Annotated in this window: 88 protein-coding genes and 2 pseudogenes (2 of these 90 only partly in view); 25 read left to right on the top strand and 65 right to left on the bottom strand. The window is 62.2% G+C overall.

Going from position 1 to position 115,343, the window contains the following annotated elements:
- From Q7C33_RS09155 to Q7C33_RS09140, 4 genes are all read right to left on the bottom strand, one after another.
- On the bottom strand, window positions 1–1,216 hold the 5' portion of the coding sequence (locus Q7C33_RS09155; RefSeq protein WP_407683252.1) for an NAD(P)/FAD-dependent oxidoreductase. The gene continues 110 nt to the left of window position 1, outside the view; 1,216 of the gene's 1,326 nt are visible here — the first part of the coding sequence; its start codon is at window positions 1,214–1,216; the stop codon falls past the left edge of the window.
- Between the two features lie 331 nt (window positions 1,217–1,547).
- Window positions 1,548–2,801, bottom strand: coding sequence for an OprD family porin (locus Q7C33_RS09150; RefSeq protein ID WP_334597726.1), 1,254 nt, complete (start codon window positions 2,799–2,801; stop codon window positions 1,548–1,550).
- Between the two features lie 94 nt (window positions 2,802–2,895).
- Window positions 2,896–4,200, bottom strand: a complete 1,305-nt coding sequence (locus Q7C33_RS09145) for a CitMHS family transporter (protein WP_030140630.1) — start codon at window positions 4,198–4,200, stop codon at window positions 2,896–2,898.
- A gap of 56 nt (window positions 4,201–4,256) precedes the next feature.
- Window positions 4,257–5,339: a 4-oxalomesaconate tautomerase gene (locus Q7C33_RS09140; protein ID WP_407683251.1), complete on the bottom strand. Its 1,083-nt coding sequence runs from the start codon at window positions 5,337–5,339 to the stop codon at window positions 4,257–4,259.
- Window positions 5,340–5,507: 168 nt separating this feature from the next.
- On the opposite strand from Q7C33_RS09140, the gene Q7C33_RS09135 reads away from it, so the two are divergent.
- Both Q7C33_RS09135 and Q7C33_RS09130 read left to right on the top strand, forming a co-directional pair.
- Window positions 5,508–6,398, top strand: a complete 891-nt coding sequence (locus Q7C33_RS09135; protein WP_030140628.1) for a LysR family transcriptional regulator — start codon at window positions 5,508–5,510, stop codon at window positions 6,396–6,398.
- A gap of 182 nt (window positions 6,399–6,580) precedes the next feature.
- Window positions 6,581–6,970: a putative quinol monooxygenase gene (locus Q7C33_RS09130; RefSeq protein WP_030140627.1), complete on the top strand. Its 390-nt coding sequence runs from the start codon at window positions 6,581–6,583 to the stop codon at window positions 6,968–6,970.
- Window positions 6,971–7,040: 70 nt separating this feature from the next.
- Here Q7C33_RS09130 and Q7C33_RS09125 read toward each other — a convergent pair whose 3' ends face one another.
- Complete coding sequence (locus Q7C33_RS09125; protein WP_407683250.1) at window positions 7,041–7,973, bottom strand: MBL fold metallo-hydrolase; 933 nt, start codon at window positions 7,971–7,973, stop codon at window positions 7,041–7,043.
- A gap of 260 nt (window positions 7,974–8,233) precedes the next feature.
- On the opposite strand from Q7C33_RS09125, the gene Q7C33_RS09120 reads away from it, so the two are divergent.
- Window positions 8,234–8,707 carry a (2Fe-2S)-binding protein gene (locus Q7C33_RS09120; protein WP_030140625.1) on the top strand — a complete coding sequence of 158 codons (474 nt, stop codon included), beginning with the start codon at window positions 8,234–8,236 and terminating at the stop codon, window positions 8,705–8,707.
- 13 nt (window positions 8,708–8,720) lie between these two features.
- Window positions 8,721–10,961 carry a xanthine dehydrogenase family protein molybdopterin-binding subunit gene (locus tag Q7C33_RS09115; protein ID WP_407683249.1) on the top strand — a complete coding sequence of 747 codons (2,241 nt, stop codon included), beginning with the start codon at window positions 8,721–8,723 and terminating at the stop codon, window positions 10,959–10,961.
- A gap of 82 nt (window positions 10,962–11,043) precedes the next feature.
- Here the strand turns inward: Q7C33_RS09115 and Q7C33_RS09110 are convergent, their stop codons facing one another.
- Window positions 11,044–12,117, bottom strand: coding sequence for an alpha/beta fold hydrolase (locus tag Q7C33_RS09110; protein WP_217859583.1), 1,074 nt, complete (start codon window positions 12,115–12,117; stop codon window positions 11,044–11,046).
- 26 nt (window positions 12,118–12,143) lie between these two features.
- On the bottom strand, window positions 12,144–12,407 hold the full coding sequence (locus Q7C33_RS09105) for a DUF2790 domain-containing protein (protein ID WP_407683248.1): 264 nt from the start codon (window positions 12,405–12,407) through the stop codon (window positions 12,144–12,146).
- Window positions 12,408–12,645: 238 nt separating this feature from the next.
- Between Q7C33_RS09105 and Q7C33_RS09100 the strand changes: the two genes are divergently transcribed.
- The gene (locus tag Q7C33_RS09100; protein WP_407683247.1) at window positions 12,646–13,794 is read left to right on the top strand and encodes a MalY/PatB family protein; all 1,149 of its coding nucleotides are present in this window, start codon (window positions 12,646–12,648) and stop codon (window positions 13,792–13,794) included.
- Window positions 13,795–13,925: 131 nt separating this feature from the next.
- Here the strand turns inward: Q7C33_RS09100 and Q7C33_RS09095 are convergent, their stop codons facing one another.
- Window positions 13,926–14,330 (bottom strand): VOC family protein, encoded by a 405-nt coding sequence (locus Q7C33_RS09095; RefSeq protein WP_030140620.1) that lies wholly within the window; start codon window positions 14,328–14,330, stop codon window positions 13,926–13,928.
- A gap of 187 nt (window positions 14,331–14,517) precedes the next feature.
- On the opposite strand from Q7C33_RS09095, the gene Q7C33_RS09090 reads away from it, so the two are divergent.
- Window positions 14,518–15,375 (top strand): SDR family oxidoreductase, encoded by an 858-nt coding sequence (locus tag Q7C33_RS09090; protein WP_030140619.1) that lies wholly within the window; start codon window positions 14,518–14,520, stop codon window positions 15,373–15,375.
- Between the two features lie 61 nt (window positions 15,376–15,436).
- Here Q7C33_RS09090 and Q7C33_RS09085 read toward each other — a convergent pair whose 3' ends face one another.
- From Q7C33_RS09085 to Q7C33_RS09075, 3 genes are read right to left on the bottom strand one after another with little or no spacing between them, the layout of a single operon-like run.
- Window positions 15,437–15,880, bottom strand: a complete 444-nt coding sequence (locus tag Q7C33_RS09085; RefSeq protein WP_030140618.1) for a DUF421 domain-containing protein — start codon at window positions 15,878–15,880, stop codon at window positions 15,437–15,439.
- A gap of 7 nt (window positions 15,881–15,887) precedes the next feature.
- On the bottom strand, window positions 15,888–16,406 hold the full coding sequence (locus Q7C33_RS09080) for a hypothetical protein (protein ID WP_323154822.1): 519 nt from the start codon (window positions 16,404–16,406) through the stop codon (window positions 15,888–15,890).
- Between the two features lie 11 nt (window positions 16,407–16,417).
- Window positions 16,418–16,918, bottom strand: coding sequence for a CinA family protein (locus Q7C33_RS09075; RefSeq protein ID WP_181288788.1), 501 nt, complete (start codon window positions 16,916–16,918; stop codon window positions 16,418–16,420).
- Window positions 16,919–17,085: 167 nt separating this feature from the next.
- Between Q7C33_RS09075 and Q7C33_RS09070 the strand changes: the two genes are divergently transcribed.
- Both Q7C33_RS09070 and Q7C33_RS09065 read left to right on the top strand, forming a co-directional pair.
- Window positions 17,086–17,697: a Yip1 family protein gene (locus Q7C33_RS09070; protein WP_030140615.1), complete on the top strand. Its 612-nt coding sequence runs from the start codon at window positions 17,086–17,088 to the stop codon at window positions 17,695–17,697.
- Between the two features lie 154 nt (window positions 17,698–17,851).
- Window positions 17,852–21,997: a CheR family methyltransferase gene (locus tag Q7C33_RS09065; RefSeq protein ID WP_407683246.1), complete on the top strand. Its 4,146-nt coding sequence runs from the start codon at window positions 17,852–17,854 to the stop codon at window positions 21,995–21,997.
- Between the two features lie 246 nt (window positions 21,998–22,243).
- Here the strand turns inward: Q7C33_RS09065 and ligD are convergent, their stop codons facing one another.
- The 4 genes from ligD to Q7C33_RS09045 are packed head-to-tail and all read right to left on the bottom strand — an operon-like array spanning window position 22,244 to window position 28,384.
- Window positions 22,244–24,856: a DNA ligase D gene (gene ligD, locus Q7C33_RS09060; RefSeq protein WP_407683245.1), complete on the bottom strand. Its 2,613-nt coding sequence runs from the start codon at window positions 24,854–24,856 to the stop codon at window positions 22,244–22,246.
- Window positions 24,853–26,016, bottom strand: a complete 1,164-nt coding sequence (locus Q7C33_RS09055) for a carboxylate-amine ligase (RefSeq protein WP_407683244.1) — start codon at window positions 26,014–26,016, stop codon at window positions 24,853–24,855. Before Q7C33_RS09055 ends, ligD begins: the two co-directional genes overlap by 4 nt.
- On the bottom strand, window positions 25,988–26,989 hold the full coding sequence (locus Q7C33_RS09050) for a methyltransferase (RefSeq protein ID WP_198796813.1): 1,002 nt from the start codon (window positions 26,987–26,989) through the stop codon (window positions 25,988–25,990). Before Q7C33_RS09050 ends, Q7C33_RS09055 begins: the two co-directional genes overlap by 29 nt.
- Before the next feature lie 9 nt (window positions 26,990–26,998).
- A complete protein-coding gene (locus Q7C33_RS09045) occupies window positions 26,999–28,384 on the bottom strand; it encodes an iron-containing redox enzyme family protein (protein WP_407683243.1) in 1,386 nt (461 codons plus the stop codon).
- Between the two features lie 204 nt (window positions 28,385–28,588).
- Here Q7C33_RS09045 and Q7C33_RS09040 point away from each other — a divergent pair, with 204 nt between their 5' ends.
- A complete protein-coding gene (locus tag Q7C33_RS09040) occupies window positions 28,589–29,950 on the top strand; it encodes a cation:proton antiporter (RefSeq protein WP_407683242.1) in 1,362 nt (453 codons plus the stop codon).
- Here the strand turns inward: Q7C33_RS09040 and Q7C33_RS09035 are convergent.
- From Q7C33_RS09035 to Q7C33_RS09025, 3 genes are all read right to left on the bottom strand, one after another.
- On the bottom strand, window positions 29,931–30,467 hold the full coding sequence (locus tag Q7C33_RS09035; RefSeq protein WP_030140608.1) for a hypothetical protein: 537 nt from the start codon (window positions 30,465–30,467) through the stop codon (window positions 29,931–29,933). The two genes, Q7C33_RS09040 and Q7C33_RS09035, sit on opposite strands and share 20 nt — an antisense overlap.
- Window positions 30,468–30,719: 252 nt before the next feature.
- Window positions 30,720–32,012: a PQQ-dependent sugar dehydrogenase gene (locus Q7C33_RS09030; protein WP_407683241.1), complete on the bottom strand. Its 1,293-nt coding sequence runs from the start codon at window positions 32,010–32,012 to the stop codon at window positions 30,720–30,722.
- A complete protein-coding gene (locus Q7C33_RS09025) occupies window positions 32,009–32,437 on the bottom strand; it encodes a DUF2231 domain-containing protein (protein ID WP_217859595.1) in 429 nt (142 codons plus the stop codon). The genes Q7C33_RS09030 and Q7C33_RS09025 overlap by 4 nt, the downstream gene beginning before the upstream one ends.
- A 290-nt stretch (window positions 32,438–32,727) precedes the next feature.
- On the opposite strand from Q7C33_RS09025, the gene Q7C33_RS09020 reads away from it, so the two are divergent.
- Window positions 32,728–36,906: a DUF5801 repeats-in-toxin domain-containing protein gene (locus Q7C33_RS09020; RefSeq protein ID WP_407683240.1), complete on the top strand. Its 4,179-nt coding sequence runs from the start codon at window positions 32,728–32,730 to the stop codon at window positions 36,904–36,906.
- 85 nt (window positions 36,907–36,991) lie between these two features.
- On the opposite strand, the gene Q7C33_RS09015 is transcribed toward Q7C33_RS09020, so the two are convergent.
- The 6 genes from Q7C33_RS09015 to Q7C33_RS08990 all read right to left on the bottom strand — a co-directional run bounded on the left by Q7C33_RS09015 (window position 36,992) and on the right by Q7C33_RS08990 (window position 45,885).
- Window positions 36,992–37,711 (bottom strand): response regulator transcription factor, encoded by a 720-nt coding sequence (locus Q7C33_RS09015; RefSeq protein WP_198796808.1) that lies wholly within the window; start codon window positions 37,709–37,711, stop codon window positions 36,992–36,994.
- A gap of 542 nt (window positions 37,712–38,253) precedes the next feature.
- Window positions 38,254–39,627, bottom strand: coding sequence for a TolC family outer membrane protein (locus Q7C33_RS09010; RefSeq protein ID WP_407683239.1), 1,374 nt, complete (start codon window positions 39,625–39,627; stop codon window positions 38,254–38,256).
- Between the two features lie 2 nt (window positions 39,628–39,629).
- Window positions 39,630–40,955 carry an HlyD family type I secretion periplasmic adaptor subunit gene (locus Q7C33_RS09005; protein WP_323154829.1) on the bottom strand — a complete coding sequence of 442 codons (1,326 nt, stop codon included), beginning with the start codon at window positions 40,953–40,955 and terminating at the stop codon, window positions 39,630–39,632.
- Window positions 40,924–42,708 (bottom strand): type I secretion system permease/ATPase, encoded by a 1,785-nt coding sequence (locus Q7C33_RS09000; protein WP_407683238.1) that lies wholly within the window; start codon window positions 42,706–42,708, stop codon window positions 40,924–40,926. The genes Q7C33_RS09005 and Q7C33_RS09000 overlap by 32 nt, the downstream gene beginning before the upstream one ends.
- Before the next feature lie 135 nt (window positions 42,709–42,843).
- Window positions 42,844–44,850, bottom strand: a complete 2,007-nt coding sequence (locus Q7C33_RS08995) for a M10 family metallopeptidase C-terminal domain-containing protein (RefSeq protein WP_198796804.1) — start codon at window positions 44,848–44,850, stop codon at window positions 42,844–42,846.
- A 111-nt stretch (window positions 44,851–44,961) separates the two neighbouring features.
- On the bottom strand, window positions 44,962–45,885 hold the full coding sequence (locus tag Q7C33_RS08990; RefSeq protein WP_323154832.1) for a LysR family transcriptional regulator: 924 nt from the start codon (window positions 45,883–45,885) through the stop codon (window positions 44,962–44,964).
- A 116-nt stretch (window positions 45,886–46,001) separates the two neighbouring features.
- Here Q7C33_RS08990 and Q7C33_RS08985 point away from each other — a divergent pair, with 116 nt between their 5' ends.
- The 3 genes from Q7C33_RS08985 to Q7C33_RS08975 all read left to right on the top strand — a co-directional run bounded on the left by Q7C33_RS08985 (window position 46,002) and on the right by Q7C33_RS08975 (window position 51,069).
- Window positions 46,002–46,997: an aldo/keto reductase gene (locus Q7C33_RS08985; protein WP_323154833.1), complete on the top strand. Its 996-nt coding sequence runs from the start codon at window positions 46,002–46,004 to the stop codon at window positions 46,995–46,997.
- A gap of 362 nt (window positions 46,998–47,359) precedes the next feature.
- Window positions 47,360–48,769, top strand: a complete 1,410-nt coding sequence (gene potE / locus Q7C33_RS08980; RefSeq protein ID WP_217859601.1) for a putrescine-ornithine antiporter — start codon at window positions 47,360–47,362, stop codon at window positions 48,767–48,769.
- Window positions 48,766–51,069, top strand: a complete 2,304-nt coding sequence (locus Q7C33_RS08975; RefSeq protein WP_407683237.1) for an Orn/Lys/Arg decarboxylase N-terminal domain-containing protein — start codon at window positions 48,766–48,768, stop codon at window positions 51,067–51,069. The genes potE and Q7C33_RS08975 overlap by 4 nt, the downstream gene beginning before the upstream one ends.
- A gap of 16 nt (window positions 51,070–51,085) precedes the next feature.
- Here Q7C33_RS08975 and Q7C33_RS08970 read toward each other — a convergent pair whose 3' ends face one another.
- Entirely contained in the window at window positions 51,086–51,781 is a 696-nt protein-coding gene (locus tag Q7C33_RS08970; protein WP_258650992.1) for a tRNA (adenine(22)-N(1))-methyltransferase, read from the bottom strand.
- 49 nt (window positions 51,782–51,830) lie between these two features.
- Window positions 51,831–52,742, bottom strand: coding sequence for a LysR family transcriptional regulator (locus Q7C33_RS08965; protein WP_198796799.1), 912 nt, complete (start codon window positions 52,740–52,742; stop codon window positions 51,831–51,833).
- A gap of 95 nt (window positions 52,743–52,837) precedes the next feature.
- Between Q7C33_RS08965 and Q7C33_RS08960 the strand changes: the two genes are divergently transcribed.
- The 3 genes from Q7C33_RS08960 (at window position 52,838) to Q7C33_RS08950 (ending at window position 55,088) form a co-directional block, all read left to right on the top strand.
- Window positions 52,838–53,281: an ester cyclase gene (locus Q7C33_RS08960; protein ID WP_030140599.1), complete on the top strand. Its 444-nt coding sequence runs from the start codon at window positions 52,838–52,840 to the stop codon at window positions 53,279–53,281.
- A gap of 28 nt (window positions 53,282–53,309) precedes the next feature.
- Entirely contained in the window at window positions 53,310–54,230 is a 921-nt protein-coding gene (locus Q7C33_RS08955) for an NADP-dependent oxidoreductase (RefSeq protein WP_407683236.1), read from the top strand.
- Between the two features lie 117 nt (window positions 54,231–54,347).
- Window positions 54,348–55,088, top strand: a complete 741-nt coding sequence (locus tag Q7C33_RS08950) for a substrate-binding periplasmic protein (RefSeq protein WP_198796832.1) — start codon at window positions 54,348–54,350, stop codon at window positions 55,086–55,088.
- A 12-nt stretch (window positions 55,089–55,100) separates the two neighbouring features.
- Here Q7C33_RS08950 and Q7C33_RS08945 read toward each other — a convergent pair whose 3' ends face one another.
- Window positions 55,101–55,559, bottom strand: a complete 459-nt coding sequence (locus tag Q7C33_RS08945) for a winged helix-turn-helix transcriptional regulator (RefSeq protein WP_030140596.1) — start codon at window positions 55,557–55,559, stop codon at window positions 55,101–55,103.
- A gap of 205 nt (window positions 55,560–55,764) precedes the next feature.
- On the opposite strand from Q7C33_RS08945, the gene Q7C33_RS08940 reads away from it, so the two are divergent.
- The 3 genes from Q7C33_RS08940 (at window position 55,765) to Q7C33_RS08930 (ending at window position 58,109) form a co-directional block, all read left to right on the top strand.
- A complete protein-coding gene (locus tag Q7C33_RS08940) occupies window positions 55,765–56,961 on the top strand; it encodes an MFS transporter (protein WP_030140595.1) in 1,197 nt (398 codons plus the stop codon).
- Between the two features lie 75 nt (window positions 56,962–57,036).
- Window positions 57,037–57,738 carry a hypothetical protein gene (locus Q7C33_RS08935; RefSeq protein WP_030140594.1) on the top strand — a complete coding sequence of 234 codons (702 nt, stop codon included), beginning with the start codon at window positions 57,037–57,039 and terminating at the stop codon, window positions 57,736–57,738.
- Window positions 57,739–57,836: 98 nt separating this feature from the next.
- Window positions 57,837–58,109 carry a YceK/YidQ family lipoprotein gene (locus Q7C33_RS08930; RefSeq protein WP_198796796.1) on the top strand — a complete coding sequence of 91 codons (273 nt, stop codon included), beginning with the start codon at window positions 57,837–57,839 and terminating at the stop codon, window positions 58,107–58,109.
- A gap of 134 nt (window positions 58,110–58,243) precedes the next feature.
- Here Q7C33_RS08930 and Q7C33_RS08925 read toward each other — a convergent pair whose 3' ends face one another.
- Window positions 58,244–59,098: a LysR family transcriptional regulator gene (locus Q7C33_RS08925; RefSeq protein WP_407683235.1), complete on the bottom strand. Its 855-nt coding sequence runs from the start codon at window positions 59,096–59,098 to the stop codon at window positions 58,244–58,246.
- Between the two features lie 74 nt (window positions 59,099–59,172).
- On the opposite strand from Q7C33_RS08925, the gene Q7C33_RS08920 reads away from it, so the two are divergent.
- Window positions 59,173–60,144, top strand: a complete 972-nt coding sequence (locus tag Q7C33_RS08920) for a DMT family transporter (RefSeq protein WP_407683234.1) — start codon at window positions 59,173–59,175, stop codon at window positions 60,142–60,144.
- On the opposite strand, the gene Q7C33_RS08915 is transcribed toward Q7C33_RS08920, so the two are convergent.
- Window positions 60,108–60,662, bottom strand: a complete 555-nt coding sequence (locus Q7C33_RS08915; protein WP_030140591.1) for a DUF488 domain-containing protein — start codon at window positions 60,660–60,662, stop codon at window positions 60,108–60,110. The genes Q7C33_RS08920 and Q7C33_RS08915 overlap by 37 nt on opposite strands.
- A gap of 348 nt (window positions 60,663–61,010) precedes the next feature.
- A complete protein-coding gene (locus tag Q7C33_RS08910; RefSeq protein WP_030140590.1) occupies window positions 61,011–61,358 on the bottom strand; it encodes a carboxymuconolactone decarboxylase family protein in 348 nt (115 codons plus the stop codon).
- 110 nt (window positions 61,359–61,468) lie between these two features.
- On the opposite strand from Q7C33_RS08910, the gene Q7C33_RS08905 reads away from it, so the two are divergent.
- Window positions 61,469–62,374: an AraC family transcriptional regulator gene (locus Q7C33_RS08905; RefSeq protein ID WP_198796793.1), complete on the top strand. Its 906-nt coding sequence runs from the start codon at window positions 61,469–61,471 to the stop codon at window positions 62,372–62,374.
- Window positions 62,375–62,393: 19 nt separating this feature from the next.
- Here the strand turns inward: Q7C33_RS08905 and Q7C33_RS08900 are convergent, their stop codons facing one another.
- Together Q7C33_RS08900 and Q7C33_RS08895 are read right to left on the bottom strand one after the other, a co-directional pair.
- A complete protein-coding gene (locus Q7C33_RS08900) occupies window positions 62,394–64,448 on the bottom strand; it encodes a 2Fe-2S iron-sulfur cluster-binding protein (protein WP_407683233.1) in 2,055 nt (684 codons plus the stop codon).
- 202 nt (window positions 64,449–64,650) lie between these two features.
- Window positions 64,651–66,258 (bottom strand): ATP-binding response regulator, encoded by a 1,608-nt coding sequence (locus Q7C33_RS08895; RefSeq protein ID WP_030140588.1) that lies wholly within the window; start codon window positions 66,256–66,258, stop codon window positions 64,651–64,653.
- A 104-nt stretch (window positions 66,259–66,362) separates the two neighbouring features.
- Here Q7C33_RS08895 and Q7C33_RS08890 point away from each other — a divergent pair, with 104 nt between their 5' ends.
- On the top strand, window positions 66,363–67,013 hold the full coding sequence (locus Q7C33_RS08890; RefSeq protein WP_030140587.1) for a response regulator: 651 nt from the start codon (window positions 66,363–66,365) through the stop codon (window positions 67,011–67,013).
- A gap of 343 nt (window positions 67,014–67,356) precedes the next feature.
- On the top strand, window positions 67,357–67,809 hold the full coding sequence (locus Q7C33_RS08885; RefSeq protein WP_080628567.1) for a hypothetical protein: 453 nt from the start codon (window positions 67,357–67,359) through the stop codon (window positions 67,807–67,809).
- 69 nt (window positions 67,810–67,878) lie between these two features.
- Here the strand turns inward: Q7C33_RS08885 and Q7C33_RS08880 are convergent.
- From Q7C33_RS08880 to Q7C33_RS08870, 3 genes and pseudogenes are all read right to left on the bottom strand, one after another.
- Window positions 67,879–68,355 (bottom strand): annotated as a pseudogene (locus tag Q7C33_RS08880) (methyl-accepting chemotaxis protein); the annotation flags it as partial.
- 111 nt (window positions 68,356–68,466) lie between these two features.
- Window positions 68,467–69,144 (bottom strand): annotated as a pseudogene (locus Q7C33_RS08875) (PAS domain-containing protein); the annotation flags it as partial.
- Window positions 69,145–69,413: 269 nt separating this feature from the next.
- A complete protein-coding gene (locus Q7C33_RS08870; protein ID WP_309475695.1) occupies window positions 69,414–70,172 on the bottom strand; it encodes a hypothetical protein in 759 nt (252 codons plus the stop codon).
- A 155-nt stretch (window positions 70,173–70,327) separates the two neighbouring features.
- On the opposite strand from Q7C33_RS08870, the gene yghU reads away from it, so the two are divergent.
- Entirely contained in the window at window positions 70,328–71,167 is an 840-nt protein-coding gene (gene yghU / locus Q7C33_RS08865; RefSeq protein WP_030140583.1) for a glutathione-dependent disulfide-bond oxidoreductase, read from the top strand.
- Window positions 71,168–71,206: 39 nt separating this feature from the next.
- Here the strand turns inward: yghU and Q7C33_RS08860 are convergent, their stop codons facing one another.
- The 10 genes from Q7C33_RS08860 to Q7C33_RS08815 form a co-directional block, all read right to left on the bottom strand.
- On the bottom strand, window positions 71,207–71,968 hold the full coding sequence (locus tag Q7C33_RS08860; RefSeq protein ID WP_217859611.1) for an ABC transporter ATP-binding protein: 762 nt from the start codon (window positions 71,966–71,968) through the stop codon (window positions 71,207–71,209).
- A gap of 55 nt (window positions 71,969–72,023) precedes the next feature.
- On the bottom strand, window positions 72,024–72,734 hold the full coding sequence (locus tag Q7C33_RS08855) for an ABC transporter permease (RefSeq protein WP_030140581.1): 711 nt from the start codon (window positions 72,732–72,734) through the stop codon (window positions 72,024–72,026).
- A complete protein-coding gene (locus tag Q7C33_RS08850) occupies window positions 72,731–73,459 on the bottom strand; it encodes an ABC transporter permease (protein WP_407683232.1) in 729 nt (242 codons plus the stop codon). Before Q7C33_RS08850 ends, Q7C33_RS08855 begins: the two co-directional genes overlap by 4 nt.
- 54 nt (window positions 73,460–73,513) lie before the next feature.
- Entirely contained in the window at window positions 73,514–74,296 is a 783-nt protein-coding gene (locus Q7C33_RS08845; RefSeq protein WP_051065989.1) for a transporter substrate-binding domain-containing protein, read from the bottom strand.
- 155 nt (window positions 74,297–74,451) lie between these two features.
- Window positions 74,452–74,769, bottom strand: coding sequence for a DMT family transporter (locus Q7C33_RS08840; RefSeq protein WP_030140578.1), 318 nt, complete (start codon window positions 74,767–74,769; stop codon window positions 74,452–74,454).
- Window positions 74,770–74,922: 153 nt separating this feature from the next.
- Window positions 74,923–76,125, bottom strand: coding sequence for a trans-sulfuration enzyme family protein (locus tag Q7C33_RS08835; protein WP_407683231.1), 1,203 nt, complete (start codon window positions 76,123–76,125; stop codon window positions 74,923–74,925).
- 10 nt (window positions 76,126–76,135) lie between these two features.
- Window positions 76,136–77,593, bottom strand: coding sequence for an aldehyde dehydrogenase family protein (locus Q7C33_RS08830; RefSeq protein ID WP_407683230.1), 1,458 nt, complete (start codon window positions 77,591–77,593; stop codon window positions 76,136–76,138).
- Between the two features lie 178 nt (window positions 77,594–77,771).
- On the bottom strand, window positions 77,772–78,209 hold the full coding sequence (locus tag Q7C33_RS08825) for an Lrp/AsnC family transcriptional regulator (protein ID WP_030140575.1): 438 nt from the start codon (window positions 78,207–78,209) through the stop codon (window positions 77,772–77,774).
- Between the two features lie 14 nt (window positions 78,210–78,223).
- Window positions 78,224–79,585 (bottom strand): threonine synthase, encoded by a 1,362-nt coding sequence (gene thrC, locus Q7C33_RS08820; protein WP_407683229.1) that lies wholly within the window; start codon window positions 79,583–79,585, stop codon window positions 78,224–78,226.
- A gap of 41 nt (window positions 79,586–79,626) precedes the next feature.
- Window positions 79,627–80,322 (bottom strand): B3/B4 domain-containing protein, encoded by a 696-nt coding sequence (locus Q7C33_RS08815; protein WP_217859616.1) that lies wholly within the window; start codon window positions 80,320–80,322, stop codon window positions 79,627–79,629.
- Window positions 80,323–80,483: 161 nt separating this feature from the next.
- Between Q7C33_RS08815 and Q7C33_RS08810 the strand changes: the two genes are divergently transcribed.
- Window positions 80,484–81,086, top strand: coding sequence for a helix-turn-helix domain-containing protein (locus tag Q7C33_RS08810; RefSeq protein ID WP_407683228.1), 603 nt, complete (start codon window positions 80,484–80,486; stop codon window positions 81,084–81,086).
- Window positions 81,087–81,134: 48 nt separating this feature from the next.
- Here Q7C33_RS08810 and Q7C33_RS08805 read toward each other — a convergent pair whose 3' ends face one another.
- The 20 genes from Q7C33_RS08805 to gspK all read right to left on the bottom strand — a co-directional run.
- Window positions 81,135–82,061 (bottom strand): Gfo/Idh/MocA family protein, encoded by a 927-nt coding sequence (locus Q7C33_RS08805; protein WP_258647387.1) that lies wholly within the window; start codon window positions 82,059–82,061, stop codon window positions 81,135–81,137.
- Window positions 82,062–82,152: 91 nt separating this feature from the next.
- Window positions 82,153–82,938 (bottom strand): DeoR/GlpR family DNA-binding transcription regulator, encoded by a 786-nt coding sequence (locus tag Q7C33_RS08800; RefSeq protein ID WP_217859617.1) that lies wholly within the window; start codon window positions 82,936–82,938, stop codon window positions 82,153–82,155.
- Between the two features lie 114 nt (window positions 82,939–83,052).
- Window positions 83,053–84,042, bottom strand: coding sequence for a LysR substrate-binding domain-containing protein (locus Q7C33_RS08795; protein ID WP_407683227.1), 990 nt, complete (start codon window positions 84,040–84,042; stop codon window positions 83,053–83,055).
- 40 nt (window positions 84,043–84,082) lie between these two features.
- Window positions 84,083–85,048 carry a peptidylprolyl isomerase gene (locus Q7C33_RS08790; protein ID WP_407683226.1) on the bottom strand — a complete coding sequence of 322 codons (966 nt, stop codon included), beginning with the start codon at window positions 85,046–85,048 and terminating at the stop codon, window positions 84,083–84,085.
- Window positions 85,049–85,053: 5 nt separating this feature from the next.
- The gene (locus Q7C33_RS08785; RefSeq protein WP_181289690.1) at window positions 85,054–85,536 is read right to left on the bottom strand and encodes a YbjN domain-containing protein; all 483 of its coding nucleotides are present in this window, start codon (window positions 85,534–85,536) and stop codon (window positions 85,054–85,056) included.
- 34 nt (window positions 85,537–85,570) lie between these two features.
- A complete protein-coding gene (locus Q7C33_RS08780; protein WP_198796780.1) occupies window positions 85,571–86,218 on the bottom strand; it encodes a DNA repair protein in 648 nt (215 codons plus the stop codon).
- Window positions 86,219–86,234: 16 nt separating this feature from the next.
- Window positions 86,235–87,926 carry a putative porin gene (locus Q7C33_RS08775; protein ID WP_217859621.1) on the bottom strand — a complete coding sequence of 564 codons (1,692 nt, stop codon included), beginning with the start codon at window positions 87,924–87,926 and terminating at the stop codon, window positions 86,235–86,237.
- A gap of 35 nt (window positions 87,927–87,961) precedes the next feature.
- A complete protein-coding gene (locus Q7C33_RS08770; protein WP_198796778.1) occupies window positions 87,962–88,684 on the bottom strand; it encodes an energy transducer TonB family protein in 723 nt (240 codons plus the stop codon).
- A 3-nt stretch (window positions 88,685–88,687) separates the two neighbouring features.
- Window positions 88,688–89,113 (bottom strand): ExbD/TolR family protein, encoded by a 426-nt coding sequence (locus Q7C33_RS08765; RefSeq protein ID WP_181289694.1) that lies wholly within the window; start codon window positions 89,111–89,113, stop codon window positions 88,688–88,690.
- A 10-nt stretch (window positions 89,114–89,123) separates the two neighbouring features.
- Window positions 89,124–90,950 carry a DUF2341 domain-containing protein gene (locus Q7C33_RS08760; protein WP_407683225.1) on the bottom strand — a complete coding sequence of 609 codons (1,827 nt, stop codon included), beginning with the start codon at window positions 90,948–90,950 and terminating at the stop codon, window positions 89,124–89,126.
- A gap of 32 nt (window positions 90,951–90,982) precedes the next feature.
- Window positions 90,983–92,644, bottom strand: coding sequence for a ShlB/FhaC/HecB family hemolysin secretion/activation protein (locus Q7C33_RS08755; protein ID WP_407683224.1), 1,662 nt, complete (start codon window positions 92,642–92,644; stop codon window positions 90,983–90,985).
- 81 nt (window positions 92,645–92,725) lie between these two features.
- Entirely contained in the window at window positions 92,726–93,316 is a 591-nt protein-coding gene (locus tag Q7C33_RS08750; RefSeq protein WP_198796775.1) for a transposase, read from the bottom strand.
- 253 nt (window positions 93,317–93,569) lie between these two features.
- Window positions 93,570–106,082 carry a filamentous haemagglutinin family protein gene (locus Q7C33_RS08745; RefSeq protein WP_407683223.1) on the bottom strand — a complete coding sequence of 4,171 codons (12,513 nt, stop codon included), beginning with the start codon at window positions 106,080–106,082 and terminating at the stop codon, window positions 93,570–93,572.
- Between the two features lie 202 nt (window positions 106,083–106,284).
- Complete coding sequence (locus Q7C33_RS08740) at window positions 106,285–107,517, bottom strand: substrate-binding domain-containing protein (protein ID WP_198796773.1); 1,233 nt, start codon at window positions 107,515–107,517, stop codon at window positions 106,285–106,287.
- A 339-nt stretch (window positions 107,518–107,856) separates the two neighbouring features.
- Window positions 107,857–109,068: a type II secretion system inner membrane protein GspF gene (gspF, locus tag Q7C33_RS08735; protein WP_407683222.1), complete on the bottom strand. Its 1,212-nt coding sequence runs from the start codon at window positions 109,066–109,068 to the stop codon at window positions 107,857–107,859.
- On the bottom strand, window positions 109,068–110,510 hold the full coding sequence (gene gspE, locus Q7C33_RS08730; protein WP_407683221.1) for a type II secretion system ATPase GspE: 1,443 nt from the start codon (window positions 110,508–110,510) through the stop codon (window positions 109,068–109,070). Before gspE ends, gspF begins: the two co-directional genes overlap by 1 nt.
- On the bottom strand, window positions 110,507–112,873 hold the full coding sequence (gene gspD / locus Q7C33_RS08725; protein ID WP_407683220.1) for a type II secretion system secretin GspD: 2,367 nt from the start codon (window positions 112,871–112,873) through the stop codon (window positions 110,507–110,509). The genes gspE and gspD overlap by 4 nt, the downstream gene beginning before the upstream one ends.
- Complete coding sequence (gene gspM, locus Q7C33_RS08720; protein ID WP_323155778.1) at window positions 112,870–113,424, bottom strand: type II secretion system protein GspM; 555 nt, start codon at window positions 113,422–113,424, stop codon at window positions 112,870–112,872. The genes gspD and gspM overlap by 4 nt, the downstream gene beginning before the upstream one ends.
- Window positions 113,417–114,580 (bottom strand): type II secretion system protein GspL, encoded by a 1,164-nt coding sequence (gspL, locus tag Q7C33_RS08715; RefSeq protein WP_407683219.1) that lies wholly within the window; start codon window positions 114,578–114,580, stop codon window positions 113,417–113,419. Before gspL ends, gspM begins: the two co-directional genes overlap by 8 nt.
- Window positions 114,577–115,343: the 3' portion of a type II secretion system minor pseudopilin GspK gene (gspK, locus tag Q7C33_RS08710; protein ID WP_407683299.1), read on the bottom strand. Its footprint extends 178 nt past the window's final position; the window shows 767 of its 945 coding nt (coding positions 179–945); its start codon lies beyond the right edge, outside the window — the gene reads right to left on this strand; its stop codon occupies window positions 114,577–114,579. Before gspK ends, gspL begins: the two co-directional genes overlap by 4 nt.

Here is a 115,343-nt window from a genome sequence, read left to right as displayed (position 1 = left end):
CCGCGCCCGGGCCGATGCCAAAACCGTGGCCACTGAACCCCGCCGCCAGCACCAGGCCCGGGAGCTCCGCCATTTCACCGATCCCCGGGACACCGTCAGGCGTGCTGTCGACATAACCGGCCCAGGCTCCGGTGATCGATGAGGCCTTCAGCATCGGCACCAGGTCGATCGCACGTTTGTACGTCAATTCAACCACCCGGGCATCTGCCTTGGGATCCAGGATCCGCATTCTCTCCATCGGGGTGGGCTGGTCCAGGCGCCAATGACCCAGGCCTTCGTGTCCCGCCTGGAACCCTTGCAAGCCACCGGGCGCCAGCTTGCGCCAGCGGCGCTGGAACATCGGCAGGAACTGCGGGGCGAAACGCAGCAGTTGCGGCGTCGGGTCAACCCGCCCCCTGCCACTGATTGCCAGGGTGAAGCCGCCATCCGAGCGCCGGGTCATGGAAATGTCGGCGGTGTGCAGCGCATCCGGGATCTCCGGGGCGCCCTTGGACACCGCCATTACGGTCTGGCGAATGGTCGCCTGGGGAAAACGAATGCCGTACTGCCGGCAGAACGACGAGGCCCACGCGCCGCCCGCGAGAACAGCAAGAGGGGTGCGAATGGTGCCCTTCTCGGTCACGACGGCGGACAGCCGTCCGCCCTCGGTCTCGAGGCCACGCGCCGCGCACCCTTGATGCACCGTGCCACCCAGCTTGATGATTGCCCGCGCCACCGCCGGTGCCGCGCGGGACGGGTCAGCGGTGCCGTCGGTCGGTGAAAACACCCCGCCCCTCCAGGGTTTGCCCGTCACTCGACCGTGTTGAGCAGCCTGTTCCGCCGTCAACATATGGGTTTTGACATTCACGGTCCGGGCGAACTCACCCCATTGCGCCCAGCCGTCCAGCTCCTTCTCACTGTTGCTCAAGTAGAGCAAACCACAGCGCTTGAAGCCGGTGTCCTCGCCGGAGTCCGCTGCGAACTGCTCCCACAGGTCCAGGCTCTTGGTCGACAGCGGCAACTCACGGGCGTCTCGATTCTGTTGCCGGCACCAGCCCCAGTTTCGACTCGATTGCTCGGCACCGATCCGGCCTTTTTCCACCAGGGCGACTTTCATGCCGCGCTTGGCCAGGTAATAGGCGGTAAAGGTCCCGATGATGCCGCCGCCAATCACGACCACATCAGCGTGCGTCGGCAGCTCGGAACTCGTCTCTACGGAAGTTAACGGTGCAGGCATTTGTCAGGATGTCCATTGGGGGCCGGGAAGTAAAAAGCACATCTTCTTCATGGCTTTATTACAACACTTGGAAACCGTGCATAAACCGTTAAAAGCATAGGCTGCCTGGTACAAACCACCGTTTTACGAGACCTGTTCAGCAGACTTTGCGGGACGCCACGAACGCGGGCATCGGTGTGCTTGAAATCGACGAGTTGCTCGTTGGAATACAAAATCCACTCGACAATGGGCCGTCAAAGCCCCGATGGGGCATTTGAGAACAATGCCCCGTGGCGAGGGAGCAAGCTCCCTCGCCACGGGTCCATCATGGTTCTCAAGTGAACAGCATCATCTACCAAAGCGCCACGTCATAGGTCACGTAGATCCGGTTGCTGTCGCGCCCCCGGGAAAAATCGGAGCGATAGACATAGTTGCGCAGTTTCACGCCCAGGCCTTTGAACGTGCCTTGCTGCACGACATAGGCGATTTCGGCATCACGCTCCCACTCCTTCACGGTGCTGTTGGACTTGCCGTCGTTGCCGCTGAGGTAACGGCTGGTCAATGTCAGGCCCGGCATGCCAAGGCGAGCGAAGTCGTAGCCGTAACCGAGCATCCAGGTCTTTTCGTCTTCCTCGATGAACTTGCCGATCCCGACGTTGCTGAAGGAATACACGGTGGCGCCGCTGATGTAGGGCAGCCCCGCTTCGCCGCTGAGTTTCTGGTAGCCCGCGCTGAACGTGTGGCCGGTCACGGCGTACGACAACAGGCCATTGAGCATCTCGTTGTCGACTTTACCGCCGTAGGCCGAGCCGGAATCGGCGCTGTTGAAATAGCGCAGGTCGCTGGTGAGCACGCCGGGGCCCAGCGGCAAATCGTGTTGGATCCCGGCGAAGTGCTGCCGGTAGAAGTTCTCCAGTTCGCCATGGAAATAGCTCAAGCGCAGGTTCTTTGTCAGCTTGTAGTCGCCACCGGCATAGCTGAAATCGCCTGACTGGTCGCCACCATAACCGTCGGGCACGATCGGCATGCTGTCGCTGGAGTCCCGTAGCTTGAAACGCTCCACGTGCCCGCCCGTCAGCGTGAGGTTGTCGATGTCATTGCTACTGATCTGGGTCCCTTGATAGGTCTGGGGCAACAACCGCGCATCGTTGTAGATCAGCACCGGAGTTTTTGGCAGCAAGGTGCCGTATTTGACCGTGGTCTTGGCCAGTCGGGCCTTGGCGGTCATGCCCGCGCTGGCAAATTCGTCGGCGGCACGGCCGTCATCGTGAACCGGTAGCAGACCAGTGCCGCTGCGGCCACGCCCGGAGTCGAGCTTGACCCCGAGCAGGCCCAATGCATCGACCCCGAAGCCGACAGTGCCCGGCGTAAAACCCGATTGGTAGTCGAGCAGGAAGCCCTGAGCCCATTCGGTGCGTTCGCTTTTGGCGGTCCTCGCCGACCGTGGGCTGATGCCGTGCTCATCACGAAAATTCTCGTTGAAGTACACGTTGCGCAGTTGCAGCTTGAGCTTGCTGTCATCAATGAAACCTTCGGCGCTGGCCGTGGCGAGGGGCAATAGCCCAAGGATCGGAAACAAAGCCCCGCGGGTAAGCAAAGTGTTCATGTCTGGCTACTCATTGTTTTTATTGGGTGCAGGCCAGCCCGCACCCGCGTGCGGAGGGTGCGTCAGGCGATCAGGCAACGTGATGTCGGGTGAATCAGGAGAACAGCGTCAGCGCCCCGGTCAACAAGGCCAGCGCGGTAATCACCAAGGAGGTGAGCACGGCCCATTGGATGGTGGCTTTCTGGAAGTCACCGAGGTCGCGGTCGACCATGCCCACCAGCAACAAGGTCGAAGCCACCAGCGGGCTCATCAGGTGCACCGGTTGGCCGAGGATGGACGCCCGGGCGATTTCGACCGGATGGATCCCATAGGCGGCAGCGGCGTTTGCGAGGATCGGCACGACCCCGAAGTAGTAGGCATCGTTGGACAATACAAATGTCAGCGGCATGCTGGTGATTGCCACCACCAGGGGGAACAGATGGCCCCAGGAAGGCGGAATCCAGTCGACCAGGGTTTGCGCCAGGGCGTCGACCATTTTCGTCCCGGAAAATATCCCGGCGAAAATCCCCGCCGCGAATACCAGCAGCACGACGGTCATGGCGTTGCCCGAATGGGCGAGGATGCGCTCCTTCTGGATGTCCAGTTGGGGATAATTGATGACCAGCGCCAGCACGAAGCCGATCAGGAACAGGATTGCCGAGTGCATTATCCCCATCACCAGCGCGACCATCACCGCGACCACCAGCAGCAGGTTGACGTAGGCCAGTTTCGGACGCTTGTGCGGGGTGTCTTCGAGGATCGCCTTGATATAGCAATCACCGCCACCGCTTTGCAGTTGGATATTGCCGATGCGCTTGCGCTCGGCACGGCCCAGTAGGAACGCCGTGAACACCACCCACATCGCGCCACCGATCATGGTCGGCAGCAACGGCACGAAGTACTCGCCGGCATCCAGGCCCAGTGCCGCGATGGCGCGGGTCGCCGGGCCACCCCAAGGCGTCATGCCGCTCATGATGCTCAGCGACAACATCGCCACGGTCGCCAGGATCATCGGATTCATGCCGATGCGCTTGTACAAAGGCAACATCGCCGCGCAGGTGATCATGTAGGTGGTCGTGCCGTCACCGTCCAGTGCCACCAGCAGTGACAACAGGGCCGTGCCCACGGCGATTTTCATCGGATCGCCATTGACCCGCTTGAGGATCTTGCGGATCAGCGGGTCGAACAGGCCGGCGTCGATCATCAGGCCGAAAAACAGGATCGCGAACAGCAGCAACGCGGCCGATGGTGCGACCATCTTCAGGCCGTCCAGCATCATCTTGCCGGTGGTGCCGCCAAAACCACCCATCACCGCGAAGATGATCGGCACGATCGTCAGAGCAACGATCGGCGACAGCCGTTTGGTCATTATCAGGAAGGTGAAGACCACCACCATGGCCAAGCCAAGTAAAGCGAGCATATGTCAGATCTCTTGTTGTTATTGAGTAGCTGATGCAATGACAAGGACTGCCTGGGTTATCCGGCCAGGCGCTGGGAAACCGTGGCGTAGACGAAACCTGAAAAGAGCCTGCGAGCGGTACGGACCACCGAGGCGCGGATGGTCTCACCCTTTTCGCCGGTGTAGGACAACACCACATCGATACCACCGCTGGGGTGCTCGATGCCCACCCGCTGCAAACGCGGCTCTCTGGCGCCACCGATGAGATTGGCCGCGACGCTGCCGTCGGTCACGCAGGCGGTCGCCAAGCCGATGGAGCCGGTGATCGCCAAGGCGCGATGACAGTTGTGCGGCATGAAGTAGCGCACCTGGATCGTCCCGCCGCACTTTGGCGCCGACACCAGCACCGGCTTGGGAATCACCTTGTCGCTGACATCGCCCAGGCCCATGGCGAGCCCGGCTTTGAGTCGCAGGGATTCCAGGCGCTGCAAAAACGCCTTGTCCGCGTCCAGCTCTGCGGGGCTTTCGTCACCGCGCTTGCCCAACTGGCTCGCCTCGACGATCAGCATCGGCATGGCCATGTCGATACAGGTCACCGGGATGCCGTCGATCAGGTCCAGGGATTGCCCGGTGGGAAAGAGCTTGCCCGTCTTGCTGCCCGCCGCATCAAGGAAGGTCAGTTGCACCGGAGCAGCCGTGCCCGGCACGCCGTCGATGGCGGTGTCGCCTTCGTAGCTGACCTTGCCTTCCGGCGTCTGGACCTCGGCATTGACGAACGTTCCGGTATTGAGGTTGCGGATCCGCACACGGGTCAGGTCGCCCGTTGCCTTGACCAAGCCTTGCTCGATGGCAAACGGGCCGACGGCGCACAGCATGTTGCCGCAATTGGGTGCGGTATCGACCCGACGCTGGGAAACCATGACCTGGACGAACAGGTAGTCAACGTCGGCATCGGCGTGCAGCGACGGGCTGACAATCGCCACTTTGCTGGTCTGTGGGCTGCCGCCGCCGATGCCGTCGATTTCCAGCTCATGGCCCGAGCCCATCAGATTCAGCAGCAACTCGTCACGTTCAGGGATCGCTGTCGGCAAATCCCACGCAAGAAACACCGGACCTTTGGAAGTGCCGCCGCGCATGAGTACACAAGGAATTCGTTGCATGAACAGTAACTCTTGTTGATCAATCTGGATAATTGATGTTCAGGACACAAGAGTGGCAGGGTTTAAAAAGTGATTCCAATGCAAAGATCGGAGCTATTATTGTGTTTCACAAAAGAATTATCTTAGGATCCGACGCCAGTCAATCCGCCCATCCCACCGAGAGAAAACATGGAATACGAGCTCCAGGACATCCGATCTTTCGTGAAAATCGCTGAACTTGGCAGCTTCCACGAGGCGGCCGATGCGCTGCACCTGTCGCAACCCGCCTTGAGCCGACGGATGAAAAAACTCGAAGAGGGATTAGGCACCGCCCTGCTCGACCGCACGACACGAAAGGTCAGCCTCACCAGCGTCGGGCGTGATTTCCTGCCCAAGGCGCGGCGCCTGCTGGACGACTTCGACGATTCGATCCTCAACATCCGCGAACTGGCGGAGCGGCAGATCGGCCGCGTGACCTTGGCCTGCATCCCCACGGCGGCGTTCTACTTCTTGCCTTCGGTGATCCGGCTCTATAACGAGCGCTATCCGAAGATCCGCATCCGCCTGCTGGATCTCAGCGCCAACGAAGGATTGGAAGCCGTGCTACGCGGCGAAGCCGATTTCGGTATCAACATGATGAGCGGCCAACACCCGGATATCGAGTTCGTGCCCCTGGTCAACGAACCCTTTGTGCTGGCTTGCCGCCGGGACCATGAACTCGCAGCGCGCAGTGCCGTGACCTGGTCGGAACTCAGCGATTATCGGTTGATCGGGGTTGGACGCCTGAGCGGCAACCGCATGCTGCTCGATCACGCCCTGTCCGGCCTGAGCTGGCGCCCGCAGTGGTTCTACGAAGTGCAGCACCTGTCCACCTCGCTGGGGTTGGTCGAGGCCGGCCTCGGCGTGTCGGCGATGCCCAGCCTGGCAATGCCCGCCGAGGACCATCCCACGTTGGTCAGCGTGCCGCTGATCGAGCCCGTCGTGAACCGCTCGCTGGGCCTGGTCTATCGACGGGGTGCATCGCTGTCTCCCGCGGCGGAGAAGTTTGTTTCGATTCTGCTGGAGCAGTGGCCGCAGTAGGAGCGGCAAGAACAGGACGTACAACGATGGCAACGCCTGCAATCGGGATAGCTGAGCGCTGTTCAGGAACAGTTCAGCCATACCATCACGCTATAGTGAACCGCCCTTTCCCCGGATGCGCATCCCGGATGCCGGATCGCGTCGCTCGATCGAATGTATGAACCTACCAGTCAGGAGACCCCATGAAGCTCAGCCACCTGTTTTATGCATGCGCGTTATCAGCCACCCTGGCGATTGGCAGTGAGGCATCGGCGCAAACCCTGCCTCCCACGGCTGTGGTCCGTATCGCGCAGCTGGAAATCGATCCGACTCAACTGGAGCGCTATACCGAGATCGTCAAGGAGGAGATGGAGATCTCCGCACGGGTGGAGCCTGGCGTGCTCGCTATTTATTCGGTGGCGGATAAAGACCATCCGCATCAACTCCATTTCTTCGAAATCTATGCAGATGAGCAGGCTTACCAGTCCCACATCATGTCTGCTCATTTCAAGCGTTACGTCGAGCAAACGCAATCGATGATCCGCTCGCGTCGGCTGATCGAGACGATGCCGGTCCAACTGAGTTCGAAATAAAACCGTCGGGGCAGCTTTGCTGCGCAGCAAAATCGCCGGGCCCGGACGAACGCCCAGGCCCAGCCAACACTCAATAATCCCAAGACCCCGCCACCCAGCGAAACGCATCCCCGTTGACCGCCACCCGGCCCACGGAAGGAAACGAAAGGTGAGTGGCCACGAACAGCTCGCCGCTCGCCGCGGCTTCTTGCATCAGCCGTACACGAACGCGCACCGCTTCTTCAGGGTCGTGCTCGAAGCCGTTCTGCCAGTCGGGATGGTCGAAGGCCACCGGGAACAGGGCATCGCCGGCAAACGTCAGTTTTTCATTGCCGGACGTCACATGCACCACGCTGTGCCCCGGCGTATGCCCGCCCGTGCGCTTGACCACCACGCCCGGCGCCACTTCATATTCCTGCTCGAAGGTGTGCAGTTTGTCGTGGTACGCCTCCATGAATTGCTGCGCGGTGGTGTGCAACACTTCCGGTATTGGCGAAGGCATGACAGTGCGTGAGAAATCGGGGTTGGCCCAGAACTCGACTTCGGTCGCACAAACATGAATCTTCACATCTGGCCGCAAGCTGTTCTTCACCTCATCGACCAGCAGCCCGCCAATGTGGTCCATGTGCATGTGGGTGATCACCACATCGGTGATGGAGGATAGCTCGATGCCGGCCGCCTCCAACCGCTTGGGAAACAGCCCGGCGCGCGGGAAGCCGGGGAACTGTCCGCCCAGCCCGGCGTCGACCAACAGGGTCTGCGCGCCGCTGCGCACCACCAGCACGTTCAGCGCCCAATCGAATGCGTCGGGGCCGAGGTACATATCCTTGAACCACGCGGCGCGGGCGGCCGGGTCGACGTTGGTGGACATGGTCGAGGTCGGCAGCGGCAGCACGCCATCGCTGACCACCAGCACATCGATGTCGCCGACCTTGAGTGCGTAGCGCGACGGAACCAGTTCTTCGGTCGCGGATACCCCTTGGATCGCTTGTTTTTGCGCGGTGTCTTGCTGATGCATCGTCATGATCGCTCTCCTGTCATGAATGGGGCGAACCGTCTTTCCTGTGCCAGAACAACGGTTCACCTGGAGAACGAGTGTGCGGCGTGGCGTGGCGCGCTCGATACCATACGAGGGTATGCCGCGCCCACATCTTGGCGTGATCGTTTCAAACAAACGGCTGGTGATTTGCAAGATTGGGCAATCATCGGACCGGATCGTGCAAGCTATCGTCCCCAATGCTTCCTATAGTAATCGGTGCCCAACCATCTGGAGCTGGTCCGACTATGAGCGCCCTCAATATCAATGGCCGTGAGCACACGGTTGACGTAGACCCTGGCACCCCGATCCTGTGGGCCCTGCGCGACACGCTGGGCATGACCGGCACCAAGTTCGGCTGCGGTGCGGCCTTGTGTGGAGCCTGCACCGTTCACCTGGATGGCCAGGCCATCCGGTCCTGCGTGACGCCGGTCGCGGCGGCGGTTGGCAAGAAGATCACCACCATTGAAGCAGCCACCGATGGCAGCGACCCGGTGGGCAGCGCCGTCCACGAAGCCTGGGTCAAGCACGACGTGGCGCAGTGCGGTTACTGCCAAAGCGGCCAAATCATGAGCGCCACCGCATTCCTCAAGGCCCAGCCCAAGGGCAAGCAGCCGACACCGGCCGAGATCGACTCGGCCATGGCCGGCAATATCTGCCGCTGCGGCACCTATGCCCGAATCCGCGCCGCGGTGGCTGATGCCGCCAAAGCCCTCGCCTGACAGGGAGTTCGCCATGCTCAACGAGATTTTTCCAACCGAACTTCCGCGCGCCTTGCAGCACCTGCTTGAGCGCGATGATGCGGACGGTCCAGCGACCCTGCCCCGCCGCAGCTTCCTCAAGATCGTCGGCATCGGCGGCCTGGCCTTGGGTGCGTTTCCTCACCTGGCCCTTGGGCAGCAAGCCAATGGCGCGGGCGAAGGCCCCCTCAAGCCGACCCAGCAACCTTCGGCCTTCGTGCAGATCGCGCCGAGCGGCGAAGTGACGGTGACGATCAATCGCCTGGAGTTCGGCCAAGGTGTGCAGACCGGCCTGCCAATGATCCTCGCCGAAGAACTCGACGCCGACTGGAGCCTGGTGCGCACGCGCAACGGCAGCAACGACGCGGCCTACATGGACCCGGCCTTTGGCATCCACCTCACCGGCGGTTCCAATTCGATCAAGAACAGCTACACCCAATACCGCGAACTGGGCGCCCGCGCCCGGTCGATGCTGCTGGCCGCCGCGGCGGCGCGCTGGAACGTCGACGCCGCCAGCCTGACCACGCAAAACGGCACGGTGTTGGGCCCGGGCGGCCGCAAGGCGACCTACGGCGAGCTGGCCGAAGCCGCCATGGCGATGCCCGTGCCGGAGAAGGTCACGCTCAAGGATCCCAAGGATTTTCGCATCATCGGCCAGGCCACCAACCGCCTCGACGCCAAGGCCAAGAGCAGCGGCCAGCAGGATTTCGGCATCGACGTGCATTTGCCTGGGCAACTGACGGCGGTGGTCGCACGGCCCCCCGTGTTCGGCGCCCGCATCGCCTCCCTGGACGACAGCGCCGCACGCGCCACCAAAGGCGTAAAAGCGGTGCTGCGCGTGCCGCTTGATGGCGGTGCCGAAGGTGTCGCGGTGATCGCCGACGGTTACTGGCAGGCGAAGCTGGGTCGTGACGCGCTGAAAGTCGAATGGGACGCGGCCAAGGTCGAAAAAGTCGACACGGAAAAACAACTGGCCCAGTACCGCGAGCTGGCTGGCCAATCCGGCCCGCTGCACTTCGATGCCGATATGAAGCCCCTGGCCTCCGCGCCGCACCAGTTGGAGGCCGAGTTCGTATTCCCTTATCTGGCCCATGCGCCCATGGAACCGCTGAACTGCACCGTCCAACTGTCCGAGGGCCGTGCCCAATTATGGGTGGGCACCCAGTTCCCCGGCGGCGATGGCGCGGCGGCGGCCAAGGTGTTGAACCTCAAGCCCGAGCAAGTCCAGGTGAATGTGCAGACAGCGGGCGGTGGTTTTGGCCGACGCGGCGTGCCCACCAATGATTTTGTCGTGCAGGCCTGCGAAGTCGCCAAGGCCGCCCGCGCCGCTGGGCTCGATGCGCCCATCCGCACCCTGTGGAGCCGGGAAGACGACATCAAGGGCGGCTATTACCGCCCCATGCACCTGCATCGCGCGCGCATCGGCTTCGACGACAGCGGCAAGGTGCTGGCCTGGGACCATGCCTTGGTCGGGCAGTCCATCCTCACCGGCACCCTGTTCGCCGGGCAGATGAAAAACGGCATCGACCCCACCGCCACGGAGGGCATGCGCGATCCGTATCCATTGCCGATGCGATTGACCGTGCATCATCCGAAGCTCAACGTGCCCGTGCTCTGGTGGCGCAGCGTCGGCTCGACCCATACCGCTTTCGTGATGGAAACCCTGATCGACGAAATCGCCCGCACCACCAAGCAGGACCCGGTGGCATACCGGATGAAGCTGTTTGGCGAGCAGAGCCCGCGCCATCGTGACGCGCTGCAACTGGCGGTGGACAAGAGCGGCTACGGCAAGCGCCAACTACCCGCCGGCCAAGCCTGGGGCGTGGCGGTACATGAGTCGTTCAGCTCGGTGGTGGCCTACGTGGTCGAGGCGTCGGTGCAGGATGGCCGTCCGGTGCTCCACAACGTCACGGCGGGCGTGCATTGCAATCTGGCGGTCAACCCGCGCAGCGTCGAAGCCCAGGTACAGGGCGCCGCGCTGATGGGGTTGTCAATGTGCCTGCCTGGTGGCGCGGTGACGTTGAAGGACGGCGTCGTGCAACAAAGCAACTTTGCCGACTTCAGCGTGCCGCGCATCACCGACATGCCGCAGATCGCCGTGCACATCATCCCCAGCGCCGAACCGCCGACCGGCATGGGCGAACCCGGCCTCCCCGCCTTGGCCCCGGCGTTTGCCAATGCCATTGCCAGCCTGACGGGCAAACCGCTGCGGCAGTTGCCGTTCAGCCTGGCTTGATTGGAAGTGGATGCCAGCCCGGTGGCGAGGGAGCTTGCTCCCTCGCCACCGGGCATTTTGTTTGTCAGCTATTGCGGCGACTTTAGAGATGGTCTGCGTCAATCACAGCCTGGGCGAAGGCCTGCGGTGCCTCTTGCGGCAGGTTATGGCCCACGCCACCGTCGATCAGTCGATATTGGTATTTACCGGTGAAGCGTTTGGCATAGGCTTCTGCCGGTGGATGCGGCGCACCATTGGCGTCGCCCTCAAGCGTGATCGTCGGCACGGCGATGGACGGAAAGGTTGCGAGTTTCTTTTCGAGCCCTGCGTATTTGGCCTCGCCCTTCAGCAGCCCCAGGCGCCAACGATAGTTGTAGATTGAGACAGCCACGTGATCGGGGTTCTGCAAGGCCGCGGCGCTTCGATCGAAGGTCGCGTCGTCAAAGCTCCACTTCGGCGACGCCAGTTTCCAGATCAGCTTGGCGAAGTCATGGGTGTTCTTCTCGTAGCCCAGGCGACCACGCTCTGTCGCGAAGTAGAACTGATACCACCATTGCAACTCGGCGGCCGGCGGCAGCGGAGCCTTGCCAGCCTCCTGGCTGCCGATCAGGTAGCCACTCACCGCCACCAGCGCTTTCACACGCTCCGGCCACAATGCTGCGACGATGTCGGCGGTTCGCGCGCCCCAGTCATAGCCGCCGAGCACGGCTTGCTTGATGTTCAGTGCGTCCATGAAATCGATCAGGTCACTGGCCAGCGCCGATGGCTGGCCGTTGCGCAGGGTCTTGCCCGACAGGAAGCGTGTATCGCCGTAACCCCGGGCATAGGGGATCAGCACGCGATAGCCCTTCTCGGCCAACGCCGGCGCCACATCCGCATAACTGTGAATGTCGTAAGGCCAGCCGTGCAGCAAGATCACCACCGGCCCGTCGGCGGGACCGACTTCAGCGTAGGCCACGTCCAACAGGCCAGCCTTGACATGCTTCAACGGCCCGAACGAAGTGTGGCTGCCCGGGATGATCGTGCCGACAGTGGTGGCGGGAACATCGGCCGCATTTGCCTGGAACGATGCCAATCCCAACGCGCCCAGTTGCAGCAGCGCGCATGCGAGGACGGTGGGTGCAAACCGGCGACGGTGGCGCTGTAGGTTTTCTGGCTTCGACAAAGTGGTGTACATGGTAGATCTCCTTGAAGGCCGACGCCTCAGTTGTCCTGGCCGCAATCCTGGGCAATCGCGCTGTAGTCCAGCGCCCGGATCGCGCCGGTGGAGTCCAGGTAGGTCATGCGCGATTCGACGACGCCGCAGCCCGACCCCGCCCCTTGCTTGACCGACAGCACCTTGGCGATGTCCAGGTGGTCGCCGTACATGTAGGTGTGCGGCTTGACGGCGTCCTGGGCGTTGGCTGCCACAGCGCCGAGGCTGAGGATGGCAAACAGGGAAGCGATGCTGAGGTTCTTGACGTTCATGGCGATGTCTCCGACGTTTGAGTGAGTACCTGGGACGGCGTGTGCTGTCTCGATGGGGCTCATTTGACGCCGGGGAGGTATCTCGGGTGTGTCGCCGATGGGCTTGAAGGAATCGTTTCGTGTCCACAAAGGCTCTGGATACACAGCGATACATTTGCCTCGGGAGGTCTTCGATCTTTTCCTGCCGGAAGTTTGCTTTATCATGGCGACCACCCTTCCCCGACCTGATGGAACCACCATGACTTTCGATTTCGACCAGGTGTTCGAGCGCCACGGCACCGGTAGCACCAAGTGGAGCCGCTACCCGGCCGAGGTATTGCCGATGTGGGTGGCCGACATGGATTTCGCCGCGCCACCGGTGGTCGTCGATGCGCTGCGCAAGCGCCTGGAGCATCCGATGCTCGGCTACAGCGTGGCCCAGGACAACCTGCGCGCCGCCATCGTCGCCGACCTCTGGAGCAAATACGCCTGGCGCGTCGAGCCCCAGCAGATCCTCTTCCTGCCAGGGGTCGAGCCGGGCTTCAACATGGCCTTGCACGCGCTGGTGGAACCGCAGCAGAACGTCGTGGTGCAGGTGCCCAACTATCCGCCGCTGCGCAACGCCCCGGGGAACTGGGGCCTGAAGAAGGTGGAGCTGCCGTTCAACCCGCTCAACGGCGAATTCCACACGGACCTGACCGGGCTGACAGCTGCGTTGCACGGCGGCGGCGCACTGTTGCTGAGCAACCCGCACAACCCGCTGGGCAAGGTGTTCGGCCACAGCGAATTGAAGGCAATTGCAGACATCTGTGTCGAGCAGGACGCCTGGATCATCTCGGATGAAATCCATGCCGAGCTGTGCTTCGATGGCCGCAAGCACATCCCCACCGCCACCCTGGGCGCGGAGATCGCCGAGCGCACCATCACCCTGATGTCGGCCAGCAAGGCCTATAACATCGCCGGCCTGAAGACCTCTTTCGCCATCATCCAGAACGCCAAACTGCGGGAACGGGTCAACGCGGCCAGGGCCGGCATGGTCGACAGCGTCAACGCCCTCGGCCTCGAGGCCACCCGTGCGGCCTACAGCGAAGCGGGGCCGTGGCTGGAGGCCTTGAAGGACTATCTGCAAGCCAACCGCGATTACCTGGTCGAAGCCGTGAAGACCCGCCTGCCAGGCATCACCATGACCGTGCCCCAGGGCACTTACCTGGCGTGGCTGGATTGCTCCGGGTTGGGGCTGGACGACCCGCAGGGGTTCTTCCTCAAGGAAGCCAAGGTCGGCTTGAGTGCCGGGTTGGATTTCGGCGACGACGCGGGGCAGTTCGTGCGGTTGAACTTCGGCTGCCCACGGGCGTTGCTGGAGGAAGGGATTGCGCGGATGGAGCGCAGCCTGAAATCCCGAACCTGACCGAATCTCTTGTGGCGAGGGGATTTATCCCCGCTCGGTTGCGCAGCGACCGCAAAAAACAGGGCCGCTGCGCGACCCAGCGGGGATAAATCCCCTCGCCACAAAGGCACCAATCTCAGACCATGCTGGTGTCAGTCATGCATGTCCGGCGTATGCACAAAGCACAACTTATTCCCCTCCGGATCACGGCAATAGGCGCCGTAATAGTCCTTCGAATATTGCGGCCTCGGGCCCGGCGCGCCTTCGTCGAAACCGCCCATGTCGAGTGCCGTCTGCCAGGCGTTGCGTACCGCTTCCTGTGATTCAGCAGCGAAACTGACTTGCATGCCATTGCCCCACGTCGCCGGCAGCCCGTTGATGGGCACCTGGACAAACACCTGCGGCCAGTGCTTGCCGGGCTGATGCCAACCCTCCCCCGGTGGCCCCGAGTCATCCTCGCTCTCCATGCGCACCAAGCCCAGGCAGCCGAGCACGGCATCATAGAATGCGACCATTTTCGGCAGGTCCCGCGCGCCAATCTGTATGTGACTGAACATGCTGTTTCTCCTGTTGAATCTTTCCTGACATTTGAATAGACGGCCTTACCCACGTTCACCCGGACGTAGGGTCAGTCGACGAACCGCTGCCGGTCACGCTCATCGACCGACGGGAAAATCCAACCGAACTCTGCTGGAAAGCCCGAAGTCCACCCTCCATCGCAACCACTCGCCATGGAGAACGATTATGGCCAATTACCCAACCCCGCCCTTCCCCAAGCAACAACAACCCGTACCGGGCAGCCAGCAGAAAATGGACCCTTACCCGGACTGCGGCGAACAAAGCTATAAAGGCTCCGGACGCCTGGCGAACAAGATCGCGCTGATTACCGGTGCGGACAGCGGCATCGGGCGCGCCGTGGCGATTGCCTTCGCCCGTGAAGGAGCGGACGTGGCGATCTCTTATCTGAACGAGCATGAAGACGCCAAGGAAACCGCTCGTTGGGTCGAAGAAGCTGGGCGCCAATGCCTGTTGCTTCCGGGTGACCTCGCCGATAAGGCCCAGTGCCGCAAGGTCGTCGACGACACCGTCGCGCGCTTCGGGCGTATCGACGTGCTCGTCAATAACGCCGCGTTCCAGATGACCCATGAGAGTCTGGAAGAAATCCCCGACGAGGAATGGGTCCGCACGTTCGATATCAACATCACGGCGATGTTCAGGATCTGCCAGGCCGCAGTTCCGCACATGAAGACCGGTGGCTCGATCATCAACACCACGTCGGTCAATTCCGACATGCCCAAGCCGACATTGCTGGCGTATGCCACGACCAAGGGCGCCATCGCCAACTTCACCGGCGGCCTGGCGCAGATGCTCGGGCCCAAGGGTATCCGCGTGAACAGCGTCGCGCCAGGGCCGATCTGGACGCCGCTGATCGTCGCCACCATGCCCGAGGAAGAAGTGCAGAATTTCGGGTCCCAGACGCCGCTGGGCCGCCCCGGCCAACCGGTGGAAGTGGCACCGATCTTCGTGCTGCTGGCGTCGGATGAGTCCAGCTACATCTCGGGCTCGCGGTATGCGGTGACGGGGGGCAAGCCGATCCTGTAGGCACACGCACATATCCCGTGGCGAGGGAGCTTGCTCCCTCGCCACAGAAGCGTCCTTCGGATCACTCCTTGGCAATCACCGAAATCTTCCCGTTACGCTCGATAATCGCAAACTTGATCTGGTCCAGGGTCTCGATGCCCTGGCTGGAGCGGGCCGCTTCCATGATGTCTGCCTCGATCAGCCGGGCGTGGCGCATGCGCCCCTCCAAGATACGCCCGTCCTCGACGATGATGGTCGGGCCGCCGTCTATCAGCCGGGACACCCAATCGGAGCGCAGCTTGAGCAACGAAAACCCGACGTCGATGGCAATCAGCGTGACGATGACCATGAACGAGTTGGTCATCGAAAAGTCATCCCCCAGCAACGCCTGCTGGGTCGCCTCGCCGATGATCATCAACAGCACAAAGTCGAAGGTGGTTATCTCCGCCAGAGAACGACGCCCGGCGATCTTGAACAACACCATCAATACCGCGTACATCGCGGCGGCGCGCAGTACCGAATCCATACGTCACCTAAGGAAAGATGAATTGATTGAACGTCACCACCGCGCCATGGGACGTGGCGATGCGGGTTTGATAGGTGCCAAGGCCTTCGCCGAGCAACGACAGGTGCAGGTTGGCCTGCCCCTCGCCATCCGCCTGCAGCCAGACTTTCATGCCCGGTCCCGCGGCCGCCGAGCGCATGGGCTGCGGTTGCACGCTCTGCACGTCGAACCCTTCCAGCCAGTCACCCCCGAGTTCCACCTCCAGCACGGCGCCAGGCGCGCCCTTCAGACGAATGATCATCGGATTGGTCGAGCCGTTGCGGTGGAATTTCTCGTACTCGACACCGATGTTGCCGTCGGCGCTGTGCATTTCGCGGCTACTCAGCGGGCCACGGGAAAACAACCCGAGCAGGGTCAGGATCACCAGCAGCACCAACACGTACCAACCCACCCGCTCGAAACGCCAGACCTTGTGCTGGAATGCCATGTCCTCGCGCACCGGGAACTCGCGGCTACGGTGGTCGTCCTGGTCGTATTCGTCGGTCATGACGGTCCTCCCTATCGACGGTCGCCCGTCAAAGCCCGCTGGTGATAGCCCGGTATCTGTTGCAAGGCGTACTCACTGGAGAGACGTTGTACCTGGGAACGATCGCCGAAGAACCGCTCCCGGCGACTGAACAGCGCGCGTTGCCCGTCCACTTCGAACGCCCAGGCAAAACACACCGTGCCGGCGGGAATACCGTCCTTGTCGTCCGGCCCGAGCAGGCCGGTGGTGGCGACCGCGACGTTGGCGTTGGCGTCGCGCAGGGCGCCGAGGGCCATTTCCTCGGCGACTTCACGGCTGGTCAGGTTGAAGGTGTCGATGGTTCGTGGCTTGACCCCGAGCAGGCGTTGCTTGGCTTCTGGGGAATACACCACATAGCCGCTTTCGATCAGCGAACCGCTGCCCGGCACTTCGGCCAACAGCGTGACGATCAGCCCCGCAGTGCAGGACTCGGCGGTGGTCAGGCGCAAGTCATGTTCGCGCATGTACTCGATCAGGGAATGGGCAACAGTCATGGCATACAGTCCTTCATGGATGCTGATGGGTTGACCCCCGCCGTTTCGAATCATTCCCTTTATCGCGCCGTCGCCCGGACCGGCCAAATAAATGAAACCCCTGGCCAATCCTGTACCTCATAACCGTATGAGCCTCATGCAGAGGCTGTCCTGATCAGGAGGTCGTCATGTCCGTGCTTTTCGTCAAACTGTTCACCCATCCCGAATTCGCCTGGGGGGACATTCGCGAGCAAGAGCAGGCTCATCCCCACCATTACCTGGCGCATCTGCTGTTGCTCGCGTTGATCCCGGCGGTGTGCCTGTTCATCGGTACCACCTGGACCGGTTGGAGCCTGGCCGAGAACGAAACCGTGCGACTCAGCCACGCCAGCGCACTACAGCTATGCGTGCTGCTGTACGTAACCATCGTGGTCGGCGTGTCGCTGATGGGGTTGTTCATCCGCTGGATGTCGCGCACCTTCGAAGTCCGGCCCACGGTCAACCAATGCATCGGGTTCGCCGCCTACACCGCTACCCCGTACTTCCTGGCCGGGATCTTCGGCGTGTATCCGAGCCGCTGGCTGGCGGTGGCGGTCCTGCTGGCCGCTTCGGTCTATTCGACGTTCCTGCTGTTCGTCGGCTTGCCCAAGTTCATGGGCTTGAAGAAGGAACAGGGCCTGCTGTATTCGGCCAGCGTCTGGGGCGTGGGTTTGCTGGTGCTGGTCACGATCCTGGTGGAAATGATCCTGCTGTGGTTCAACTATCTGCAGCCCGAATACCTGCGGGTTCCGGTAGGCTGAATGGCTTTTGAAGGTCCACAATGTGGGTGGCGGCGGCGTAGCGAAGCGTGAGTTTTCGCAATCTTCGCGTAACCCGATTATCCTGCGACTTTTTGCATTCCTGAATCGAGTCGGCAGCGCTGGACCGCCCCGCCGCCCTTAAGGCCAAATTTATATGCCATCTTCAAGCAAACGCTCTCCCAACGTGCCACAGCGACGAGAGCTGAGCCCCAGCAGCCTGGATTTCGCCGTGGTCGGAATCGGTGCTTCCGCGGGCGGGCTACAGGCCATCAAGCAGTTTTTCGAACACATGCCCAAGGACAACGGCATGGCGTTCGTGATCGTTTTGCACCTCTCCCCGGATCATCAGAGCATCGCCGACAAGATCATCCAGGAATCCACCAAGATGCCTGTGTTGCAGGTGACCGAGGCGGTGCCGATCGAGAAGAACCATGTCTACGTAATTTCCCCTGCCCATCAGTTGTCGATGAACGACGGCTACCTGAAGGTTTCCCCGGCCGAGCCGCGCCAGGGCGGGCACGTGGCGATCGACCTGTTCTTTCGGGACCTGGCCGATGTGCACAAGGACCGGGCATTTTGCCTGGTACTGTCAGGCACCGGCTCCGACGGCGCCGTGGGCCTGTCGCGCATCAAGGAACAAGGCGGCGTGACCATCGCCCAGTCGCCCCAGGACGCCGAGTTCGATGGCATGCCCCAAGCCGCCATCGACACCCAAATGGTCGACCTGGTCCTCCCTGTCGTCGAGATGCCGCAAAAGCTCTTGGAGCTCTGGCGCAACTCCCAGGCCATCCGCCTGCCGACCGCCAACGATCCGGAGATCCATACCCAACCGCCGGCCTCCGAGCGTGAGGCGATCGCCGCCGAGCAATCGCTGCATGATGTTCTGGTGCTGCTGCGCGCCGGCACCGGCCATGACTTCAAGCATTACAAGCGCGCCACCGTGCTGCGGCGCATCGAACGGCGCATGCAAGTCACCACCCAACCGGACCTGGGCGCCTACTACAGCTACCTGCAGAATCATCCGGAAGAAACCAAGGCGCTGCTCGGCGACCTGCTGATCGGCGTGACCAACTTCTTCCGTGATCGCGAGGCCTTCGAAGCCCTTGAGCGTGACGTCCTGCCCAACCTGCTCAAGCCGGTGGAACCGGGCAGCGTGCCGCCGGAGGAGATCCGCGTCTGGTCAGCCGGTTGCTCGACCGGCGAAGAGGCCTACACCCTGGCCATGTTGCTCAGCGACCAGCTGCAACACGACGCCAGCAGCGCCAAATTGCAGATATTCGCCACCGATATCGATGAACGGGCGATTACCGTGGGTCGCGACGGCGCCTATCCGGAAGCGATCATCACCGACGTCCCCCCTACCCGCCTGCGCCAGTACTTCTTGAAGGAAGGCGCCAGTTTCAGGGTTCGCAAGGAAATCCGCGAACGCGTGCTGTTCGCCAAGCACAGCCTGCTGTCGGACCCACCTTTCTCGCAGATTGACCTGATCGTCTGCCGCAACCTGCTGATCTACCTCGACCGCGAGGTGCAGCGGGAAATCCTGCAAATGTTCCACTTTGCCCTGCGTCCTGGCGGTTATTTGTTCCTCGGTTCCTCGGAATCGGCGGATGCGTGCCATGAGCTATTCAGCCCGGTGGACAAGCGCAACCGGATCTTCCGGGCCAAGTACGGCACTGCCAGCAGCCGCCGCACCCCGACCATGCCCCGTGGCGGCTACGTGCGCAGCACCTCGTCCCTGGTCCCCGCCCAGGTCCCGGTGCCGCGCAAGGTGTCGTTTGCCGATATCCACCTGCGCGCCATCGAACAGGCCGCGCCACCCAGCATCATCGTCGACAGCAATGGCGACATCCTGCACATGATCGAAAGTGCCAGGCGTTTCCTGCGCCATGTCGGCGGCGAGATGTCGCGCAACCTGCTCACGCTGATCAATCCGCAACTGCGCCTGGAAATCCGCACCGCGTTGTTCCAGGTCAACCAGAACGGCCAGCCGGTCAAGTCGCGACAGGTCAACATGGAGCGCGATGGGCGACGTTTCCTGGTGGACCTGCTGGTCCAGCCGTATCGCGACGAATTGTCCGATGGCGAGTTCGTGCTCGTGGTGTTCGAAGAGGAAGAAGTCGACCCCAGCCAACAGGTCGGCACCATCACCAGCCAGACCGAAAACCAGGTCCTGGCCAATCTGGAGCGCGAGCTGCAGCGGACCAAGTTGCACCTGCAAGACACCATCGAGCAGGCCGAGGTCTCCAGCGAGGAGCTCAAGGCCTCCAACGAAGAAATGCAGGCCATCAACGAGGAACTGCGCTCCGCCACCGAAGAACTGGAGACCAGCAAGGAAGAGCTACAGTCGATCAACGAAGAACTGCTGACGGTCAACTACGAGCTCAAGACCAAGGTTGAAGAAACCGACAAGATCAACGACTACCTGACCAACCTGATCGCTTCCACCGACATCGCCACGGTGTTCATCGATCGCAGCATGCGCATCAAATGGTTCACGCCTCGGGCCACGGAGATCTTCAGCATGCTTCCGGTGGACACCGGGCGTTCGTTGCTGGACATCACCCATCGCCTGGACTACCCCGACATGGCGGCGGACGCGACCCAGGTGTTCGAATCCCTGAACATGATCGAGCGCGAAGTCAGCAGCAGCGATGCTCGCTGGTACATCGCCCGGCTGCTGCCGTACCGCTCCAGCGAGGACCATATCGACGGCACGGTGCTGACCTTCATCGACATCACCAAGCGTCGAGCCGCCGAAGAAGAGCTGCGCTTGGGCGAGGAGCGCATGCGCCTGGTGGCGGAAAGCACCCGCGACTACGCGATCATCCTGCTGGACGAGCACGGCGTGATCACCAGTTGGAACACCGGGGCGGAGCTGATCTTCGGTCATAGCAAGAGCGAAGCCGAAGGCAGTTACTACGACTTCGTGTTCACGCCGGAGGACCGTGCCACCGGCGTCCCCGAAACGGAATTGAGCACCGCTCGGGCCAACGGCCGTTGCGAAGACGAGCGCTGGCACCAGCGCAAGGACGGCAGCCGCTTCTTCTGCAGCGGCGAGGTCACGCTGCTCAGCGGCGACTATTTGCAGGGCTACGTGAAGATCGCCCGTGACCTCACCGGCCACAAGCGCCTGCATGAGGAACAGACCCAACGGCTGATGGAAACCCAGAACTCCAGCCATTTGAAGGATGAGTTCTTCGCGGTCATGTCCCACGAGCTCAAGCACCCGTTGAACCTGATCCAGCTCAATGCCGAGCTGCTGCGGCGCCTGCCGGTGACCAAGACCGTCACCGCGGCAGCCCGGGCCGTGAACACCATTTGCGACGCGGTCACCAGCCAGGCGCGCATCATCGACGACCTGCTGGACGTGGCCCGTGTCCGCACCGGCAAGCTCAAGCTCAAGCGCCAGCCGGTCGATCTGGCTCGCGTGCTGCAAGACATCTACACCGTGGTGATCAACGACAATCACCCGAACAAAGTCACCCTTGAGCTGCCTGAGGGCTCCAGCGGCGAGCTGGTCGTCAATGCCGACCCGACCCGGCTGGAGCAGATCATCTGGAACCTGGTGAACAACGCGCTGAAGTTCACCCCCAACGGCGGCCGGGTGCAACTGGTCGCCAGCCATGACGACCATATGGCTCGCCTGGACGTAAAGGACTCTGGCGTGGGTATCGCGGCGGAGCACCTGAACGAAGTGTTCGACCTGTTCGGCCAGGCCGAGACCCAGCACGCCACCCACCAGCGCGAAGGCCTGGGGATCGGCCTGTCACTGGTCCGGCAATTGACCGAAGCCCACGGCGGCAGCGTCGAAGTCAAGTCCGAAGGGCTGGGCAAAGGCTGCACCTTCACCATTCGCCTGCCCTTGAGCAATGCCGCGATCGAACCTAAACCGCAGTCTTGCGACGAACAGTCCGGGCGCCTGGGCGGTTTAACGATCCTGCTGGTGGATGACTCGCCCGACGTGCTCGACACCCTCAAGCTGCTGCTGGAGATGGAAGACGCCATCGTGGTTGCCTTCGATCAGCCGTTGGAGGCGTTGGAAGCCGCCAAGGATGGCCGTTTCGACGTGGTGATTTCCGACCTCGGGATGCCGGTGATGAACGGCCATGAACTGATGCAGGCCCTGCGCAAGCTGCCCCATATCAAGCACATCCCGGCCATCGCCCTGACCGGCTACGGCGCGTCCACCGACCTGAATAAATCCCAGCAATCGGGCTTCGACCAGCACATCGGCAAGCCGGTGTCCTATGACGAGTTGATTGAAACGATCGAGCAGTTGCGGCGTTCGCAGGTTTATTAAAACCAGGGCCTGACCGCTAACTTGTGGCACGAGATTCATTTGTGGCGAGGGGATTTATCGAAACGTCGCACCGCCCCGCTGGGCTGCGCAGCAGCCCCTGGTTGTTTGTCAGACACAGCGAGGTGTCAGGTCTTAGGGCCGCTTCGCGCCCCAACGGGGATAAATCCCCTCGCCACAGTGATCCCCTCGCCACAATCGTTCGATCTGCCATGTGGTTCCACCTGTCACAAAAGGGGTCCGCTCAAGCTACTTGACAGTCTTCTTCATCCCAATCCGCCGCCGCATGTCGGCGGTGATGCTCTGGCGGGTCTTGCGCAAGTCCGCCCAAGGCTCATGCCCCACCTCCGCCAGCCGCTCATGGACGTTGTGCACGTTCCACAGGTTGGCGCCCTTGAGCTCGGCCACTTCTTCGCGGTAGATCGGCACCGACACCGGCAGCCCTTCACGGGTACGAGCGGCGTAGGCGCAAATGGTGGTGGCGCCCAGGCCATTGCGCAGGTAATCGATGAAGATCCGCCCTACCCGGTTCTTCGGCCCCGACACCGCTGAGAAACGATCAGGCAACAGCTTGGCGATGTGGCTGACGATGGCGTGGCTGAAGCCTTTCACCTCGTCCCAGCCCAACTTGCGGGTAATCGGCACGACAATGTGAATGCCCTTGCCGCCGCTGGTCTTCAGGAAGGCCTTCAGGCCCAGTTCATCCAGCACCGACAGGGTCAACTGCGTGGCTTCCACCATGCTTTTCCACGGCAACGCCGGGTCCGGATCAAGGTCCAGGACGAAGCGGTCAGGCTTGTCCAGGTCGGCAGAAGTGCCGTTCCAGGTGTGCAGCTCCACGGTGCTCATCTGCACCGCGCCAATCAGCGCCTCGGCGTTGTTGATGATCATGATGGGTTGCCCGGTCAGGTCCTTGTCCAGGCTGGTGATGCCGGGAATCGCCAGGCGTTCGGGGTTCTTCTGGAAGAACAACTCGCCGGCGATGCCATCCGGCGCCCTGACCAGCGCCACCGGACGGTCGGCCAGCTCCGGCAGGATGAAGTCGGCAACGCTGGCGTAATACTCGGCCAGTTGCATTTTTGTCGTGCCGCTGCTGGCGTCGATCACTCGATCCGGATGGGTAATGCGGACCTTGCCGTCCAACGTTGGCGACTGCGCAGCCTTGGGCTTGGCTTTGGCTTTCGCCTTGGCCGGCGCCGGTTCTGTATCGTCCTTGGCCGCGGTCTTCTTCACGGTTTTCGGCAATTCCTGAGTGATCGCCTTGGCCGGCTTGTCGTTGCGCAAGCCATGGAACACGGCATGGCGTACCGAGCCTTCCTTGGTCATTTCGGCAAACGCCACTTCCGCCAACAACTCAGGCTTGAGCCAATGCACGCCCTTGGCGTCATAGCCGGTGGGCGGATTGACCACGGCGGCTTTTTTCGTTTCCAGGGGCAACAGCTGCTGATAGATGCTCTTGAGCGTGGTTTCGTTGAAACCGGTGCCGACCTTGCCGGCATAGCGCAACTCGCCGCTGTCGACGTCATGCAGGCCCAGCAACAACGCACCGAACGCGCTGCGGGCGCCCTTCGGGTCACTGAAGCCAACCACGACGAATTCCTGGCGATTCTTGCACTTGAGCTTGATCCAGTCGCTGCTGCGCCGGGACACATAGGCGCTGCCCTGGCGCTTGCCGATCAGCCCTTCCATGCGCATCTGGCAGGCGCTGTTGAGCAGCGCTTCGGGGGTCTCTTCGAAAGAGTCCGAGAAGCGCAGCAACGGGTCTTCGTTGGGTTCGAGTACGGCGGCCAATGCGGCACGGCGTTCCTCCACCGGCACTTTGCGCAGGTCCATGCCATTGAGGTACGGCAGGTCGAACAGGTAATAGGCGATCTTGCCGCTGCTGCCGGCGTCGAAGGCGTTTTGCAGGGCCTGGAAATCCGGCACGCCTTGCTCGTTGGCTACGACCATCTCGCCGTCGAGCCAGGCCGATTCCAGCCCCAGCGCCGCCAGGGCCTCGGCCTGTTTCGGCAGCTTATGCGTCCAGTCATGGCCGTTGCGGGTGATCAAGCGCACGTCGCCATTGTCGATGCGCGCCATGACCCGGTATCCGTCGAACTTGATCTCATAGAGCCAGTCGCCATCCGGGGCGCTTTCCACCAGGGTCGCCAGCTCCGGCTTGAGGGTTTCAGGCATCGGGCCAGCAACGGCGCCGCTGAGGGTAGTCTTCCCCGTTTTTTTCGTCGACTTCGGCTTGGCAGGTTCTTCCGGCTGCTTGACGGGTTTTGCAGCAGCGGCCTTGCCTCGACGCTTGGGCACGATGGTGCGGTCGCTGAGCACGCTGTCAGGCTCGGCCGCCACCACGTCGTACTCGCTTTCCGGCCGGGCCGCGTCGTCCTGATGCTTGATCAGGAACCATTGCTCCTGCTTGCCCGGCATATGGGTGCGCACCAGATTCCACAGGCCCGCGAGCTTTTCCCCGCGCAACTCGAACTTGAGCCGGCCCTTTTCGTAGGCGTCGTGCACATCCCCTTGGGGAATCCACACGCCCCGGTCCCAGACGATGACGTCACCAGCGCCATAATGCCCCTCGGGAATGCTGCCCTCGAAGGTCGCATAGTCCAGCGGGTGGTCTTCAACGTGCACCGCCAGGCGCTTGACCTTCGGGTCCAGGGACGGCCCCTTGGGCACCGCCCAGCTCTTCAGCGCACCGTCCAGCTCCAGGCGGAAATCGTAATGCAACCGCGTGGCATCGTGCTTCTGGATGCAGTATTGCAAGGCGTGGGCGGTTTTCGTCGATTTGCGCGAGCGCTTCGCCGCCGGCTCCGGGGTGGCGGCGAAATCGCGCATGCGGTTGTAATCGTCGAGGTTCTTGCTGGTCATGGGCCACCTGCTACTTGCGCAAGGGTCGGATCGGCGACGGGCATTCCGGCGGTTTCCGACAGCAGTTGATCAACCACCCGGCCCAGCGCCTCTTCAGTCGTATCACCCAACAGCAACCCCTGTTCGTAGAGCACCACCTGCCGATCAGCACTGGTGCCCTGCTGGATGATTCGGCGGGCTTGCTTGAACACGTCGTGTACACCCAGCGCCGTCGCGGTTTCGCCGAAGGTCTGCTCGGCGAGGTTCAGCCACTCGCCAATGAGCATCGGTTGATCCTGGTCCTCGACGATAAACTCCGCGAGGATCCCGTGACGCTTGGCCCGGTAGCGGTTTTCCTTGAGGATCCAGTGGGACATCAAGCTGTAGTGGGCGCCGGGTTTGGGCTGGGCGATAGCATGGGCAATCATCAGCCGAAACAGCGAAACGAGGCACAACACGTCTTCGATCCGAGGGCAGGCATCACAGATGCGCAGTTCCAGGGTCGGATAACGCGACGACGGCCGCAGCACCCACCAGCAATCGCTGGGTTGGCGGATCGAGCCGGTGCGCGTGAGCATGTTGACGTAACCCTCGAATGCCGGCTCATCCTCGAAGAATTCCGGCACGCCCATGCGCGGCCACTCATCGCAGGCCACTTGGCGATAACTGCTGAAGCCGCTGTAGGCGCCGTTCCAGAATGGCGAAGACGCACTCAGCGCCAACAGCATCGGCAGCCAGGGCAACACCTCGTTCATTACCTTGACCCGATCATGATCCGCCGGCACTTCCACGTGCACATGCAGGCCCGACAGTACGCTGCGCCGCGCCACACGCTGGTAATCGTCAAACAGTTGCTGGAAGTGCAGCTCGTCGGTGGGTTGCAAGCCGACGGTCGCCATGGGATGCGACCCTGCACTCAACAAGCCAAGGCCATGGGGCGCCAGCCGCTGGGTCAGGCCGCCGCGTACCTGGGCCAGGTAATCGGCGGCCTCGGCCAGGCTGCGGAAGATGGGCGAAGCCATTTCCACCTGGCTCTGGAACATTTCATGGGCGAAATGCTTGCCCAGCTCCTCCCGACAGGCCGCAACCGCTGCCGCGGGCGGCTGCTCGGGCATGCGGCGGGTTTGCAGGTCGGTGATGAAATATTCCTCTTCAATGCCGAACTTCAGACGCCTGTTCATCGATGTTCCCTCCGATACCCGCACCCGTGCGGGTGACAACCAACGCCACCACGGCGATCCTTTCAACGTCCTGATAACCCGGCGTCAGCAGCTCCTCGCCGAATACGTCCGGGTCCAATTCCCTGTAGGTCCAGGCAAACTCCGCCGAATCGCGCCACGCACCCAAGGCTTCGAGGAACGGGTCGCGACCATCGACCATCGCCACGCCGGTGTAGAGCACCAGCGAGCCGCCAGGCGTCAGCCGGGGCAACGCCTGCTCGACGATCCGCAGCGACAACCCGGCGCCCAGCGTTCCGCCGCCATGGCGATACGCGCGCTCGGCGGGGTCGGCCATGTACGGCGGGTTGGCGACGATCAGGTCGAAATCGCCCTCGACGTCCCGGAGCACATCGCTGCGGGCGATCTCGACGTTGGCAACCTCGGCCAGCGCGGCGTTGACGGCACACAGGCGCAACGCCAAGGGGTTGATGTCGACCGCCAGGACCTGGGCCTCGCGGCGGGCACGGGCGATGATCATCGCCCCGACGCCGGCACCGCAGCCGATGTCCACGGCGCGATGCACGGCGGTGAAGTTCTGTTGCAAATGGGTATGGATCAGATGGGCGAAACGGTAGCTGTCGGGGCCGAAGAACACCGCGTCATTGGCCTGGGTCGGGAACTGCGAATGGGCGAACAGCATGCCGTCCAGGCTCGACCAGCGTACGCGGCTGCGCAGCAGGCCATCGCGTTCTTCCAACACTTCGGCTTCCTGCAATTGACGCTGCTCGTCGGCGGAAATCAGCCCCGGTGCGAAGGGCCGGGACCAGCCGAAGACATCCCGCAGGGTCTTCGAGCGTTCGTTGCCGGGCCGTTGGTTGACCCGTTCATGGGTCAACGGCGTCGGGGTGATAAAACGGTAGCCGTCGGCGTGCAGGCGGCGACCCAGTTGCAACAGCGCCAGGTCGGGTTCGGACAGGCGATCTTCCTGATTCATGCAGGGCTCCTAACGAAGGGCGGACTTGAGTTCGATGAACCGACGGGTCGCGAACAACCCGGCCGGATGGCTGTGGCAACGGGCCGACAGCCAGGGCATCAGCATCTGCATTTGCTCACGGGGGGCCTTGCCCCGCAGCGTCTGCTGCAGGTTCAACACATCCGGGTCTTGGGCCGGTGCCGGCGACTCATGCACCCCGCCGTGGGGACGGCGGGCGCCGGGGCGACCGCGTTGATCCAGCCAGTCACCCGCAATCCAATCGTGCAGCAACTGCTTTTCATACGGGCTGAAGACGCCGAACATCGCCGCGCCCGCGCCCTCGATCAAGGTCCAGAAGCGGCTGTTCTGCGGGTCCTCGTGGCGCCTGATCCAGCCCTTGTCCTGCATGGCATTGAGGAAGCCTTCCAGTTGCCCCGGTTCCGCCAGCCATTGGTTGACGGTCTTGCCCTCGAATTTGCAGTAATCGGAATGCATGTGCTGGCCGAACGGCCGCTTGCGTTCAAGCATGTCGAGCACTTCGCGTTCCAGGTCAAACGACTCGATGATCGCCCGGCTGCCCTGCCCCAGGTCGTTGAGGCGATAGCCCAAGGTGACGCGCTGCCAGAACGATTCACGTCCCGCCTCCATCGGCAGCAATTGCAGCAGCGACTGCACGGCCTTGTGGGCGTGGCCACTGCTGGCGTTATCGATGGTGACGTGGAGGGTGAAGTAATACGGGTCGATATCGAGTTCACTCAGCTCATAGGCGCTGATCAGCAAATGCAGCGGCAATTGCTCGTAGCCGAGGTTGTAGCCGATGACTTCGGGCAGGTATTCGTCGCCGGCATGGCCCAGGGCCAATTGAACCGCGCCTTGCAGGTAGCGCTCGTCCTCGATGTCGGGCATATCCTGCAGGCCGTGTTCGGCCAACAGCTTGCGGTAGAGCACGACATGGTTCTGGGCGGGAACACCGTCGCCAAGCTCTTCCAGATAGGTGCACAGCAACCCTTCGAAGCGATGGTCATGCCAGTGTTGGAGTACGCCATACAGCCAGGCGCCGTCCACCAGTTTGGTTGGCGCCACGGCCTGGAGAAAATACAAGGCATGGGCCTTGCTACTGAAGAACTCCCGGGGGCCACCGCTCTTGCGCCGTTCCAGGTAGTCGGCGTATTGCCGGGCCACGCCCGCGCTGTGCTGCTCGACCCAGGCCAGCAATGCCGCGGGGTCGTCGGGGATTTCCTGGGGCAATGCGCTCGCCTCTTCAAGGCAAGGTTGCAGGAAGGCTTGGGCGACAGCTTGCTTGTCAGCATCGTCAGGCCCTTGGAGCAGTCGCTCGTAGCATTGGCGTACGTTACCGGCGGCGGTCATCGGTTGCGCAATGGCGGGCCGGGATTGAAGGGGTGTCAGCGCAGTCATAAGGGCCTCTCGGGTTCTCGGCAGGACGCTGAATCAGCACGTCTCTTCCATTGCAGAGCCTTGCGAGCGGCAAAAAATTCCCCTGGACCAAAAAGCGGTCGGATAAACGGAACGCAGGCGATTTGCGGCGGAACCCTCGCTTCGCCAAGGCCCTCGAATAAAGCAAGCCCGTCCAGGTGAAGCACCGTTATCCGAGGAGCAATCATGATTTTCACAGTGTGGGTAGCCGTGCTCGGTGCGGTCTTGCTGACCTTGGCCCTGACCGCCTCCTACCTGCGCTGGATGCCCGTCACCACCTCGGCGGTGTGCCTGGCGTTGGGCTTTGCCATCGGCCCGGCGGGGCTGGGACTGCTGAGACTGGGGGTCGATGATTCTTCGGTGTGGATGGAGCACCTGACCGAAGTCGCCGTGGTGTTCTCACTGTTCGTCAGCGGGCTCAAATTGCGCCTGCCCTTCAAGAACCGCAGTTGGCGAGTAGCGTATGGGCTCGCCGGGCCGGTGATGATCCTGACGATCACCGGGCTCTGCCTGGCGCTGCATTATCTGTTTGGGCTCGGTTGGGGAGTGTCGTTGCTGATCGGCGCGATGCTCGCCCCCACCGACCCGGTGCTCGCCGCCCTGGTCCAGGTCAACGATGCCCGCGATGATGACCGGGTACGTTTCGGCCTGTCCGGGGAAGCCGGGTTGAACGATGGCACGGCGTTTCCCTTCGTCATCCTCGGTTTGCTCATGTTGCGCGAGGACGGCAGCGGATTTCTCGGTGAGTGGGCGTTGCGCAACGTGCTTTGGGCGGTGCCGGCGGGCTTGCTGATCGGCTATTGGCTAGGCCGTGGCATCGGCAAGCTGACCTTGTCGATGCGCATCAAGAACGCCGACAGCACGCTGTCGCCCAATGATTATCTGGCCCTGGCCTTGATCGCCCTGGCCTATGTCGCGGCGGAATCGGTGCAGGGCTATGGTTTTCTCTCGGTTTTCGCCGCGGGCCTGGGGCTGCGACAGGCAGAGGTCGAGTCAACCGATGAAGAGGCGCCGCCCGCCGAGCACCTGGTGCAGCCGGTGGTCGGCCACGAAGCCGTTGATCCTGGGCAAGCGGTCCACGGCGACACCCAGGCCTTGGATGAAGGCCAACTGGCGGCAGGGGTGATGATGGGGGACATGTTGGCGTTCGGCAGCCTGGTGGAACGTTCGATGGAGGTGTTCCTGGTGACGCTGCTGGGGGTGGTCCTGGCCACTCATTGGGACTGGCGGGCCTTGGCCATCGGTGCCCTGCTCTTCGCGGTAATCCGCCCGCTGAGTGTGTTGGCGATGCCATGGGGCAGACTCCTGGACAAGCCGCAACGGCTGTTGATCGGCTGGTTCGGCATACGCGGTATCGGCAGCCTGTTCTACCTGTTCCATGCCCTGAACCATGACCTGCAGCCCGAGGCCGCGCGCCTGTGCATCGACCTGACCTTGTCAGTAGTTGCCCTGAGCATTCTGGCCCACGGAGTGAGCACCCAACCTGCACTGGCGTGGTATGAGCGCCAGCAAAAGCGAGGCTCAGCGATCAACCACCGGGATCGCTGACCTGGATAAACACCGAGTAGACCCCGAGCAACACCCAGAACGCCGCAAAAATCCACGGTGTGCGCACCGAAAACAACAGCGACTTGCGATACCCCTTGTGAGTGGACTCCCGCTCGCTGAACAGCGGCGATTCATCGTACGCCAGGCCCATCAGCGGTTCACTGCGCAGCAATTCGCTTTGCTTGAAATGCCAGTGGTCGATGATTTCGTAGGCCGCGCGAATGCCCGGCCAGGCATTGAGCGAACTCAGGAACCCGAGCAGCGCCAGGAACGGCGGCACGATCAGCGTAAAGAGCTTGCCCCATTCGGGGTTCAGGTTGGCCATGCACGAAGCGAACGCGATCACCAGGAAGGATTGGGCGGCCAGGTAGGCGTCGGTCCGATTGGCGAGGATGCTGGTTTCGTACTGGATTTCCCGTCGATAGAAATCCAGTCGTTCCTTGGGGGATCCGAAGAGCTTGGCCTTGTGTTCGGTCAGTTCTTCTTCCGGGGTTTGCTGGGTAAGGATTCTGGGCATTGCGCAGCGGGGGCCTTGGGTTTGAATGGATGAATTTGGAACGGCCTATGGGGGGTGAGTTCAAACCGATGGACCGGAGGTGGTCGCCACAGAAGTTCGTTTCCAATGTGTGCTCACCGGCCCCTGTGGGAGCGGGCTTGCCCGCGAAGAGGCCGGTACATCCAGCATTTTCATCGACGGGAACACCGCCTTCGCGAGCAAGCCCGCTCCCACAGGCGAAATGCGGTGCCCTCACCAGAACCAGGTTCAAGCTCACGGCTTGCGGGTAACCCGCCACACGGTATTCGCCAAGTCATCGGCAATGATCAGCGCACCACGCGGATCCACCGTCACCCCCACCGGCCGGCCACGGGTCTTGCCATCGGAGCCGCGGAAGCCCGTCGCGAAATCGACCGGCTCACCCGAAGGCCGACCGTTGCTGAACGGCACGAAGATCACCTTGTAGCCCACCGGCTGGTCACGGTTCCAACTGCCGTGCTCGCCAACGAATGCGCCTTCGGCGAATTTCTCGCCCATGGCCGCAGTGGAAAAATCGACACCCAGGGCGGCGACATGGGAGCCCAGGCTGTAATCGGGCTTGACCGCAGCGGCGACTTTTTGCGGATCCTGCGGCTGCGCCCGTGGATCGACGTTCTGCCCCCAATAGCTGTACGGCCAGCCGTAGAACGCGCCTTCGCGCACCGAAGTCAGGTAGTCCGGCACCAGGTCCGGCCCCAGTTCGTCCCGTTCGTTGACCACCGCCCACAACTGCCCGGACCCAGGCTCGATTTTCAACGCCGTCGGGTTGCGCAGGCCAGTCGCATAAGGCCGATGGGCGCCGGTTTCGGCGTCGATCTGCCAGACCATCGCCCGGTCGATCTCGACTTCCATGCCGCGCTCGGTGATGTTGCTGTTCGAGCCGATACCGACATACAGCGAGCGTCCGTCAGGGCTGACGGCCAGCGATTTGGTCCAGTGATGGTTGATCGCCGATGGCAAGTCGGTGACTTTGACGGGCGCCCCGCTCGCCTTGGTCTGGCCGTCCTGATAATCGAAGCGAACCAGCGCGTCCTGGTTCGCCACGTACAACTTGCCGTTCGCAAATGCCAGGCCGTAGGGCGCGTTGAGGTTTTCGGCGAAGACCGTCTTCAGTTCGTAAGTGCCGTCGCCATCGGCGTCGCGCAACAGTGTCAGGCGGTTGCCGCCCTTGACCTGGGTGTTGCCCTTGGCCTTGATGACGCTGGCGATCACGTCCTTGGGCTTGAGCTTCGCGGCGTTTCCGCCACGGCCCTCCGCCACGAGGATATCGCCGTTGGGCAAGACAAGTGTCTGGCGCGGGATCTTCAGGTCGGTGGCGATGGCAGTAATTTCGTAACCCTGGGGCACGGTTGGCTTCTGGTCCCCCCAAGCCACCGGCTCGGCAATTTTCATGCTGGGCAAGAGGCTACGCTGAGGCTCCGGCAACTTCGGGTCCGGGCCGCGTGCTTGGGTGGCGTCCCCTTCACCTCCGCAGGCGCTCAGCAAGAGTGCCATGCTCACGGCCGTCAATGCGATGCGAGGCTTCATTGTTCACCTCCCGAACGCAGGCTGGTCAGTCCGACCCAGGCCGCCACGCAGGCCAGCAGGGTCACCACGACGGACAGCGCCAGACCCTGGGGCATCACGGCCCAGGCATCCTTGGCGTGCTCGAAGGCGTTGACCAGCCCCAGCACCCACGTGGCGAGCAATAGCAGGAAATACCCTACCGGACGCCCGGCCTTGCGCTCCGCGCGGATCAGGTTGACCAGCGCGAACAACAACGCCAGCCCACAGAACAGCAGCCCGCCGGCGATCAGCCAGGAAGCGAAGTTGCTCCATTGGATCTGGTAGGTCTTGTAGTAGGCGATATCGCTGAGCAGGCCGCCGAGAAACAGCGGAACCGTGCCGGCAAGCAGGACCGCATGCAGCGGCCCTGGCGTGCTTCGGTAGTAAGGATGGGCGGTAACGGTCATGACAGCTCCTTATCGTTCAGCGTCCCTGGTGGGTATTGCCATAGGAAAATGGCCGGCCTGGGCGCGTTGATTGATACCTAGGAAACTGATCGTGCCGCCAAAGCGATAGTTCCGACATTTTCACGACCGCGAGCCTCCTGGCCCGGCTTGCAACGCCTATCACCGTCCTAGTCCGAAACTCCTGCACCGCTTGGGAGTATCGGCCGATGCGCAATCACCCCGCGCTTATCCATAGTTGCGATCAATGGTCAACGGTCAGGCCTTGATGACCGCATGCTCTGGAGAAAGTCATGACTATTCGCGAGCAAGACTCATCACTGCTGAGTGATCCGACCTCGCTAGACGCGGCAAGCGCCACCGACGATTTGGGCGTCGTGGCAACCGGCGTGAACGTAACACTGGACGAAACCGCCAACTTGCAGAACGCCACCGCCACGCCCGCCCCGCTGGGAGATGCCGACGACAACGACATCCTGGTGGCTTCCCTGCCTTCGACCTTCGCCAGTCGCCTGACCGCACTGGGCGCTGGCACGGCGACCGGCGCGGCCCTGAGTGGCTATACCGGCGCGGTAGGCAACACCGGCAGCGATGCCTTCACCCTTAACGCCGCCCCCGGAGCCGTTGTCACCGGCATCAGTTTCGTCGGCAGCGATGGTGCGCCGCTCAATGGCGTCGACAGTGGGCTGGATACGCTCAGCGGTGCCGATATCCTTCTGTACACCGATACCAACGACAACATCGTCCTCGGTCGGGCCGGCGGACCCAGCGGTGCGATCGTCTTCGCCGCGTACATCGACGAAACCGCCACCGGCGGCAAGATCTGGACCGTGCTCTACCAACCGCTGGCGCAACCGGACACCACCAACCCTGACGACGCGGTCAACCTGCTCGACAAAGTCTTCGTCGGTGCCAGCCAGGATCTGGAGTTCAGCCTGGCCGGAGCGCCTTCCGGCCAGAATCTGTTCCTGATGTACACCACGACGAACCCTACGACCGAACTGGTCAACGGCGTGCTGCGGATCACCGACCCCACCATCATCGCCACCGGCAAGAACCCGGCCGACCAGTCCACCGGCGTTAATATCAATACCGGCGACACCATCAATACCAGCCAGGCTGGTGGGCCGACCACGTTCGGCACCAACAATCAGATGATCGTCGAGCAGGAAGGGATTCGTTACTCCTTCGTCACCGGTGCCCGGCAGGACATGACCATCCCCAACCTTGACCAGAACGAAGCGGACGTGGAGTCCAACATCGATTTCACCGATGTCTTCGATACGAAGATGGCCAACTTCGACGTGGTGCAGTTGCAAAGCGGCAAGACGGCGGTGGTGAAGATCAGCGCCTTCAGCACCGCGGCGGAATCCGGAACGAATTTCGTCAACGGTTATGTCGGTGATGCCTCCGTGGCGATTACCAACGTGCGCGTCATCAACATCGCCACGGGTGTGGTCGTCGAGAACTCGGACGGTACGGCCAACGACGCGGGCATCGTCATCAGCTTCGCCTCTGGGGTCGCAACCATTACCGGGGTCCAGGCCGGCTACCAGATCGAATACACCACGACGGCGGACCACAATCGGGTATTGATCGAAAACGGCGCAGCGCTCGATGCCAAGGGCAATAACCACGCTGACTTCGATATCGGTGGCTTCACGTTGGTCCAGGCGTCGGTGGCTAAAACCGAAATCGGCTCGAAGATCATCTTCGAAGACGATGGACCCAGCATCAGCACCACCGGCACCGAACCCACGCTGACGGTGGACGAGACAGTCCTGGCCACCAATGCCACACAGAACTTCGCCGCCAACTTCGTCTCCGCGTACGGGGCCGACGGGGCCGGTACGCTGGCCTACGCCCTGAGCGTGGTAGCCGGCGCTTCCGGGTTGACGGACACCGCCACCGGCGAGGCGGTCAACCTGTCCCTCAACGGCACGGTGGTGGAAGGCCGAACGGCGACGACCCATGAGCTGGTGTTCACGGTCAGCGTCGCCAGCAATGGCGATGTCACGCTGGACCAGCTCCGGGCCGTGGTGCATCCCGATACCACTAATCCCGATGACGCCACGACGCTGACCTCCGACGATCTGGTCAAACTCACGGCGACCAAGACCGACGGTGATGGCGACAGCGTCCAGGCGACGCTCAACATCGGCCAGAACCTTTCGTTCAAAGACGACGGTCCAAGCGTCAATACGACGGGCTCGGAGCCAACGCTGACGGTGGACGAGACGGCCCTGGCGACTGACGCCACCCAGAACTACGCCGCCAATTTCAATCCATCCTACGGCGCCGACGGTGCCGGCACGCTGACCTATGCCTTGGGCGTGGTGGCGGGCGCTTCCGGACTGACCGACACGGCGACGGGCGAAGCGGTCAACCTGTCCCTCAACGGCACAGTGGTGGAAGGTCGCACGGCCACCACCAATGCGCTGGTGTTCACTGTCAGCGTCGCCGCCAATGGCGACGTCACGCTGGATCAGATCCGGGCGGTCGTGCACCCCGACACCAACAATCCCGACGATGCCAAGACCTTGACCTCGGATAACCTGGTCACGCTGACCGCAACCATCACCGACAAGGACGGCGACAGCGCCCAGACGACGCTCAACATCGGCCAGAACCTCTCGTTCAAGGATGACGGCCCCAGCGTCAGCACCACGGGTACGGAACCAACGCTGACAGTAGACGAGACCGTATTGGCGACCAATGCCACGCAGAACTTCGCCGCCAACTTTCTCTCAGCGTATGGCGCCGACGGCGCCGGCACGCTGACCTACGCCTTGGGCGTGGTGGCGGGGCCTTCCGGCATGACCGACACGGCCACGGGCGAAGCGATCAACCTGTCGCTCAATGGCAATGTGGTGGAAGGCCGAACGGCCACTACCAACCTGTTGGCGTTTACCGTCAGCGTCGCCGCTAATGGCGACGTGACGCTGGACCAGATCCGGGCGATGGTGCATCCCGACCCGACCAACCCCGATGACGCTAAAAGCCTGTCCTCGGACAACCTGGTCACGCTCACGGCGATCAAGTCCGACAAGGACGGCGACAGCGCCCAGGCGACACTGAACATCGGCCAGAACCTGGTATTCGAGGACGACGGCCCATCCGTCGCGTTCGGCAACCTGATCGGTACCGGAAGCGTCCTGCCGCAGTACGGCTTCTGGAACCAGTCCGCCGGTGCCGATGGACTCGGTGCGGCCGGTCTGGACATTTCCTTGGTGAACGGCCAGTTCACCCTGGTCAGGCCCGACGACACGACCACCACCGGAACCGGTACGCTCACCGAACAGGCGCCCTCCCCGGACGGCAACGGCGCCTACCACTTCGCGGGCACGCTGACCGGTGACTTCGACAACAATGCCGCCACCGCGGACACCTCGGTCGACTACACACTCACCGCCTACGCCAATGGCAGCTACGCGCTGGACCTGGTGCAGGGTTTCAGTTCGACCATCGTGCGCAGCAGCGCGGACGGCTCCCTCGGTGCAGGCGGCCCGGATCCGGTGCGCACCTTGCTGATCCCGGAAACCAATAACCCGGCCATTCCTTCTGCCTCCGAGGAAATCGTATTCTTCTCGGCAAAAGCCCTCGCCTCGCCGACGGACATCCTCGCCGGCATCGGCGTCGGACTCGCCGATCCCACCGAAGCCGCCCTGCAAACCACGCCATTGCCGTCATACATCGACCCGGCGGCGATGAACGTCAGCACCTCCGGCATCGGGGTTTCCAACAACCTGCTCCAGGGCGACAACCTGGTGGCGATCGGCGCGGCGGATGAGAGCTTCGTGATCAACCCGGAAAGCCTGGTCTCGGGCATGAAGATCTTCATCGACAACTCCGTGGCCGGCTATAACACCGCGACCGAAGACCTGTATTTCCGGATCTACTACGAGGACGGCACCTTCTCCAATCTCATCGAGGTGAACACCCTGACGCCGGAGGCCGGCGGACAGGTGTCCTTCGACATCGAGCGCGAGGGCACGGCGATGATCGACGCCGTCCAGCTCACGATGGGCCGTGGCGCGATCAAGATCCCGGTGATCCAGTTCATCCAGGAAACCGAGAACCTGGCCAGCGATGTCCAGTTGAGCTTCAACGCGACATTGACGGACAAGGACGGTGACACGGCAACGAGCGCCTTCGATGCCAACCTCTTCGCCGATAATCCCGACGAAGCGCTGTTCAACTACACGCTGGCAGGCACGGGCGGCGAGCGCGATGCCTTCAACGTCGACCTGTCATTCACCGAGAATACGTACCAGGTCACCGGCTTCGATGTCAGCCAGAACCTGCGCGATACCTTGGTGCTCGACGGCGACCAGGGGGCGGTGGTGCAGTCAATCGACAACGCCGGAGCCGACAGCATCGTGACGGTCGCCGAGACGGGAGGACAGATCACCACCATCACGCTGGTCGGCGTGGACCTGCTCAGCAGTGATGTGGTGCTGGGCGCCGCTTGACTGTAACGCACGCATGAAAAATGCGGGGGGGCCTGGAAAGCCTCCCCGCATTGTTTTGGTAATCAACTCATCTGTCCGACCCGGCTCAGTCCAACTCGACCCAAGTGGACTCGGGCGGCTCCTCGTTATGGGTCAGCCCATGCTTGAGGGCGTACATCAGCAAGTCGATCCGATTGATGAGATCGAGCTTCTGGTAGATGTTGCTGAGGTGGTTGTGCACCGTGTGCTCGCTGATGCCCAGGCGTCCCGCGATGCTGATGTACTTGGCGGACGGATCGCCGACGATGGCTCGGATCAGCTCTTTCTCCCGCAGAGTCAGTCGCGCCTGTTTCGCCTGCTCCAGGTTGCACTGGGTGGGTACGTGGCCGATCGAGGCATAACCTGAGAGGCCTCCAGCCCAGGCCCTGTCCGACCCGCTGTCACGGTGATGAACCTTGATGATCGCGCGGATGATCGATTCGGTCGGGTCCTCGGCCAGCACCACGCCACGGGCACCGGCCTCGATCGCCTGGGCAACCGGGACGGCTTCGTAGAGTCCCTTGAGTACCAGCACTTTCATCTCGGCACTGCGGGTAAGCCCAGCAACGACTTCTAGCGGATTGAGCGCGTCCGGAAAGAAACTGAAGAAAATTACGTTGGGCCGTAGCTGGTCGGCCAGGTCCAGTGCGTTGGTGTAGGTAGACGCCTGGCCGCTTACTTCCATCTGGGGTTTTCTGGCATTGATCAGGTCGTGAAGGCCTCGGAGCACGAGGGGGCGACAGTCGATCAATAACACACGTATGGGGTCCCTGTGGTCCGGTCTCATATTGATACCCCCCTGAACAACAAACGGTGGGGTTCGTCCTGTGAACCAGCGGCGGATGTGCCTGTGTGAGGAAGCCGAACAAGACCATTGAAACCATCTAAACAGGAATAGTTATCAACGACTTACACATGATCATGCGTTGCTCTCGAGTCCGTAGGCTGAGTCTAGGCCAGCGTAACGCAACGCCGGTTCCGCACGCGGGCGTTAGTTGACGCGGCTTGGCACTCGCAGGAAGAAGGCTTTAAGGAGAACTTGAGAATCGGCTAGAAAATCAATGAGATAACGTTGGTAATGGGAAATGGGTAGCGGGATTACATCGTTCCTGACTCGTCAATTAATCGACGAGCGGTGTATCAGCATTGGTAACTACGATGATGACGTCAATTAATCGGCATTATTGGCAGCGTTGTCCCGTTTCCCTGTGGGAGCGAGCCTGCTCGCGAAGGCGGCTTCACGGCAGAAATGCCGTCCGCTTGAAGCCGCCGACAGCTCCCTCGCCACGGACATCAGCCAAACGAGAGAAACGCGCGGGGGGATTTCGATCAACGAAAATCCTGTCCAGCGCTGCCGGGGCTCAACCACCCATTCACATTTTCGATACTGTCGGCCGGCGGTCTGCCTGCCCAGCGGTTGAGCGTCAGGACATTGCTGAGAAAATCATACTGGGTCTTGAGCAGATCCCGCCGGGCACGGAACTCGTTGCGTACGCTAGCCAGCACATCGACTGAATTGACCATCCCGTAGCTCAGCGCTTTTTCCGCGGCCACCCTGGACAGCTGCGCCGACTCCAGCGCCAACCGGTTCGCACCGATTTTTTCACCATTGGAATTGGCAGTCAGGTAGGCACTGGTGATTTCCTTGACCACCCGCCGCCGCACGGCTTCCATCTGCTGCTCGGCGACCACCTGATCCTCATACAGCCCACGGACCCGCGCCGAGGTCGATCCGCCGCTGTACAGCGGCACTTGCAGGCCGATTCCCGCGACGTAGCTGTCGGTGCGGGGGGCCAGCGAATTGTTGTAGCCCTCGTTGGTTTGTTGCGCGCTCAGGTTCAGGCTCAGGGTCGGATAATGCCCGCCTTTGCCGCTGCGCAACGCCGCACCCGCCGCTTCGACGCCGCTTTCGTTGGCCTTCAGCGCCGGATTCAAGGCGATGCCATCGCGAACCCAGCTCTCCAGGCTCTGCGCCGACACCTGCAATTGCCGATCACCGCGGACCCGGTTGAGCCGTTCCTTGACCGGTCGACCGACAATCTCCGCCAGCGCCTCGCGGCTGAGGCTGGCCTGGTTGCGGGCGTCCAGTTCCTGCGCTGAAAGCAGATCCACCCGGGCCTTCAAGTCCAGCTGATCGGTGATCAAGGCCAGTTGTTTCTCGTACAACGCATTGACCCGGTCCAGGCTCTTTTGCGTGGTGCGACGCTCCGCCCTCACCAGTTCCAATTCGTCCTCGGCGGCCAACGCGGTGAAATAGCGCTGCGCCAGTTCGACGGAGGCTTCGGCCTGGGTGTCCTGCGCTTGCGATTCGGACTGCCGGGCCAGGCTCTTGAATTTTTGATAGTTCTCCCAAGCGGCCTTGTTGTAGAGGTATTGGCGCAACACCAGGCCGTAGCTCTCGCTGTCGAAACTGCGTTGCACCAGGTCGCTTTCCTGATGGATCCGATTCGAACCGGCATTGAACGACAGTTGCGGCAGCAGTGCGCCCATCGCCTCGCGCTGGTGCTCGGTTCCCGCCTTTGCCTGCGCATAGGAGGCGATCACGTGCGGGTCCTCCAGCCGCGCTTCGCGATACAACTGCATGAGGTCGGTGGAATACGTCGAGGCGTTTACCTCGGTGGGCACCGCGACCTCGGTTTGCGCCACGGCGACGCCCACCGCCAACACCCAGACACTGCCCAGCAAAGCGGCCGACGCGACCATGGTCATTCCTCGATCATCGATTGGGAAAGAGCATTGCGAGCCGGCTGCATCAAGTACTGCAGCAGCGTGCGTTGCCCTGTGATAATCAACACATCCGCCGGCATCCCCGGCAGCAATTTGCGCTGGCCCAGGGTCCGCGCGCCTTCCTGGGTCACTCGCACTCGCGTCAGGTAGTAGGCCGTCCCGGTTTTTTCGTTGGTCGTGCGGTCGGCCGACACGCTGCTGACCTCGCCTTCGATCACTGGCGTGGTCGCACTGTCGAAGGCGCCGAAACGGATGTCGGCCCGTTTGCCGATGGCGATGCGATCGATATCCACCGGCGCCACCTGGGCTTCGATCACCAGGTCGGAAATCGACGGGACGATGTCCAGCAACGGCGTCGCTGGCCGCACGATGCCGCCGATGGTGTGCACCGTCATGTCGATCACCATGCCCGCCTCGGGCGCGCGAATGGTCACGCGGCTGAGCCGGTCTTCCAGCGCCGAGGTTTTTTCCTGCAGGTCGTATATCTTCGTCTGCACCTCGGCCAGTTGCTTGACCACGTCGGCGCTGAACTCGTTGTCGATCTGCAGGATCTGCAGCTGTGTCTCGTTGATTTGCAAGCGCGTGCGGTCGATGGTCGAGCGATGATCGGCGACCTCGGAACGCAACAATCCCAACTTGCGTTCCTGTTCGAGCAAGCGCTGCTTGTCGACGAATCCTTGCTTGAGCAGTTCGGACAGCTCGCCGATTTCGCCACTGTAGGATCTCTCCAGCTGGACCTTGGTGCCGACCATCGATTCCAGGCCCTTGATCTGCTGGCGGTACTGCCCAATGCGCTCGCGCAGCACGGCGATCTGGCCCAGGCGCGAGCCCTGCCGGGCGCTGAATACCCGGCGCTCGCCCTGGCGCGCCTCCATTCCCCGTACATTCTCAGGCTCGGTAATGTCGCCAAAGCCCACCGTCGAGGCCATGTCCCGCTCGGCAATCAGCCGCGCCTCCATGGCCTTGGCGGCGATCAGTTGGCTTCGGGTCATCTCGTATTCGAAACGCAGTTGCGCATCGTCGAGGATGATCAGCGGATCATCCCGCTTGACGACGTCGCCGTCGTGAGCCAGCACCGCTTTGACGATGCCGCCTTCCAGGTGCTGGACGGTCTTGCGATAAGCCTGCACGGTGACGACACCTGGCGCATACGCCGCACCATCGAGCGGTGCGAAGGCCGCCCAGGTGCCGAACAGGCCGAAGATCAGCCCGACGATGATCACACCGAGGCGGCGTATCTTGTGGTCGGCTGTTGGCAGGTCGGCGAAGCTTTCAATTTGACGACTGGGCACCACAGGGTTCATCGGAATCACCCTTGCCGGCATCGACCGAAGCCACGCCGGAGGTTGCGGGCACGGCTGGCGTCTGTGCCTGCTGTCGCTGCGCGTTGAGTTCGGCCAGGACATGCTCGCGAGGCCCATAGATGCTGATGACACCGGCGTTCAACACCATCAATCGGTCAAGCTGCGACACGATGTTGGTGCGGTGGGTAATGACGAACAACGTCGCGCCGGTCTGCTTGAGCTGCTGCACGGCCCCGGCGAGGGCACGATCTCCGACGTCGTCCAGATTGGAATTGGGCTCGTCGAGGATGATCAATCGCGGGTTCCCATACAGCGCCCGCGCCAGGCCGATGCGCTGGCGCTGCCCGGCCGACAGCATGATGCCTTCGCTACCGATGACGGTGTCGTAGCCGTCGGGTAGCAGCAGGATCATCTCGTGGACCCCGGCGGTCATCGCCGCCAGGATGACTTTCGCCGAATCGACCTCGGCGAAACGGGCGATGTTCTCGCCGACGGTGCCTTCGAACAATTCGATGTCCTGGGGCAAGTAACCGATATAGGGACCCAGCTCCTGTTTGTCCCAGGCGCTGATGTCCGCACCATCGAGCCGAACCACCCCGTGTTGCGGCGGCCACACGCCGATCAGGGCCCGGGCGAGGGTCGACTTTCCCGCCGCGCTGGGGCCGATGATGCCGACCGTACAGCCCGCCGGCGCACTGAAGCTGATGTTCTTGATGATCGGCGTCCTGGAGCCCGGCGCCGCGACAACCAGGTTTTCGACCTGGACATGCCCTTGGGGCGCTGGCAGAGACATGCGCTCGGGTTGCGCTTGCAGCTTGTCCAGAACGTCGTTCAAGCGGCCATATTGTGAGCGCGCGGCGATAAACCCCTTCCAACTGCCGATGATCAGGTCGATGGGGGCCAGTGCGCGCCCCAGCAGTATCGATCCCGCGAACACCAGCCCCGCCCCCACTTGATGGTCCACCGCCAGGTACGCCCCGAGCCCCAGTACCAGCGATTGCACGAGGAGCCGGAAGGTCCGCGAAAGCGTGCTGATGATGGCGCCTCGGTCGCTGGCCAACGACTGCAGGAGCAGCACGTTGCGCTGCCGCCGTCCCCAACGGTCCATCAGGGTTTCAAGCATGCCCATGGATTCGATGACTTCGGCGTTGCGCAGATTCTTCGTCGTGTGGAGCGTGGCCCCGATATGCTCCTTGTTGGCCTGGGCCAGCGCCGGTCCCGTCAGCCGCTCGTTGAGCACGGCGAGCGCCAGCAGCAACAGCGCGCTGCCTGTCGCCACCCAGCCAAACCAGGGATGGAAAAGAAACATCACAGCGATATAGATCGGCAGCCAGGGCGCATCGAAAAACGCGAACAACCCGTTACCTGAAAGAAACTGCCGCAAGCCGGTCAAGTCGTTGAGGGATTGGGCTGACGCATCCATCCCGCCACTGTCCAGGGCCCGTTTGAAGCTGGCCCTGTAGACCTGGCGACTGAGCAGCACATCCAGGCGGGTACTGACACGCACCATGATCCGTGAGCGAATCCATTCCAGGGAGCCGAGCGTAATCACCAGGGCGGTCATGATCAGCGTCAGCATCGCCAAGGTCGTGAGGCTTCCACTGGTGATCACGCGTCCATACACCTGGAGCATGTAGAAGGTCGGGACCAGCATCAGCGCGTTGATGAAAAAGCTGAAAAACCCGACAGAAATGAAACTCTCCCGGCAGGCTTTCAGCGCTTTCTTCAGACTGCTTTCAGGTGCGCTTCGCATTGAAACCCCCTGCCCGGATAACCCTCCTCTGGAGCGTAGATCATGCCGGACAGGGGCGTGTAGCAATTGGCCAGAATGTTTTCGGATCCAGTCCCCGGCGACAATCGGGGACCAGGACACGGGATGGCCGGTCGTCTAGCCGAATTGCTCCGGTGCCGCTACGCCCAGGAGCTGAAACTCGGCAGAAGCATCCTCGCCGGAAGCAAAGATGAAGTTATTGTCGCTCAATTGCGAAGCCACATTGCCCTCCAGGGTGATCTCGAATCGCCGTCCTTCTTCATCGGCGTTGTAGCTTTTCAGGTAGGTCCGCTGGCCGTCTTCGCTGACCACCGCTCGCAGCGATGTGTAGTAACCGCTCCAGAGCTCGGTGAAGCCCAACGCGGACACATCGATCTTGTCGGTGAGCGGATTGAAGTCAGTGATCCGATCCTGGAAGTTGCCGTCGGCCGTGCGAAAGCTGTCCGCCAGGGCGTCGTAGCGAAAGACATCCGAACCTTCGCCGCCCGTGAGCACATCACGTCCCTGGCCGCCTTCGATGACATCGTGCCCATTGCCGCCCGAAACGACATCGTTGCCCGCCCCGGCGATGATCCGGTCGCCGACCACCGAGCCCACCAAGCGATCGGCCGATTCCGTGCCCTGGATCAGGTGCGGCGCAAAGATCACGTTGGTCTCATTGAGGGCCTGGGTCAGGTCGCCGTCCAAGGCCAGTTCGAAACGATGCCCCTGCCAGTCCGGTTCGAAGCTTTTCAGGTAGGTTCGCGTTCCGGCCTCGTTGACTTGCACCGCCAGGGTTCCGTCCAATCCATTGCCGAACCCGCTGAACCCCAGCGACGTCAAGTCGATGCGATCCAGGTTGGCGTCGAAGTCGGCAATGCGATCACTCACGACTTGGCCGTCGATGCGATAGCTGTCGCCGATCGTGTTGATCCGAAAGACATCGGCACCGGCGCCGCCCTCCAGCACGTCCCGTTGCCCCGCGCCGTCAAGCAGGTCGTCACCGTCGTGGCCGCTGAGTCGTTCCGGGACATAAGTGCCTGACAGGACATCATCGCCCTGCCCCCCGTCGATACGCGGCAACACGCCCTCAAGTGCACCGAAGGTGGTGTCGAGCGTGCCGTCGGGGTTAAGCCGGATGAGGCTGAAATCAAAGTTGCCGTAATACGTGCTCTGTCCCGTCACGAGGATTTTTCCGTCCTCCAGCACGGCAATGTCCCGCACCGAATCCCGGTCGCCGGCCAGGTCGAACACCGCGACGCCAGCATCGCCAAAGCTTGTGTCCAGGGTCCCGTCGTGATTCAGCCTGATGATTTTGAAGTCAAACCCCGTACCGTCTGACTGGACGCTACCCGCCACCAGGATCTTGCCGTCGGCCTGGACACGGATCGAATCAGCCAGGCCCGCGACCGAAATGTCTGCGGTGCCGTCCGTGCCGAAACTGCTGTCCGGACTACCGTCGGCATTCAATCGCGCCACCACGAAGTTACCGTTGTAACCCGGCACGAGGATTTTCCCGTCCGCTTGCAGCGTGAGGCCAAAACCTTCCGGTGCCGTGAGATCGGGCACGGTGAAATTCACTGAATCGCCGCCATTGAAACCCGTGTCGAGCGTGCCATCGGCGTTGAGTCGATTGACCGAAAACAGCCTCTCGTAGGAGTCGTAATTGGAAACGAGGATCTTCCCATTCGGTTGCACAGTCGCGCCGGCGAAATCTCCCCATGCCGCCGGCGCCGAGGCAGTGCCGTTGACGCCGAAGCTTTGATCCACCGAACCGTCGAGGTTCAGGCGAACCATGGCGACGGTGGATGAAGGTGTTTGCGGATAAACCATCAGAAACTTGCCGTCCGGCTGGACGGTCGCACTGTAGCCTTCCCCCGGGTAGACATCGCGGGCAAGCAGTGTCTTGCCGTCGTCGCTGAAAGAGGTATCGAGCGTGCCGTCGGCGTTGAGCCGAATCAGCGAAGCCCTATAGCCTTCGTATTCCTGGTCCGGGTTGTTCACCCCGGTCATCCCGGCCAGCCAGATCTTGCCATCCGGGGCCACGGCTATCCCCGCCGTGTTGTTGTAGCCATCCAGGTCCACGAAGGATTTCCCGGTACCGGCGCGCGCGGCCGATCCCGTGTCGATGTATGAGTGGTTCATGCTGGACCTCGCCATGACGAAGGAAACTCCAAAAAATCGGGCACCTTCTAAAATAGCCCGTCAGGCCGGGTTCGCCAGCTTTGGATCCAGTCACCTAAGCCGAGCGGCTCCCTAGACCCTCACAATCAAGGTGCCTTGGGCATCCGCCGCGCCATGCAGCAACTCGATGACCCAGTCGATGAACACCCGCACCCTGGGCGACAGCTGTCGATGGGGCGGATAAACCATCGAAATCGGCCAGGACGGCACGGGATGATCGCTCAACACTTGCACCAATCGCCCTTCGGCCAACTGCCGCTGGACGTGGTAACGCGGCGCCTGGATCAAGCCGAAGCCCGCTTCACATGCGGCCACATAGGCATCGGCATTGTTGAGGATCAGATCTCCCGGCAGCTGCATCTCGCGAACCCGCCCCGCCACCTCGAATTCGAACGGGAAGAACCGGCCATTGCCGGACGCAAAGGCGATCGCGCTATGGGCCGACAGTTCTTCCAACCGCCGGGGCGTGCCTGAGCGAGCCAGGTAGCCGGGGCTGGCACACGTCACTTGGTGCAATCGCACGACCGGTCGCGCCACCAGCGCCTGATCCGTGATATTCCCGGCGCGGATGGCGCAATCGACGCCCTCGCGTTGCAGGTGTACCTGCCGGTCGTGGAAACCGATGTCCAGCTGGAGCTGCGGATAACGTCGATAGAAATCCGGCAGGTTCGGCACGATCCAGGTGCAGCCAAAAGCGATGGGCATGTCCACGCGCAACGTGCCACGGGGTTGGCTGCGTTGCGCCGAAAGCGAGGTTTCGAGGTCGTCCAGTTCATCCAGCAATTGGCCGCAGCGCTGGTAATAGGCTTCGCCATCGAGGGTGGCGCGCACTTGCCGCGTGGTGCGCTGCAACAGTTGCACGCCCAAGTGGCTTTCCAACTGCTGGATCAGCAGGCTGACGGTGGCGCGAGGCAGCCCCAGGTCGTCGGCCGCCTTGCCAAACCCGCCCAGTTCGACGATGCGCCGGAACACCTGCATTGCCTGTAATCGGTCCATCGATGCCTTCCACTGTTTAGAAATTACGAATAGTTAAACCAAAAATCGCGGGTTTATCCAGAAACTCCCTTGCTTGAGACTGCGCTGGTCGTTCAATCCCAAGGAGTCAAATCATCATGATCACCCGCCAACTCGGCCATCAGGGCCCACACGTCAGCGCGATCGGCCTGGGCTGCATGGGCATGTCGGATTTCTACACCACCGGTACCGACGAGCGAGAATCCATCGCCACTCTTCACCGCGCGGTGGAGCTGGGCGTGACGCTGTTCGACACAGCGGACATGTACGGACCGCACACCAACGAAGAACTGCTCGGACGGGCCCTGCGCGGTAAACGTGAAGGGATCTATCTGGCGAGCAAGTTCGGCCTGGTGCGCAGCGATGATCCCCATGCTCGGGGCGTCAACGGTCACCCCGAGTACGTCCGCCAATCCATCGAAGGCAGCCTCAAGCGCCTCGGCACCGATTACCTCGATCTGTACTACCAGCACCGCATCGACCCGCAGGTGCCGGTGGAGGAAACGGTCGGCGCCATGGCCGAGCTGGTCAAGGCCGGCAAGGTCCGCCACATCGGCATCTCGGAGGCCAGCGCCGAGACCATCCAGCGAGCCCACGCCGTGCATCCGTTGGCGGCGGTGCAAAGCGAATACTCGTTGTGGTCCAGGGAGCCGGAACACAACGGCGTGCTCGAAACCTGCCGGCGGCTGGGGATCGCTTTTGTCGCCTACAGCCCTTTGGGGCGCGGCTTCTTGACTGGCGAGCTGAAAACCCCCGAGGACTTTGCCGCTGACGATTATCGGCGCTTCAACCCGCGTTTCCAGGCCGATAACTTCTATCGCAACCTCGAGCTGGTCGAACGCGTCCGGGCCATGGCCGAGCAGAAGCAAATCAGCGCCGCGCAACTGGCTCTGGGTTGGGTGCTGGCCCAGGGAACCAATGTCATCCCGATCCCGGGCACCAAGCAGCGTCGGTACCTGGAAAGCAACGTCGCCGCCGCCAGCGTTTTCCTGAGCGACGATGACTTGAACCAGTTGGACGCCATTTTCGGCCCTGAAGGCGCCGTGGCCGGCGAGCGCTACAGTGCCGAGGTGATGACCTTGCTCGACGGCTGATCAACGCTGGCCTGCAGGAACTTCCCCTGTGGCGAGGGGATTTATCCCCGCTGGGTTGCGAAGCGGCCCTAAAACAGTGAACTCAATCTTGCTGGCACACCGAGTTGCTTGGTTTGGGGGCTGCCGCGCAGCCCAGCGGGGCGGGGCGACGTTTCGCTAAATCCCCTCGCCACGGACGAAGCTCATTGCGCGACAGCACAGCGTCGAAGCCCCGGCGGGGACTCCTCGCCAAAGGCTGCTTAGCTACATCGAGTTCATCCCGCAGCACTAACGAGAGCCAGATCCCGATACGACTCATTCTTGCTTACTGAGAATCCTCTGCTATGACTTAACCGGTCACTTCAAGTCTGTGAGGCAAGGGAATGTCAGCCGCCAAGAAAATGAGCGTGGGGCAGCTGACCATGCTGACCGCCGTCAACATGCTGGGATCGGGCATTGTCCTGTTGCCCACCAAACTCGCCGAAGTCGGCGGTATCTCGATCCTGTCCTGGCTCATCACCGCCACGGGCTCGCTGGCACTGGCCTATGCGTTCGCCCGCTGCGGCATGCTCAGTCGCAAAACCGGCGGCATGGGCGGCTACGCCGAATACACCTTCGGCAAGTCCGGCAACTACATCACCAACTACACCTATGGCCTTTCGCTGCTGATTGCCAACGTGGCGATCAGCATCACTGCCGTCGGTTATATCCAGACGCTCTTTGGAATAAAGCTCGACTCGGTCCAGGTTGGCCTGGCCACCATCGCGCTGTTGTGGCTGACCACCTTCGCCAATTTCGGTGGCGCACGCATTACCGGCAAGATCGGCGCCGTCACCGTATGGGGCGTGATTGCCCCGGTGGTGCTGGTCTCGACCGTCGGTTGGTTCTGGTTCGACAGCAGCGTCTACGCGGCCGGGTGGAACCCCCACGACAAGACCTGGTACGAAGCGGCGGGCGCTTCGGTGGCGATCACCCTCTGGGCGTTCCTCGGGCTGGAGTCGGCGTGCGCCAACGGTGACGCGGTGGAAAATCCCGAGAAGAACGTGCCGATCGCCGTCCTGGGCGGGACGCTCGGCGCCGCCGTGATCTACATCGTTTCGACCAACGTCATCGCCGGCATCGTCGACAACGCCGAGCTGGTCTCCTCCACCGCACCGTTCGGCCTGGTGTTCGCCAAGATGTTCACGCCCCTGGTGGGCAACATCGTCATGGGCCTGATGGTGCTGGCGTGCGTCGGCTCGCTCCTGGGCTGGCAATTCACCGTCGCACAGGTTTTCAAGAGCTCAGCGGATACCGGCTACTTCCTGCCGATCTTCGCCAAGGCCAACAAGCACGGTGTGCCGATCATCAGCATGTTAATCCTGCTGGCGATGCAGACCGCGATGGCGCTGCTGACCATCAGCCCCGACCTCGCCAAGCAGTTCGACACCCTGGTCAACCTCGCCGTGGTCACCAACCTTGTGCCGTACATTCTTTCCATGGCGACGCTGGTGACCTTGCAAAAGGTTTCCAATGTGCCGGCGAACAAAGCCCTGGTCACCAACATCGTCGCGGGCATTGCCGCGGCCTACAGCTACCTGGCGCTCTACAGCTCGGGCGAACAAGCGTTGATGCTCGGCGGCGTCGCGGTCATCGTCGGCTACACGCTGTTCGGCTACGTCAACACCCGCCTGATTCGCCTGGAAGCCATGAACAACAGCGTACCGACCCAGACCGTCGCGGCGCAGCACATCGTTGGCGAGGCGATTCCCGTCAACCACTTGAAGCCGGCTAACCCGGAGGCACTGCCATGACGGAACATCGAAATCTATTGGGCATGCTGGCCTTGCTCGTCTCCAACGCACCCGACAAGCGCAGCGTATTCGGCCGGGCCCTGCTCCAGTTGATCAGCGACGTGGAGGAACGCGCCGTCAACGTGCTGACCTCGGAAACCCTGAGCGACGCCAAGTCGATCCTCAGTTCCGACCCGGCGATCCAGTGCGTATTGATCAGTTGGGAAATGGACACCAGCGACGACCACCGTGAATGCATCGACCTGCTCACGACGCTGCGCGAGCGCAACACCCGTGTGCCAGTGTTCCTGATCAGCGATCGCAGCACCGCATCCAACGTGCCGCTGATCGTCATGCAACACGCCGATGACTTCATCTGGCTCCCCGAAGACACCAGCCGCTTCCTGAGCGGACGGATCCTCGCGGCCATCGAACGGTATCGCCAGGCGGTGTTGCCGCCGATGTTCGGCGCCCTGCTGAAATTCGCCCGCAACTACGAGTATTCGTGGCATACACCGGGCCACGCCGGCGGCACGGCGTTCCTGAAAAGCACCGCTGGCCGGGCGTTCTATGAATTCTTCGGGGAAAACCTGCTCCGCTCGGACCTGTCGATCTCCGTCGGCGAGCTGGGTTCGCTGCTCGACCACAGTGGCCCCATCGGCCAGGGCGAGCGTTATGCCGCCAAGGTGTTTGGCGCCCATCGCACCTACTACGTGACTAACGGCTCGTCGATGTCCAACCGGGTCATCCTGATGGCCAGCGTGACGCGGGACCAGATCGCCTTGTGCGATCGCAACTGCCACAAGTCCGCCGAACATGCGATGACGCTGTCCGGGGCGATTCCGACCTACCTGGTGCCGACCCGCAACCGCTACGGCATCATCGGCCCGATCCTGCCGCAGACCTTGAGCGCCGAGGGCGTGAAGGCGGCCATCGCGAGCAATCCGCTGGTCAGGAGCCACATCGACCCGACGCCGGTGCACGCGATCATCACCAACTCCACTTATGACGGCCTGACCTACAACGTGACGCGCGTCGAGGAACTGCTGGGCGAAAGCGTCGATCGGCTGCATTTCGACGAAGCCTGGTACGGCTACGCGCGGTTCAATCCGCTGTACAAGGATCGCTTTGCCATGCACGGCAGCCCGGACGATCACGACCCGTCGAAACCGACCGTGTTCGCCACCCAGTCCACTCATAAATTGCTGGCCGCGCTGTCCCAGGCCTCGATGATTCACGTGCGCAACGGCCGCAACCCGATTCCCCACGGACGCTTCAACGAGTCGTTCATGATGCACGCCTCGACATCACCGAACTACGCAATCATGGCCTCGTGCGACGTCAGCTCGGCGATGATGGAGGCGCCCAGCGGACAGATCCTCACCAGTGAATCGATCGAGGAAGCCGTCGCCTTCCGCCAGGTCATTTCCCACATGCAGAGCGAGATGCACAGCCAGGACGATTGGTTCTTCTCCTGCTGGCAGCCTCCATCCATCAGGGTGGACGGACAGCCGCTGCCCTTTCACAAGGTCGACCCGGCCCGGCTGAGGACCGACCCGAGCTGCTGGGTGCTGCACCCCAATGAAATCTGGCACGGCTTCGGTGACATCGAAGACGGCTATTGCATGCTTGACCCGATCAAGGTCTCGATCCTCACCCCCGGGATGGGCGACGACGGCAACCTGCTGGATTTCGGTATTCCTGCGTACGTACTCAGCGCCTACCTGGGCACCCAGGGCATCGTGGTGGAGAAAACCACGGATTTCACCATCCTGTTCCTGTTTTCCATCGGCATCACCAAAGGCAAATGGGGCACGTTGGTCAACGCCCTGCTCGACTTCAAGCGTGACTACGATGCCAACCTGGAACTGGAGCTGTGCCTGCCCGACCTGTTGAGCGCCAACCAACAGCGTTACGCGGGGATGGGCCTCAAGGACCTGGCCGAAGAAATCTTCACCGCCATGAAGAAAATCAAGACCACCGCGGCGATGGCCAAGGCGTTCGGTACGCTGCCCAAGGCACAGTTCAGCCCGGTGCAGGCGTACGAAAAACTGGTCAGGAACGACGTCGAACTGGTGACACTGGACGAGGCTGCCGGGCGGATCGCGGCAACGGGTGTCGTGCCGTATCCGCCGGGGATTCCCCTGTTGATGCCAGGCGAAAACGCCGGCCCCCTGGACGGGCCAGTGCTGAACTACCTCAAGGCGCTAGAGACTTTCGACCGGTCATTCCCGGGGTTCACCCATGACACCCACGGGATCGAGAACGATTCGGGCACCTATCGGATGCTGGTGCTGAAACAAGGTTCGACGCAACAGTGAGGTCAATCCCGCCGGCCTAGGCCAGCAGTTCGGTGATCCACCGGACCTGCCGGGCAATCTCCTGCGTCTTCTCCTCGGGCACGGCTTGCTGCGCCCGGGCAAAACTCGCCAAGGTCTTCTGCTTCAGGCGCAGCATGCGTTGCCACTTCGCCAGGAATACCGGGCTGCGGGCTTGCAGTTGCAACGGACCGAAGTACAGCTCCTCGGCGCTGTACTTCACGGGCCCGTCGCGCTCGGCAACGATGATTTCGTAGTAGAAGCGGTTCTCCCGCAGCACGTCCTCATGCAGGATGCGGTAGCCGTTGTCCATCAACCACTGGCGCAGCGGTTGTTCGCCGCCGTTGGGCTGCAGGATCAGGCGTTCCCGACCACTGAGGCGAGCCTTGCCGACGGCGAGGATGTCGCGAATCGTCTCGCCGCCCATGCCGCACAGACTGATCGCCGTAATCCCATCGGCCGGCTCGATCGCCGCCAGGCCGTTGGCCATGCGCACGGTAACCCGCTCCTCCAGGCCGCTTTCACGCACGGTGCGCTCGGCCGAACGGAACGGCGTCAACGCCACCTCCCCGGCCACCGCCGCCGTGATCACGCCACGCTTGATAAGCGCCACCGGCAAGTAGCCATGGTCCGAGCCGATATCGGCCAGGCGCGCCCCTGTCGGCACCAGCTCCGCCACACGCTCCAGGCGCATGGACAATGTCTGTTCGTTCAAACGTCCCATCCCTATTTCATCATTTTTGGGGCTTTGCCCTGGCGAGGTTTCACACTGTATCGGCGACAGACGCAATCAGCTCCCGGAACCACCGCTGCGCCGGATGGGTGTCGCTGCGCCTGTGCCAGATCAGGTCGAATTGCATGTGCGGCAGCACAACGGGCGGAGCAAACATCACCAACTTGCTGCTGCCCGATGCGCCTGTCGCCACGCGCTTCAGGACCGTTGCCGTAAAACGGCTGCGGGCAATCAACGCGGGAACGGCAAACATCTGCGGCAGGGTCAACGCCAGCGCCCGCCGCTCACCCAGTTGCGCCAGGGCATGATCCACGACGCCGTGCAGTTCGCCTTCGGGAGAAACCAGGACGTGGCGCAGCGACAGGTACGCTTGCAGGGTCATGCCACGTCGTGCGACCGGATGATCATTGGCGACGATGGTCACGAACTCGTCCGTGAGCAGCATGCGCCCGAGAATCCTGGCATCGGCGTGGGTAGGCGGCACGCCGATGGCCGCGTCGATCATGCCGGCGTCGAGCAAATCCACCGCATGGTCCCGGTCGTTGAACGCATGGACATTCAGCGACACCCCTGGGGCCTGTTCGGCGAGTGCCTCCATCAACGGCGGCAACAGCACGTAGGCCGGGTAATCGGACAACCCGAGCTTGAAGACCATTGACGCTTTTTCGGGATCGAACTCCGGCCGGCTGACCAAGGTAGTTTCCAGCTGCCGCAGCGCTTGGGAAATCGGCTCCGCCAACTCACGGGCCCGCGGTGTTGGCAGCAGGCCATCGGCGCTGCGGGCGAAAAGCGAATCGCCCAGGAGCGTGCGCAGCCGACCCAGGGCGGCGCTCATTGCCGGTTGACTCACGCCTACCCGAGCGGCCGCGCGCGTGACATTGCGCTCGTTCATCAGCGCATCGAAGGCCACGAGCAGATTCAGATCGATCCCGTGAAAATCCATAAATCAAATAATCATCTATATCGTTTATTTGTTAGACGGATTGTAGCCCGCGACCGGACAATTTCGCCATCGAACCCAACCGCCGCGAGAACATCATGCAAGCGAATCCTGACCTGACTGAACAATTGAAGCGTGAACGCGCAGCCGTCGAGACACTGTATCGAGCCTTCAACGAACAGAATCCCGATCTGGTAGACGATGTGCTCTCGCCCCAGTGGGATGACATTCCCCTCGCCCCCGGCCAGGTGCCTGGCCCTGAAGGCATCAAGCCAATCATCCGCAGCTTCGTCCAAGCCTTCCCGGATGTCCGGATCACCGTCCACGACATGGTCCAGGAACCCGGAAAAATCGGCGTGCGCGCGGAAATTACCGGGACCCATCAAGGCGAGTTTTTCGGCATCGCGGCCACCGGCACGAAGGTCGGTTTCCGCATCCATGAATTCCACGTGCTGGATAACGCCAAGCTGACCACGACCTGGCACATGGAAGACTGGTTCGGCCTGTTTCTCCAACTCGGTCAATTTCCTGCACAAGCCTGATAACACGCGGATTAAGGGGAGTCTCTTGATGAAAAACGCTTTGATTAAAACCTTCGGCAGCCCGGATGTCGTCGAGGAAGGTGAACGTACGTTGCCTGCGATTCAACCTCACGAGGTCGTGGTCCGCGTCGAAGCGGCCAGCGTCAACCCGCTGGATGTGAAGATTATTGCCGGATACATGCAAGCTATCTTTCCAGTCGATTTGCCTTACGTGCCGGGTACGGATTTCAGCGGTGTGGTCGAGTCCGTCGGCGAACAGGTGAGCGACCTCCAGCCGGGCGACCGCGTGGTGGGCCGGACCGCGCCGAGTGCCGGTGGAGCATTCGCCAGGGCGCTGGTCATCGCAGCCTCGGAACTTTGTCTCATCCCACCACAGATGAGTTTCGAGCAGGCCGCCGCCCTGCCCACTGCCTACGGCACGGCGGCGCTGGCATTGTTCGAGGTCGGCCGGCTGCGACGCAACCAGCGCGTATTGATTCACGCCGGTGCCGGTGGCGTCGGCAGCATGGCCGTGCAACTGGCCCACCTTGCGGGCTGCCATGTGATAGCGACAGCGTCTGCAAAAAACATCGAGCGGGTGAAAAGCCTGGGCGCCGATGAGGTCATTGACTACAGGACCCAGAGCCTCGAACACGTGCGTGATATTGACCTGGTACTCGATACCCTCGGAGACGACACCCTCGAAGCCTCCTGGCATGTGTTGGGCGCCGGAGGCCGGATCGCCTCGCTGGTGGACTTCGACATAACGTCCCGGGACGGGCATGCCGGCGAGTTCGTTTTCTTCTCGACCGCAGTGCCGTTCCTGCCCAGGGCGATCGAACAATTCCAGGCCGGCGACCTGCAGGTCCTCATAGATTCGACGTTCCCGCTGGCCGAGGCACGTGGGGCCGTGGAAAAAGTGGCCACCGCGCATGCTTGCGGCAAGGTGCTGATTCGTCCGGGCGTTTAAGAGGTTGTTCGCATAACGCGGCTGCGGCAGTCGTCAGGCACGTGTTTGGGTCTATGCTTGTCTTGGGTTCGCTCAGGAAGAGCGAACCGCCCATCAGGAGAACACGTGAAGCATTCGATGCCTGCCGCAGCGCTGCTCTGTCTGTTGCTCGGCCCTGCGACCGCAAACGAGCAATATCAGGTCGTCACCGAGGAATGGGCGCCCTACAACTATGTCGAGCACGATCAGCTCACGGGCATGACCACGGAAATCGTGCGGGCCATCATGGCGCTGACCGGGGATAAATTCGAAGTGCTGTTGCAACCCAGCATGCGCGCCACGCAGATACTGAAAAACCGCCCCAAGACCATCATGTATTCGTTATTCCGCACGCCGGAGCGCGAGCCTTTGTACAAGTGGGTCGGACCGATCGTGGAAGAATCCATCCATGCCTACCAGTTGGCCAGCGCACCGCCGATCAATTCCCTGGAACAGTTGCTGCACGCCCCGCAGATCACCACCCGACATGCAGGCCTGGTGCCGCAGACGCTGCAGTCGCTGGGGTTCAACAACCTGGACAAAAGCGCAACCGAAAGCAAGCTGCTCTACCGCATGCTGCTCGCCGGACGAACCAGCATCATCGTCGGCGACACGGCTGCAGGGGTGGCTTATTACAGCCGGCAATTGGAGATTCCGCCGGGCACCCTGAGGCAGATTCCCATCGAGCTCTACCGCTCGTCCTTGTACATCGCCTTCAGCACCGACAGTGACGATGAATTGATCGCCGCATGGAATCGCGCACTGGAGCAGCTACGCCGGTCCGGCGAGTTGTCCCGCATCCAGCGGCGCTATGAACAACAACCTGCCCAGCCAGAATAGGCCGGCGCGCATTCATGACTCGCTGACGATACGTCTCACCCTGTGGCAATCCCCGGGCTGCACGACCTGGCCGGTCGATGAGCGAACCTCCATCGGCATCAGCGGCTGCCCTGACGCGTTGTCCAGCAGTACCGACCTTGTCTCTTCTTCGGCGAACAGAAACCGCTCGCCCCACTGCCTCAAGCTGATCACGATCGGAAAGACCTGCTGGCCTTTTTCCGTGAGGACATATTCCTTGTAGGCGCTTCCGTCCGATGCCGGTTGTACCTGGAATACGCCGGCCTCGACCAGGGCCTTGAGGCGCGAGGCGAGGATGTTCTTGGCGACGCCGAGGCTTTTCTGGAATTCGCTGAAGCGGCGGATGCCGTCGAAGGCGTCGCGGATGATCATCAGAGACCAGCGGTCGCCGATGATGTCCAGTGTTCGGGCTACCGGGCATTCGTTATTCGTTGATGGAGCGTGTCCTGACATCGTGTTGACCTGTTTGAGTTCTTGTAGGAGCGAGCCTGCTCGCGAAGAGGCCTGTACATCCAGCACCTTCATCGAAAATGACACCGCGTTCGCGAGCAGGCTCGCTCCCACAGGGAACGGCGGTGTAGATAATCTGGTTGCAATTAAAAACCTAATCGCGCAAAAATAAAACAGGTTTCTAATTGCAACCGGATCAAGGAGCACCATGACCGCCTACACCCACCTCCCCCAAGGCCTGTCACCCCGCCTGACGTTCCTCTTCTCGATCACCTGCGCCCTGGCCGTCGCCAACGTGTATTTCGCTCAACCACTCCTCGCTTCAATGGCAGAAAGCCTCGACGTCGCCCCCGCCTCGATCGGCAGCGTAGTAACCGCCACGCAGCTCGGATACGCCTTGGGATTGCTCTCCATCGTCCCGCTGGGCGACCGGATCGACGGCAAACGGTTGATCCTCACTCTGGTTACGTTATCGGTGATTGCCCTGGCGGGCGTCGGCGCATCACAGCATTGGCTGGTCCTGCTGGGTGCCATGATCGTCACGGGTTTGCTGGCCGTGGTCGTCCAGGTGCTCGTCGCCTATGCCGCCACGCTGGCTGCCCCAGCCCAACGTGGGCAGGCGGTCGGAACGCTCACCAGCGCTATCGTGCTGGGCATTCTCCTGGCACGGTTCATCTCTGGATTGATCGCCGACCTGGCAGGTTGGCGCGCGGTGTATCTGGTGTCGTCGGGGCTGATGCTGGTCATCGCGGCGGTGTTCTGGAAAGTGGCGCCCACCGTCGTGTCATCCCCTGACCGACAGTCTTACCCGGCATTGATCCGCTCGTTGTTCCAACTGTTCATGACCGAACCGCTCTTGCGGATCAGGGGCCTGTTCGCCCTGCTGATCTTCGCCGCGTTTTCCGTACTGTGGACCGCCATGGTCCTGCCGCTGAGCGCCCCGCCGCTGTCGCTTTCCCACACCGCCATCGGCCTGTTTGGCCTGGCCGGCGTTGCGGGGGCGCTGGCGGCTCGACGTGCCGGGCGCTGGGCCGATCGAGGGTTCGGACAACGCGTCACCGGCCTGTCGCTGGCGCTCCTGGTGCTCGCATGGCTGCCCATCTCATTCGCCGAAAGCTCCCTGATCGCCCTGGTCTGCGGCGTGGTCCTGCTCGACTTCGCCGTGCAAGCCGTGCACGTCACCAACCAGAGCCTCCTTTTCGCCGCACGCCCCGACGCGCAAAGCCGCATGGTCGGTGCCTACATGTGCTTCTACTCGATGGGCAGCGCCCTCGGAGCCGTCGCAGCGACCCAGGTCTATGCGCTCTGGGGCTGGGTCGCGGTCAGTTGGCTGGGTGGGTTGATCAGTGCGGTGGCGTTGTTGCTTTGGTGCGCTTCGACTCGTCTGGCAGCGTGCGGCGAATAAAAAACGGTATGAACAATTGGCCATACGGTAATCTTCACCGCCAATTTCAGTGTTGATCCAAGGAGCCCTCGATCAATGTCGCTTAGTTTTCGCAGCTACGCCCTGCTGACGTGCCTGTTGTCTGAGCTGTGCATGGCCAAGACGTTGCCTATAGACCCACGCGGTGAAACGCTTTATCAGCGGGCCGTCCCATATCTAGTAGAAGCGAACAGCAAGCTCGAGGCAGTTACAGCCGAGACGCCAACTACCGGAGCGCAGGAAAAGGAGCGCTCCCTGAACCTGGCCGGAGAAGCTGGGTTATTGCTCAAGCACGCAATGCCCCTCCTGGAACAAGCAGCAGCCCTTGATCATCCGGTCGCCCAATATCGTCTCGGGCTGATTTACGTGATGCTTTCTCCAAGCGAAGTGATAAAAGAAAAAGCCTGCCCTCTGTTTGAACAAAGCCTCGCTCAAGGCTTCGCTCCGCCGGCTTTGGAAATCTCATCCTGGTGCATCGCATTTACCGAAACGCCCGAGTACCAGGCTGCATTGCAAGCCATGGAAACCAGCATTCCGCTCTACGAACAATACTTTCCACAGCCTGTCGTCAGGCTTGAATGCAGGAAAGAGGAACCTGTGGGATTCGCCATGCAATGGGGCAGCGGTCGTGACTTCCAGGCGGAGATCTATCGAATACAGGGAAACATCAACCGCGCTCGACGCTTGGAGTATTACCAGAAAGCCATCGACGTCAACGACTGCTACAGGGCCAAGAAGCGCATGGAGATTTTTAAATAGTCGCAGGCGCGATGAGACTGCAAAGCACATTGTTCGATCTAGATGCAGGTCCGCCTGGTACAAATGCTACAGTCGCGCACCAACAACGAGGGAACGCCATGCGCATCATTGGAACAGCTCTGACCATCGCACTGCTGACAGGATGCGCGACGGCCAACGAAACCTTTGGCAACGGGGGGCTCTGCGGCGTCCAACCTTACTGCGGGGTGTACTTCGATTACCAGATCCTCAAGGAAGCGGTGACGGAGGATAACGCGACGTACGCCAGTGCGTTTGCGCCGTTGGCGGCCATCGACCTGCCCCTGAGTTTCGTCGCCGATACGCTGATCCTGCCCTACACCATTTTTCAGATAAGGCCGTCCGAAGAATAAACCCCGCGTCCACGGCCTGCGCCGCCTAGGCGTTGAAACGCTGCTCCAGCTCCTCGCCATGATCGACCCAAATTGTATGGGCGCGAAACGTTCGGTCGCCTGCCCCTCTCCGCCAGGAAATACCCGACCTCTGCCTACAGCCGAAAACGCTGTTGCATGGCCTCGCCAAGCAGATCAATCGCTTCTTCCGCGTATGACGTTTCGGATCGCATGAACACCACTTTGTGGTCGGCAATCACCGGCAGGTCATCAAGGATGCGCATGTTTTCGGTCACACGGGCGCGGTCGATCAGGCTGATCGCCAACCCGGCCTCGACACAGGCCTTGATGGCTTGGTTGGACGGGCTTTCCAGGACGATGCGCAAACGCCGGCCACTGTCCTTGAGCGCTTGCATCATCGCCTGGCGATACGGGCATTGGGTGGCATGCACCGCGAGCGCGAGCGGCGCTGTCGAGCTGGCTGTCGTGTGGATTGCCCCGACCCAAACGGGCGTCGTGGTAGTCAGGACCTGTGCGCCTGTCGAAGGCTGGTCCATCGGCTGGGTGAGCACGGCCGCGTGGAGCTTGCCGCGCTGCACCTGTTCGCGCAGGGCGTAGCTGGGTGCCGTCTTGAGTTCCAGGATCACGTTGGGCCAGGCAGCCGTGAAGGTCGGAAGGATGTCGCGGATGACATGGTCGGCGTATTCGTCCGGCACGCCCAAACTGATGCGCCCCGCCAGCCGTGTGCCTTGGAGGTCAGCCAGCACCCGGTCATGGGTCGCGAGCAGCTCGGTGGTGGAAACGAGCAAACGCCTGCCCAGCGCAGTCAGGGAGACTGATTGATTGTCACGGTCAAGCAGACGACCGCCGGCGACCACTTCCAGGCGCTGGATGTGCACGCTCACCGCCGCCGGGCTTTTATGCAGCTGTTGCGCCGCCGCGCTGAACTTGCCGATTCGCGCAACCGCATGAAAGGTCCGGATCAGTTCGATATCCAGTATGGCTGTCATGATTCAATCTTCGTGAACGAGTGCTGCAGGAAATTTTGATTTATTAGATTAGTCGGCTTTCGTAGCCTGTGACCATGAACTCGCCCAAATCGATCACTTGCGCCTCGTCCCCCAGTTGCTACGGGCTGATCCCTTTGCCGCTGCTCGAGGCCGCGTTGTTGGTGGCGTGGAGCTCCGGCTTCGTCGGCGCACGATTCTCCATTGATTACGCGCCGCCGTTGCTCGTGGTGTTCTGGCGCTGCGTCCTGGTCACGCTCTTGCTGTTCCCTTTTGTTGCCAGGCAGCTGCGGCAGACTTCATGGGTCGCGCTGCTGAAAAATGCCGGTATCGGCTTGCTGGCCATGGCCGGCTATCTCGCCGGCATTACCCAAGGCATTGCCCTGGGCGTGCCGGCGGGGCTGGCGGCCTTGTTCGCCGACTTGTTGCCGTTGGGCCTCGCGCTGCTGGCCGCCGGTGTGCTCGGCCAACGCCTGACGTCGCGGATCTGGGCTGGCTTGCTCGTCGGCGTGGCCGGCGTCGCCCTCGGCACCCATGGCGCATTGGCGTGGGGCAGCGCGCCCTTGTGGGTTTACGGCCTGCCGTTGCTGGGCATGCTGTCGCTCGCCGCCGCGACGCTGTGGCAACAGCAACTCCCAGCCTCGCAGTCCATGGACCTGTTGCCCAACCTCTGGCTGCAATGCTGCGTCTCGGGCCTGGCGTTCGCCCTGATCGAAGGCATGCAGGGCGGCCTGGCGCCGATAGCCAATACCGGGTTCGTATTGAGCGTCTTATGGACGGCGGGGTTGTCGACGATGGGCGGATACGGTCTTTACTGGCTGTGCCTGCGCCGAGCCTCGGCGACCCGTGTCGCCAGCGTCCTGTACCTGAGTCCGCCCATTACGATGCTATGGGCGTGGGCAATGTTCGATGAACCATTGTCATGGCAGATGGCGCTGGGGATGGCGCTGTCTGCGGTCGGGATCTGGCTGGTCGTGCGCGAGGAAACGCGTGACGCGCGACGTAAACAACCTCACGGAACGGCTGCCGGGTCGGAGACTGCCGGATAGGTCAGTTTCAGTCCGGACCGCCGTGCCGCCGGATTCAAGACCGCTTGGGTCGCCTTGTCTTTGTCCATGATATGGAAGACGTCGACGTCGCGAAGCAACAGGTAGTCGGTAATGATCCGGCGATGACAGCGCCACCAGACCGCTTCCGCGCACATGATGGCGCACCGTCGCGTCCGGCTGAGCGCCCGGAGGCGATCCAGGCCCGCCTCGAATTCGTCCGACAACGCGTAATCCGCGTAATTATGGAAGCTACGGTTTTCCCAGAATCCATTGACGTCATCGGGAACCGTCACGGACTTTTTTCGCAAGCCGCCCAGCTCTCGGATCTGCTCATGCTGCAACCCGAGGGGCGCCAGCAATCCAGGCAGCGTATCGAGGTTGTATTGAGGATTGGTCCGCGACCTTGGAACCGTCCTGACGTCGACGATCATCTCGACCTCGAAGCTTCTTACGATCTCCACGAATTGCTCGAGCGTCCGGGTCGAGTGACCGATCGTGTACAGGCTGGTTCTTTCCATGGGGGATCCGAATTCAACGATGTGCCTTCACTAGGAGCCACCCTGCGACGGGTTAGTTTCCTCATAATGTGTATTGCACATCGGCGTCTGGTTCTCCCGGTCGACCTCCGATCCAACTGTGGGAGATTGCTCGCAAAGACGGCGGTACAGCCAACATCCCCATCAACCGAACCATCGCTATCGCGAGCAAGCTCGCTCCCACACTGGATTTCGCTTCATCACGAGTCCGGCATACACACCGATCCCTGTGGGAGCGAGCTTGCTCGCGATGGCGGCCTTACAGTCGATGAAACAACCACAAAAAAGCCCGGCCACATTAACGTGCACCGGGCTTGGCAAAGCGCAGGATCAGGCTGGTTGCTTGAGCGTGTCGTACGCCTCCAGCGAGCGTAGCGAGTAGATATACGCCGCACCGGCATTCAACGAGATGGCGGTTGCCAAGGCGGCGGCGACTTCCTCGCGGCTGGCACCGGCCTTGATGGCGGCGTCGGTGTGGACCCCGATGCATCCGTCGCAGTGGGTGGTGATTGCCACCGCCAGGGAAATCAACTCGCGGGTCTTGGCGTCGAGTACGTTGTTTTCGCTGGCGGCTTCTCCAAGGGCCATATAGGCCTTGACCATTTTCGGGTTGCTGCGGCCCAGGGCACCAAAGGCTTTCTGGATGGTGGGCAACAATTCGGACCAATTATTGAACATGGCATTAACTCCTGAGTGGGTTGGGTGTACTGTTTCAACGCCCTCAGTTTTCCACTTGGGTGCGGGTCGGGTTTGTTCGATCCGCTCAGCTTTTGTCGCGAAACGCTCAAATGAATGCCATCGATAAACTCATCAGCCTGGCCAACGTCCGCGGCAGCCTGGACCTGCGTTGTCAGTTCCAGGGTGACTGGGCCCTGGACCACGAACAGCAGACACTCGGCAACGCGCCCTACCACATCGTGCTGGCAGGGGAATGCCGTGTTGAGTTTCCCGACGGCCAGCGCTTGCCCATGCGTGCCGGCGACATCCTGTTATTACCTCGCGGCGCCCCGCATGTCATGCACAGCCCCGGAAAAACCGTGGCGCCGACCTCGCCGAAGGTCATCAGCGGCGCCACACTGCCGATCCATCGCATCGGCGGTGCCAGCCCGGAACTGGACATGCTCTGTGGTGGATTCCACTTCAATCGCGCCTCGCTGCTGTTTGCGTCGCTGCCTGAATACCTGGTGATCCCCAGCGGTGCGCTGCCGGCCAACGGGCCGTTGCCGGCACTGGTCGATGTGATTCGTGCCGAAGCGGACGCGAACAAAGTCGGCGCGCGCTTCCTCCTTGATGCGCTGTCCCAGGCGCTGTTCACCTTGATCCTGCGGGCCCACCTGGCGAACCACGGCCAGGACAGCGGATCGCTGGCGCTGCTGGGCGATAAACGCCTGGGCCGCGCCTGGCAATCCATGTTGGACGACCCGGCCCACGAATGGACCATTCAAAGCCTGGCGGACCTGGCGAGCATGTCCCGGGCCAACTTCATGCGGGCGTTCGTCAAAGTGGCCGGCGTCTCGCCGTGGGTGCTGCTGACGCAGGTGCGCATGGAGCTGGCGTTCAGCCTGCTGAGCCACTCCCATCTGGGCCTGAGTGATATTGCCGTGCAGGTTGGCTACCAATCCCAGGCGGCGTTCAGCAAGAAATTCAAGGAACTCTATGGCGAGGCGCCGGGACGCGTGAGGCGGACGATCTAATCCGCCTGCATCGCCGGTTTCAGGCCTCCAGCACCAAAGGCTCGCTGCCCTGGGCCGGTACCGCGCAACAGATCAGCACTTCGCCATCGGCCACCGGCTCGGCGGGTTGGGTCAGGTAATGCACCTGGCCTTGGGTCATGCGGGTTTTGCAGGTGCCGCAGGAACCGCCGCGACAACTGAACTCCGGGTTCAGCCCGCGGGCCTCGGCCAGCTCCAGCAACGTCCCGCTGCCCGGTTCCCAGCGCGCCTCCTTGGCCGAGCTGGAGAACAGCACTTTCACCGGCTCACTCGCCGCCGGCACCTGTTCGGCCGCCGGTACGCTGACCTCGATATCGCGCACCAACGTGGACGGACCGAAGGTCTCCGCGTGGATGCGATCATCCGAGATGCGCAGCTTGCGCAGGCCGTCGTACAGCGCCTGGGTAAAGGTACCCGGGCCGCACAAGTAAAAATCGTAGTCGTCCAGGGGCAACAGTTGCTTGAGCAGGGCCACGTCGATCCGGCCGGCCACGTCATAGCACTGCCCGGCCTTGCCGTCGGTGGGCGGTTGGCTGACCAGGCGCAGCACCTTCAGCTTGTCACCGGCCCGCGCCACCAACTCATCGATTTCTTCGCGAAAAGCCAGGTCGGCCACGTGCCGGGCACTCTGCACCAGCCAGACCGGGCGCATGCGGCTGATGCGTTTCCCTTGGTAGACGACCTCGCGCAGCATCGACAACAGCGGCGTGATACCGACCCCCGCCGCCAGCAGCACCAACGGGCGGCGCTCGGTGGGATTCACGGTGAAGTGCCCTTGTGGCGCCCGAGCCTCGATGTCATGGCTCGCCTGGATCTGCTCATGCAGATGCGACGACACCACGCCATCGCGCTTGACGCTGATGCGCAGGAAATCGTCCGAGGGCGCGCTGGACACGCTGTAGGTGCGGATCGACGGCGCCTTCTGTCCCTCCAACAACACCCGCACAGGCAGATGCTGCCCGGCTTCGAACCGGGGCAAGCCGGCACCGTCGGTGGTCTGCAAGTAGAACGAGCGGATGTTGTGGCTTTCGTCCACCACGCGGGTGACCTGCAGCGCGCGCCAATGGGTCCTCAGCGCTTCGGCCTGCAAACGCTCGGCGGTCTGCTCCCAACTGCCGGTCATCAGTGAATTGGGCGAGTCGCCTTCGGCCTGATCCTTCCAGCGCAACGGTATCGCCGCCGGACGGTAGACAATGCGCTGCGGGGTAAACCGCAACAGCCGCTCGGCGCCCTGGAACGCGGCGATCTGCGGGTCGTCCAGCAACACCTGCGCCGAACCGCTCATTTGCAGCAGATCGCCGGTCTGGAAATCGACGAAGACCAAGCCGGCGCGAGGGTTCAGCAGGATATTGCCCAGGGTGTTGAAAAACAGGTTTCCGGAAAAATCCGGGATGGTCAGCGTCCCGTCCTCGTCCATGCGCACGAAACCGGGCTTGCCACCGCGATGGGAAGCATCGACCTGGCGCTCGCCGTCGCGCACCACGTAGGTGGCGACGTAGAACGAATCGGCCGCCGTGACCAGCCGACGAACCAGCGGATCCGCCACCGCCAGTTCCCGGGACACGGCTGGCTGCTCATCGACAAAGCTGTATTGCCGCAGATTGATGTAGCGCGGGCAGTTGCCATAGGCCTGGCTCACGGAAATCTCCAGGCCATGGTCGAGCTGGCGGCGCACCACGCCATTCATGCGATTGCGCCGACGGGTGTGCAACTCGATACCCAACATCCCGATGGCATCGCCCTCGCCCATGCCCGCCTGGGCCGGGTCCTCGGGCTGCGGATCGAAATGGATATGCAGCGTTTCAGGATCCGGTGAATTCATGAAACCGGGCTGGCCGGTGCGCAGGGTCGCCCAGACATCGCCCTGGCGATCTACGGCCCCCAGCACCACGAAAGGCAGTTGCGCATAGAACTCACGGTGCTGGTCCGGCATCCAGGTGCGCGCCAGTTGCCGCTGACCGACACCGGCCATCATCTCCACCGCCCCGACGGAGCGCTGCAAGGTCAACTCACCTTCATGCCAGGGCGAAGGTTGTGCTTTCGTGGCTTCGTTCATCAGCTACTCCTTGCGCCCCCGGCTGTGCAACGGGGTGAATGCGCTGTGGTCAGGGAGGTCCAATCACACCGTTGGCGAACGGTGTGTGCGGTGGAGCCATCTTCTGCCCAAAGCGCCGGCGCAGGAATACGCACGGATTGAAATCCACTGTTGCACGAAATGGAATGACCAGCGGCGCTGGCGGCCTGGAAGTACGTTGACGCTAGACCCGCCAGGCAAAGTGCTTGGTCAGCTCCAGCAAGGTCGCCCGCAATTCCGGCGGCCGCACCGGTTTGGCCAGGATCGAAATGTTCATGTGGTGCAGCGCGTGGCGAATGCGCTCGATCTCATGCCCGGTCATGATCATCGCCGGCACCTCCCAGCCTCTCTGCTCACGGATCGCCGCAATGCATTCGGCACCGGAGACCTTCGTGCCCAAGTCGAAATCGGCAATGATGATGTCGCAGTCGCTGGTCACGCCAACCCCGTCGCTGTGGGTCTCGACGACACATCCCCATTTCTCCAGCAGTGCCGACGTTGCCATCAGCACGTTGGAGTCGTCTTCCACCAGGCACACCCGCAATCCCTGAAGACGATTTTGAGCGGCGACCGGCCTGTCTACAGGGGTTCTCGGCGCGATCATTTCCAAGCCTTGGATCATCGCGCGGGTGCCTTTCCCAAGCCTGGAATCCAAACGGATATCCAGGTTGATCAGGTGGCTGATGCGCTTGACGATCGACAACCCCAGGCCCAACCCCTCGACATCCTTGTCCCGCACGTGACGCACCCGATAGAACTCCTTGAACACCTCGGGCAGATGCTCGGCGGCAATGCCTCGTCCCTTGTCATAGATGACGATCGCCAGGCCATCGCCTTTCGGACGCACGCCAATCAGCACTGGTTGCCCGGAGGCGTATTTCAGCGTGTTGGAGACGAGGTTCTGCACCATGGTCGCCAGCAAGCCGGCATTGACCTGCACCCAATGCCGACAAGGCCGCAAGCGCAACTCGACGCCGGCCCAACGGGCGGCCTCGGTGTTCTGCTTGACCACATCCTGCAGCAACGCCCCGAGGTTTACCGGTTCGGCCTGTGGTTCGAGCTGGCCGTTGTCGAGGGTGTAGATGTCGAGGATCGAACGAAACAGTTGCGACACGATGTGCAGCGAGCGGTCGATGTTGTCCACCAACCGTAGCTCCTCCCGACCGAGCCTGGCATCGCGCAGGCAGGCGGTGAACAGGCCGATGGAGTGGATCGGCTGGCGCAGGTCATGGCTGGCCTGGGCCAGGAACCGGGATTTTTCCTGATTTGCCGCAATCGCCTCCTCCGAAGCGATGCGGGTGCGTGTCAACAGGATGTGCGCGTAAGCGGGCACCACAATCGTCGTGACGATCAGGGTCAGGAACAGGAACGGCTGGCCGCGCCAGAACGGCGTTAACAGGAAAATCGCCACCAGTGTCGCCAACGCAATCAACGTCGCGATCATCAGGTAGCGCGTGCCGAAGCGCATGCCGTTGCCCAGCGTGACCCACAGCACCGCCGCGTAAAGCGGCAGTGCGCCCTCTCCGCCGACGATCAGGGCAAAGGCCAGGCTCACGTAGTCGAGCGTCATGGCGAACAGCCGACGCAGGAAAAAATGCCCCGGCCAACGCTTGATTGCCATGCGCAACGGAATCGCGACGCTGAAGAAAAAAGTCATGTACCACATGATCGGTACATAAGTCGCGAAGTCGCTGGTCGAGAGGCTCGCCACGACGAAGATATACAGCGAGGCACAGGCACCGACGGTCAATCGCAACGTGGCCTGGTCCAACTCGCTATTCTTTTCAGTCATATTCAAACGAATCTCCCGTCCTAAAAGTCTGTTTCAACATTGAAACCCAGCGCCATTGTTTAAGGTACGATGCCCAGGACTTGAAGATCAGGAGGATCTTTCGCATGACCTGCAGAGTAATCGTGGCGGATGACCATCCCTTGTTTCGCGAAGGTATGCTGAGAACGATTGAAAGGCTCTTGCCGACCGCCGTCATCGAACAAGCGGGTAATCTGGACGAAGTATTGGCGCTTGCCCGAACAGGCGCGGAAATTGATTCACTGGTACTCGATTTGCGTTTCCCGGGCATCAAGTCCCTGGACGTCATCAGCCAATTGCGCAATGAATTCAAACGCACTTCCATCATCGTGGTGTCCATGGTCGAGGACATCGACGTCATCGACCAGGTCATTGCGTTGGGCGCAGACGGTTTCATCGGCAAGAACATCGACCCGGCCGGCATCGCCGAAGCCTTCATGGCGATTCGCGAAGGCGAAGTAGTGGTGAGATACCATGCGGAGAACTCGATCCTGGGCGATGTCGAAACAACGGCGTTGTCCCAATTGACGACACGGCAACGGGAAGTACTTGGCCTGGTCGCCGCCGGCAAGACCAATAAGGAAATCGCCAAGGCATTGGGGATTTCACCCTTTACGGTTCGTATCCATGTTTCAAGCTTGCTCAAGGCGCTGGATGTCCCTACCCGCGCGGCGGCTGCCGCTCAATTTTCCAATTATCCGACCGCAAGCCAATGGCCTGGCAAACAGCAGACTTGAAGCATCGGATAACCATAAGTTTCCCTTAGTGTTTATCCGTCCTGCGCCCCATCGAAGCCATAGCACACTTGTACTATAGCTTGCGTCATTGCCCTCCCCCTAAGCTGTCAGCGCGCCATTAAAGGCCAACACCCCGGTATATAACTTTTCACGCAACACGGCGTGCAGCCCTGCACGTTCCGACGTTTCGTGGATGGCGCTGCGTGCGGCATTGAATTGAATGATTCGCTGGCGTGCGCTGTTGGGTCAACTTCGCGCCTGGCTGGGTGAAATGGAACGGTCCTGAACATTACTCAAGGTGAGTCTTATGTCTTTCAAGTATGGAAAAACACTTAAAAACGGAATGGCACTATGCTTGCTGGCGGGCGTCCTGGGGGGTTGTACAAACACGGGGGACTTGATGAATTCGCTGAACGCCGGCGCACAGAAATACAACGTCGGTTACCTGAAGCAAACCATCATTCCGGGCAAGACCACCAAGAGCCAGATCACCCAGATGTTTGGCGCACCGGCGAGCGAGGAGCTCAATTCGACCAGCACCAGCAATGAGTCGAACTGGACTTATGACAAAAGGGAAGAAGGCCTGGATAAATACATGAAGCTGGCTCACAAGTATGTCTCCACCGAGACGAGCCTGAAGATGTACGACACCTCCGCGCAAATTTCCAAAGCCCAGGGTGTTGCCAATGACGTCGGTAGCGTCACCGGCCAGAAAACCGGCCAGAGCCAGACCCAGGGCACCGTCTTGACCATTTATTTCGTGGATGACGTGGTGAAATATTACCGGGTCTATTGAGGCACCCGTTTTATTGAACCGTCTGGGGAGCGGTCCCTCTTGGACTCCCCCCCAGACGCAGCCGTCAACCTAGCCGACCCAGCCAATCGCCGTTTTAGGAATCACTTCCGACTCGTCGAGCTTGGACGCAAACATGCTCACCGCCTCCAGCGCATCGGTGGTCCCGGCCCTGATCTGCACGATGACCGATCCCGCCTGGTCCGCCAGGGTAACGCCGCGCAGCGCGCCCTCGTGCGTCACGCTCATGCTGGCCACCGCATCGCGGGTTTCGGAGAGAATCATGCCGATCATCTCGGCGATTTCCGAGGTCGAGCGGCTGGTGCGCCCGGCCAGTTGCCGGACTTCATCGGCCACGACCGCAAAGCCCCTGCCCTGGTCGCCGGCCCGCGCGGCCTCGATGGCGGCGTTGAGCGCCAGCAGGTTGGTCTGGTCGGCGATGCCGCGAATGGTATTGACGATGGCGGTGATCTCCTCCGAACGTGCGCCCAGTTGCCCGACCAGGCGCGCGGAGGCGCCGATGTTTTCGGCGATCTGGCGCATCTCCTTGGCGGTTTGCTGGATCACCTGGGCGCCCTGTTCGGCGACTCTCTCTGTCTCGGAAGAAATGTGGTACGCACGGGAAGCACCGCGTGAATCTTCTTCGAACTTTTCCACCCGTTCGGTGATGTCACTGGCGAACTTGACGACCTTGCTCAGTTTGCCTTCCGCGTCATAGACCGGGTTATAGCTGGCTTCCAGCCAAACCACCTTGCCATGTTTGCCGAGGCGCTTGAATTGACCGCTGAAGAACTCGCCGGCATTGAGACGACGCCAGAAGTCGCTGTATTCGGAAGAGTTGACCAGGCTCGTCTCGCAGAACAAGCGATGGTGCTTGCCCTTGATCTCCGCCAGCGAGTAATTCATGGTCTGGAGGAAGTTTTCATTGGCGGTCAGGATATTGCCGCCCAAGTCAAATTCGATCACCGCCATGGCCCGATCCAGTGCCACCAGCCGGCCACGGATTTCCGCATCGCTGGCCACCCGAGCGGTGACGTCCAGTGCGTACTTGACCACTTTCGCGACTTTGCCCTGCTCATCCAGGACGGGGTTGTAACTGGCCTCCAGCCAGACATTGCGGCCTTGGCCACTGATCCGCTGGAACGTCCCGGAAACGAATTGACCGGACCGTAGCCGGTCCCAGAACTCGCGGTATTCGGCACTGCCGGCCAACGCAGGGGTACAGAAATTGCGGTGCGACAAGCCCGCCAATTGATCTTCGCGATAACCCATGGTGTTGAGAAAGTTCTGGTTGGCCCGAAGCACTTTTCCATCCGGGCTGAACTCGATCACGGCCATGGACCGTTCCAGCGCACCGACCAGTCCCTTATAGGTTGCCAAGTCGGCCGTCCTGGCCGTCAGTTCATTTTTTAGTGTTGTGTTAAACATGACGTACCCTCGACGAACCCAAGAAATTCACCGGACCTCAAAGGGCTATCGGCGAATAACTCAAGGACTGAAATGGTTCGAAGGAATTATCTTTTGACGTCAAGAAAGACTATATCGGCGCACTTACTGGACTATCGCCAAAGGAAATATAGCGACCGTACCCAGGTCTGAAAAAACGCTTATCGCGTGGAATATTTCATATTGATGATTTCACTGATTCTTTCCGGGACACCGTTGAACGCAGGCGTGACCGAGCGAATCGACTGGCCACGATAAGGCCCGTCCACCGGGAACCAGTTATGCACCACGACGACCTGCCTGGCGGCGCCGCCCGTGGTGATTTCGTTGGTGAACTTGCAGGTATCGAATGTTCCTAGCGCGGTCGTGAGGGTTTCCCGGCCGTTGTAGGTCAGCTTCTCGGAAATATCGAACTCCACCGTCCCGCCGGCACTCTGCGCCTTGTTCTTGTAGTTGACGGTGACCGTCTGGCCAGGCTGCAGATCGATCGGCGTGGCGGGCGGCGGGCTGTATGTCGAAGTCACCAGCGACGCCCCATCGCCATGCCGGTCGCCGTAGCGAATCAGTTGGCCATCCTTGATTTCCGCATAGGTCTTGGTGAGGTAAAACGGCACTTTGTTCAGATACGACGTGTGCAGTGATACCACCGGATCGGCGCCGGCAAAGGTTTCACGGGCCAGGGTCTCGGTTTTACTGCGACTGGTGGTTGGCGAAAGATTGTCGCGACTTTCCGACATCACCACGGTGCCGGGCTGGAAATCGGTCTCGCGGGTGCAGGGAGCGGACGACACGTCTGCCGCGTATGCCGCCGACACAGCGGTCATGACGGTCCATGTGCAGGCGGCAAGGGCGAGCCCCCCGGCGACACGCTTGCGATCATCGGTGTTCACGTCTGGATGGCTTGACGGTGTGTTATTCAAAAGCAGCTCCCTGTCGATTCGACTCATTTGCCCACTGCCCTTGTCTGCCTGACAGAGCGCCCATAGATTAGAGTCCATGTCTCGACGCGTGCCATAGCGCAAATGTGCTATGGCTTCGTCCCGGAACACATGCATTCAACGATAAGGTACGTTTCATGAGCCAAGCGTCTTACGTTCCGCCCAAAGTCTGGAAACATGAGGCCCCCTCGGGTGGCCAGTTCGCCAGCATCAACCGGCCTGTCGCCGGGCCGACCCATGAGAAGCCGTTGCCGGTGGGCAAGCACCCGCTGCAACTCTATTCATTGGCAACGCCCAATGGCGTGAAAGTCACGATCATGCTCGAAGAGCTGCTGGCCCTCGGGCATGCCGGCGCGGAATACGACGCCTGGCTGATTCGCATCGGCGAAGGCGACCAGTTCTCCAGCGGCTTCGTCGAGGTCAATCCGAACTCCAAGATCCCGGCCCTGCTGGACCGCAGCGTCGAGCCGCCGCTCCGTGTGTTCGAGTCCGGTTCGATCCTGCTGTACCTGGCGGAAAAATTCGGCGCCTTGCTGCCCAGCGATCCAGCCGGCCGTACTGAAACCCTGAACTGGCTGTTCTGGCAGATGGGCTCGGCGCCTTACCTGGGCGGCGGTTTCGGCCATTTCTACGCCTACGCGCCAGAAAAAATGGAATACCCCATCAACCGCTTCACCATGGAAGCCAAGCGCCAACTGGATGTACTGGACCGTCGCCTGGCCGAAAACAGGTACCTGGCCGGCGACCAGTACACCATCGCCGACATCGCGGTCTGGCCCTGGTACGGCCAACTGGTGCGGAACAACGTGTACTCGGCGGCCGAGTTCCTGTCGGCCCACGAATACACCCACGTGCAGCGCTGGGCCGAGGAAATCGCCAATCGGCCCGCGGTCAAGCGAGGACAGCGTGTCAACCGGACCTGGGGCGATGAGGCGAGCCAGGTGCCGGAGCGGCATCGGGCGGAGGATCTGGAGTAGCCGTGACCTGACGCGTCGTCATCGGCTACCCCGGCTGCCTCACTTCAACCCATTGGACAGGAATTGCTGCAGGCGCTCGCTGCGCGGGTTGTCGAGGATCTCGGCCCCGCCCTGCTCCTCGACCTGACCCTGATGAAGAAACAGTAGTTGGCTCGATACCTTGCGGGCGAAGCTCATTTCATGCGTCACCATGATCATGGTCCGACCTTCCTCCGCAAGTCCCTGAATGACCTTGAGTACCTCTCCCACCAACTCAGGGTCCAAGGCAGAGGTCGGCTCGTCGAAGAGCATGACTTCGGGCTCCATTGCCAGCGCGCGGGCAATGGCGACCCGTTGCTGCTGGCCACCCGACAGAAAGGCCGGAAATTGCTCGGCCACCCGCGCCGGCAACCCGACCTTTTCCAGGTAATGCCGGGCCCGCTCCTCAGCTTCTTTCTTACCGACACCCAGCACCCGGCGCGGCGCAAGGCTGATGTTGTCGAGCACCGTCATGTGCCCCCACAGATTGAAATGCTGGAATACCATCGCCAAGCGCGTGCGCAGGCGCTGCAACTCACTGGCGTCGGCCACGTGCAACCCCAGATGATCCTTGACCATGCGAATCGGCTTGCCGTCCAGGCTCATGGCGCCATCGTTGGGGGTTTCGAGAAAATTGATACAGCGCAGAAAGGTACTTTTACCGGAGCCGCTGGCCCCAATCAGGCTGATGACATCGCCGGTACTGGCTTTGAGCGACACGCCCTTGAGCACTTCGTGGTTGCCGTAGCTTTTGTGCAAATCTTCAACGGTCAGTTTGTACATGTCGCAATCTTCTTCTTTAAGCGGATCGGGATGGACAACGTTCAGGCAGGCATGACTAATGAGCCGGGCCGAGGAAAGCCAGCCAGCGACGCTCGGCGAGGCGGAACAGGCCGACGAGTGCGAACGTCACCGCCAGGTAGATCAGCGCTGCTATGCCAAACGATTGGAAGGTCAGGAAGGTCGCGGAGTTGGCGTCCCGGGCCACTTTCAAGATGTCCGGTACCGTCGCGGTGAAGGCCACCGTCGTGGAATGCAGCATCAGGATGACTTCGTTGCTGTAGTACGGCAGCGAACGGCGCAGCGCGGAAGGCATTATCACGAAGGCGTAGAGCTTCCAACCGGACAGGCCATAGGCTTTGGCCGCCTCGACTTCACCATGGGCCATGCTGCGAATGGCGCCGGCGAAAATCTCTGTGGTGTAGGCGCAAGTGTTGAGGGCAAACGCCAGGATCGTGCAGTTCATCGCATCGCGAAAGAACGCATCCAGCAACGGCTGCGCCCGTACCGCCGCCAGGCTGTAGATGCCGGTGTAACAGATCAGCAACTGGATATAGAGCGGCGTCCCGCGAAACAGGTAGGTGTAGAACTGCACCGGCCAGCGCACCAGGCAACGGGACGAGACACGGGCAATGGACAGCGGGATCGACACGATGAAGCCGACGAAAAGGGAGGCGCTGAGCAGCCAAAGCGTCATCGCCAGGCCCGTGATCTGCTGCCCATCGCTGTAGAAAAACGGCTCCCCGTACATCTTCAGGAGTTCGATCATCGCACGGCCTCCCGGCAACCCGTTGCATAACGCCGTTCCAAGTGACGCAGGACAACGTTGGAGACGCTGGTGATGACCAGATAGGCCAACGCCGCCAGCACCAGGAAAAAGAACAGTTGGTAGGTACTCTTGCCCGCGTCCTGGGCGGCCTTTACCAGGTCAGCCAGGCCGATGATCGAGACCAGCGCAGTGGCCTTGAGGATGACCATCCAGTTGTTGCCCAGCCCCGGCAGGGCAAAGCGCATCATCTGCGGAAAAACCACCAGGCGAAAGCGTTGCGCCCGGCTCAAGCCATACGCAGTGGCGGCTTCCAATTGCCCACGGGGAACGGCGAGCAACGCGCCGCGAAAGGTCTCGGTGAAATAGGCACCATAGATGAATCCGAGGGTGAGGATCCCGGCCGCGAACGGGTTGATCTCGATGTAGTCCCAACCCAGCGCGACCGTGAGCATCGTCAGCCAGGTTTGCAGGCTGTAGAAAATCAGCAGCATCAGCACCAGGTCCGGTACGCCGCGAATAAGCGTGGTGTAGAGCTGCGCCGGCACGCGAAGCCATTGCTTGCCGGAGAGCTTGGCGCTGGCCCCGGCAAGTCCCAGCAGCACACTGAGCAGCAGCGAAGCGACGGATAACTTGACGGTCATCCAGGCACCGTTCAGCAACAGCGGCCCGAAGCCCTTGAGGCTGAACCCTGCGAGCTCCAACGCGTTTGATAGTGTGTCGATCATGGTCAGCAACCTCAGGCGAAAAGATGCCCATCCCCGCGGACGAGCGTCGGAGGGTCATTTGCCGCTGTAGAGATTCAGATCGCCGAAATATTGCTTCTGGATCGAATCGTAGGTGCCATCGTCATGGAGCGCCTGGATGGCCTTGTTCAACAGGGCCTTCAAGTCGGCGTTGCCCTTGGCAATGCCGATGGCCGTCTTGGCCGGCAGGTAGGGGCTGTCCACGGTGTTGCTGAGTTCATAACCGGCACTTTGAGGCGACGCCATGAAACCCAGTTTCGCTTGCAGCGTGTCCTGAATGGAGGCGTCCAGGCGCCCCGCCACCAGGTCGTAATAAACCTGATCCTGATTCTGGTAGGACTGGGTTTTCACACCCGCTTTCTCCAGGACAGATTTTGCGTAGGCTTCCTGGATGCTGCCCTGGAAATAACCGACGGTCTTGCCCTTGAGCGAAGCCACCTCCTCGCTCAGCCCCGAGCCTTTCTTGAACACGTAGGAGGTAGGACCGGAAAAGAGTTCGTCCGAAAAGTCGATGGCTTTTTCGCGTGTGGGGGTCACGGTCATGGAAGACAGGATGCCGTCGAACTTGCCGGCCCTCAGACCAGGAATAAGACCGTCGAAATCGCTCTCGACCCAGACGCACTTGACTTGCAGCCTGGCGCAAATAGCGTTGCCCAGATCGATATCAAACCCTTTGAGGCTGCCATCGGCCGATTTGGATTCGAAGGGCGCGTAGTTGGCATCGACACCAAAGCGCAGTGTCGTGTAGTCCTTGGCCGAAGCCACGCCCACACATAACGGTAACAGCAGGACCGCACACAACTTTCTCAACGAAATCATAAATACATCCCTAACTATTGTAATTGGATTAAGGGCAATCGATGTCGGGCACTGGTGTTCCACGAGCGCAACGATTTCGACTTGAACATTACCGGAGCGTCGCGGTTTTACGAATATGGCAAAGTGAACGATATTACGAGCAAACCGCTCGCCTTTCAGGCAGAAACCAACTTCATCATCAACAAACCACTGACAATCAGGACCGCAGCCACGACGCGCGACAGGCTGGCCGGCTCGCCCAGGAAAATGATGCCTGCCGCGAACGCTCCCACCGCGCCAATGCCTGTCCAGATGGTATAGGCGGTGCCGAGCGGCAAACTTTTCATTGAATAGGACAGCAAGGCAAAACTGGCAATGACCGTTATCAGGGTAATCACCGTCGGGCCGACCCGAGTTAATCCATCGGACTGTTTCATCGAAAACGCCCAAACCACTTCAAGTAATCCAGCAATTATTAAACTCAGCCAAGCCACAATCCAACTCCATTAAATACATGGGCAATTATCCAGGGGCACTCAGCAATGACTGAATGAGATAATTGCTCATAATCTTATTAAAAGAACCCCCGCTGGTACGGGGGCAAAGACGGGTTGACCAAACCCTGTTGCGCGACCTGATCAGCCAAGTTACTTGAATGTTTCATCCAGCGCGGCGGTGATGTCGCTGATCAGATCTTCGGGATCTTCCAAACCGACCGAAAAGCGCAAATGCCCGTACTGGCGAAACTCTTCAGGGTACCTGTCGAAACCGCCCCGGCCCTCCGCGCCGACGTGCACGATCAGCGACTCATCATGCCCCAGCGATACCGCTGACGTGATGATGCGCAGGTTCGAGACAAAGCGGTTTTGCGTGTCCGGATCGCCTTTCACCGCAAACGCCATCATGGCTCCGTACCCCTTGCCGGCGAACTGTCGGCGCGCCAATTCGTGCTGGGGATGAGACGCCAGCCCGGGGTAATAGACGTAGGCGATGCGATCGTCGGAATCGAGAAATTCAGCGATTTTCCCGGCGCTGCTCAATAGCTGGTTCAGGCGCAGCGGCAGCGTGACCGAGCCGCGCATGATCATCCAGGCGTTGAACGGCGAGATGGTCGCGCCGAGGTCGACGAGCGCGTCGTTCTTGATCTTGTCGATCATCCGTTGGGTGCCGATCACCACGCCACCCATGGCATCGCCGTGGCCGTTGATGTATTTGGTCAACGAGTGCACGACAAAATCGACGCCCTGTTGGCTGGCGCGGAAAAATGGCGGGGGCGTGAACGTCGCGTCCACGCTGATCAACGCGCCATGGGCATGGGCAATTTCAGTCAGCGCTCCGATGTCCGCCACCTTGGTGGTCGGGTTGGCGATCACTTCGGTGTGGATCAGCCGGGTATTGGGCCGTAGGGCCTGGCGCACCGAATCCAGGTCGCCCACGTCGACAAACGTCGCTTCGATGCCGTAGCGCTCAGGCAGCAGTTCCGCAAAGAGCCGCCAGACCGCCTGATAGGTAATATCGCTGACGATGACGTGATCGCCGCTTTTCAGGAATGAGAAAAACACCGAATGCAACGCCGCCACGCCGGTGGCGAATACCACAGCCGCTTCACAACCTTCGAGTGCGGCGAGTTTTTTCTCCAGGCACACCTGGTTATGACCTTGGTTGCGCGTGTACACCAGCCCGTCCGGACTCGACCAGTCCATGGTGGCCGGGTCTTCAGGCAGCAGATAAGAGTTGGCCATCACCAGGGGCGTGCGAACCGCGCCACTGGTGGCGTCGGCAACGTTGCCGCCATGCACCGCCAGGGTGGCCGCAGACAGCGAGGACAGGTTCTTTTTATCAGGACGCATGGGTATTTCCTCAGAAGGATGTTGTTGTCTTGCCGGGTGAAATCACGCTTGCACCGGTGCCTGTATGGTTAAGGCAGACGACCTTGGGCTGGGTCATCTCCTCGTAGGCAAAACGCACGCCTTCGCGGCCCATGCTTCCGTATTTGAAGCCGCCGAAAGGCATCGCATCAAAACGGAAGTCCGACGAATCGTTGATCATCACACCACCCGCCTCCAGCCGTTTGGCGGCGCTCAGGGCAACGTTCAGGTCTCGGGTGAAAATGCCGGCGTGCAGGCTGTATTGCGGCTCATTGGCCAGCGTCAACGCCTCTTCCAGCGAGCCCACCGATTGCAGCATCACCACCGGGCTGAAGACTTCCTCGTACCAGAGCGGACAATCGCAGCCGACGTTTTCCAGGACCGTTGGCGAATACAGCGAGCCCACGCGCAGGTTGCCGAACAGCAACGTGGCGCCGTGATCAACCGCTTCGTTGACCAACGCTTCAGCGCGCTTGGCCGCCGCTTCGCTGATCATGGGGCCGACGTCCGTGCGCTCGTCCGCAGGATCGCCGACGACCAGTGCGCGGGTCTTTTCGACAAAGCCTTTTTTGAAGGCGTCAAAGGCCGGCGCCTCGATCAAGATGCGTTGAGTGCCAATGCAGTTCTGCCCCGCTGCCCAGAACGCACCCGACACGCAGGCGTCAATGGCAGCGGCAAGGTCGCTGTCGGCCATGACGATTACCGGCGCATTGCCGCCCAAGTCCATTGCCAGCTTCTTCAGGCCGGCGATACGGGAAATCTGCTCACCGGTGACGAAGCCCCCGGTGAACGAAACCATGCGCACCGCGCGGTGCGCGACCAGGGCCTTGCCCAACGCAGCGCCACCTGTCGCAACGCTGACCACGCCGGGCGGCAGGCCGGCGTCGATCAGGCAACCCACCAGTTTGATCGCCGACAGCGGCGTCAACTCGGAAGGCTTGAGCACGACCGCGTTGCCACCTGCGATGGCCGGTCCGAGCTTATGGGCCACCAGATTCAGCGGATCGTTATAAGGCGTGATGGCGACAATGACGCCGAGCGGCTCGCGGGTGTACCAGCCCTGGCGGGACTCCGACCCGGCGTAGGCATCGAACGGGATCACCTCGCCGGCATTGCGCCTGGCTTCCTCAGCGGAGAGTTTCAAGGTGTTGATGCAGCGCGAGACTTCCTTCCTTGCTTGCTTCAAGGTTTTCCCGGACTCGGCCACGATAAGCCGGGCAAACGCATCCCTGTCGGCTTCGACACCTGACGCGGTGGCTTCCAATATCCGCGCCCGTTCATGTCGCGGCAGCTCCCTGGCAACCAGGGCCCCCAGCAGTGCCGTGTCAATCAGCGGGGTCGCTGATGAAGCGGGCATGTCCATCACCTCACCCACTGGAGAACCGTCAAAGGGGTTGCTAACAACCATCGCCTTATAATCAGCCGCGAGCGAGAGACTCAAATTATTCATAATGATGGACCTGTTGTTTCAATACCAAACAGGTAACTGCACAGTCAGCCACGGCACGTTCTCGTTGTTATAGTTAGGTACTGACGATGATAATTCCGCCATTGATGTTTACGAAGATGGCAAACAGCGCGTTATTACGAGCAATTTGCTCGCGCATCGGCACACTTCGCTTTTCGGTTTACTTAGTGCAAGACAAGACGAAAGACGTGACGGTATTCAATACACCCGGCAACGCCGAGATCTCGCTCCAGACTTTGTGGATGCGATCCGAATTCAGCGCCTCTACGGTCAAGACGATGTCGAGATCACCGCTCATCACGTTGCAGGACGTGACTTCGGGAATGGTGGCCACTGACCGGACCACCTCGGCATCGCGCATCCGGTCCTTTCGATAGACAAAGACCAGCGCCCTGATAGGCCCTGCTTCCGCCGCCGGCGTGCCCTTGACGATGGTATATCCCCGGATATAACCATCGCGTTCCAATCGCTCAATCCTGAGTCGCACGGCATTGCGCGACAAATTGACTTTCAAGCCGATTTCATTATGGGCAAGCCGTGCATGACGGGTCAGCTCATCCAGTATTTTTTCATCAACTTTATCGAGAACACGTTTCATCGCTGACTCCGGTTTTATAACGAGCGAGACTCCGTGTCTTTGGACAAGTCATCAATAAACTGCACCAGCGCGGCTATATCATTGGGTATTGAAATAAAACTTCGGTCGGACAAACGCTGCAGCCCGGCATCACTGATAGATGGATGGGTGGTCGCCAGGCAAATCATCGGAATCAGCAAGCTGCGCCGGCTGACACGCGCCGCACGCAAGCCGATGGCCGTGAGTGGACTGATCAGGTAACCGCTCTGCACGAAAACCTCATGGATGCTATTGAAGGCATCCGCATCCTCCACAGCGAGGGAGTCGAACAATTTGCGCGCTTGCAGCCATTCGTCCTGTTCCAACTGGATCCGCCCGTCTTCCTCCAGCCGCTCCATGTTCCTGGCGACTTTGTTCCCGCAACCATTGAGCACACTCCATTGCAACCGCTCGAAGTTCGAAGCCACGGAGACGTTCATGCACGGCGTCTGGGTGGCGCGGATTTCATGGCGGCGGTAGAGGTTGTTCTGCAGGAATTCGTGCAGGCCCGCATTGGCGTTCGTGGCCACGATCAATTGCCTGATGGGCAAGCCCATTTCCCTGGCCACATACCCTGCGTACAGCGCACCGAAGTTGCCGGTGGGCACGCTGAAGGCCACCTCCCTCTTTGGTGCCCCGAGTTGAAGCGCCGAATAGAAAAAGAACGACAGGTGCGCCAGTACCCTTACCCAATTCACCGAATTGAAGGAGATGAGCGATTTGCGGGTTCGGTGGCTGCCCTTGAGGAACTTCTCGCATAACCGATGGCAATCGGCGTAGTCCCCGTCGACTTCGATGTTGATGACGTTGGCTTGCCCGGTGCTCAACAAACGCCGTCGATGCGCCTGCGTCATGCCCCGTGACGGGTGCAGTACGACCAGTGTCACGCCTTGCACGCCGTTAAAAGCCTTGATCGCCGCCGCACCGGTGTCGCCGCCGGTGCAGCCCACCACCAAGGCCTCCTTGCCACTCTTGGACAACGTGTACTCAATCAGACGGGCCATCAGCTGTAGGCCGAAGTCCTGATAGACGTTGGCAGGCCCGTGAAACAACTCCAGCACCCACTCGTTAGTCGCCGTCTGGTAAAGCGGCGCGACCGCCCTGCTCTTGAAGCCGCAATAAGCCTGCTCGACGATTCGGAACAACTGCTCCCGAGGTATCCAGTCGCCCAGGAAAGGACCGATCACCTCGCAGGCCAGCTCATGGAAAGGCAGCCACTCCAGCCGGGAAAGCGCCTGATCCGTAAACCGAGGCACCTTGCCAGGAACGAACAATCCGCCATCCGGGGCATACGCGCCCATGAGCACTTCGCTGAATGCGTAGGTCTTGCCGGGTGTCCGCGTGCTGACGTAGTTCATGAATGAGACACCCTCTTGCCCCCTGCGGGACAACCTGTTGTTCAGTGAGCGCCAGGACCGACCAATGCACTCTCGATCTGTACACCCGGCATCATCGCCTGCAACCCTTCGATCAGCCTGTCGCCCGCCTCGGTCAACGCTTCGAGCGGCATCGTCGGCAGGCTTTCGAGGATGAACCACATGTGCCTGGCGTCCGCATCGAGGCGTGTCCTGACGCCCTGACGCCAGTTCCAGCGACGGCACGTCACGCCCTGGTCGTCGCGCCAGACCACTTCGCCGGCGTCTGGGAATTCATGGGCGGGCGCGCCTTCTTTCATGGTGTCGAACGGTTCGGAGCCGTCGGCGATCACGAGCCGCGGCGAGCCCACGTAGGCCTCGATGTTTTCGCCGCCGACGGGGATCGCGTACTCGATGCTGATGGCGTTGTAGAGATCGACGACGGGATCCAGGCTCGGCAAGCTGCCGTCCCGCAGCACGCGCTTGCGCAGGGCCTCGGCCGAGCATGGCGTGCGTTGTGGCTTGGCGCCGAACTGTCGAAACGTGTCGGCCCATTGCTGCAGGTGGGCCTCACCCCAGGCGGGACCGCCGGCCAGCACCGATTGGCAGGCACGATCCAGGGCCGTGCGGGCGACGTCCGGTTGGGTCAGCGGCGCAGCCTGCACCACGATGCTCAGGGCCCTGAACCCGGGCGCCAGCTCGGCAACGGCTTGGTCGATCAACGGCAGTACTGACAGCATCAAGGTTCTCCAGCGATCCAAATTGGCTTTCATGCTAGTCATCGCCGACCGCCAAAGTCAATATATCGACTTTTCTGGTCGATAAACTCCGACGAGCTGATTGACGACGCCACCGGCAACCGTCGAGAATCCTGGCCTATCTTCCTCGCGATTCTTTGGTGATGACCCTGAATACCACTATATCGACCACGCCTGGCGCGGATGCCCACGCGGTGAGCCTGGCCGTTGCCCGCACGCTCAAGCAGGCGCGCAAGGCTCAGAAAATCACCTTGGACGAGCTGTCCCGGCGCTCGGGCGTAAGTAAAGGGATGGTGGTCGAGATCGAGAAATGCACGGCGAACCCGAGCATCGGCATCTTGTGCAAGATTGCTGCGGCGCTGGGCCTTTCGGTGGCGGATATCGTCAACGTGGCGGAGCCACCGTCGGCCCACATCATTGACAGCCAGGACATCCCCACGCTCTGGACCGGGGAATTGGGAGGCACTGCACGCCTGCTCGCCGGGACGACCGGCCCGAACATGATCGAGTTGTGGCGCTGGGAGATGTTCCCGGGCGAATCCTTTTCTTCAGCCGGACACCCTCAAGGCACGCTTGAGCTGTTCCATGTCGAGAAAGGCACGTTGAAGTGCGTAGTGGGGGAAACGGAACTGGTGATTCCCGCCGGGAGCTCGGCGGTGGCGAAAACCGATGTCGCCCACGCCTATTCCAACGCGGGCAAGTCGAAGCTGGTCTTCACCATGTCGGTTGCCGAAATACATCAATAGGCATGCGGCGCGCCGATCGTCGCCAGGACGATCGGCGCGTGGGCAAGATCAATCGTAGAACGGCTCGACCAACGTCCGGCTACCGACGAAAAAGCTGTCCGCAACCAGGCGTAGCGGTTGCAGGTCCATGTCGCTGGCCTTGGCACCGATCAGTTGCTGGAAATGCCGGTACACCGCCGCGTATTCGCCCTCCTCCGACACCGCCTGGCGTACATCGTCGATGCTTAATAGCGCGCCGCCGTTGTCCAGGCGCAAGGTGCCTTCGGCGCAACGAATCTCGATGCTCCAGAGCTCGTCATGACCATGGTCGAAATCGAACTCCGCGCGGATGTCGAGATGGCCGGCGTCGGACATCTTGATGCTGGCGGCAATCGGCGACTGGCAGTTATCGGGGACGCGCAGTTCGGCGGACTCGACGAACAGAGCGCGGGGCAGCAAGTGGGTAGCGATGGACAAGGCATTGATGCCCGGATCAAACACGCCCAAGCCGCCGGGCTGCCAGATCCACGCCTGGCCCGGGTGCCATTTGCGCACGTCTTCCTTCCAGTCGATCTGGACACTTTGCAGCGTGCGGCTAGTAAGCCAGTCGCGGGCCGCCTCGATGCCGGGCGCATAACGCGAATGCCAGGCAAACAGGCCGCTGACGCCCTTTTCACGCGCCTGCTCGACCAATTCCATCGCTTCGCCCAAGGTGGCACACGGCGGCTTTTCCACGAGCACATGCTTGCCCGCTTCCAGCGCCTGGCGAACCAGGCCGAAGCGCCCTTGCGGCGGCGTGCAGAAGGCAATCGCATCGACGTGCGGACCGTTTTCCAGCAACTCGCCCAAGGACTGGAAGTTCTCCACGCCGGCGCACGGCTGCCCTTGCGTGGCGACCGCCACCAGCTCGAACGCAGGGTTGGCGCGTATGGCGGGGACGTGTTGATCCTGGGCGATCTTGCCGTAGCCCACCAGGCCGAGACGAATCGGTTGCATCGATGACTCCTGACTTTTGTAGTTGTGATGGGGCAGCAAACTAGACGTAAATCGGCTGGCGGACAATGGGCTTGTATCCCATCGTTGCACCTCAGGCCTTGGCGGGCGCCTTCATGACTTTGGATATCCGCGCCAAAAAAGGATCGAGTCGTTCGTGCGGCGCATCGTGCTCCACCACCAGCGCGGTGACTTCTTCGCAGGATGCGACCTGGTAATGCGCAACGCTGGACAGCTTTTGGTTGGTGACCGCCACCACCACCTGACCGCTCGCAGCGACCACCGCGCGCTTGAATTCGGCGTCGTCCAGGCCAAACGCCGTGACGCCGTTGTCCGGGTCGATGGCGCAGGCACCCACGAAACACACATCGAAATTGAACTGGCGCAATTGCTGGACAGCCGCCAACCCGATCGCGCCGCCCGCAACAGGGTTCAGGCGACCACCCAGCAGGATGACTTCGGCGCTGGGCAGCTTCATCAGCTCCACCGCGATCAACGGCGAGTTGGTGGTGAGGGTCAAGCGCAGGCCTGGATCGATAGCGCGGGCGATAGCCAGGTTAGTCGACCCGGCATCAAGGAAGACGTGCTGGCCCGCGCTGAGCAGCGAAGCCGCGGCGCGGGCAAGATTGTCCTTGCGGGCCGAGTCCTGATGGATTCGGACGTCTATCGGCACTTCGGCCGCCGGCAAGCGAATCGCACCGCCATAGACGCGCTTGCATAAACCGGCCGCAGCCAAAGCGCCCAGGTCGCGACGTATCGAGTGTTCGGAAACGTTGAATTCACTGGCCAGATCAGCCGCGATGACCCGGCCATACAGGGCAAGCCGCTCGCTGATCAATCGTTGGCGTTCGCCGGGGAATACTTCGAGAGGGGTACTCATGGATCCACAACCTGCATAAACGAGCACAAATAGACACAACCGAGCGCAATATGCCTCGTCTCCATCGGTTCGTCAAACCGGCTCGGCACCCAAGCCAATCCGCCGCCCGGCGTGTCAACGCTCGTTCTGGAACCACTCCCTGAGCTGTTCAAACGCCGCGCGAACCAGCGCTGCCAGCCGGGCAACCTCTTCCCTGTGAGCTTCATCGCGGTGTACCGCCATCCAGACCTGCATCGGCATTCCTCGGTCGAACAAGTCGGGCAAAGGCTGCAGCGTCTTGTCGAGTGCGCAGACGTAATGCGGCAGCAGGCCGACGCAGGCGCTCCATTGGATCATCTGGCGCATCAGTTCATAGGAGTTGACCTGGGTCACGCCGGACCGACGCGTGCCGACAGTGCTGTTCCAAGGTTGCAGGGAAGGCATTTTCGCGTAGTCGTGCAGGCTCACCAGCATGTAGTCCTGCAGCTCGGCCAGACTGCGTGGGCGGCTCGCTTCCCGTGAATAACGCTTGGCAATGTGCGGGATGTACTCCAGTTCGGCGAGGCAACTGAGCTCAGCCACCGGAAACGATAGCCGCGGCGCTTGCGCCTGCGGGTCGGTAAGCCAGACGACAACGTCCGCCTCGGCCGGCTCCTGGTCGGGGTTACTGTCGAGACGCAGCAAGTTCAGGCGCACGTTGGCGTGTTGACGTACGAAACCGAGCAGCTCGCGATTGAGGATGTCGTGCAGCAGGGGCTCCGCCACGGCCACGCGAACCAGTGCCTGATCCTCGACGAAAGCATCAGGCAAAGCCAGCAAGGCTCGGTGAGCCAACAATTGGTTGCGCAGGCGCCGACCGTCCTGGCTGAGCACCAGTGCATTGCCTCGGTGCTCGAACAAGGGACTGCCGTAATAGATCGACAACCGCGAGAGCTTTTTTCGCAGCAACGACGCTTTGACGTTCAAGCTCCGCGCCGCCTGCATGAAGCAGCTGCAGCGCGCCGTCACCAGGAAAAACTCCAACGCCTGGAGATCCTTGAGGTTATCCAGATGCCGATCATCGCTATTGATCGAGGGTGGCAACCGCGCACAATCGTGAATCTGGCCAACGTCCTCCAAAGCCATACGCCCTCCTCCCTAAGGTGTCCCCACGCGACCGCGCCGCTTAACGAACAGACTCCAATGCCTGATTCAGTTGCGCGCCATCGATGCTCAGCGTTGCCTTGCTCACCAGCCCTTCCATATAGGCCCTGGCCACTTGTTCCTGGCGCTGATTGCGCAGCGCCTCGCGCAGTTGTTCGCGAACTTCATCCAGGCTGGCGGCGCGTGCTGGCTGCATATCGGTCAGTTTGAGAATGTGAAAGCCCGCCTGGCTCCGCAAAGCGTCGGAAACGCTGCCGACCCGTTGTCGGCTCAAGACCTGGCGCATCTCCGGCACATATTGCTGCAACGGTTGCAAGCCGCTGTCACCGCCCCGTTGGGCCGTCGCCTGGTCCTCGGAAAACTGCCGGGCGAGCTCGGCGAAATCGGCGTTGGGAGCCTGGGCACGACGGGCCAGCTCGGTGGCTTTCTTGCGGAGCGGTTCTTCGTTGGCTCCCGGCTCAACCGCGATGAAGATCTGGCTGACGCGGTACAACGCCGGGCTTTGCAGCTTGTCCTTGGCGCCCTCATAAGCCTGTTGCAGGGCTTGCTCATCCGGATAGTCGGCGGGGACCTGGCTGACGGATTGCAAGTAAGTGCGCAGCAAAATCTGCTCGGTGGCCGCGCGGGTCATCTGTTGGATGTCCGGACGCTCCTGCCAACCTTGGGCGTCGGCCTGCTGCAACAAGGCTTTCTCTGCCAGGCGCGCACGGATCCAGCCCTCCAGTGCGCCACGATTGCCGCGCAGTTGCTCGCGCACCTGCGGTGTGAGCGAGCTCAACACAGCGTTGAGCTCGGCGCTGCTCAGTTGCAGTTCGCCCAGGCTGGCCACGGTCGGCGCCGCCTCGGCCGGGGTTCTGGCGGGTTTCGGTTGTGCCGCGGGCACCGAGGCTTGGGATACGCCGTCAGGGTTGGAGATCACCGTCAGTACAATGCCGCCGAGCACCAGGACAGCCGCACTGATGCCAGCCAGTTTGCTAAACCTGTTCATCGTAATCAGGCCTCTTCGACCGCAGCTTCCTGCGTTACATCCGCACCGTCCTTTTGCTGCTCGCGTGCGTGCTGGCTGTAGTCGCGCAGGTACACCACGAATTCTTGCAACAACCGGTCCCAGAGTTCCAGCACGCCACGCACGTGGTCTTCACTGACACCGGCGGCAACGATGGCGTCCATTTCCATCACCAGGAAATCACCCTGGCGACTCAGGCGGGCAAAGCGGCGGCTGGCATTCCATACCTGGACCAGGCCTTCAGGCAATTCGCCCTCGATGCGCAGCGCGCAACTGAACGTGAAATCCAGAAAGCTGCCCTCGGTGGCGGCCGGGTTGCCGAAACGCACGGCAAAGCCAATGCCCTGGCTGGCGCTCAACAACTGCACCACGGCGCCTTGTTCGGTACGATTGACGCGGTAGCCGGCGGCTTGCAGCAGTTCGCCCAGTTGTTCGGGAGTGATGCTCAGGATCAGTGTTTGTGCGGTCATGACTGGATTTCCCTTGTGGTCATTTGATCAATGGTTATTTGCCGGCGGTGGTCTTGGTGGCATCGAACTGGGTCTGGTACAGCGCATCGCCATAGCGCTGCGCCAATTCTTCGAACTTCACCCGCGCGCCACTGGCGAAGGGTTGGCGGATCTTCAATACGTCGCTGACCTCGATGTTTTCGTAGGCAGTCAGAATCTCTTTGGCGATGCCGTACATCTCTTGGTTTTTCGCCACGCACTGCTGCACTTCACTGTCCCGACTGGTCAGGCTGGCTTGCAGCGTGGCACGCGCCGCCTCTATACCCCGCGCACGGCCCAGCAGTTCTTCGTAGGCCTGCTTGAACTTGCCGACCTGCTCGGTACTGGCGGCTATCTGCGCCTGGGCGCTGCTGCGGACAGCGTCTTGCTGTGCGCCCAGTTGTTCGCTCTGGCTGCGCGCCTTGGCGAGTTCGGCGGTCAGTTGCTTGATTTGCGCTTGTGCCGCACTCAGCTCGGTTTGCGCCGCTTGGCGCGCGGCGGTGCCTTGCGCCTGTTCGCTCTGCAAGGCTTGCAGCTGTTGGGTGGTGCTGCGCAACTGGGCGCGCAAGCGTTCCTCCATGGTCTCTGCCGAAGCGCCGAGGGCTGCACCGAGCCCCAACAGCAGCACCACGGCGTGGATCGCGGGATGAAATGACTTTTTCATGCTGTCCCTCCCGGCGCTAGAAGCGCGTGTTGAGCTCAAGTTGCAGAACGTCGATATCGAACGGCGCGCCGTAGACTTCTTCGCTGCTCAACCAGCGCGCGGTCGCGAAGACGTTGTCTTCGATGCCGTAGTTGCCGCCGAGGAAATAACCCTTGGCGTTGGTGCCGCCGAGGTGGAACGAGGAGTCGTTGAAGCCGTCCGGCAAGGCGTCCGGCTCGATGTATTTGTAGCCGGCGAACAGGTTCCAATCGCCGCGCTTCTTCAGGTCCAGGGAACTGCCCAGGGTGAACTGCAGCATCCAGGCGGTATCGCCGCTTTCGATGTCACCGTTTTCGTCCACGTTGTTGACCAGCGCACCGGCCGAGCGCTTGCGCATCTTGCCTTCGTCGTAGCCGAGGTTGACCAGGTAGTTGCCCTGGCTGCGCAACTTGAGATCGTCGAACAGCAAGGTGTCCCAGGCCAGATTGAGGTCAAGCACGTTGAACTCCGAGGCCAGGCCGACGAATTGTGGTTGCGGCGACGTGGTCGGTGCGGACGGGTCCGGCACCAGGTTGCGCAACTCCATCAAGGTGTTGCCCTTTTGCATGAACGCCGGACGCGTTTCGTCGCTGTCACAAGCCGGCGCGCCGTCATAGATGGCGCAGGGATTGGAGCGTCGTCCTTCGATGTCGTCAAATTGGTAGTAGGCCAGCGCGCCCTTGATGCTGTTGTCCGGCGCAAACGCCCAGTTCGCACCGAGTTGCGCGCCGTAGAGCCATTTGTTCTCGCTGTCTTCTTTGTTCAAACCATCGCTCGACGCGCTGTCGGAGCTGTATTCCACCGGGAACGCGCCCAACGTGCCGAATACCGCCAGGTCTCGGTTCAACGGGTGATTGAACGAGCCGGCGATACCGTCGAAATTGAGATCGTTGGAATACAACAGATCGGTAGACATGAATGGATTGGGCATGCGTCCCCCGGTGAAGCTCCACTCCTTCGTCGGGCGGTAATTGAGGTAGCCCTGATCGAGCCACAGGTCCTTTTTGTCGAAGCCGCCGCCCAGCGTCTGGGTGGTGGACACAGGACTGCTGTCCGAGCCCGTGCCCAGCCGGATGGCGGCGGTCCATTGAGGGGAAAGCGCGGCCCGCAAGCCCATCCGGGCACGCAAGCGCAGCATGTTCTCGCGATCTTCGCGGGTGTTGAGCAGCGGTGGGTATTGCGTACCGCTTCTAGGGTTGACGTCATAGGGCCCGCTGTTATTGAGTTCGGCGAAATCGACGATCTCGTTGCTGTTGCTGCCCGAGTAATAGCGCGACTCGTTGCGCAAACGCACGTCGCCTTCAAACGTGATGCGCGACACCCAGTCGGGAAAGGTATTGGGCTGTGCCCAGTTTTCCTGTTTGGCCTGGGCGATCACCTCGGCCTTCACCTGGTCGCGAATCTGTTCCCGCACGATGGCCGGCACGTATTGCACCCGCACCTCCCCCGGCGCGCCGGGTGCTGGCACCGGCGCGGCAGTCGCGGCGGCCTGCCGGGCTTGCACGGCCTCGGCTTCGGCCTGGTCGATCAGCGCTTGCGCCTGGTCCTGCTTGAGCACGCCTTGTTGAACCAACAGGCGGATCAGATTGACCGTAGCGTTCTGCGACGGCGTCTGCGCCAAGGCACTGCCCGTCAGGCTGGCGATCACCAGGCCGACACCCAGCGCCAATCGATTGATTTTGCAGATCATGAACACAACTCCTAATGGTCTCTTGGCGACCCGGCTCAGCCCGGTCGGCGTCCTTGTAGGCGGATACGCACCGGCACCTGCAACGAGGCGGGGGGACGTTCCAGATGGGGTGAAGCGCGCAAGGTCGCCAGGACCTTGGCGTCGAGTTCGGCATCGCCACTGCTGCGTCCCAGCTCCACGCGCGTCACGCGACCGGCCTGGTCCAGCCAGACGTCAGCCTCCAGGCGAAACGCCAGGTTGCGCAGCTCGGGCGACTCGCGCAGCAAGCGCTGGAAGCTGTAGGCCAGGAACTGGCTGTAGGTGCCGTTGCCGAGGCGCCCGCCGCCGGTGCCGGCCATGCCGCCGCCCTTGCCCGCGCCAATGTTGAAAGCGTCGGAACCCGCCTGGGCGTCACTGTCCATTTGCATCGGGTCGGCCAGGTCTTCGGCGGGCGAAGGCGGCGCCTCTTCCTCTGGCTTGACTTCCTCGGGCTCTGGCGTGGGCTCGGGCTCGACGATTTTTTCTTCCACCGGCTTTTCCGGCTCCGGCGGTTTTTCCGGTGGCGGAGGCGGAGGTGGCGGCAAGGGAATGATCGCCGGGATCTTTGGCGCCTCGCGGCGAATGCCGCTCATGTCATTGGCCCATGTCCACAGCAGCCAGGCCAGGCCCGCGCCCGCCAGCAGGCCAACGCTCCACAGCAGTACTCGACGCACCGTCCTGGTGACGTCGCGCTGTTGCTCCAGATGGCCGTTCTGCGGCTGTTCAGGAAAAGACGTCATGGCTCAGCCCTGGCTCGGTTTGCCGGTGACCAGGCCGACCTGGGACAGCTCCAGGCGACGCAACAGGTCCAGCACTTCAATGACTTTCTGGTACTGCACGGTGGAATCACCGCGCACGATCACCGGAAAATCCGGGCTCTGCGCCTTCTCGATGCGCAAGCGGTCTTCCAGTTCGTTGAGGGTGACCGGGTAGGCATCGAGGAATACCTGGCCGCCATCATTGATGGAAATCGCCTTGGTCTTGGGCTGCGAAAGCGAGATGGTCGAGCTGGCCTTCGGCAGGTTGATCTGGATGCCGGAGACCTGGGCGGTGGCGGTGAGGATGAACATCACCAGCACCACCATGAGCACGTCCACGAGTGGCGTGATGTTGATGGTGTCGACGGCAGCATCTTCGTCATCGTCCAGGGCGCTGTTGAGGTTGGCCATGGTCGTCCCCTCACACCGTCAACGACGGACTGGCGACATGGTTGCCCCGTCGATGCGCCGCTTCGCTGGATTGGCTTTCACCGTGGACTTCGGCCAGGCGGGTGATGAACTCATCCACGAAGACGCGCATGTCGGCGCTGACTTCCTTGTTGCGCGTGGTCAGGCGGTTGTAGCCAAACAGCGCCGGGATCGCGACGAACAGCCCCATGGCCGTCGCCAGCAAGGCCGCCGCCATGCCCGGCGCGATGGCGTTGATGTTCACGTCACCGGCCATGGCGGTGCCGAGGAAGACCACCATGATCCCCAGCACGGTGCCGAGCAGGCCAATGTAGGGCCCACCGGCGATGGCATTGGACAGGGTCGACAGCTTGGCGCTGAGCTGCTGGTTTTCACGTGTCCGGACGCCGTCCATGGAGCAACGGATGGCTTCGATGGTGGCGGCGGAAATCGACGACGTATCGGCGCCTTGGTCGCGGCGGGTGCGGATCTCGGCCACCGCCACCGTATACAGGCGCCACAGCGACGAGTCCGCCAGGCGCTGCGCCAGGTCGCGTTCATCGGCCAGCATTTCCAGCCGAGTCCCGACCTTGGCGAAGTGACTGCGGAACAATTCGTTGGCACGGCTGACACGGGCGACATTGCGACTCTTGCGCACCATGATCACCCACGACTGCAACATCATCAGCACCAGGATGGCAATGATCACCCAGGCGTCCAGCGGCACCGCGTTGAGCAGGAAACCCAGGCTGCCGAAGCCGAAGCCGGACTGTTCTTCGTCCACGCCGTAGACCACCAGGCGTGACTCGGCGCCCTGGGCGGTGGCATCGGCCAGGATCAGCTCGGGCGAGCGAGCGATGCGCGACACGCGCAGTTCATCGAGGGCGCCGGTGAAGGCTTGATAGGTCGCGGTCGGCGCGCCGACAGCCACCGCTGCCGGTGCATCGCCACCGATCGCGATTGCACTCTGCAAGGCCGGCAGCGGCTGCGCCAGGTTGGCCGCCACTCTGCCGTTGACGTACAAACGCAACCCACTGGCATCGGCTGTCAACGCCAGGTGTTGCCATTGCCCAAGGGCCACGGCCTGGTTCGCCACCGCGCGCTGGCCGTTCACCTCGACGAAAGGAACGCCCTGGTTCATGCCCACCAAGAGCGAGTTGCCGGCGTCACGACGGGCCAGCAGCAGTTGTTCCCCTGCCCCCTGCTCCATGCGCAACCAGGTGCTGAACGTCATCGCGCCCCCCGCGTTGACGCCCAGGGACGCGCTGGCCGGTAACAACAGCGGTTGGCCGTTGAATTGCGCCGCGCGGCCGATCACGCCGTCAAGGATGCCTGCCGGTGCGTTCTGCGCGTGGTTGGCAAAGGCGTTGGCATCACGCGGTGGCGCGCCAACGGCACCATCGAAGTGATAGACCAGGCTGTAATCGGCGTCGAACGCCAACTGGGGATTGCTGGTGGCCGGTGCTTTCGGGTTGCCGTAGTACATCCAGATGTCCGAGCGCTTGCCCCCCTCCACCATGGGCACGTCCACCCAGATCAAGGCCATGCCCATCAGCGGATCGAAGCTTTCAATCTGGTGGTTGAGCACGGTGTGGTCGTCGGCGGCGACAAAGCGAATGTCCGAGCCGTTTTCGTTGACACCGTCAAAGGTGAAATTGCCGGTGTGCAAACGCACCAGCAGCGCAGTGCGCCCCACCGCCTCGTTGATCGCCGCGCCCTGGGGGGTGGTGTCGATGCTGATCTGTTTGCGGTAATGCCAGTCGTCCTGCCACCAGGCGTTGGCCGTTGCCGGCAGCGCAAGGCCCAGGCAAGCGAGAAGAATGAAAATCAAGCGATGCATAACGGGTTGCTCCAAGGTCTGTTGCCTGCCGGTCAAAAAGTTGCCTGCACGTTGAAGTGCACGCGTGAGTCGTGTTTGCGGGTATTGGGGCCGTCCTTGAGCGGCAGGCCCCAATCGAGGCTGCCGGACAACCACTCACGCAAGGTCGCGCGAGTGCCAAAGCCAACGCTTGCCAGGCTGTAATCGGCTTCCTGGTCGGGTAATGCGTCTTGCAGGGCCATCTGCGCGCCCTCGGCGAAGACATACCAACGCCAACTGTCGACGTAGCTGCCAAGGCCTTCGCCCAGGTGTTTGCTCAACGACGGCGTGCGCAGTTCCTGGGAAAACAGCACCCCGTCATCGCCCGTGCGTTCCGCAGCCAGGTAACCGCGCACGCTGGTGGCGCCACCGGCGGAAAACTGCTCGTTGGAAACCAGCGGCCCGGAAGCCAGCTGGAAGCTCAACTTGCTCGCCGCTTGCCAGTCACCGGCAAACGTCTGGGTAAAGGTGCTGTCGCCCTTGAACACCGCGAAGCTGGGATTGGATTCATAGCGCTTGGCGCGAAATTCATCGGCGTCGCTGCCATAACCGAAGAAGCTGCGAGTGCCGGCGACGATGCTCAGGCCCAGGCCGAACTGCGAGGTTTCGGTGTAGCGAAAGCCGTTGTAGGCAAGGGTGATGGGCGCGTACTTGATCGGCACTTCATCGCTCGAACCGCCGAACTGCAGGGCTTCATCGAAATCCTTGAAATCCACACCCACCGACAGCGAGTTGGCCCAGACGCCTTGCGGGGGCACGCTGTAGATCAGTGACACGCCGTAGGAATGGCCCTTGCCCAACACATTGCTACCGCCGATGGTTGCGACGTTGCTGTCGGATTGATAGCCGGCGAACTGCACGTTCCAGCGCTCACTCAAGGGGGCGTTATAGGAACCCGACCAGACCTGCGCGTTGTCCCGGTCCTCGGGGGCGGTGAAATAGGTCAGCGAAGCCGTATGGCCGCGCTGCCAGAGATTGTTGTGGCCGAGCGTGACCACCGAACGCAGCTTTTCGGTGTCGGCGCTGTAGTCGTTGTTGAGCCCGATACTGGCCTGCCAGGGGTTCTTGTCTTCGACTTGCAAGTCGACATCCATCGTTCCCGGGCGCTGCCCTTCGCGCACTACCGGCACCACCTGGCGTCCCGGGTTACGGTTGGCAACCGCCAGCTGGGTTTGCACCGCCGCGAAATCGGCCACCTTGCCTTCTGTCAGCGCCGGAACTTCTTCGCGCACATTGACGGGAGAGTAGTGCTGGGTGCCAACCACGCGCACCCGGCCGATCCGGGTTTCGCTGACTTGCAGGTACACCACGCCGCCTTCGACCTGCTGCTCCGGCAGTTCGACGAATACCGACTGGTAACCCTTGGCCTGGTAGCGCTGTTGCAGCGCGTCGCGGGCACCTTCGATATCGGTGAGGCTGCGTTGCGGCCCGAGGAATGCGTACACCGCTTCTTCGATGTCGCGCGCGTCGAGCACGGTATTGCCGCGCACGACGTATTCGTTCACATCCACCAGCCGCGCAGGCGTTCCGGCGTCAGCCTCGATCGGCGTGCCGGCCTCTTCGGCGAATGCCGGCGCCTCGAAGACCAGAGCGAGCATCAGCGCCGTGGGCAGGAAAGGCCACGGCCTGCGCTTGCTGTTGAAATCCCAATGATCCACACATCCCCCTCGATTCATTTGCGCCACCCGTGCAGCGCCTGCTGCCAAGCCGCGCGCTGCCAGGCCCGCAGCGTTGGCAGCGTGTTGTCCTGTGACGGTTTATTTGTGTTTCGAATGCCTGGACAGCCAGGTGTGCAACAAGGCGAAGTTCAACGAGAATTCCGGCATGTGCATCAAGTCGCCGCAGAACACTTCGCTGACGATGCGCTCGAGCAATTTCGCCGCGTGAGGGCTATCCAGCAGTTCGCCGATATCCCGCACGAAGACGGCGAACGTCCAGACCCGCTGGTTCAGCTCGAGGCCGACAAACCAGCGGAACAGCAAGTTGTAATTGAGCTGCTCGTACAGCTGCTTTTCGCTGGGCAGCGAGTACAACAGTTGGAGCAACAAGGCGAGCATCAACGCCGGCACCGGCACCTGAATCTGATGTTCCCGTGCCCATTGCTGCAGGGGTTCGGAGGAGGCCTCCAGCAGTTCTTCGATTTGTGGGCGCAACATGACCAGGGAATGGCCAGGCGGCACGTAGCTGGACAACTCCTTCAAGGCGCTCTGCCAGTCGTCCTGGGACACGATCCACACCCAGGGTGCGCCGTAGCGATAAACCGAAACCGGCTTCTTGCGTGCAGCCTCGACGATCTTCGACAGGCGCTGGTCCAGCTCCTGCATGCCCACTTTCGAGTAACTTTCCATAGACCCCATAGCCCCTGTCACACCTGGCATCCAGCGCGAAATAGCGCAAAAAAAGTTGTCCGGGCGTCCCTGCCAAAAGCTTCTTTTATGAACGGCAATCCAGTGCCGTTGCCCTTTCACACAACCTTGACCGAGGCAACCGGCCACTACCGAACTTTTGTCATCGAATCTTCATGAACGGCTACGGACAGCGCCCCGCGCCCATGAAAAAGGGCGACAGTTGCCTGTCGCCCTCGGGCCTTGATGACGATGCTTACAACGTCAGGTTGCGTTGCTCCTCGGGGGTCAATTGATTGCGCGCCTGGTCGTCCAACCGTCCAGCCCCCAATACCTGCACGCTGTTACTCGGTTCCTGGGCCGGCGCACGGCTGGCGCCTTCCTGGGACGGCGCCAGGCGTTCGTTGCCGAAGCCCAGGACCTGCACGCTGAACACCGATGGCATACGGTTGCGCGAGGCGGCCTGTTGTTCGCGCGCGACGCCTTCCGCGGCATCGCTCGCCGACGCTGCGGCGGAGCTGGCGTTGGTCAGTGCGCCAGTGTTGACCACCGCGCTGACCGGCACGCCGTTGGACTTGCCTTGCACCTGGATGTTGGCGGCGTTCACTACATGCAACGCGGCAATGTTGATGTTGCCCGAGACCCGGATGCCCGCCTCTCCCGCGTCGATGGTGCCGAGCGGCGCGAGCAGGTCGATGTCGCCCGGCGCGACCTCGGCGATGGGGTTGAGGGTGGCAATGCCGGCGCCAGTGCTCGGCACCGACGGCGACAGCGTGACGTTGCCCCAGTTGTCATAGACGCGCTTGGGCGGCGTGTACACCAAGGTGGTTTTCGAGCCGCGACCGGCGTTGATATCCCCGGCCGCCGACCAGGCGAGAATGTCGCCGCCGAAGGTGGTCATGATCCGGCTTTGTCCCAGCAACACGCTGCCGTTGCTGAACAACTGAATGTCACCGGTGCCTTGGGTGATGACCCCGGCACTGGACGGCGGGGCCTCGCCTTCGATACCGAACACCTGCTGCCCGCCGGGCGTCAGCATCTGGATATCGCCACCGAAGTTGGTGTGCACCCCGGCGCCGCCGAACATCGTGATGTCGCCCTGGTAAGCCAAGGCATTGCCGGCCACGTCATGGGTGGGAAACAGCGCGGCGATGGCGTTGCGACCGCGCAGGTAGCTGCCGGAACGCGGGCTGCTGGCATCGTTGTACTCGCGGCCACCGGCACGCAGTTCGGCGAAATACACCTGGCGAGCAAACACCCGCTGTTGTTCGGACGGCAATGCCGCGAAGTAGGCCAGCGCCTGCTCGGTATCGCCGTTGAAGCCATACCGCAATGCCAGCCACGTCGCCAACTCGACCTCATAAGTCTTCGCCACCTTGCCCGGCTGTTGGGCCAGGCCGGCACCGGCGTCCGCCAGGTTGGCCGGGTCCAGGTATTGCCGCACGAAGCCCAGGTAATCCGGCCCGGCGGCGCCTACACCGGCTTGCATCACGATGCTTGCGCCGGGGCGATTGTCACCGGCTTTCACCGGACCGAGGCTGGTCACGGCAGCCTGGTCTTCCATCAGGATATTGCGCCCGGCGCTGATCTCCAGCGTACCGGGGCCGGCGACATTGAAGGTGCTGTAGAGGATGTCGCGGCCGGCGGAGACAATGGAGATGTCGGTGGGGTCGTCGTGGACGAACAGGTTGCCGGTGCTGGTGGGCCCGGTTTCGAACTGCGTCAGTAAAGTGCCCGCAATGTCACCACTGTTGACGATATCCCGCCCCGCCATGATCCAGGCGGGACTGGCGGCCTCGTACCAGGTCTCGCCGCCCCTGCGACCGGCACTGAAGGCAATCAGCTCGCCCGTGCGCAACCCAACGATATCGCCCCTGACGGCGTAGAAGCGTACCGGCTGGTCCGCGCCTCGATAATCTCCGCCAGACCCTGTACCGCCGAACGCGAACAAGCCCATTCCGATGCTGCTGAGTAGCGAAGGGTTCGCACTCGCTCCTTCCAGGTCGCCGTGTAGCACACCCGATCGGTCCTTGTAATAGAACGCAGGATGGTCCGGAGTTGCCAGGCTGCTTGCTGAAGCATTGGTCGGTGATATTGCGTAGCCTCCCGCATAAATCGAATCCCCAGCGAGAAACTCCAGCTGCGCCTGGTTTCCAGGTGCCAGGATCAAGGAATAGGGGGTCACAAAGCTCCCTACCCCACGTGATGAGGGCCCGTAATACAGGCTGCCTGAGGGCGCGGCTACCCGCAAAATCGACGGATAGACGAAACGCCCGTCGGTCGGTGAATAGTCCATACCGACACGAGGCGTGATGATACCGGAGCCTGTCGAAAGCTCTCCGCCTTGGGTCGAAGGCGTAGCGCTCCCTCCAGCTGCAAACAGATCGATAGCCGTATGGTCAGTCCACAGGCTGAACCAGGAATATCCGGGGCCTCTGGTCCCGCCGCCCAGGTCCACCGACTGGGCGACTCGTGTCGGCGCACGGCCCGGGTCCACTGCGGCGCCAAGTACGAGATCGCCACGGGCATCCAGACTGGCGGTGGCATCGCCGGGTACCAGCAGCAGTCCACCGGTCGCGCTGGCCATCGTTGCATCGTATGGGTTGTAGGCACGGATCTCTCGGGGGTCCTGCGAAACCTCGTCCGGACCGTTGATCAATTCCATGCCGCCGAACGAACCGGCACTGGCCCTCAGCGAACCCCGCAAGTTCGTCAGGCTGCCATTCATGTCATGGCGCGAATCAACCGGCTGGCCGGCTAAGTCGAGAAACGCCCTAGCCTCCAGTGAAGGGTTGAGCGCGCCGCCGATTGCCAGCGACAGGTCACCGCCACCCGTGAACTTCAATTGACCGTCCACCATGCGCCCGGTCGAGCCGACCGCCAGGACTATCCCCTGACTGCGACTGGCGCCCTGCTCGCCTCGCTCTCCACGGGGGGCCAACATACCCGCGTCGCCTGCGACTCGCACATCCACGTTGCCGCCACCCAAGGTGCCGATACCGGTAAAACCGTTCAATACCGGATCGGTGCCATGGGGCACATAGGTGCCGAAATTGATCCACCAGGCCGTAGGCGTACCGTCACCATCGCCTTGGCGCCACAACCAATTCCCAACCCCCGAGCTCTCTATCTGCGGTGCGTCTTCGGTCACGAGAGTACTTTGTTTTCTGCCGACTATGTCACCGGCCAAATCGCCGCCCACCGACAGCAGCAGGTTGCCGCCATGGTCTGGATACCATGCGCGATATCGGCTGTCTGCGCCGCCATCCACCAAGCGTTCATAAGGGCTGTCACCGTTCCCCAGGATCGAGTCAGTCGGCAGGCCGGCGTTGTTCACCGAGACGCCTCGCGCAAGGTTGTACGCCGCCGAGTCGGCCAGGCTCAAGGACGACGTGCCCGCGGTATAAATGCCAAACAGCGATTGCATGCTGAAATCACCTGCGCTGACCAGGTCCAGATCGCCTGTACCGGTACGAAGCACACTGAAGCTGCTGGTGCCCACCACGTAGGTGTAAACGCTCCCACCGACGCATAACCCCGGTGCCTGGGCACAGAATTCGTCCTCCGACATACCGTACAGGTCCGCCAACTCCGCCACTGGCCGACCGGCATAGGTCAGGTCACCGAAATAGTCGAGCGAGGCTTGCTCGGTCAACGTCCGCCCCGCCGCGACGCAGAGCCCTGGCGCCTGCCCGCAGAACTCGTCGACGCTCATGCCGTAAAGGTCAGCCAACTCCGCCACGGGTCGCCCGGAGTAGCTCAAGTCACCAAAATAGTCGAGCGAGGCTTGATCGGTCAGCACCTGGCCTCCCGCCTTCGCCAGCATTCCATAGTGAGTATCGGCCACGGTAAAGCGCCCATGCTCGGCATACGGATTGACCAGGCGGGTATCAGCGGCTTGCAAATCAGCGCCCGCCACGGCACGTAGCGACCAGGACTGCGAACCCTCGGCCAACATGGGCGCGATTGCCCAGTTGTGGCCCTTGCCATCGCCGCCGCGCAGATTGATCTTGTCCACGCCTTCGGCCAGCTTCACGTCGGTGCCTGCGGGTATCAGCGCGCCCAAGGGCAACAGCAACGCGCCCGCCTGAACCACGGTGCTTGGGCTATGAACTGTCACCGAACTTGCCGGGCGGCTGGGCAAAGCCACGCCTTTTGGCCAGACCAATCCGGTCAAGGCGGTATCGCCGATCAACACCGAACCACTCCCGAGGATCATCCCTTGCGCCACGGTCAGGTCGGCGGTCAGGCGCGTACCGGCGGCATACGCCACACGGCCGTCGCGGTAACGGATATTGGCCGCCAACACCGTGCCGGCAGGCAGTGAAATCGCCTCGGCCAACTCACCGTCCGCCGGCAGGCGCGTGCCTGCGGCCAGAGTGATGGCTTGCAACGGCAGGTCGTAGTTGAGGATGACGCCGGAGAGGAACGTCGTGCCGTCCTGCAATTCAATGCCCGCGCGGGGCACGATCACATCGCCGTTGAACATTTGCTTGCCGGGCGTCAGCACCCAGCCATCGTCGTCCGGTGTTTCTGGCGGCGGCGCGAAACCATCGTTGATGCTGCCAAGCACGGTCAGGTCGCCCCCGGCGCGCAGTACCAGGCTGCCGACTTCGCCGGAACCGTATACAGACGTTTGGGGTGTCAGCGGATTGAGGCTGGCGTAGCGATAGCCGGACAGGTCCAGGTCGCCCTGCACTACCAGGTCACCGTCGGCGGTGGCGCTGACGATTTCGACGCCGGGGCGCAGGTGAAACGCGTTGCGGTACGTCGCATTGTTCAGCCCGGCCAGCTTACCGTCGCGCAAGGCGTCGTTTTTCAAGGCGTTGTCGATGAAGTCCCGGTTTTCGCGGTCGATGTCGTTGAGGTAGTCCTGATTGATGATCTGATACGGCCTGCCGCTGGCCGCCGGATCGCTGCCGTAGTGGGCATTGTCGTAACGCTGCACACCATTGAGCGCTATCAGCTTGGCGCCCTGGATATTCAGGTTGCCGCTGGCGCCGATGGCGATATCGCCGGCAGTCGCCCCGCCCAGGCGAGGAGCGTTCAGTTCCAGGGTGCCGCGGGCCTTGCCGTCGTGGCCGGTCTTGGCGGCAGTGCCGTGACGCAAATCGATCCGAGCGCCGTCGGCCAAGGTCAGCAGGCCATCACCGGAACTGAGCTCGACCATGGCGCGGTTCGGCGAATCGATAATCTGGCCGTCGCTGTCGACCCGGAGCACGCTGCCATGGGCGTCGAGCATGGCGTTGCCGCCAACGGTCAAGCCTTGCTTGCCCGCCAGGCGAATGGACCCCACGCGCTCGCCACTGGCGTCCACGGTGCCGTTGACTGTCAGCTTGCCGCCGTCCACCGACACGCTGATCACGCCGGCCTTGAGCCCATCGCCGATCACCAAGTCACCCTGCTTGAGCTGGAAGCTGCGGCCGCCGAAGACCTGGCCCTGGTTCAGGCGTTGGTTGAGGGCGGCAAAATCCTCGCTCAGGCTTGCGTCACCCAGGCGTTGGGCGCGGATGTCCACGCTGCCGGCCTTGTAGGGCACGGCGGTGCCGCCCGCATCGTAGTAGCCGCTGCTGCTGCCAAGAACAGTGCCCGCCAGGTCGACCTTGCCGGCGGCCGCCGCCAATGCGGTGGCCTTGAGGCTCCCGGCCTGGTTGTTCACGGCGGAGAGATCGATCACCGAGCCGGCGGCCTGGCGGATATTGCCGTTGCGGCTTTCGAGGATCAGGTCACCGCCCCAGCTGTACTTGTTGACATCGTTGAAGGTGACTTTGCGTCCGGCCAGGTCGAGGCGCGCGGCATCGGTGAGGGTCAATTCATCCTCGGCGCTGAGGGTCAGCTTGCCGCTGGGCAGCACCACGTTGCCTTCGACCCGCACATTCTTGCCGTTCAACGCCAGCTCGGCGCCCAAGCTGTCGGCGCTGGCCACCGGCAGGCGACTGCCCGCCGGCGCGCTGACGCGGATATTGCCGCCTGCGGTGATCCGGTTGACCGACCCGGCCTCGCCGGTCATCAACGGCGTGAGGATGTTCAGGTTGCCGCCGCTGTACTGGAAACCTTTACCGGTGATGTATTCGCCCTGGCTCTGGTAAACCGACAAGCCTCCCTTATGGTTGGCGGTGATGCGTTCGCTGGCGTTGAGATTGACGTTGGCGAATCCCAGGGCCAGGCGGTCATAGGCCTTGGCCACCTTGGACTCGGTGGCTGGGGCATAACCAAACTCGATGCGTTGGGCATCGATCTGCAGGTTGCCCGTGCCGGTGCCCGCGCCGCCGGCCACGATGCTGCCAGCCTCGTTTTGCACGCCATTCCAGATCAGGTTACCGGTGCGAATCAGCGCCGTTTCATTGGCATTGCCTTTGCCGTAGATCGCTGGAGTGCCAAGCACCAATTCCTTGAGCCGCGACTTGCCAGTCACCGCGTCAAAGGTATCGAGGCTGGCGTTGCCATAGAAATTCAGTGAATCGCGCGCACCCAGCACCAGGGTTTCGAGCGCCGGCGCGCCAGCGCTGGTATCGCCCAGCAACAGGCGGTCGAGCACCTGCTGGTTGAGTGTCAGGCCGCTGGGCAACAGATTGCGTGACGCCAGGTCGGCCAGGGTCTCGGCGCTGCCAACGTTGATGCCGCCAACCGCCAGGGTCAGGTTACGGGTACCGAAGCGTACGGCATCCGTCAGCTCGAAGCGATTGTCCGTGGCCGAGGCGATGGTGCCTTCGGAATACAGGCGAGTGGTGCCGGTGCAAACGCCGTCGCACACGCCGATGCGGATACTGCCAGGTGCGCTGTCCGGCCTTTGCGGGTTGGGTGCGGAAGGCGCCAACATGTTCACGTAGCCATTAGAGACGGCGAGCACGCTGTTGCGACCGGGGTTGTAGAGATAGCCATCGCGCGAGTCACGCGCCACGGCGCCCATGCCCAGCGTATTGATCGACGCGCCCTGCTCCACGGTGATGCCGCCATTGGGACTCGACGTCACCAGGAACACTTCCGGCGCCCGCAGGGTCGCACCGCTGCGCAGGGTGATATTTTGGGTTCGGGAGGCGCTGCCGTTGCCATCACTGAATTCAAGGAAGTTACCGCCCTGGCCATAGCGGGCCAAGGCGTAACCGCCAATGAACAGGCTGCTGGCGCCGATGGCATTCACCGCATCGTCGGTCAGGGTTACAACGTCCAATCCAGAACTGACCGCCTCTCCTGCCTTGATGATCTCCAGGTTCCCGGCCCTGACCAACGTGAGTGCGGTGGTGCTGCCGCGACCATCTTTGGCTGCTTTGCTCAGCAGTTTCCCGGCAAAACTGAAGCTCGGTTGGTCACTCTGGTTGCGCTCGAACGTGACGTTGAACGCCTTGGCATCCCGGGGCAGCAGGACGGCGGGCACGCCCAGGCGCGCCGCGTCGGCCAGGGCAAACTGACTGAAGCTGGTCTCGTTGTACTGCGAATAGCGGCGCAGCGTATCGGCCGCGGTGACGATCACTTGGCTCGCCAGGCTGTCGCGTACGCCCGTACCGGCAATGCCGAGGGTACCGGCCGTTGCCCAGGAGCCGTTACGCATGGCCTGGGTCGGCACCACCCCACCCTGCCCGGCCAGGCCGTTGACCTCGATGCGAAACGCACCCGGCAGCAGCGCGTAGGTCGAGGGCAGCAAGGTATAGGTGCCGGCCGGCAAGCCGGGTACGCCGGCACCGAGGGTAATCTGCTGGCCGACCAAGGGGGCGACGGCGCCGGCTTCACCACCCGCGGGCGCATAGCCGGTCTGTACGCCAGGAACGATAGCGTAGACCGGGTTGCTGCTCAGTGCCGGTAACAGGAAACCGTCCGGACCGAACTGCACCAAGGGGTTGAAGCGCGCGTCAGTGGAGCCGCCACGCCCCGAGATGAACCCGGCGCCGGTCAACTCACCCCCACCGGACACGTCCACAACGGCTCCCGCCGCAACGTCGATGGTCTCGCCCACCAGATCGATCTTTCCCGGCACGCCATTGAGGGCTGGCCGCAGCAGGCTCTTGTCGAGCGTCACGCCATCGAACACGTAGGACTTGCCATCCGCTGTTCCGCCATAGGGCATGACGAGCCCCGCGCCGCTGACGGAGGTCAGGCTGCCGGGCAGCATGTTCACATCGCTGCCGGGACGGGACGCGGTCTCCAGTGCCGTCTGGCCAATGATCAGGTTGCCCAATGGCGCTCGCAGAATGCCGCCCTGGTTGATGACATCCGCTTCAAGCCGCAACTCGCCGAACGCGGAATAAGGCACCGAGGGAATCGCCGAGCCGTTGCGGCCTATGTCCATGCGCTTGGCGGTCAGCGTCCCTTGCACACCGGTGCCGGGATAGATCTGCGCGGCGGTGAGGCCCAGGACGCCGGGGGTTCGAAGTAACATTTTATGATCGGCCTGGCTGCTCGCCATCCGAATGTCACCCTGGCTGTTCAATTGCAAATCCGCAAAACCACGACGATCGACGTTTCGAACTTCGCCCTGGGCCATCGTCAGCGTTCCGCTGCCGCCGACCCTCACCGCGTCGCGAACCTCAAGCAACCCGGTCGCTGACACCAACAACTGCCCCGCGGCAGGTCGTGCCGAAGGCGCCAGCCCTATGCCGGTGCTGCTGTTGTCAGCCCCGGCGGCCGTATTATCTTGCGCGCCGGCCAAGCGCACATAGTTACCGCGCAGTTTGACCACCGAGTCCGCCGCCGCTGTCTCCGCCATGCCGTACGCACCCGCGTAGAGCTGAAGCGCATTGGCCATCGTCAGGTTGACATTGCCATCGAAGGTCAGCAGACCGGTACTGAAGAGGGACAACGTATCAAAGCCGCCGGCCTCGACCTGATCCACCGCAAGCCGTGCATAGCCGTGTTCCAGCAGGGAGGCGCCCTGCTCTGGCGCGCTCCCGGCCGTGATACCCGTCGCGGAATGGTGCTGCTCGATAATCAGTTCGCGAGTCTTGCGCTGGTTGTCCGGCAAATCCGAGCTGTTCAAATAAACCGTCGCCCCGAGCCCGACCGACAAGCTTCCGCCCGCCGCTCCGGCACCGCCGGCGGCAGCCTTGAACTGACCGTCCAGGTAAAGCCCACTGGTCGAGCCAAAACTGATGTCGCCGCCGTGGCTGGCAACCACTCGGCGTTGCCCCGCGTCATCCAGCACCGCCTGGGCACCCGAAGCATCGAGCAACGCGCCTTCGCGCACCACGATGAATTTGCCGATACCGCCGCCGTCGCCCGTCGCATGGTCGATTTCACCACCGATGACGATACTTCCGCCGTTACGCACGAACCCATATTGGGTCCCCCTGGTACCCGTGGCGGTGGCGGCGCGAGCGGCTACGTCCAGGACCGCGTTCTCGCCGATCCAGATCGACTTGAAGTTGTCACTGGGCGGTATGACCGCCGCTTGCGGCCCAGGCGCGGAGCCGACAGTGATCGAGCCGCCCCAGGCATTCAAGGTGCCGTCCACGGTGATCTGGCCGATGCCCGTCAAGCGGATCGCTTGTCCGGGGTCGACATTCAACACTGCCGACTTGCCCACCAGCAGGTCAGCCGTGGCGACATTCGCCGCGCCGGTTTGCTGGCTGCCGGCTTGCAAGGACAGGCTGGCACCCTGGCGTTGGGTCAGCACGCCCTTGCTGGCGTCTTCGAGGTACAGCGGTGGCGTCCAGGTTTCCAGCGCGCTGCCCAATGCACCACCGGTGGCGACCCCAGGCGCGCCAGCGCCTTGGCGATAAACCGGCATGGTGACATCGACCCGGGTGCCCTCGGCAACCTCAAGGCCGTCGTTGCCGATGATGTCGTAGGCGGAAAAGCCTTTTTTGAAGAAGCCGCCATCGAGCAGCAAGGTACCGGCCGCCGCAGAGGTCGCGGTGTCGCTGATCAGGACTTTACCGGCCTGCAATTGCAAGGTGCCGCCGCCCTTCACACCCTGGCCCCGCAATTCGCCCCCCAGGCTCAATCCGCCGTTCAGGCTACTCAGGGTTACATCGCCCCCTTTGCCGCCCTGGAACTTGCCTGAGTTGAGCAGTGCCGCTCCAGAAGAAACATCCAGCACGCTGCCGGCGCCCAGCGCGATGGCGCCGCCGGTTTTCAGGGCGATGCTGCCGCCGTTCTGGTAAGGCAAGGCGCTGATATCGCCAGGGTCCAGTTGTAGATTGCTCCACAGCCCGCTGGCATCCAGACGCACCCCGTCAGCCACCCTGACCGAGGACGCGCCGACAACCGGCATCGTGCCGTCGACCTGGACGAAATCCCTGCCTACCTGAATGGCACCAGCGTGGGCAGTAAGATTGGCATTCACGGCCACCGTCGGGCCAAACAGGCTGATGGAACCGGCCGGAGCCACCTGCAACGCACCGTTGACTGTGATGCCTTCGCTCGCAGCGACCTTGACGGCACCGAGCTTGAAGCCGTTGAGCTGGTTGCTGTCCAGGTACAACGTGCCCTGGCGATCCGTCGGCAAGGCTCCGTCCAGGCCGACGCTACCGGCAACGCCCGCCGCGCCTTGGCCGAAAATCACGTTCTTCAAAGTATTGGCCGTGGCGCCAAGGGCATATTCCACAGTGCCGCTTTCCTTCACGTAGAACGGCACGTACGAGCCGACCACCAACTGCCCGCCACGGGCCACGGTTTTCTGCGACTGCTGGTAGCCATCCAGGCCGGCCTGGGCGGCGCGGGTCTGGCGGTCACCCTGGAAGGTATCGCTGGCGAGCGTGCCTTCGAGCACCGCGTTTTTAGTCCCGATCACCAGGGTGCCGGCATCGCGGCCGACCGTGTAGCCGGCCTCCTGGCGCGAACGCGGGGCAATCAAGGGATTGTAGTAATACTTCGTTTGCCCCCAGCGCTGGGTGTGGTCTTCGTATCCCTTGTAGATCCCGGTGTAGAGCATGTCCCCAGGCGCACTGTTGAGTTCATACAAGCGGCCATCGGCGCCCTTGAGCCAGGTCTGCTTGACGGTGCCGCTCTGCACATCCAGCGTGCCGCCGGACAGATTGATCTGCGAGCCGGCCTGGGTCACCACATCATTACCGGTAAAACTCACGGTGCCGCCCTGGGCCATCCATTCGCCAGCGCTGTGGCCCTGGGTACCGAGGTAGCCGCTGACTTCCAGCAGACCACCGGCGGTGTACCAGCGATCAGTGGCGTAGCCGTTGGTGCCGGCGGGTACGAACACCAGCTCACGCGCATCCACCCACACGTCGTTGTTGTTCAACGTACCTTCATCCCGGTTGCCGGCGGCATCGCGCTGCTCGTTGCCCTGGATGTTGACCTTGATGCTGTTGGCTTCCATCGCCACCTTGACGCCGGTGGCGCCGGAGACGTCGATCACCGCACCGTCGCGCACCAGGCTGCGGGTGCCGGCGTTCACCGCCACCTGACCGCCCGTGGCGAGGGTGATCGATCCCTTCTGGAAATCGACGCTGCCAGCGCTGTCGATCTGCACCAGGGACAGGTCTCGGCGATAGGTGTCCGCTGGAATGACTTTGCCGTCCTGGCTGACGATCGGTTTCAAGGCACTGTCGCGTTGGCTGTCCAGGGCCGTCGCGCTGGCATCCACCAGAATCGCCGTGGTACTGCCCTCGCCCAGGGTCACGTTGGCATCGCTGCCTCGCGCCGTGAGGTGCAGCGTGCCACGGGTGTCCGCCGAAGTGCTGGCCACGGCCACACCGTCCTGCCGCACTTGATTGCCGGTCAGCGTCACATCACCGCTGGCCGCCATCAACAGCCCGGTGTTGCTTACAGTCCCGGCGCCGCTGGTGCCATCCTGATGGGCGGTGACTTCATTGCCGCGGGTGGTTGACGTCGAGTTGCCGTCGCTGGCGAAGCCTTTCTTGATGGTGAAACGGTCACCGGCCGCCAACACGGTTTGTCCACGCTCGGTACTGATGGTGCCGGCGTTGTCGACACTTTTGCCCAGCAACAAGACATAGCCGCCCCCGGCAGTCGATTTGCTCGGGGCTGTCGTCGAAATCTGCGCGCCCCTCTCCACCCGAATCGCACCCTGGGCGTTGGTGAAGCTCGGGGCGTTGGTATTGTAGAGGCCACCGTTCTTGAACTGTTCGTCGCTGAAATCCGTGGCGGCCGCCACCAGGTTACGCACGTTGACCTGGCTGCTACCGCTGAACACCACGCCGTTGCTGTTGAGGATCATCACCGTGCCGTCGGCCTTGATCTGGCCCTGGATCTGGCTCGGCGCGGTGCTGTTGTTGACCTTGTTCAGCGCGGCCCAACTGGCGTCCTGTTGAAACGCCAGGGTGGTGTCACGGCCGATGTTGAACGTGTCCCAGTTGAGAATGGCCTTGTCGGCGGTCTGCTTGACTGTCACCACGACCTTGCCGTTGGCATCTGTCTGTACCGGACCGTTGGCGTTGAGAAACAACGGCTTGCCATCCGGCCCGATCACTGCGTTCAAGCCATTGCCGCCCAAACCGTTATGAATGGTTTGCGGCGCGCCGAAACTGGCCGCACGCCCTGCCGCCTGGGCAGCCTGGCTGGCCGCAATCGCCGCCACCGTGCTGTTCATGTTCGCCAGCGAACGGCCCAACTGCTGCTGCACCCGTTGCTGCTGCGCCAGCGGTGGAGGCGTTCCAGGGCGAGGCGCGCTGGGGCTGGCCGGGCCTGCCGCCGGAGCCGCGCCCTTGGCCGCGAACCAGGCCGAACTGAAACTGGTCGCTGCGTAGGCGGGGTTGGCCAGCAGCAGCAAGGCGATGGCCTGGGCCAAGGGTTTGAGGCACAGCACAGCAGTGGAATCAGCATTATGGCGAGTGACTTTCTGGGGGCGGCAACGCATCACTACGGATCCTTTTTACGCAGGGCGAATTCGATAGCGCCCTCTGGACGAGGCGCGCAAATGACTAATCCCAAGGCAGGTTGAAGCCGTCGCGACCGAACTTTTGTCACGCAATGTTCATCTGTCGGGCGGTTGGCTGAAATGAAAAACCGGCAACAGCGCGAGGCTGTTGCCGGTTCATGAAGCAGACCCTGATCAACGCTTATTGCGGACGACCAATGCCGTTGCAGGCGGTGGTGTTACCCACCGACAGCGAGTTGGTAGCGGTCCAGAAAGTGCTGCGAATGGCCGTTTTCCAAGTGTCGGTGATAGGAATCAGCTTGGCGGCGATGATTTCATCGTCGTTGTTGTTGGCATCGGACAGGGTGTAGTGGCGGCTGATGAAGTCACGTACGGCCGCGGTATCGGTGCTGTCCTTGTAGCATTGGTTGAACACCAGGAAGGTGTAGCCCACGATGCTGTAGCCCGTCGCCGGGTTAGGCAGAACCTTGGCCCAGTTTTCCGGCAGGCCACGATCAGCGGTGGCGGGCGGCGCAATGGTGCTCAGCGCGGTCGTCACGTTGCCGACGGTAGGCAGGTTGCCGTTGACGCGAGCGACCACGGCGTTGCTGGTGGCGTTGACATCTTCCGGCCCGACGTAGCCGATGGCGCCTTCGGTGGACAACACGGTGCTGGCCATCGCGGCGCTGCCAGTCACGGCAGTGGCGTTCGCCGGAACGGTGCCGACCGCCGTGGTGAAGGTACCGTTGGTGGTGAACTTGGTCGGGCACTGACTGTTCAGGTGACGGGTGAAGATCTCGCTGGTGCCGCTGCTGCCAGCACGGTAGTAGACCTTGATCGGGGTGGTCGGGTAGGTGCTGTTGACCTGGTTCCAAGTGGTGACGGTGCCCGAGAAAATGTCGCACAGCTGGGCGCTGGTCAGGTTCAGGTTGTTGACCGCGGTACCGTTGGCCAGCGTCAACTTGTACGGAACGGTCACCGAAGTGGCTTCGGCAGGAATCTGGATGATCGGACCCCAGTTGGCAGCGTTGCCGGTTGGCACGGCTGGCGACTGGTGAGCGGCGCGATAGGTGGTCAGTTCGGCAGTGGACAGAATCGAATCACTGCCGGCATAGTCAACGGTCACGGCCGGAACGTAGACCTTTTCCAGGGCAGTTGCGGAGTTGCCGTCGAGGTTCCAGACCAGCACGTCCGAGTTGTTGGTCAGGAAAGCAGTCTTGCCGCCACCGCTGCCCACACCCACGTAGTTGTCGAAGGCCGGTTGTGGCGCTGGACCGTTGAGGATGCCGACGGGGGCCGCGACACCACCGGTCGGAGGCACGCCGTACAGGTTTTGCGGCAGGGTGGCACCGCCACCGACCACAGCGGCCATGGCCTGGGCAGAGCAAAGGCCGGCGACGGCCATGGAAACGGCGAGAACGTTGCGCTTGAACATGAAGAATCTCCTTTCATCGTGTCTGGACGTTGGTAGTTCGCTTGTGCTTCTCATCGCGACCGCTGCCCCGAGCGGACTTCCGGCGCTCGTTCGAAGGGGTGGCCACGGCGTAGAAACTCTCAATTTCCAGTGACAGAGAAAGGAAAAAATCTCGGGTGTTCGACCTTGTTTTTCCTAAATATTCTCGGGAGTTACCGACACCTTCCTGACATTTTGCTCAGTTTTCCCAGCGTGAGCGTAAGTCCGTCGCATGCCCTCCCCCGTGCGCCGTAGCCTGGCGCAGCGTAGATGTCGAACGGATGAACCCGAGTGGCGCTCAGGAGTGGGATCGCGCAGGTGTCATTGCACCAGCTGATTGATCTCGATGATCGGTAGCAACACGGCCATGACGATGGTCAACACCACCCCGCCCATGATCACGATCATCAGCGGCTCCAGGAGTGCCGTCATGCCCATGGCCCGGCGCTCGATGTCGCGCGACAAGGTTTGCGCGGCGCGTTCGAGCATGGGCGGCAAGGCCCCGGTTTTTTCACCGCTGGCGATCAGGTGAATCAGGATGGGCGGGAACACCTTGCCGACCCGCAGTGCATTGGCGAGGCCCACGCCTTCGCGCACCCGCAAGGTGGCGTCGGCCACGCAATGGGCCAGGCGATCATTGGCCAGGGTCTGCCCGGCGGCATCCAGGGCGCGCAACAGCGGCACGCCAGCGCTGCCAAGAATCGCCAGGGTCGAGGCGAAACGCGCGGTATTGACCCCCAGCACGAAGCGGCCGATCAGCGGCAGCCGCAGCACCCGGCTATGCCAGGCCAGGCGTGCGTCGGCGTTACGCAAATAGCGCCGCCATCCCCACCAGCATCCGGCAAGCCCGGCAAAGCAGGCCCAACCCCAGGCGCGCAGGAAGTCGCTGGCCTGCAACATCACCCGGGTCAGGGTGGGCAAGTCCTGGCGCGCCTGGGAAAAAGCGCTGACCACCTGTGGCACCACGAAACCCAGCAGGAAGATGACGATGACAATCGACACCACGCCCACCACCGCTGGGTAGATGAACGCCGTGAGGATCTTGCCCCGCAGGTTGTTGCGCTCTTCGATGTAGTCGGCCAGGCGCTCCATCACCTGGGCGAGATCGCCAGACTCCTCGCCAGCGGCAATCATCGCCCGGTAGATCTCGGGAAAATCCCGTGGTCGCGCGGCCAACGCATCGGCCAGGCGCATGCCGTTGCGCACATCGCCGCGCACCGCGCCGAGGGTTTCGGCGATGTGGCGTTTCTCGGCCTGGTCGACGGTAGCCGACAGGGCCGCTTCCAGCGGCAGACTGGCGCCCAACAGGCTCGCCAATTGACGGGTAGCCCAGGCCAGGTCGCTGTCCGACAATTTTGCGCTGAACAGGCCCGAGGCACCGGCGCTGCCGACGTGCAACTGCTCGTCGATGCGCAACGGCGTCAGCCCACGGCCGCGCAGTTCGCCCATCGCACTGCGCTGGCTATCGGCCTCAAGCACGCCTTGCTCGATGTTCCCCGAGGCATCGGCGGCCTCGAAACGGTAGCGGTTCATCAGGCGTCCCGGGTCACGCGCAGGATCTCTTCGCGGGCGGTGGAGCCACTGCTCACCCATCGCTCGCCGTCCTCGCGCATGCTCAACATGCCGGCCTGTCGCGCACAGGTGCGCAAGGCCTGCTCGCCTTCACCCTGATGGATCAACCGCCGCACTTCATCGTCCACCACGAAGAGTTCGTGGATACCGGTACGGCCGCTGTAACCGGTATGGTTGCAGCGCGGGCAACCATGAGGACGCCATTGGCCCGGCGCGGCTTCGTCAGGCTGTTTGCACGCCGGACACAGGCGACGCACCAGGCGTTGCGCCAGGACGCCGAGCAATGACGACGCCAACAGGAACGGCTCGACGCCGATGTCGGTCAGCCGCGTCACCGCCGACACCGCATCGTTGGTATGCAAGGTCGCCAACACCAGATGTCCGGTCAGCGAGGCCTGGACCGCGATCTGCGCGGTCTCCTGGTCGCGGATTTCACCGATCATGATCACGTCCGGGTCCTGGCGCAGGATTGCCCGCAGCGCCAGGCCGAAGCTCATGTCGATCCGCGTGTTGACCTGGATCTGGCTGATGCCCGGCAAGTCGTATTCCACCGGGTCTTCCACCGTCAGGATATTGCTGGTGCTGGCATCCAGGCGGGCCAGAGCGGCATACAGCGTGGTGGTCTTGCCGCTGCCGGTGGGGCCGGTGACCAGCACGATGCCGTGGGGTTGGCGGATCAGTTGATCCAGTTGGCTCAGCACCGCGGGCGCCATGCCCAGGGTTTCCAATTGCAGGCGCCCGGCCTGTTTGTCCAGCAGGCGCATCACCACCCGCTCGCCGTGGCCGGTGGGCACGGTGGACACCCGCACATCGATGGGCCGTCCGGCAACACGCAGGGCGATGCGGCCGTCCTGGGGCAAGCGTTTTTCGGCGATGTCCAATTGCGCCATGATCTTGATCCGCGACACCAGCGCCGCGTGCAGGGCCTTGCGCGGCGCGACCACGTCCCGCAGGGCTCCGTCGACGCGATAACGCACCACGGAATGGCTTTCGAACGGTTCGATATGAATATCGCTGGCCTCATCCCGTGCGGCCTGGGTCAGCAATGCGTTGATCATGCGGATGACCGGGGCGCCACCTTCGCTGTCCAGCAAATCGGTGACTTCCGGGATGTCCTGCATCAGGCGATCAAGGTCGACTTCGTTTTCCGCCGCGCCGACGATCGCCGCGGCGCTGCCGGTGTCGGCATAAGCGCTGGTCAACAGCGCTTCGAGCTCTTCGTCGCGTATCCGTTGCAACGCAGTGGGACCATAACGCCGGCGTACCTCGTTGATGGCCCAGCCCGGCGTCGCGGCACTGACCAGCAATACGTTGCCCTCCTCGCGGGCCTTGAGGAGGAGCCGCTGCGCCTTGGCCCACGCATAGGGCAACGCGCCCGCACCGGTTTGCAGGGAGGGGCTCATGGCTGCCCACCTGGTTCCAGCGGCACGGCGCGCATCGCTCGGGGTGGCTGATTGAGCGGTATCGGCTGACGGGGTGACGGATTGAACGGCATCGCCTGGGCGGCCGGCGGCAACTGCGGTGCTTGCATATCAGTGAGCGGCCATTTGTGCGCTGGCTGCAGATTGCCCTGGGCACGGCGGATAAAATCGTAGCGATTGAGGGTAATGCTGCGGCCGACGTTACTGTCGCGAATGATGTAGGGCCTCAGGAATACCATCAGGTTGGTCTTGGTCCGCGAGCGGCTGTCGCTGCGAAACAGCGCGCCAATGCCCGGGATGCTGCCCAGCCCCGGAATCGCGTCGGAGCTTTCGGTAAAGCCATCTTGCAACAAGCCACCCAACACCATGATTTGTCCGTCGTCGAGCAGGATGCTGGTGTCGATGGCGCGCTTGTTGGTCACCGTGCCGGCGTCGCTGGAGGCGCGCGGGTCCACGCTGCTGACTTCCTGGTAGATGTCCAGCTTGACCGTGCCACCCTCGGAAATCTGCGGGCGCACGTTCAGGCGCAGCCCGACTTCCTCCCGCTCGATGGTCTGGAACGGGTTGTTGCTGTTGCCGCCGCCGTTGGTCACGTAGTTGCCGGTGACGAAGGGGATGGTCTGTCCTACGAAAATGCTCGCCGCTTCGTTGTCCAGCGTCAGCAGGTTGGGCGTGGACAACACGTTGGTTCCGCCCTTGCTTTTCAGGGCGCGGGCCAGCACCTTCAAATCGAGCACCTGGCCGATGCCGGGAATATTCACCGTGCCCGACACCTTGCCGATGCTCAGGCCTCCGGGCAGTGCATCAATGCTGTTCCTGGCCGAGGTATTGATGCCAGCACCGCCCAGGTTGGCGCCACCGATCCAGCCGTTGCCCGCCAGATCGCCAGCTTGCCACTGGATGCCGAACGCACTCGCATCGTCTTCGCTGACCTCGACGATCAGGCTTTCGATCACCACCTGGGCGCGGCGCTGGTCGAGCAGATCGATGACTTCGCGCAGGTTGCGATACAGCGGGTCGGGCGCGGAAATCAACAAGGTGTTGGTGGTGGTATCGGCCTGCACGGTGACGCCGTTGGCGGAAAACGCCACTGCGCCTTCGCCTGCCTGATGGCTGCCCTGGCCGCTCGACATCTGCAGCCCTGCACTCTGCCCATTGTTGGTTTGCGAACTGCTGCCGGTAGCGCTCGACGAATTATTGCCGTTTCCGCTCGTACTGCTGCCCGCTGGGCCACCCAGGCCACCGCCGTTCAACAGGTTCCGTGCGCTGTCGGTGGACGCACCGGCCATTTCTCCTTCACCGGTGAGCAAGCCGCGCAAGGCTTGCGCCAGCTTGTTGGCCTGGGCGTTGCGCAGGTACACCACGTGGAGATTGCTCGGGTTGTTCTGGGCATTGTCGAGTTTGTAGATCAGCTGCCGGGCCAGCTCGGTGCGTTCGGGGCTGCCGGTGCGCAGGATGATGCTGTTGGATCGAGGGTCGCCGATCACCGACACCTTTTGCGTCGCATCGGCGCCCTGCACGTCGAGCAACTCGGACACCATCGTCGCAATGTCGACGGCAATGCCGTTCTGCACGGGGACGACATCGGTGTCGATGGCGCCGGGTATATCGATGTTGGCGATGATCTGCGCCACCCGGTTGAGGTTTTCCGCATAGTCGGTGACCACCACCGTGTTATTGCCGGGGTAGGCATTGATGGGGTTGTTGGCCGATACGATGGGCCGCAGTGCCGGGATCAGGTTGACGGCGTTTTCGTATTGCAAGCGAAAGGTCCGGGTGATCATGCCGTTGCCCGCCGCGCGATCGGCGTCCCCCACCGGCCCGCCCAGCAACTTGGCGTCGGCTTCCGGGACCACCTGGCTGACGCCTTCCACTTCGACCACGGCAAAACCCTGCATGCGCAGGGCCGCGAGCAACATGTCATAGGCCGTGCGGGCCGGCACCTCGCCTTCGGACACCAGGGTCAATTGGCCTTTGACACGTGGGTCCACCAGGAACTGGCGACCGGTGGCGCGGGACAGCGCACGCACCACGGCGGGAATATCGGCCTCGACGAAATTCAACTGCACCGGTTGATTGCCCAGTCCGTTGCCAGTCGGGCCGGCATCGAGCGGACGGAGGTTCGGGCGCGACGATGCCTTGCGCGTGACCTGGCGTCGTTGCTCTGCCTGTGCCTGCACGCGCTGGCGCTCGACCAGCGCGTCACCGCTGCCGGTCTGTGCGAGCGGCTGGCCCAGCTCACTTTGAGCGGGAATGGGCTGCGCCTGCTCGCTGCCCAATTGGCTACAGGCACTGAGCAACAGCGCCAAGGGAATTGTTGACGCATACGTACCAAACCGCTTCATGAGGATTCCTTAGCGCCGGGCGCCTGTTCCATGCCAACGACCCCGGAAATCCGCGCGGCCGTCTCAGTGCTTTGCGAGGTTGCCCGTTGCAAATGAGCGTCGCGCACCTGCAGGCCGAGCCTCGGTGCGTCGTCCAATAACCAGTTCAACAAGGCATCGGCGGGCGCGTTGTCGAGGGTCAGCCGCCAGGTTGTGGCGTCGGCCTCGACCCGGTGTTCCAAGTCGTAGGCGCCGGCCAGGCCGATGCCATCCAAACGCTCTTTCACAAGCTGTGGCGTGATCGCGCCGGGCACCACACCGGCGCCCTGCACCTCGGCCAGCACCCCATCCAGCGCTGCCGCCTGGGAACGCAGGCGCGGCAGTTCGGCTTGCCAATGGTCGATGCGTTGCAGTGGCGGCTGGATCAGGCCGTACCACAGCACCACCACGGGCAACACCAGCGCGGCAATCCGCAGGATGCGTTTATCCCGGGCGCTACTGCGTTGCCAGAACTGCTGAGCGCTGGCTCGCTGCGCCTGCCAGCGGGCGCGGTAACGTGCCAGGCTATTCATCCGTGCCTCCCGCAACGGGCGCTGCCCTGGCGTCCGCGGGCAAACGCTTCAGCGTCCATTGCCCATTGGCGAGATCGGCCACGATGCCCGCTTGCGCCAGGCTGGTTTGCCAGTTGCTATCGGCGGGTGGCTTGCGGGCAGGCGTGCGCGGGGTCAGGTGCAATTCGCTGCCGTCGAAGTCGAGTTTGTCGACCGCGCCCGCCATGAACGGCAACTGCCCAGCCGCCTGCTGCACCAAGGCGGCGAAGCTGACCGGACCTTCGGCCAGCGCCCCATTGCGCCGGGCATCGCGTTGCTGGCGAGCCTGCTGCAAGGGATTGAGGATCACCGGCAGTTCAGGAAAAGCCTGCTGGACCCGGCTGGTCATCTGTCCCTTGATTGCCTGGCCCTCGCCGGCCAACCGCACCGCGTACAGGTTGAGGCCCAGGGTCCAGATCAACGCCGCCACCGCGCAACAGCCGACCGCGCGGCCCCAGCGCTGATTCCCCCGCACGTTTTGTTCGATCCCGTTCAGTAGATTCCAGGCGGGAACCGGACCGAGCCAGCGCTGCTCGTCCGGCCATGAATCGACGGATTCCGGCCCCTCGCCGACCCAACGCACCGTCCGTTCGCGCAACTGTTCGGCGCCTTCCTGCATCATGGGATGCACCCAGGCGCGCTGGATATCCTCACGGACCAGCAAATGACCTTCCACGCTTGCCGCCGTGCATGTGCCCGGCTCAGCCAGCGGCAGAAAACAAGGCGCCGCGTACACACCACGCGGCTGCAACTTGAGCCCCTGCAATAATTGCAAAAGACGCAACAGGGCCGCACGCTCGAACCAAGCCAGTTGAACCTGGCCGCCCGCATCACGAGGCCCGTGCACCAGGTGCACGGTATCGTCGCAGCCCAGCAGGAGGTTGTCTGCCGCACAGCGCACGGCATCGCCAAGGCGCGCCGGTGGAAGTGGCGGCAATTCGATGCAGGCAAGCAACGTGTCTTGAGGATGCAAGCAGAGCTCCAGGGCTTTGCCTTGGGCCGCGCCGCTCAGCTCGCGCAGGGATTGCCGCCCTTGTTCGACCAGCGCGCCCTTGCGATCGAGCCAGGCGAAGTCCAACGGGCTGTCGGCCGTCAACTGGGCCAGCGGCGCCAGCGCTATCCGTAGCAAGGTGCTCATGCGCCCACCCGCGACCAGACCACTTGCGGCCTGCGCTGCTCGCTGCGATAAAACAACGCTTCGACACCGAAGCGGCGTTGTTCGACCGTGGCCTGCCCCCGCAATAGAAACCACTCGCTGGTAATGCCCAGGCGCAGCTGCTCGGTGCTCATCTCCGGCACGCGCAAGCGGTTGAGGAAATCCCCGCTGTTGATGAACCACTGGCCGCGGTCACGCTCGGTAATCAGCGCCTGCGCCTGCGCCACGCTCATGCCGGGCACTCGCGCGGCCAAGACCTGGGCCGTGGTGGTATTGCCATTCACCCAAGTGGGCGCCGGCAGCACCGTGACATAGGGGCGCAGGCGCTCAAGGGCCGCGAGGTCGATCCCAGGTAGGCCGGCCAGGTCATCGAGACCGCGCAACATCGGCCGGGTGGCGGGCAGCGGCTGGCTTTCGGCGTCCGGCGATGTCAGGCGACCGCTGTCGAACCCGGGTGCCGCGCTGGAGGCTGGCGGCGGTGGACGCAAGCGCTTGGGGTAGGCCTCCACCACGCGTTGGACGATACGGTTGCCCTGGGCCACGGGCACGCCCAGCTCGGCGCACAGGCGTTCGAATACGGCGACTTCCAGTGTGTCGAGTTGGCCGTCGAGGATCAGGTTGCGCAGGTTGAACTTGCTTTGCTCATCGCTGATATGGCCGTCGAACACCCCGCTTTCAGCGTCCAGGCGCACCCCACGCAAGGGCTGCGCCCACGCCTGGTCCAAACGCGTCATGGGCTCGCGCA

The sequence above is a fragment of the Pseudomonas sp. BP11-1-1 genome (assembly GCF_052112105.1).
Lineage (GTDB): Bacteria > Pseudomonadota > Gammaproteobacteria > Pseudomonadales > Pseudomonadaceae > Aquipseudomonas > Aquipseudomonas alvandae.
Note: the sequence above shows the minus strand (reverse complement) of the source record. Positions and strands in the feature narration are given on the sequence as shown.

Bases quoted from the DNA above. Each gene is read 5' to 3' on its own strand.
- Q7C33_RS09150 (WP_334597726.1), bottom strand. From the start codon at position 2,801: ATGAACACTTTGCTTACCCGCGGGGCTTTGTTTCCGATCCTTGGGCTA.
- Q7C33_RS09145 (WP_030140630.1), bottom strand. From the start codon at position 4,200: ATGCTCGCTTTACTTGGCTTGGCCATGGTGGTGGTCTTCACCTTCCTG.
- Q7C33_RS09140 (WP_407683251.1), bottom strand. From the start codon at position 5,339: ATGCAACGAATTCCTTGTGTACTCATGCGCGGCGGCACTTCCAAAGGT.
- Q7C33_RS09135 (WP_030140628.1), top strand. From the start codon at position 5,508: ATGGAATACGAGCTCCAGGACATCCGATCTTTCGTGAAAATCGCTGAA.
- Q7C33_RS09130 (WP_030140627.1), top strand. From the start codon at position 6,581: ATGAAGCTCAGCCACCTGTTTTATGCATGCGCGTTATCAGCCACCCTG.
- Q7C33_RS09125 (WP_407683250.1), bottom strand. From the start codon at position 7,973: ATGACGATGCATCAGCAAGACACCGCGCAAAAACAAGCGATCCAAGGG.
- Q7C33_RS09120 (WP_030140625.1), top strand. From the start codon at position 8,234: ATGAGCGCCCTCAATATCAATGGCCGTGAGCACACGGTTGACGTAGAC.
- Q7C33_RS09115 (WP_407683249.1), top strand. From the start codon at position 8,721: ATGCTCAACGAGATTTTTCCAACCGAACTTCCGCGCGCCTTGCAGCAC.
- Q7C33_RS09110 (WP_217859583.1), bottom strand. From the start codon at position 12,117: ATGTACACCACTTTGTCGAAGCCAGAAAACCTACAGCGCCACCGTCGC.
- Q7C33_RS09105 (WP_407683248.1), bottom strand. From the start codon at position 12,407: ATGAACGTCAAGAACCTCAGCATCGCTTCCCTGTTTGCCATCCTCAGC.
- Q7C33_RS09100 (WP_407683247.1), top strand. From the start codon at position 12,646: ATGACTTTCGATTTCGACCAGGTGTTCGAGCGCCACGGCACCGGTAGC.
- Q7C33_RS09095 (WP_030140620.1), bottom strand. From the start codon at position 14,330: ATGTTCAGTCACATACAGATTGGCGCGCGGGACCTGCCGAAAATGGTC.
- Q7C33_RS09090 (WP_030140619.1), top strand. From the start codon at position 14,518: ATGGCCAATTACCCAACCCCGCCCTTCCCCAAGCAACAACAACCCGTA.
- Q7C33_RS09085 (WP_030140618.1), bottom strand. From the start codon at position 15,880: ATGGATTCGGTACTGCGCGCCGCCGCGATGTACGCGGTATTGATGGTG.
- Q7C33_RS09080 (WP_323154822.1), bottom strand. From the start codon at position 16,406: ATGACCGACGAATACGACCAGGACGACCACCGTAGCCGCGAGTTCCCG.
- Q7C33_RS09075 (WP_181288788.1), bottom strand. From the start codon at position 16,918: ATGACTGTTGCCCATTCCCTGATCGAGTACATGCGCGAACATGACTTG.
- Q7C33_RS09070 (WP_030140615.1), top strand. From the start codon at position 17,086: ATGTCCGTGCTTTTCGTCAAACTGTTCACCCATCCCGAATTCGCCTGG.
- Q7C33_RS09065 (WP_407683246.1), top strand. From the start codon at position 17,852: ATGCCATCTTCAAGCAAACGCTCTCCCAACGTGCCACAGCGACGAGAG.
- ligD (WP_407683245.1), bottom strand. From the start codon at position 24,856: ATGACCAGCAAGAACCTCGACGATTACAACCGCATGCGCGATTTCGCC.
- Q7C33_RS09055 (WP_407683244.1), bottom strand. From the start codon at position 26,016: ATGAACAGGCGTCTGAAGTTCGGCATTGAAGAGGAATATTTCATCACC.
- Q7C33_RS09050 (WP_198796813.1), bottom strand. From the start codon at position 26,989: ATGAATCAGGAAGATCGCCTGTCCGAACCCGACCTGGCGCTGTTGCAA.
- Q7C33_RS09045 (WP_407683243.1), bottom strand. From the start codon at position 28,384: ATGACTGCGCTGACACCCCTTCAATCCCGGCCCGCCATTGCGCAACCG.
- Q7C33_RS09040 (WP_407683242.1), top strand. From the start codon at position 28,589: ATGATTTTCACAGTGTGGGTAGCCGTGCTCGGTGCGGTCTTGCTGACC.
- Q7C33_RS09035 (WP_030140608.1), bottom strand. From the start codon at position 30,467: ATGCCCAGAATCCTTACCCAGCAAACCCCGGAAGAAGAACTGACCGAA.
- Q7C33_RS09030 (WP_407683241.1), bottom strand. From the start codon at position 32,012: ATGAAGCCTCGCATCGCATTGACGGCCGTGAGCATGGCACTCTTGCTG.
- Q7C33_RS09025 (WP_217859595.1), bottom strand. From the start codon at position 32,437: ATGACCGTTACCGCCCATCCTTACTACCGAAGCACGCCAGGGCCGCTG.
- Q7C33_RS09020 (WP_407683240.1), top strand. From the start codon at position 32,728: ATGACTATTCGCGAGCAAGACTCATCACTGCTGAGTGATCCGACCTCG.
- Q7C33_RS09015 (WP_198796808.1), bottom strand. From the start codon at position 37,711: ATGAGACCGGACCACAGGGACCCCATACGTGTGTTATTGATCGACTGT.
- Q7C33_RS09010 (WP_407683239.1), bottom strand. From the start codon at position 39,627: ATGGTCGCGTCGGCCGCTTTGCTGGGCAGTGTCTGGGTGTTGGCGGTG.
- Q7C33_RS09005 (WP_323154829.1), bottom strand. From the start codon at position 40,955: ATGAACCCTGTGGTGCCCAGTCGTCAAATTGAAAGCTTCGCCGACCTG.
- Q7C33_RS09000 (WP_407683238.1), bottom strand. From the start codon at position 42,708: ATGCGAAGCGCACCTGAAAGCAGTCTGAAGAAAGCGCTGAAAGCCTGC.
- Q7C33_RS08995 (WP_198796804.1), bottom strand. From the start codon at position 44,850: ATGAACCACTCATACATCGACACGGGATCGGCCGCGCGCGCCGGTACC.
- Q7C33_RS08990 (WP_323154832.1), bottom strand. From the start codon at position 45,885: ATGGACCGATTACAGGCAATGCAGGTGTTCCGGCGCATCGTCGAACTG.
- Q7C33_RS08985 (WP_323154833.1), top strand. From the start codon at position 46,002: ATGATCACCCGCCAACTCGGCCATCAGGGCCCACACGTCAGCGCGATC.
- potE (WP_217859601.1), top strand. From the start codon at position 47,360: ATGTCAGCCGCCAAGAAAATGAGCGTGGGGCAGCTGACCATGCTGACC.
- Q7C33_RS08975 (WP_407683237.1), top strand. From the start codon at position 48,766: ATGACGGAACATCGAAATCTATTGGGCATGCTGGCCTTGCTCGTCTCC.
- Q7C33_RS08965 (WP_198796799.1), bottom strand. From the start codon at position 52,742: ATGGATTTTCACGGGATCGATCTGAATCTGCTCGTGGCCTTCGATGCG.
- Q7C33_RS08960 (WP_030140599.1), top strand. From the start codon at position 52,838: ATGCAAGCGAATCCTGACCTGACTGAACAATTGAAGCGTGAACGCGCA.
- Q7C33_RS08955 (WP_407683236.1), top strand. From the start codon at position 53,310: ATGAAAAACGCTTTGATTAAAACCTTCGGCAGCCCGGATGTCGTCGAG.
- Q7C33_RS08950 (WP_198796832.1), top strand. From the start codon at position 54,348: ATGCCTGCCGCAGCGCTGCTCTGTCTGTTGCTCGGCCCTGCGACCGCA.
- Q7C33_RS08945 (WP_030140596.1), bottom strand. From the start codon at position 55,559: ATGTCAGGACACGCTCCATCAACGAATAACGAATGCCCGGTAGCCCGA.
- Q7C33_RS08940 (WP_030140595.1), top strand. From the start codon at position 55,765: ATGACCGCCTACACCCACCTCCCCCAAGGCCTGTCACCCCGCCTGACG.
- Q7C33_RS08935 (WP_030140594.1), top strand. From the start codon at position 57,037: ATGTCGCTTAGTTTTCGCAGCTACGCCCTGCTGACGTGCCTGTTGTCT.
- Q7C33_RS08930 (WP_198796796.1), top strand. From the start codon at position 57,837: ATGCGCATCATTGGAACAGCTCTGACCATCGCACTGCTGACAGGATGC.
- Q7C33_RS08925 (WP_407683235.1), bottom strand. From the start codon at position 59,098: ATGACAGCCATACTGGATATCGAACTGATCCGGACCTTTCATGCGGTT.
- Q7C33_RS08920 (WP_407683234.1), top strand. From the start codon at position 59,173: ATGAACTCGCCCAAATCGATCACTTGCGCCTCGTCCCCCAGTTGCTAC.
- Q7C33_RS08915 (WP_030140591.1), bottom strand. From the start codon at position 60,662: ATGGAAAGAACCAGCCTGTACACGATCGGTCACTCGACCCGGACGCTC.
- Q7C33_RS08910 (WP_030140590.1), bottom strand. From the start codon at position 61,358: ATGTTCAATAATTGGTCCGAATTGTTGCCCACCATCCAGAAAGCCTTT.
- Q7C33_RS08905 (WP_198796793.1), top strand. From the start codon at position 61,469: ATGAATGCCATCGATAAACTCATCAGCCTGGCCAACGTCCGCGGCAGC.
- Q7C33_RS08900 (WP_407683233.1), bottom strand. From the start codon at position 64,448: ATGAACGAAGCCACGAAAGCACAACCTTCGCCCTGGCATGAAGGTGAG.
- Q7C33_RS08895 (WP_030140588.1), bottom strand. From the start codon at position 66,258: ATGACTGAAAAGAATAGCGAGTTGGACCAGGCCACGTTGCGATTGACC.
- Q7C33_RS08890 (WP_030140587.1), top strand. From the start codon at position 66,363: ATGACCTGCAGAGTAATCGTGGCGGATGACCATCCCTTGTTTCGCGAA.
- Q7C33_RS08885 (WP_080628567.1), top strand. From the start codon at position 67,357: ATGGCACTATGCTTGCTGGCGGGCGTCCTGGGGGGTTGTACAAACACG.
- yghU (WP_030140583.1), top strand. From the start codon at position 70,328: ATGAGCCAAGCGTCTTACGTTCCGCCCAAAGTCTGGAAACATGAGGCC.
- Q7C33_RS08860 (WP_217859611.1), bottom strand. From the start codon at position 71,968: ATGTACAAACTGACCGTTGAAGATTTGCACAAAAGCTACGGCAACCAC.
- Q7C33_RS08855 (WP_030140581.1), bottom strand. From the start codon at position 72,734: ATGATCGAACTCCTGAAGATGTACGGGGAGCCGTTTTTCTACAGCGAT.
- Q7C33_RS08850 (WP_407683232.1), bottom strand. From the start codon at position 73,459: ATGATCGACACACTATCAAACGCGTTGGAGCTCGCAGGGTTCAGCCTC.
- Q7C33_RS08845 (WP_051065989.1), bottom strand. From the start codon at position 74,296: ATGATTTCGTTGAGAAAGTTGTGTGCGGTCCTGCTGTTACCGTTATGT.
- Q7C33_RS08835 (WP_407683231.1), bottom strand. From the start codon at position 76,125: ATGCGTCCTGATAAAAAGAACCTGTCCTCGCTGTCTGCGGCCACCCTG.
- Q7C33_RS08830 (WP_407683230.1), bottom strand. From the start codon at position 77,593: ATGAATAATTTGAGTCTCTCGCTCGCGGCTGATTATAAGGCGATGGTT.
- Q7C33_RS08825 (WP_030140575.1), bottom strand. From the start codon at position 78,209: ATGAAACGTGTTCTCGATAAAGTTGATGAAAAAATACTGGATGAGCTG.
- thrC (WP_407683229.1), bottom strand. From the start codon at position 79,585: ATGAACTACGTCAGCACGCGGACACCCGGCAAGACCTACGCATTCAGC.
- Q7C33_RS08815 (WP_217859616.1), bottom strand. From the start codon at position 80,322: ATGCTGTCAGTACTGCCGTTGATCGACCAAGCCGTTGCCGAGCTGGCG.
- Q7C33_RS08810 (WP_407683228.1), top strand. From the start codon at position 80,484: ATGACCCTGAATACCACTATATCGACCACGCCTGGCGCGGATGCCCAC.
- Q7C33_RS08805 (WP_258647387.1), bottom strand. From the start codon at position 82,061: ATGCAACCGATTCGTCTCGGCCTGGTGGGCTACGGCAAGATCGCCCAG.
- Q7C33_RS08800 (WP_217859617.1), bottom strand. From the start codon at position 82,938: ATGAGTACCCCTCTCGAAGTATTCCCCGGCGAACGCCAACGATTGATC.
- Q7C33_RS08795 (WP_407683227.1), bottom strand. From the start codon at position 84,042: ATGGCTTTGGAGGACGTTGGCCAGATTCACGATTGTGCGCGGTTGCCA.
- Q7C33_RS08790 (WP_407683226.1), bottom strand. From the start codon at position 85,048: ATGAACAGGTTTAGCAAACTGGCTGGCATCAGTGCGGCTGTCCTGGTG.
- Q7C33_RS08785 (WP_181289690.1), bottom strand. From the start codon at position 85,536: ATGACCGCACAAACACTGATCCTGAGCATCACTCCCGAACAACTGGGC.
- Q7C33_RS08780 (WP_198796780.1), bottom strand. From the start codon at position 86,218: ATGAAAAAGTCATTTCATCCCGCGATCCACGCCGTGGTGCTGCTGTTG.
- Q7C33_RS08775 (WP_217859621.1), bottom strand. From the start codon at position 87,926: ATGATCTGCAAAATCAATCGATTGGCGCTGGGTGTCGGCCTGGTGATC.
- Q7C33_RS08770 (WP_198796778.1), bottom strand. From the start codon at position 88,684: ATGACGTCTTTTCCTGAACAGCCGCAGAACGGCCATCTGGAGCAACAG.
- Q7C33_RS08765 (WP_181289694.1), bottom strand. From the start codon at position 89,113: ATGGCCAACCTCAACAGCGCCCTGGACGATGACGAAGATGCTGCCGTC.
- Q7C33_RS08760 (WP_407683225.1), bottom strand. From the start codon at position 90,950: ATGCATCGCTTGATTTTCATTCTTCTCGCTTGCCTGGGCCTTGCGCTG.
- Q7C33_RS08755 (WP_407683224.1), bottom strand. From the start codon at position 92,644: ATGAATCGAGGGGGATGTGTGGATCATTGGGATTTCAACAGCAAGCGC.
- Q7C33_RS08750 (WP_198796775.1), bottom strand. From the start codon at position 93,316: ATGGAAAGTTACTCGAAAGTGGGCATGCAGGAGCTGGACCAGCGCCTG.
- Q7C33_RS08745 (WP_407683223.1), bottom strand. From the start codon at position 106,082: ATGCGTTGCCGCCCCCAGAAAGTCACTCGCCATAATGCTGATTCCACT.
- Q7C33_RS08740 (WP_198796773.1), bottom strand. From the start codon at position 107,517: ATGTTCAAGCGCAACGTTCTCGCCGTTTCCATGGCCGTCGCCGGCCTT.
- gspF (WP_407683222.1), bottom strand. From the start codon at position 109,068: ATGAACCGCTACCGTTTCGAGGCCGCCGATGCCTCGGGGAACATCGAG.
- gspE (WP_407683221.1), bottom strand. From the start codon at position 110,510: ATGAGCCCCTCCCTGCAAACCGGTGCGGGCGCGTTGCCCTATGCGTGG.
- gspD (WP_407683220.1), bottom strand. From the start codon at position 112,873: ATGAAGCGGTTTGGTACGTATGCGTCAACAATTCCCTTGGCGCTGTTG.
- gspM (WP_323155778.1), bottom strand. From the start codon at position 113,424: ATGAATAGCCTGGCACGTTACCGCGCCCGCTGGCAGGCGCAGCGAGCC.
- gspL (WP_407683219.1), bottom strand. From the start codon at position 114,580: ATGAGCACCTTGCTACGGATAGCGCTGGCGCCGCTGGCCCAGTTGACG.